The sequence below is a fragment of the Candidatus Thiothrix putei genome (assembly GCA_029972225.1).
In the GTDB taxonomy this organism is placed as follows: Bacteria; Pseudomonadota; Gammaproteobacteria; order Thiotrichales; family Thiotrichaceae; genus Thiothrix; species Thiothrix putei.
The window spans coordinates 1,475,867-1,591,209 of record CP124756.1; the positions used below are offsets into that span (position 1 = coordinate 1,475,867).

Genomic DNA, 115,343 nt, shown 5'->3' on the forward strand with positions numbered 1-115,343 from the left:
GGGCAAAGCTAAACGCGGATTTCCTGCGCCGCTATTATCCCTATGCACGGGGCTTTCCCAGCCATGACACGGTGAGTGACGTGTTCAACGCGCTGAATGCTAAGCTGTTTTCGGAACTGTTTATCCGTTGGACAAACAGCCTGTCCGCAGGGGAGGCTGACCTATTGAACATTGACGGCAAAACCTCACGGCGCAGTGGTGGCAACGGGCAGAACCCTCTGCACCTGGTGTCAGCGTGGGCAAACCAGCAAAATCTAGTGCTGGGGCAGGAAGCCACCGACCAGAAATCCAATGAAATCACTGCCATCCCCGCCTTGCTACGCAAGCTCGACATTGAAGGCTGCTTGATCACCATTGATGCGATGGGGACACAAAAGGCCATCGCCAAGCAAATCGTGGAAGCAGGCGGTGATTACCTACTGGCAGTCAAAGACAATCAGAAAACGTTAGCAGAAGACATCGCCCTGTTTTTCGAAAAGCCGCCTGCCGGTTATGTGCTGGATGAAGACACCCAGGTGGAAAAAGACCACGGGCGGCTCGAAACCCGCCGTTGCCGCATTTGCACCGATGTTGCTTGGTTGGAACAACGGCAGGAATGGGCAGGACTTGCCAGCATCATCTGTATCGAGTCCTGGGTCGAAAAAGCAGGAAAATCAACCTATTCCATCCGCCACTACATCTGTTCACTGGCGATGATCGCCAAGGCCGCACAATATGCCGTCCGCTCCCACTGGGCAATCGAAAACAAGTTGCATTGGGTGCTGGATGTCCTGATGCGGGAAGATTTGGCGAGAAACCGTAGCAACCATGGCGCACATAATCTCGCCATCCTGCGCCACATGGGTACTAACCTGCTGCGCAATGACAAAACCAACAAACATAGCCTCAAAGTCCGTCGTAAACAGGCAGGGTGGTCAACTGACTATCTGGCACAACTGCTGGAGCAAGTCATGTAAGTAAGGCGATTATTCAAGCGATTGCCCTAAGGCACGTGAACGGCCTGTTGCCGAGGAAAAGCCAAAGAAAAAACAAGGGCAAACACGGATTCAGCGCCAACGGGAACAGTCACTTCAGCAAGCACTCGATGAGATACCGGTTCAGTGTAACCGGGGGACGAAGAAGAATGCCCAAGGCTACAAGCACAGTTGGAACGGCTACAAACTGCATATCGATACCGCCGATTGTGGTGTCCCGATAGCAGCCATTCTGTCTTCCGCCTCCTTTCACGACAGCGGGGCAGCCATCCCACTCTCTCAAATCAGTGCCCAACGTGTCACCAGTCTCTACGACCTGATGGATGCGGCCTATTGCAGTGCTGATTTGCACGAATACAGCCGTCATCTGGGGCATGTCCCTCTGATTGATCACAATCCTCGCGGCGGACAGAAAGAAGCGTTTGAACCTGCTGATGCCGAGCGTTACAAAATTCGCAGCACCGTAGAACGAACCAATGCCCGCCTGAAGGATGAATTTGGTGGTCGGAATGTGTGGGTGCAAGGTGCGCAAAAAGTTTACAGCCACTTGATGTTTGGGATTTTGGTGTTGAGTGCTGATCAACTGATGCGTGTCTTGTTATAAAGCGACTGGGTTTGAAAAAACACGGGAAGACTGACTGAAAAACAGGAGCAGTCGCATCGGTATGGGTGAAATTTAGCAAAAGTTACGGTAAAACTGAAAAAGCTCAGGTTTCGTTGGTCAAATTGAGTAAAAAATCGGCTGAATATGCGGCGTTCGGTCAATGCTGAAAATTGAGCAACTCAGTTTGTCGGATTTTGCAAGTCGCTCAAAGGATAGGTCTTCAGGTAAAACAGAATGAAAAACAGTTTGTCTTCTATTAATGCCAGTTTCCCATCAGAACGACCCCGCGTCTCATCAACACGTTTGCCCCGGGCGTGTAGGTCAGTTTGGTAAGCTGCACTGAACCGTTCGAGCAAACCCAAAAACTCCTTAACGTTGAGACTGGTCATGGCAACAAATGCCTTTTCATTGGATTTCAATGCGTTAAAGCTGTACTCCGCCATGCCGTTAGTCCCTACTCTAGGCTATTATTACTGTCAGGAATTTACACTCTGGCTGTGTATCTTGCCATTGATAATTATTATTTATATATTTCAGTTTTTTATAGATAATGTCTAATGAATATCAAATAAATTGGGAGAATGATGGTAAAGAACTAAAGAACAGTAGTAAATCCAACTTGCGTAATGCAAGGAATTATTTTAAATCTGGCTTGACTTGGACTAGAATTTCTAGTTCAAAAACTGCATTCAGGTACTTTGATGAAGGTCATATATTTGAATCTACTGGGCCATGTATCTTTGTTAAAAATATTAATGAAGATGTTTTGCTCGCTTTCTTAAATAGCAAGATCGCTTATGAACTCTTGAAGGTTTTAGCACCTACTATGGATTTTCAAAGTGGTCACATTTCATTGCTGCCACTTAAAAAAGATATATCAGAAGAGTTGTTATTAGCAAAAAATTCAAAGTTCTTAAAAAAGAGCGCTAGAGAAGATTGGGATTCGTTTGAGACTTCTTGGGATTTTGCGGGGTTGCCGTTGTTGACGGCGGATTATGAGGCGGAGACCGAGAAGAAACCCCTCCCCAGCCCTCCCCTTATCAGGGAAGGGAGCAAGAGTGAGGAGGCGGCTTCTTGTTCCTCCCCTGATAAGGGGAGGTTAGGAGGGGTTTCTTCTCCACTGGCAACAATCTACAAAAACCTGCGTCAGCATTGGCAAGCCATGACGCTGGAAATGCAACGGCTGGAAGTCGAAAACAACCGTATCTTCATCGAAGCCTATGGCCTGCAAGACGAACTCACCCCCGACGTACCCCTCAACGAAATCACCCTGACCTGTAACCCCCACTACCGCTACGGCGGCAACAAAACCGAAGCCGAACTCGAAACCCAACTAAAAGCCGACACGATGGCAGAATTCCTCAGCTACGCCGTCGGCTGCATGTTCGGGCGTTACAGCATCGACCAATCCGGCCTGATCCTCGCCAACCAAGGCGACACCCTGCAACACTACCTCGCCAAAATCCCGCAACCGCGCTTCACCCCCGACGCGGACAACGTCATCCCCCTGATCGACTTCGACGGCGACTGGTTCGAGGACGACATCGCCGAACGCTTCAAACACTTCCTCAAAATCACCCTCGGCGCAGAAAATTACCAAGCCAACCTCAAATTCATCGAAGACGCGCTCGGCAAAGACGTGCGCAAATACTTCCTCAAGGATTTCTACGCCGATCACGTCAAACGCTACAAAAAACGCCCGATCTACTGGCTATTCAGCAGCCCCAAAGGCACGTTCAACGCCCTGATCTACCTGCACCGCTACCAGCCGGACACCGCCAGCATCGTCCTCAACGACTACCTGCGCGAATTCCGCACCAAACTGACCGCCCGCAAACAAGCCCTCGAACAGGTCGGCATCCGCTCCGACACCAAAGAAAATCAGGGCGAAAAAACCAAAGCCCTCAAAGCCACCGCCAAAATTGACCAAGCACTCGCGGAAATCAACGATTACGAACGTGATACGCTCTACCCATTGGCTACCCGCCAAATCGCGCTGGATCTGGACGACGGGGTGAAAGTGAATTACCCGAAGTTGGGGAAGGCGTTGAAGAGTGTGGCGGGGTTGAGTTGATGATGATGAAACCCCTCCCCAACCCTCCCCTTATCAGGGAAGGGAGTAAGATCGCCGCGTCTACTTCCTGTCCCTCCCCTGACAAGGGGAGGTTAGGAGGGGTTTCTTGGGTCTTACCTGACAGGATGGCGTATGCTTAAGACAGTTAACCGGAGGTCTGAATGAGCATGAACTTCAACACCACCAATGCGACTTTCCGCCAATTGCTGGGCAACGGGCTACGCTACCGTGTGCCGCCGTTCCAGCGCGATTACTCATGGGCAGACGATGAATGGGATGACCTGTGGCAGGATATGGTCGGGCTGTTTGAGGAAGAGGGCGAAGCGGCGCATTACATGGGCTATCTGGTGCTGCAATCCGCCGACAATAAGCATTTCGAGATTATCGACGGGCAGCAACGCATCACTACCCTGAGCATTATGATTCTGGCAGGGCTGGGGCATTTGCAAGATCTGGCAGCCGCAGGCAAGGATGCCGCCAACAATAGCCAGCGCAAGGCGCAGTTACAAAACAGCTACGTGGGTTATGTTGACCCGGTAACACTCGTCCCCCGTTCCAAGCTGGAGCTGAACCGCCACAATAACCGCTTTTACCAAACCTATCTGGTGACGCTGGAACGCTTGCCGCAGCGTGGCCTGAATGCCTCAGAACACCTGTTGCGCAAAGCATTTGGCTGGTTCAAGGAGAGGATCAAGGCGCGGGTGGGGATGGAAGACAATAGCGGGCAACAACTGGCGCAGTTCATTGACACGCTGGTCGACAAGCTGTTTTTTACGGTGATTACCGTGACCGACGAGCTGAATGCCTTCAAGGTATTTGAAACCCTGAATGCACGCGGGGTACGCCTGTCAGCCACCGATTTGCTGAAAAACTACCTGTTTTCGGTCGTCAGCAGTGCCGACATTCACGAAAATGAATTGCGGGCGTTGGAAGAACGCTGGGAACGCATCGTCGGCTTATTGGGCAGCGAGAGCTTCCCCGAATTCCTGCGCGTGTTCTGGAACAGCCGCAACCGGCTGGTACGCAAGGCGGATTTGTTCAAAGCTATCCGCAAGCGCATTACCACGCGGGAAGCTGCTTTTGAACTGTTGCGCTCGCTGGATCATCATGCCGCCGTGTATACCGCCTTGCGTGACCCGCAGGATGCCCAGTGGCAAGCTGAGGAAAAACAGGCACTGGAACAATTGCTGATGTTCAAGGTGCGCCAACCCATCGCCATGTTGCTGGCTTGCTACCAGCGTTTCTTTGAAATAGAACGCGCCGCCTTCACGCGGATTGTGCGGGCGGTGGCGGTGATTTCCTTCCGCTACAACGTCATCTGCAACTTGCAAACCAATGAGCAGGAACGCCTGTATAACGAAATTGCCTGGAAAGTAACGGACGGTACGTATGCCAGCCTTCGCCCAGTGCTGGCGGCATTGCACGCAATTTACCCGGATGACCGCCAGTTCAAGGCCGGGTTTGCCGAGAAAGAATTGCAGACGACAAATAGCCGCAACCGCAAAATTGTCCGTTACGTGCTGTTCGAGCTGGAAAAGCAGCAGTCCGGGCAGGACTTTGATTTTGAAAGCGCCACCTACAATCTGGAACACATCCTGCCAGAACACCCCGATGCCGAATGGGCGCACATTGAAGAAGCCAAACAAGACCGGCTCATTTACCGTCTGGGCAATATCACGCCGCTGGAAACAGGCCGTAACCGTGGTTTGGGGAATAGCGGCTATGCGAATAAACGCTCGGTGTATGCACAAAGTGCTTTCCTCTTGACCCGCGCCATTGCCGAACATTACGACACGTGGGACGAACACAAGATTGAAACCCGGCAAAAACGTCTGGCTGAAATTGCCGCCGGTATCTGGCGGGTGGACTTTGGAAGTTAAGGAACTCTACCGTGATTAAAGAGCTGAAACTGAAACACTGGAAGAGCTTCGACGAAGCGACGCTCTACATTGACCCGCTGACCATCATTATTGGCACCAACGCCAGCGGTAAATCCAACACGCTGGATGCCCTGACATTCCTGCACCGTGTCAGTCTGGGGATGGGTATCTTTCAGGCGATTGGTGGCGACGTAAACTTGCCTGCCTTGCGTGGTGGCATGGAATGGGTCTGCCTGAAACCCAATAAACAGTTCTCGCTGGAAGTGATTACCGATGGCGCGAACAGCAAGCAGGATTACCGCTATCACCTGACCGTGGAAGTCAACGGTACGAAAGCCGAAGTTTTGCGTGAAGAACTGGTATTGATTACCTACCGTTCTCGCAGTGAGCCGACGGAAAAAACGCTTTTCTACACGAAACATGAAGAATCCAGTACACTCGGTATCCCTGTTTATTTTTCAACAGGTACACAGGGGCGTGGAAAACGGGTGGATTTGAGCCGTTCGTACATTGTGCTAAGCCAGACAGAAACCCTTAGCTTGCGCAAGGATGTTCAGGAAGCATCGCGGCATGTGTTGGCGCAACTCCAGCGTATTTTCGTATTCGATCCCATCCCCAGCCACATGCGTGATTACACCCCGTTATCTGACAAGCTGTTGGCGGATGGCTCCAATATCGCCGGGGTATTGGCGGGATTGGAAACAACTCGTAAAACCGAAGTGGAGAAAACCCTGACAAGTTACCTGAGAGTCCTGCCAGAGCGCGATATTGTCAAGGTTTGGACGGAACGGGTAGGTAAGTTTCAAACAGACGCGATGTTGTATTGTGAGGAGGGCTGGTCACAAGCCGCCACCCACGAAATCGACGCACGCGGCATGTCAGATGGAACCCTACGCTATTTGGGAATCGTTGCCGCCCTGCTAACCCGCGAACCGGGTAGCCTGCTGGTTATCGAAGAAGTGGATAACGGCTTGCACCCATCCCGCGCCCATGTACTGCTAGACATGCTGAAAACCTTGGGTAAGGAACGCAATATTGATGTCATCGTCACCACGCACAACCCGGCGCTACTGGATGCCGCTGGCGCACGTATGGTGCCATTCATTACCGTGGCGCACCGTGATGAAGTCGCCGGTGTCAGCGAACTTAAACAACTGGAAGACCTGCAACAACTCCCCAAACTGTTGGCATCGGGTAGCTTGGGCAGACTCAGCACAGAAGGCCGGATCGAATCAGCATTGAAGCTGGAGGATCAGCAGTGAGAAAAGTGTTGATCATTGATACCAGCATTCTGTGTGTCTGGCTGGATGTGCCCGGTATGGACTGCTGCGGGCCAAATAACGATCGCTGGGACAAGTCGCGTGTTGATGCCAAGATTCAGCAAGAACAGGCAGCAAACACCACCTTCGTTTTGCCGCTGGCAACCATCATCGAAACCGGAAATCACATTGCCCAAGCCAACCACAGCCGCAAGGAACGCGCTGATGCCTTGGCTGACCTGATGCGCAAAAGTGCTGAAAACCAGACACCGTGGGCAGCTTTTTCCGACCAGACACTGTTGTGGTCGCCAGAAAATTTGAAGCTATTGGCTGAAACCTGGCCGGTATTGGCGGCTGCCGCCATGTCGTTGGGTGACATTACCATCAAGGATGTAGCGGAATATTATGCCCAGACCGGGGTCGAAGTGGAGATATTGACGGGCGATCAAGGTTTGAAAGCCTATCAACCCAGTGCTCCGGCTGAGATACCCCGGCGGAAGAAACGCTCATGATTTCATTCCTTGATACCCTCGTGACCCAGCCCGAGGTAGAAGGTAAAACCCTGTTGCTGGTTGAAGTGTACCCCAGTGGGCAGCGTCCGCACTGGTTGAAAAATGAAGGTTCGGAAACCGGCGTGTATGTGCGGCTTGGCTCCACCAACCGGCAGGCTGACCGCGAACTGATCACCGAACTGCGCCGTTCGGTGGAAGGTCTTGCCTTTGATGAAATGCCCATGCCCGGCTTGTCGGTAGACGATCTGGATTTGAAAGCCGCTCAAGCCCTGTTTGGCAGCCGTCGCCAACTAGATGAAAAAGCACTGGTGACGTTGAAACTGTTGCGACAGGAACAAGGGCAACTCGTGCCAAGCAAAGGGGCAATCCTCTTGTTTGGGCAGCAGCGCACCTTCCATTTCCCTGACGCTTGGGTGCAATGCGGACGTTTCATCGGCAAAGACAAAGCCGATATTTTTGACCATATCGACATCGACGAACCGCTGCCACAAGCGGTCGAAAGCATTATGCTGTTCCTGAAAAAACATGCCATGCGTGGCGCGGACTTTTCAGAATTGCGGCGTAAGGATGTCTGGAGCATTCCCCTCTCCATTCTGCGGGAAGTGGTGATCAACGCCATTATCCATGCCGATTATTCTCAGCGCGGCGCACCTATCCGCGTGGCGTTTTTCGATGACCGGATTGAAGTCGAGAACCCCGGTATCTTGCTGCCCGGCATGACCATTGAAGACATGAAACAGGGGGTTTCCAAAATCCGCAACCCTGTGATTACCCGCGTATTCCGTGAATTGAATCTGGTGGAACAATGGGGCAGCGGGGTGCGGCGCATTTTTAAGGAAGCCGAGAAATTGGGCTTGCCGGAATTGCAAATCATGGAAATTGGGATGCGGATGCGATTTGTCGTGCCGTTACAGCAAGCGCTTGCTGTTCAGGGAACTTTGGATAATGAGCAAGTCAGTGAGCAAGTCAGTGAGCAAGTCAGTGAGCAAGTCAACGCTATCTTGCTGGCCTGTCGGCGGGGAGATAAAAGCAAACAGGAATTGCTGGAAGCTGCCGGTCTTGCCAATGCTTACCTGAATTACAAACGCCACATTGCCCCATTACTGGAAAAGGGTTTGATTGAAATGACCCAGCCCGACAAGCCCCAGAGCCGCTTGCAAAAGTATCGGCTGACAGGCTTGGGGCGATCCCTGCTGAACCCGTCTGAAACAAGCGGGGCAAACCATGAGTGAACGCATTACCCAGTCATTACGTCGCCTGTTCGACAAGCACCGCATCGTCTTTTGGTATGACAGCAAACAGGAATTGCGTGACGCCTTTGAAGCGGTCGAGCTGGATGGGGTCGTGAAGCTGGAGATCGCCAATAACGAATTTGGCTTGAAATACCACATTCTGCGCGAACAGCCCAGAAAATCGTTCCTGCTTTACAAGGCGGGGGCGCAACCGGATGACCTCGATAACTGGTTGTTGGACGTGCAACTGGCGGAAGGTGAATTCCGCACTGACCAGTCGGCGCTGTGGCTGGGCGAATTGGAGCTGCCCCACGAATTCAGCCCATTGCTGGAGCAACACGCTTTCTTTTTCGAGAATGCCAAACGCCGCCACGCCCTGAAAAAGCAATTGCACCCTGACGATACGCAGGGAGTGGTGCGCCTGAAAATGCTGGCAGTGTGTGCCGGGGGCGACCCGCGCATCGACAGCATTACCGAGCAATTGCTGGATGCCTTGGCAAGCGATAAACACGAAGCGATGAAACTGCTGGAACGTTGCCAACTGGATACGTTTTTCTGGCAACAATTGGAACGCCATTACGCTTACGTCAGCGATTCCCCCAGTTTGAAAGATTTTGTGATCAGCCTGTTCGGCTGGGCTTACTACCAGACCTTTGGCGAGCTTAAGCGGCATGATCTGCCTGCACTGAACGGTGATGCGCTGGTATTCCTCAAACGCTGGAAGGATAGCCGCAGTTATCAGGAAGCGTTCGAGCAGCATTCACACGCTTGCGCCGCTATCCTCAAAATCGAGGCTGATTTACAGCAACGCGGTATCCGTGACTTGCTGGAACTGGATGAATTCGAGCTGATTGAACAGAAACTGGTGAGCGCACTGGTGGCTGCCGTGGAAAAACGCACCGAAACGGCGGGTGATATTACGCTGTGGAGCCGTCAACGGCGCGTGAGCCACTGGTACGGCAAATACCAGCACCTCTACACCGCGATTGAAGTCGCCAGCCAGTTTGTCAGTTTGCTGGATACGGTGCAGTTGGTGGCGGCTTCGGCGCGTGTGGCGGTGCAGAATTACACTCGCCACTGGTTCCGGCTGGATCAGTTGTACCGGCAATATATTCATGCGCTCAAAGTCTCCGGGCAGACTTCGTTGTTGAACTCACTAACGCTGCAAATCGAGAACTTTTATACCAATCGCTATGTATTGCCACTGGCGAATGCTTGGCAACAGCAGGTGGATGCCATGCAACAGTGGCAAGTCGAGGGTGTCACTCCACAGCGGCAATTTTTCAGCCGTTGGGTACAGCCGCATTTGGACAAGGGCAAGAAAATCTACGTCATTATTTCCGATGCTTTCCGTTTTGAAGCGGGTGAGGAAATGGTCAGCCGTATCCGGCAGGAAGACCGCTATTGGCGAATGCTTGGCAACAGCAGGTGGATGCCATGCAACAGTGGCAAGTCGAGGGTGTCACTCCACAGCGGCAATTTTTCAGCCGTTGGGTACAGCCGCATTTGGACAAGGGCAAGAAAATCTACGTCATTATTTCCGATGCTTTCCGTTTTGAAGCGGGTGAGGAAATGGTCAGCCGTATCCGGCAGGAAGACCGCTATCACGCTGAATTGGAATACCAGTTATCCTCTTTGCCCAGTTATACCCAGTTGGGCATGGCAGCCTTGTTACCGGGAGCCAATCAGCCAGCGGCACTCACGATCCATGCGGACAAGTCGGCTACGGTCAGTTTGCTGGGGCAGTCCACCCAAGGCACTGCCAACCGTGACAAGCTCTTGAAAGCCCAGGTGGGTGAACGGGCTGCGGCGCTACCCGGCAAAGATTTGCTGGAGATGACAGCCAGTGAATGCCGCGATTTGTTGAAAGCCCACGACGTGATCTATTTCTACCATAACCGCATTGATCACGCGGGCGACAAGATGCAGTCGGAAGGTGAAGCCTTTGAAGCGGTGGAAAAGACCTTCCACGATCTGTTGCAACTGGTGAAAAAGCTGGTGAATGCCAATGCCACCAATATCCTGATCACGGCAGACCACGGTTTCCTGTACCAGAACCGGCCTCTGGATGAGAGTGACTTTCTGGATGTGCGTACCGCAGGTGAGGCTTACCGCGACCGCCGTTTTCTGCTGGGGGAAAACCTGTTGGGGGGCAATGGCCTGAAGGCATTTTCCCGGCAACAACTCGGCTTGGCGGGGGAGGGGCAATCACTTATCCCCAAAGGTATCCAGCGTTTGCGCCTGCAAGGTTCCGGCAGCCGTTTTGTGCACGGTGGCGCGAGCTTGCAGGAGGTGATTACGCCGGTTATTCGGGTCAATAAGAAACGCCAAAGTGATACCCGTCTGGTGGCAGTAGACATCCTCAGCAGCGCCAGTGTAATTACCTCCGGTCAGTTGGCGGTGACGCTGTATCAGGCGGAAGCGGTGACGGACAAATTGCAGGGGCGGCGCTTGCGCTGCGGCATTTATACCGAAACCAACCAGTTGATTTCAGACCGGCATGACGTGTTGCTGGATTTGATGGCTGATAACCCGCGTGAGCGTGAAATGAAGTTGCGTTTCATCCTGACGCAGGCGGCGGATCAGGCGAATAACCAACAGGTCATCCTGCGGCTGGATGAACTGGTGAGCGGTACAACGCATTATCAGGAGTACAAATCCATGCGCTATACCCTGCGTCGCTCGTTTACCAGTGACTTCGATTTTTAAGCGATGAATGCCATGACAGACACGACAGCCAATACACTCAGCCCACTAGACCAGAAAATCGTGGCGCATTTCCCCGGACTGGTGGTGCGCAAGGATCTGGTGAAAACGGTTAAGGGCAATGCGATTGTGCCCTCCTACGTGCTGGAATATTTGTTGGGGCAGTATTGCGCTACCAGTGACGAGGCTAGTATTGAAACCGGCATCCACACCGTTAAAGAAATCCTCGCCAAACATTACGTGCATCGCAATGAAGCCGGGCTGATCCGCTCGACCATCCGCGAAAAAGGTCGCCACAAGGTCATCGACAAGGTAAGCGTGGCGCTGAATGACAAACGGGATGTGTACGAAGCCGAGTTTTCCAATCTGGGTATCAAAAAGGTTCTGATGGATGCCAGTACGGTGAAACAGCACCCGAAACTGCTGGTCGGCGGGGTTTGGTGCATTGCCGATATTGAATATGAGCATAGCGACGACCGGGAAGTTTCCCCGTGGATTCTGGGGGCGCTCAAACCCATCCAGATGTCGCATTTTGATTACGCGGGGTATATCGAAGCCCGCCAGCAGTTTTCGCTGGATGAGTGGATTGACGTGCTGATACAGAGTATCGGTTTTGATCCGGCTTATTTTGGTCGTCGTAGCAAGCTGCTTCAGTTGGTGCGCCTGATTCCGTTTTGTGAACGCAATTACAACCTGATCGAACTTGGCCCTAAGGGCACGGGCAAATCGCACATTTATTCGGAATTTTCCCCGCATGGCATTCTGATTTCCGGCGGTGAAGTCACCGTTCCCAAGCTGTTTGTGAACAATGCCAGCGGCAAAATTGGTCTGGTGGGGTATTGGGATACGGTAGCATTTGACGAATTTGCCGGTAAGCAAAAGCGGGTCGACAAAGCATTGGTCGACATTATGAAAAACTACATGGCGAACAAGTCGTTTTCACGCGGGGTGGAAACCTTGGGCGCGGATGCGTCGATGGTGTTTGTCGGCAACACCGAACACAGCTTGGCGCATATGCTGAAGCATTCCAATTTGTTCGATGCCTTGCCGGAAAAATTCTACGATTCAGCATTTTTGGATCGCCTGCATTGTTATATACCGGGTTGGGAAGTCGACATTATCCGGGGTGAGATGTTTTCCAGTGGCTACGGTTTTGTGGTCGACTATCTGGCGGAAGTGTTGCGGCATTTACGCAATCAGGATTTTTCCGACCAGTACAAGGCGCATTTCAGCCTTTCCAGCGACATTTCCACCCGTGACCGGGATGCGGTTAATAAGACTTTTTCCGGCTTGATGAAAATCCTGTTCCCACAGGGCGGGGCGAGTCGGGAGGAGGTGGAGGAAATCCTGAAATTGGCGATGGAAGGGCGTAAGCGGGTCAAAGATCAGTTGTTCCGCATTGACACGACTTACCCCGCCGTGGATTTCAGCTATAGCGGGGCGGCGGGTAACAGTATTCGGGTGACTGCTTTGGAAGAGCGCGACGCTTCTGTTTATGCCTTGCCACTTGAAGTGCCTGCGTTGCAAGAACAGCACCTGACTTTTATGGAAAACCAGCGTGGCGTATCCTTTGATGAACTGTTCGGCCCTTATGTGCAGGGAGCCAGCAAAATTACGCTGACTGACCCGTATATCCGCCTGTTTTATCAGGTGCGCAACCTGATGGAATTTATGGAAACGCTGGTGCGGAAAAAAACGGCAAGCGCTGAAATCGAGGTCGAATTGCTGACGGTGGAAGATGAGTTTAAAGGTGAGCAGCAGGCGGATTTTTTCAGGCAGATACAAACAGCACTGTTTCCGGTTGGTATTCAGTTTCACTGGACCTTTGACCGTTCCGGCACGTTACATGCCCGCCATATTGTTACCGATACGGGCTGGAAAATCTCGCTCGATAGGGGGCTGGATATTTTCCAGCAATACGACATGAATAACGCTTTTAGCTTAGCGAACCGGATTCAGAAGCTCAGGACGTGCAAGGCGTTTGAAGTCACTTTTATTCGGGTTTGCCCGTAACAGTGGGGCATAGGATTCGGTCTTAGTTGAATAGGGGGTGGCGAATTCGTATGATGCAGGCTACTTAAGGAGGAAATGATAATTATGCAAACCATTAGCACCGAACAGCCGTTTACTGAGTACGCCGTGCGTCAGGTCGAATTTTCCGCTATTCCCAAGTGGTTACGCCAAGGGGGGCAAGACATTGCGGCTAACCCTTGGTCTAGCCTGTTGTATGGCATTGTTTTCGCTCTGGTGGGGGTGGGCATGAGCCTGTTGTCTGCCAATAATCCCGGTTTTTTTATGGCAGAAGCGGCGGGGTTTATGTTGTGGGGGCCGTTCCTTGCGCTGGGTTTGTATGATTTAAGCTTGCGGCGTGAACACGGTGATCCGGTGAATTTTTTGAAATCGACGTTGGCGTTAAAACGTAACCCGGTTAATTTGATCCTGTACTCGGTGATGTTGGGGGTATTGGTATTGTTGTGGCTGCGGATGTCCTCCATTGTGCTGGATATTTTTCTGCAAGATACGGCGGTAGCGGAGCAGCACAGTTACATTGGCTTTATGGCGGCATTGCTGGGGTCAAAAATGGGTTGGCTGTTCACGCTGTCGTTTATGTCGGTGGGGCTGTTGTTTGCGGTAGTGTCCTTCGTGACGGGCGTGGCGACGGTGCCAATGTTGCTGGAACGCAAGGTGAGTTTGGTGACGGCATTGAATACCAGCATTCGCGCTATTCTCATCAACTGGAAAGTGATGTTGGCGTGGGCGGCGACCATTGCGGTGATTATTAGCGCGGGCTTATTGCCGTTTAGCCTTGGATTGATCATTGCGATGCCGCTGATTTCGTATGCCAGTTGGCACGCTTACCGCGATATGGTTGACACACAGTAAATGTGTGCATTGAGCGTTATGCACACGGTGCGCGTAACGCTCTGGTAAGCTGGTTTATTCTTTTGCGCCAATAAATAAGAAGCCATCAGTACGGGTACTGTTTAATGCGGCGCTATAAAGTTGTTGGGTTGATGAGTCAAAATAAGCAACACCCGATACTTGCGTACCGTTATTGGTACAAATTTCATTGTTGAACGTGACTGTTACGTTATACACATTGCCGCTACTGCGTGGGGTCGCCGTACCCGTGAATTTACACCCGGATGCAGCCGTGCCAATGATTTGACCGGTTGAGGAAATGTTAGTGATGGCACTTTCTGTACCTTCGGAGGTTGCCGCTTCCCCGGCGTAAGTGCCTGTCAGTGCTGATAGCGTGGGTGTTTTTGCGTAGTCAGCGTTATAGGTGCTGTCAAACGTGACCATGGAGTTCGGCATATCGGCATACGTAATTTTCCCACTGAGTGTGCTTTTGGCGGTGTACGTACCTTGTAGAGAGGAAATATCGTATAGCATGTCTTCGGTGATATTGAAATCCCGGCCATTGCTGGAGGTGATAGTGCCCGCATTGCTAGTGGCATTGCCTTGAATCACCCCACCGATCGCGTTACTGTTACCCGGAATGGAGTATAAAAACCAATAGTCGCCATTGTCGAGTACGATCCCGGTAACGTCTTGGCTCATATTGGTAGTGCCTTGCCAAAGCCCTTCCGGTGAACTGGTGGAGGTCGTACCCCCTGAGGTACTCCCACCTGACGTGCTGCCTCCTGAGGTACTCCCGCCTGAGGTGCTTCCCCCTGAGGTACTCCCGCTGGTGGTACTACTTCCTAAACTTGCGCCTGTTCCACCACCGCAGCCGGATAATCCTGCAATCAACCAAAAGGCGAGGGTAAGATTGCTAACGTTTACAGATGATATTTTTTTCATAATAGTGATTGGCTTAATTGGAAAGTTAAACGGGTTATGGTTTTTTCTTGTTTTGTGTAAATTATAGTTAGTAGTGCGACGCGATAAGGAAAATGTCCGATAAGTGGTTTTAGGCAATCGTAAATAGGTTAACCCATGTCAGCCCCAACACCTTGGCACAATCAACAGCCCGACGTGGCACTCGCCAAATTAGAAAGCAGCAGCAACGGTCTTGATGAAGCGACTGCTCAACAACGTCATCATACTTATGGTGCTAACCGTTTGCCTGCGCCACCTTCGCGCAGTGTCGTGCTGCGGTTTCTGCTGCAATTTCACAATATCCTGATTTACGTATTGCTGGGTGCGGCTGTTGTGACCGCATTGTTGGGACATTGGGTCGATACTGGCGTGATCCTTGCGGTGGTATTTGCCAATGCCATTATCGGTTTTCTGCAAGAGGGTAAGGCAGAAAAGGCGATGGATGCGATTCGTGAGATGCTCGCTCCCCATGCGTCGGTCTTGCGGGCAGGCAAGCGCCAGACCGTAGCGGGTGATAGGTTAGTTCCCGGCGACATTGTACTGCTAGAGGCTGGTGATAAAGTGCCAGCCGATTTGCGTTTATTGCAGGTACACGGTTTGCAAGTGCAAGAAGCACTGCTGACCGGCGAATCGCTGCCCGTTGAAAAGCAGGTAGCGGTAGTCGCAGCCGCAGCAGCCCTCGGCGACCGTACTAATATGGCATTCAGCGGTACGTCAGTGACCAGTGGGCAAGCACGTGGTGTGGTGGTGGCGATTGGTGCTAATACCGAAATTGGGCGCATCAGCGGGTTACTGTCCGGTGTTGAAACCTTGACGACCCCGTTGGTCGAACAGATGGGGGTGTTTGCGAAATGGCTGACGCTCTTCATCCTCACGGTGGCGGCCTTGATTTTTGCCTTTGGCTATTTTGTGCAGCATCAAGATTTCAGTGAGCTGTTCATGGCTGTCGTGGGTTTATCAGTGGCGGCGATTCCTGAAGGGTTGCCCGCCGTATTGACCATTACCTTGGCGGTGGGGGTGCAAGCCATGGCGTCGCGCCATGCGATTGTACGCCGCTTGCCTGCGATTGAGACTATCGGTGCAGTGTCGGTGATTTGTTCTGATAAAACAGGTACATTGACCCGCAATGAAATGATGGTTACTAGGGTGATGACGGCGGATGCTGCCTTGCAAGTGGTAGGAGAGGGGTATGCGCCACAAGGAACCTTCAGTCATCGTGGTCAGCCGTTTGATCCCGCCGAGCTACCCGTTTTATCCGAATTAGGCTTGGTCGCCTCGCTGTGTAACGATGCGGAACTCAAGCATCAGGATGCCCTTTGGCTGGTAGAGGGTGACCCGATGGAAGGGGCATTACTGGCTTTTGCTGCCAAGACTGGGCTGGATGTCACGCAAATACGGCGTGAATGGACGCGCACCGATATGATTCCCTTCGATTCCCGGCACAAGTTCATGGCAACCTTGCACCATGACCATGCGCAACACGCCTGCATTCTGGTGAAAGGCGCACCGGAAAGCGTGATCGGTATGTGTCAATACCAAGTCGTTGGGGGCAAGTTACAAGCGCTGGAGGCGGCTGTGTGGCAACAGCAGGCGGAAACGATTGCGGCACAGGGGCAGCGGGTGCTGGCACTGGCAAGCCGTCGTGTGCCACCACACCATACAGTGCTGGAATACGCCGATGTACAAGGCACGCTCACCTTGCTGGGGCTGGTGGGTTTGATTGACCCGCCGCGTGCGGAAGCAGTCAGTGCTGTGGCTGAATGTCACCGGGCGGGTATTCAGGTGAAAATGATTACCGGCGACCACGCAGCCACCGCTGCGGCCATCGGTAAACAGATTGGTTTGCAGCATACCGACAAGGTACTGACAGGTGTAGAGCTTGATTTACTGGATGATGCCGATTTAGCCGCCGTCGTGTTGAATACCGACATTTTTGCCCGCACCTCGCCTGAACATAAATTACGCTTGGTCATGGCTTTGCAAGCACACGGCATGACGGTTGCCATGACTGGTGATGGGGTAAACGATGCGCCCGCACTGAAACGTGCCGATGCCGGGATCGCGATGGGGCAAAAAGGCAGTGAGGCTGCCAAGGAAGCGGCTGAATTGGTGTTGGCAGATGATAATTTTGCCTCAATTGTGGCAGCCGTGCGTGAAGGCCGCACAGTGTATGACAATATCAAAAAGGTCATCAGTTGGACGTTGCCAACCAGTACAGGTGAAGCCGCTGTTATTGTGTTGGCATTATTGTTGGGGATGTTATTGCCGATTACGCCGCTGCAAATTCTCTGGGTCAATATGATTACGGCGGCTACCCTAGGGTTGGCATTGGCGTTTGAACCGACCGAGGCGCATACCATGCAGTACCCGCCCCGCCCGCGTGCTCAGCCATTACTGAGTGGTGGGTTGTTATGGCATATCGTGTTGGTGACGACGCTGTTTTTGTGTGGCGTGTTTGGTATTTATGCTTATGCGCTTGATCAAGGTTATTCGCTGGCGTTGGCGCGTACTTTGGTGATGAATACCTTGGTGGTCATGGAAATCTTTCACCTGTTTTTTATTCGCAATATGTACGGCACGTCTCTGACATGGCAGTCGGTAAGGGGTACGAAAATGGTGTGGCTGGCAGTGATCGTGGTGACGGTGGCGCAATTTGCCATTACCTATTTGCCGCCCTTACAAGCCGTATTTGCTACCGAAGCGATAGCATTAGGTGATGGTTTATTGATTGTTGGCATCGGCGTGGCGTTGTTTGTTTTGGTGGAGTTGGAGAAGCAGATGCGTCTGCGTCTGAGTCGATAAGGTATTGATCGGGAATGTCTAACGTGATTTGCATGGTGTGTTCCAGCATGAAGCGATTAGGTAAGCGTAGCATGTTCGCCCCAAAGCGTTTCAGGGTGTGAACAAAAGTGCGGTAAACCTCATGCCGCCTCAGCGGTGTTTCGCCAATAATGCTTCCATTGCTGGTTTCCCCGCATGACCCTCAACGCCAACATATCCGCCGCATTATCACTTTTCCACCATGCCCCCGATTTTTTTAAGCGTTGCTGGATGATGTAACGGTGTGCACTTTCTATTTCGCCCGACCCCACGGGCAATCCGAGGGATTTTGCTGTCGGGTAATCCAGTTGCTCAATGCGGTTGCTCAGGTAACGGTGACAAGCTCGTACTGGGGCGTTACTGTCTTCTACCGTTTCTGCTTCGAGGAAAGGTTTCAGTGTGTCGATGACCGCTTGAGCTTGACCATCCTGTAGGGCTTTTTTCTGTTTGGCAAACCATTTATCCTTGTCCTTGAGGCATGAACAGCTTGCGGATGCTGCTGATAGGTATTCACAAACATGATAAAAATCAATCAGGTAATGTCCTTGTGTGCCAAATTGTTCATCCACTTGACGGTTGATCCAGCTTGCCCCATCACCCACCGCATGGAGGAACGTGCTTTTTCCAAATCCAGCACGGCAGGCGGTGTCGAATAAGATTTTTCCAGCATCTTCTACCGTGCCACCGAATATTGCGCCAAACGTTGGCGTAGCACTGCCTTTGGCGTGGGCAAGACACAGGCGGGCTTCTTTCCAGCTTTCCTTTTTGCCTTTGCGCTTGTCGGGGGCTGTTTCGTCAATCTCGACGATGGGGATCATGCTGCCGTCCATTTCGGCAATGACATAGGCTTTTCCCAACGTGCTTGGATAGTCTTTTATCAACACTTGGGATTCATGGATGCGTTTGGCGTGACCTTCGGTGATGTGTCGGATGCTGCTGGATGCCAGCCGTATCCCGTAATGTTCTTCTAATTTATCAGGCACTTGAGCAAATGAACAGTCCGCCCCAAAGTCCGTCACCGCCCGTTGCAGCGGGAGCGAACAGCCTCGGCAAACAACCTCGGCACTCTGGCTAAAGGGGCGGACACGCTTGCCGGGAATCCGGTAGACCGGTTCGCTTATGTGGATTTTTCCGTAGGTCGTGTGCCAATGACAGTTTTTTTTCCACTCTTTACATACTTCCCAATGCCTTCTTCACAGGCTGGGGCTGTGCATTTTTCTACACGTTTGTTTGCCCATGCAGTGATCGCATCATTTCCCATTTGGCGCAGTTCTTCTATCACCCGCTGTTCGGCGTCTGCTGCTTTGATAATGTCATCACCGGCATTTTCAACCACCTCGATTAGCCCTTCCATCCGAGCTTTTAATGCGGGGTTGCGGTTCAAGGCTTCTAAAAGTTTTTGGTCGCGGGAGCTAACTGTCAACATGGGAAAGTCCTTTTTCTCTGGTTTTAGGGGATGCCATCTTAGTCTACAGGACACCGCACTTTTGTTCACACCCAGCGTTTCAATCGGGATGGCGACGATTTGCCAGCCGTGCTATGTTCAGCATAATGATGGTTGCAGCAAAGGATAGTCATGCCCCGCTTGGATATTTACCACGAAACGGTCAAACATGCCTTGGTCAAGGATGGCTGGACGATCACGCATGACCCATACAAACTGACCATTGGCAAAAAACGCCTGTTTGCTGATCTTGGCGCGGAAATGCTCCTCAGTGCAGAAAAAGGTACGCGCCGGATTGTGGTTGAAATCAAGAGCTTTACGGGTGTATCCGATGTTAACGATTTGGAACAGGCTATTGGTCAATACGTCCTGTACAAACAAATCATGCTGCAAACCGAGCCTGATCGGGAATTGTTTCTGGCTGTTACCACAAAAGTAGCGAATACCATTTTCTCTGTTGAAATCGGTCAGATATTACTAGATGGCAATATTGTTAAGGTTCTGGTGTTTGATCCTGAAAACGAGGTCATTACGCAATGGCTACCGAATTGAATTACCCTGAAATCATCAAGAAAATCCTGCTGGAATACCTCAAGTACGATTCCGCAGATGATGTCATCAAATCCAGTGTTAGTTTTGATGATGAGCACGGCAATTACGTTTTATTGCAAGCGGGTTGGCGTGGGGATGACTATTTGCAAGGTGCGGTTATTCATGTCCAGTTGATTGATAGCAAGGTTTGGGTTCAGTACGACGGCACAGAATATGGGGTTGCCAATGAGTTGGTGGATGCGGGAATCCCTACTGCGGATATTGTTTTAGGATTCAGGCATCCTTCTGTAAGGCAATACACAGGATTTGCTGTGGTGGTCTAGTCTTCGCCCGCTAACTCCAACGCATGTTTCACTACCCGATCACTCAAATACACACCGGAAAGCTGGATAGCTGCAACGTGTGGCTTGATGGCTGGAATCAAGCCCCTTTCTTTTGCGCGTAGCAAAATACCAACGCTGCCAATAGTGCTTATCCCGTTCAGATTGGCAACTTTCTTTGCACGTTGATCATCGACCAGAAATCTATCGGCGTGTAAGTAGCGGTAAAGTGCCATTGCGTGCAGTTCGCCACGTCCCAACCCATTGATCGAAAAGATATAAGACGAAAGATCAATGTCGATGGTTTTATCGGCGAGGTATGCAGCCAAACGGCTGGCATGTGGTTTACCGGGAAATGTGCATTCCTCAAACACAGGGAGTGGAACACGGATTTCCTGAAAAAGCACGTCCAATAAGTGCAACATATCGCATTCAGCGAGCGCGACCAGCGCGGATGAGTCGGCAATAATCAGCATCAGGCAATTTTCCGCAAGTCTTCGAGTTCTGCATCCAGTTCTTCCGGTGAGAAATCCACCAGTGGAATATTGCGTTTCTGGCATTCAGCGATGAAGGTAAAACGATCAACCCCCGCAAACTCGGATGCAGCACCAGCGGACATGCTGCCTGACTGGAACATGACTAGCGCGGCATACAACTTGATGCGCTTGCCGAACTCAATAGGAGACTGGTCGATCAAGTATTGTTCAGGTATATCTAACGTTATTTGCATACTAGCGCACCTTGTTTAATTTAAATATTCGGCTACCAATCATTATCCTCTATGTTTTGTACCGCATCAGATATTTCTCTTGATGAATAGTTAGCCATTAATGATGTTAAATAAGCATCTAAAACGGTGTCTCTATCATAACCTTGTTCAATTTTTCTTTTTATATCTGATTTTGTTTCTTCATAAATTTGTCTGGCATATTCCTCTTGTGGTGTCGGTATTCCTTCCATTTCTCTTAGCTTTTTTAGAGTTTTGTTACTCTTAAATTGACTTGGCTCATTTGGGCCGTAGATATAAATATTGTCAAAGTCTATGCCAGAAATTCTTTTGGATAGCCGATCAATTAGATCTCCTACTGTGGCATCTTCTTTCTGAAGTTTTCCAAACGAAATCCAACGACAGACTTTATCTGATCTGACTCGTCGACCATTGTTTTCAAATCGTATGTCTGTTCCGTAAGGTAACTCTTGTCGTGTTACGATTTCTTGAATGATGTCTTGCAACATACGGGGCTGAGAGCGAGGACGTGTTTTAAGCATATTTTAGAACCCACCGTTTAAAATAAAGTATGGCACTTATTTTAAACGGTGGGGTAATAATGTCAATAGTTGTAGTTATGCCTAGCAAAAATAAACTTACAACGCCCGTATCTTCTCCAACTGCCCCACCAACTGCCCCAACGCAGCCCGCTGTTCATCCGCCTGCTTGCGCGTCTGTTCCAGCACTGCTGCTGGCGCTTTGTCTGCAAACGCCGGATTATTCAGCCGACCTTCCAGCCCGCCAAGGTTCTTTTGCAGCTTCTCGATTTCCTTGCTCAGACGCGCAATTTCTGCGTCCTTGTCGATCAGCCCCGCCAGCGGGATGAGGATTTGCATCTCGCCCACCAGCGCAGTAGCCGATTCCGGCGCATCTGCACCGGCTTCTAGCCAGGTCACATTGCCGACTTTCGCCAGCGTCCGCGCAAACGCTTCGCTGGTGGTGAACAGTACCTTGTCGGTGTCGCTCCAGTTTTGCAGCAGCACGTCCAGCACTTGCCCCGGCTTGATGTCCATCTCGGAGCGGATGCGGCGGATGCCCATGATGAAGGCTTTCACCCATTCGATTTCCGCCAGTGCTGCCTGATCAATCAGCGCAGTGTCGGCGACGGGGTAGGGTTGCAGCATGATGGAATCGCCGGACACGCCCGCCAAGCCTTTGATGTTCTGCCAAATTTCTTCGGTAATGAACGGCATAATCGGGTGCATCAGGCGCAACGCCACTTCCAGTACGCGCACCAAGGTACGGCGCGTGCCGCGTTTGGCGGCTTGGTTGTCGTTGGCTTTGCCCAAAATCGGCTTGGTCAGCTCCAGATACCAGTCGCAATATTCGTGCCAGGCAAATTCGTACATCGCTTTGGCGGCAAGGTCGAAGCGGTAGTTGTCGATGTGGTCAGCGACTTCCGCCTCAGTCTGTTGCAGCAAGGAAATGATCCAGCGATCCGCCGCCGACAATTCCACCGGCAAAGCGTCATCCAGCCCAGTGTCCTGCTCTTCGCACTGCATCAGCACATACCGCGCCGCGTTCCACAGCTTGTTGCAGAAATTACGGTAGCCTTCCAGTCGTTGCATGTCGAAACGGATGTCGCGCCCAGCGGTGGCGAACGAGGCAAAGGTCATGCGCAGCGCATCCGTGCCGTGCGGGGTAATGCCGTCGGGGAATTGCTTGCGGGTGGCTTTGTCGATTTTCGCGGCGAGTTGCGGTTGCATCATGCCGCTGGTGCGCTTGGCTACCAGTGCTTCGAGGTCGATGCCGTCGATAATGTCGAGCGGGTCAAGCACGTTGCCCTTGGATTTGGACATTTTCTGCCCGTCAGCATCCTTCACCAGCCCGTGGATGTACACGTCGCGGAACGGCACGTCGCCCATGAATTTCTTGCCGAACATGATCATCCGCGCCACCCAGAAGAAGATGATGTCGAAGCCGGTCATCAGCATCTGGGTCGGGTAGAAGGCTTTCAGGGCTTCGTCGTCCACATTCGGCCAGCCGAGCGTAGAAAACGGCCACAGCGCGGAGGAGAACCACGTATCCAACACGTCCTCATCCTGACGCAATGCGAGGTCGGCAGGCAGGTTGTATTTGCTGCGCACCTCATCTTCGGAACGCGCCACGTAGACATTGCCCGCCTCGTCATACCAGGCCGGAATGCGATGTCCCCACCACAGTTGACGCGAAATGCACCAGTCGTCGAGGTTGTTCATCCAGTGGTTGTAAGTGTTCACCCAGTTGCCCGGAATGAAGCGCACTTCGCCGCTCGCCACCACGTCAATCGCGGGTTGCGCAATCGCGGTTTTGCCGCCGGGTCGCCCGTCGTCCAGCGTTTCACGGGTCAAATCCACGTACCACTGATCGGTCAGGTACGGTTCAATCACCGTGCCAGAACGGTCGCCACGCGGCACCATCAGCTTGTGGTCTTCGATTTTGTCCAGCAAGCCGAGCGCGTCCATGTCCGCCACGATTTGCTTACGCGCCGCAAAGCGTTCCAGCCCTTGATACTTTTCCGGCGAAACCTCGTTGATGCAGGCATCAATGGTGAAAATATTGATCAGCGGCAGGTTGTGACGCTTGCCCACCTGATAGTCGTTGAAATCGTGCGCGGGGGTAATTTTTACACAACCCGTGCCTTTTTCTGGGTCAGCGTAATCGTCGCCCACCACCGGAATCAAGCGTCCTACCAACGGCAGCACCACGTTTTTGCCAATCAAATGCTGGTAACGTTCGTCTTTCGGGTTTACTGCCACGGCGGAGTCACCCAGCATGGTTTCCGGGCGCGTGGTCGCAACAATCAGGAATTCGTCAGTGGCATTGCCCGCCGCATCCGCCAGCGGGTAGCGGAAGTGCCACATATTGCCGTTTTCTTCTTCGGACACGACTTCAAGGTCGGAAACAGCGGTGTGCAGCACGGTATCCCAGTTCACCAAGCGTTTGCCGCGATAGATCAAGCCTTCTTCATGCAGGCGCACGAACACTTCACGCACGGCTTCCGACAAGCCTTCGTCCATCGTAAAGCGTTCGCGTGACCAGTCAGGGGTTGTGCCTAAACGGCGCAATTGGCGGTTGATGGTGTCGCCGGATTGCCCTTTCCACTCCCAGACTTTTTCGAGGAACTTCTCACGCCCCAGATCGTGGCGGGTCACACCTTGCGCAAGCAATTGGCGTTCGACCACCATTTGCGTGGCGATGCCTGCGTGGTCAGTGCCGGGTTGGTAGAGGGTTTTGTCGCCCTTCATGCGGTGGTAGCGGATCAGGGTGTCGATCACCATCTGGTTGAAACCGTGCCCCATGTGCAGCGTGCCGGTGACGTTCGGCGGCGGGATCATGATGCAATACGGCTTGCCTTCGCCTTTCGGGGCGAAATAGCCGCTTTGTTCCCAGTGCTGATACCAGCGTTGTTCGATGTCTTGAGGTTGGTAGGTCTTGTCCATGTGCCGCTGCTTTTTTGAAGTCGGAAAAGAGCGGCATTATAGCGGGTTTTTACGGCGGCAACATCCCGGAGAGTTCGCGGATGAGGTCGTCGCGGGCTTTATCAATGTGTTTTTCTACCGAAGGGTCAATGCGGGAGCCGTGGGTTGGCGTCGCTGCTTGTTGATTGCCTTCTGAGCGGATGGCGTGCGCCCGTGCTAGACCGGAATATTCGTCTTGTCCGGTGGCGGATTTGAGTTCGTCGATGCGTTCTTTGAGGCGTTGCTCAAATACCTGACGGCGTTGCTGGCGGGCGTAAGGGTTTTTTACTTGCTCGACAATGGCGGCGTCGCCTGCGCGTACCAGATCAGTAACGACGGGAATACGAATGGTTTTATCGAAGTCTTCGCGCATCATTATTCCGAGTTATTAAATCTTAAGTTGATGGTAATCCAGATTATAGCCCCGGTCACGGTAAAACTGGTAGCGTTTACGACCAGCGTGTAGTACGGGTTCTTCCTGATCTAAAATTTCGGCTAATCGCTCAAAACGTGAGAAAAATGCTGGTATTTCATTGGAAAGGTTGATAAGCAATCCACAATTTTCCATCGGCTCATGGTCATGACCGATCAAAATGCGCATATTTTGCTCTTTCGTCGGTGCAAGTGCATGGGGAATGAAGGCAAGTTCGTTAAATGTCCACAGTAATTCATCCAGTTTGCTACTGGTAGTCGGCGCATCGGTGTGGATGTAGGTGTGCAATTGTTGTTGGTGCGCTTTCATCACCACCTTGCAGGCGAGTAATAAACGTGCCTGCAAGGTGTTAGTTTTTCCAACGTAAAAATCTATCTTGGTCATGCGTTGGCGCGATTAATCAGCAATTGGCACAGCAACGGCACAGGGCGACCCGTTGCGCCTTTGGCTGCACCGCTTTTCCATGCTGTCCCTGCAATGTCGAGATGCGCCCATGGGTAACTTTCGGTGAAACGTGACAGGAAACAGGCTGCGGTGATTGTGCCGCCTGGTGGCCCGCCGATATTGGCGAGATCGGCAAAGTTGCTTTTGAGTTGGTCGTGGTATTTTTCACCCATCGGCAAGCGCCAAGCTTCGTCATTGGCTTGTTTGCCCGCTGCGAGCACTTCTTCAGCAAGTGCGTCGTTATTGCTTAATAAACCGCAGATGTGATGCCCCAATGCCGTGATACATGCGCCGGTTAGGGTGGCAATATCAACCACGGCAACGGGGTTAAAGCGTTCCACATACGTCAGTGCATCGCACAGCACCAAGCGACCTTCCGCGTCGGTGTTGAGAATCTCAATGGTTTTGCCTGACATGCTGGTTACGATGTCACCGGGTTTGCTGGCTTTGCTACCGGGCATGTTTTCGGCGGCGGCAATCACGCCAATGATGTTCATGGGCAATTGCATGGCGATACAGGCGGTTAATGTGCCGATTACACTGGCAGCACCGGTCATGTCGAATTTCATTTCATCCATCGCATTGCCGGGTTTGAGCGAAATACCGCCGGTGTCGAAAGTGATACCTTTGCCGACCAGTACGAATGGTGCATCACCCGAATTACCACCGTGGTATTGCAGGATGATCATTTTGCCGTCTTCTACACTGCCTTTGGATACTGATAGGAAGGAACCCATGCCAAGGGCTTCCATGTCGGCTTCTTCGAGCACGTTAATGTCGACTTTGTTGGAGGAGTTAGCCAATTCCTGTGCAATATCAGCGAGGTATGTGGGGGTGCACACATTGCCGGGGTTATTGGCGAGGTCACGGCTGATGCACATCCCTTCGGCGATGGCGTTGCCTTGCAACAGCGCAGTGGTGAATTCACCGGCAATCGTGTGCGCGACTGTCCAACCTTCTAACGTGGTGCGCGGGGCATCGTCTTTTTTGCTTTTGTAAGTATCGAAGGTGTATAGCGAGTCAGCAACCGCGATGACGGATTGGCGCACAGCGGCTTCAATGTATTCGCTGGCGATTTCGTCGGTTAGAAAGGAGACGGCATTATGAACTTTGGAATTTTTGAGCAGGTTGACAGCGGCTTGTGTCATTTGGGTTAAGGCTTCCGGCGTGAGTTTGTCTTTTTCGCCCATGCCGATGAGCAGCACCCGTTTGGCGGTGACGCCGGGCAGGTTGTAAAGCATACTGGTGCGGTTTTTATCGCCGGTAAAGTCGCCGAAATCCAAGTGTTGGCTGATCGCACCCGCGCTGGCAGCATCAATTTGCGCCGCCGCCGCCGAGAGTTTGGCGTGTTTATAAACACCTACCACGACGCAATCGGTGTGCAGTTCGGCGGCATTGGCGGAAGAATCAAAATGGTAGTTCATGCGTTATCCTTGTCATGGTGTTGCCTTTCATCGCAGTTTACACGACGTCTCCCAAATCACAATAAAGCGCGGGTATTGAGCGGTTTGCGCAACACATCGAAACGGGCAGGGTTAGCAAAGCGTGCACCGTCTGCACCTACGTGCGCGTTAAAACGGGCTTTGACGGTTTGGTACAGCGCATCATCCAATTGATGGTTGGTGTGAGTGACTTGAATAATGCGTTGATCGAATTCGTTGAAATCGGCGAAACGCGATTCGGTGTTGCAGAAAATTTGTTCCACCAGTTCCAACGTACCGCCAGTGACGGCATCACTCACGGCTTGGAAGGCGAGTTCGCGCACCACTTTTTCGTCATGGAACAGGCGTAAAATCTCATTGAAATCGCCCGCATACACGGGTTCGGAAATCCATGCCATGCCACCTGGCTTGAGCACACGGGCAATTTCTTGCAGGGATTGCGCCATTAGCGTGGGGGGAACGTGGTGAAGCGATTTGAACATGAATACCAGGTCAATGCTGTTGTCGGGTGCGTCAATGGCTTGTGCGCCGCCTGCCTTGAATTCGATATTGTGTATCCCTTCGACTTCGCTCAGGTAGCGTTGCTGTGCAAGGTTATGGGCGTGTTGGATTTGGTCGACCTCGGTGGCAATGATACGTGCCGTGGGGAAGCGTTCGGCAATGCGGCGTGTCATTTGGGCTTTGCCGCAACCGAGTTCCAGCACCCTGGCATTTTCCAGTGGCAGGTGTTGGGCGATTAAGTCGAGTTCGTTGCAATAGGTGGTAGCAGTCGGATTCTGGATTTGCATGGGCATGATAGGGTAACGTAAGGTTGATTCAAAAGCGTATTGTGGCATACACCCCGCTGACAACAAACAGGAGCAACGATGAATAACTGCCCGTGTGGTTTAGAACAAACCTATAACCAATGTTGCCGTCAGTATCATGATGGCAAAACCGCACCCACGGCGGAAGCGTTAATGCGTTCGCGTTACAGTGCGTATGTGCTGCGCAATGGCGCGTATTTACACCGCAGTTGGCACAGCAGCACTCGCCCGAACAAAAAAGGTTTGCTGCAATTACCGGCGACGGATTGGTTAGGGTTGGAAATCGTGCGCACCACGCAGGGCGGGGAACAGGATAACAGCGGCACGGTGGAGTTCATTGCCCGCTACCGTGAAGGGGAGCAAACCGGCTCGTTGCATGAAACAAGCCGGTTTGTGAAGGAGGGTGGGAAGTGGTTTTACGTGGATGGGCTGGCTCCTCCATGAAAGGTTTGATGTTGGCTATTGAGTATTAGCTGTATGTGATATAAATTTGAGAATCATTTTCATATTTAGGTAGTCACAGCATGAGCTTAGCCCATACCTTGCCGCTTTCGCAGCTTGCGGAACAGACATCCGCGCATATTCATTCGGTTCAGACTGACAATCAGACGCGTATTCGTTTGTTGGGGATGGGGATTGGTACGGGGTCTCGCATTGAGATTTTACGCAACCGTAAAGGGGATATGGTACTAGGCAACGGTAATAATCGTATTAGTTTAGGGCGTAGCATTACCCATAATATTCGCGTGCATGTAGAGGGTTCCTGTCATGCCTAAAGAATGTTGCAATGCACACGAAGCACGCTGCCCAAGATCAATGCTGCATCGCAAAATTGCGTTATTAGGCAATCCGAATGCAGGCAAAACCACGCTATTCAATCTATTGACAGGGGCACGTCAGCGCACGGGTAACTGGCCCGGCGTGACGGTTGAACGCAAAGAAGGCCAATGCCGTTTGCAGAATGAAGACCTGCAAGTGGTGGATTTGCCCGGTACGTACTCGCTGGATTTCAGCGATACCACGGCGGATGAACAAGTCGCCCGCGAATTTGTGCAGCATAACCCCGATTACCTGTACCTCAATATTGTGGATGCCAGTACATTAGAACGTGGCCTGTACCTGACTTTGCAGATGCGCGAATTGAACGTGCCGATGATCGTGTTGCTGAACATGATGGATGTGGCAGAACGGCGCGGCATGAAAATTGACCCGCAAGCCTTGCACGTGCGTTTGGGTTGCCCGGTAATTCCGGTATCCTTGCGGCAGGATAAAGACTTGCATCCTATCCACCATGCTATTTGCCATTACCTGCCTAGCACTTCCAGTGTGCATTTTGAAATTCCTTACCACAGTAGTGTGGAAAACGTTCTGCAAGTCTTGCAGGATCAGCAGCCAGAACACGATCGGGTGAGCGCCTTACTTGCCTTGCAAACCCAAAAGACCGATAGCACGATTCAGACGCTAACCCAGCAACTTGAAGCGGATACCCACGAAGATCTCGACTTTTTGCTGGCGGATGCGCGGTTTGATCTGGCGACGCGGATTGCATGCGATGTGGTGCATGAACGCGGTAAAATCAGCCGCACCCTGTCCGACAAGGTGGATCGCTGGGTATTGGGCAGTTGGACAGGCATCCCGATTTTTTTGGCGATGATGTATTTGTTGTTCCTGTTCAGCATTAACTTGGGCGGGGCATTCATCGACTTTTTCGACCTTGGGGTACAAACCTTGGCAGTGGATGGGGTGCGGCATGTCCTCAGCAATATGAATACGCCGGAATGGTTGATTACCTTGCTTGCCGATGGGTTGGGTGGTGGTTTGCAAGTGGTGGCAACGTTTATCCCGATTATTGCGGCATTGTATTTGTTCCTGACCTTATTGGAAGAGTCGGGTTATATGGCGCGGGCAGCGTTTGTCATGGATCAGTTTATGCGCAAGCTGGGTGTATCCGGCAAGGCGTTTGTGCCGCTGATTGTGGGGTTCGGTTGTAATGTTCCGGCGATCATGGCGACCCGTACCTTGGATAGCCAACGGGAACGAATTTTAACGGTGTTAATGGCTCCCTTTATGTCCTGTGGGGCGCGATTGGCTGTTTATGCGTTGTTTGCGGCGGCTTTTTTCCAGAGTGGCGGGCAAAATATTGTATTTCTGCTGTATGTGGTGGGGATTGCGTTTGCTATTTTGACGGGTGTGATCATGCGTAAAACCCTGCTGCAAGGCGGGGCTGACCATTTTGTGATGGAAATGCCGACCTATCAGCTTCCCGGCTTGCGCAATATTCTGATTAATACTTGGAACAAGCTGAAAGGCTTTATTGTCGGTGCTGGTAAGCTGATCGTCATGGTGGTCATGGTGATCAACGTGGTCAATAGCTTGGGTACGGATGGCAGTTTTGGTAATCAGAACACTGAAAAATCGGTTTTGAGTGCAGCGGCGAAAACCGTCACACCAGTGTTTGCCCCGATGGGGATTACGCAGGATAACTGGCCAGCTACGGTTGGTATTGTCAGTGGTTTGCTGGCGAAGGAAGTGGTGGTTGGTACGCTGGATTCGTTGTATGGGCAGATGGGTGAGGGAGAATCGCTTGCGGGGCAAGCGCCTACAGGGGATGAACCCACCGCGTTTGATTTGGGTGCGGGGTTGTTGGAAGCAGTGGCGACTATTCCTGCCAATGTGGGGGATGCGCTGGGTAATCTGGGTGATCCGCTGGGCTTTGGTGCTGTTGGTGAGGAGCAGGATGTTAGCAACGCTACATTTACAGCCATGCAGCAGCATTTTGATGGCAAGGTGGGGGCTTTTGCTTACTTGTTATTTATTTTGATGTATTTCCCGTGTGTCGCGGCAACGGGGGCGATGTACCGTGAAGTGGGTTCGCGCTGGGCTGCATTGGGCGTGGCGTGGAGCACGGGGCTGGGGTATGGCGCGGCGGTGGTATTTTACCAGGTAGCAACACTTGGGCAGCATCCGTTGCAATCGTTGCTGTGGGTAGGGGCTATTTCGGGTGCGTTTGCGGTGGCAGTGTACACGTTTTATCGGGCAGGGAGGAATGCTTATGTTGCTGGGGGAAATCCGCGACTACCTGCAACAGCGGGGTAGTGCCAGTTTACAAGATGTAGCGACACATTTTGATATAGCACCGGATACGGCACAATTTGCACTCGGCTATTGGCAAAAGAAAGGGAAAGTGCTGGAACAAGCAGCAGGGTGCGCTTCTGGTGGATGCGGCGGTAACAATTGCGGTAGTAGTGGGGGCGGTCGGGTGTACACGTGGGCGAAGCGGGAAATCCCGCTCCGCTGGGTATCTCGCCCCGCTTAGGAGCAGCTAAGGGGTAATCAGTGTAGCGAGTTCTGTCATGGAATCAATGACGGCATCCGGGTGATAGTGGCGAATATCTTCGCCGTGATTGTAGCCGTAAGTCATGCAAATAATCTTGAAACCCGCCGCCCGTGCTGCTTTTACATCAGACTTGGAGTCGCCGATCATTACCGAATCTTCCGGCTTCACACCCAGTTTTTCGGCGGCGTGTAACAAGGGCATTGGGTGCGGCTTCTTTTCCGGCAAAGAATCACCGCTGACAATAATTTCAAAGCGATCAACAATACCCAAATCGGTCAGCAAGGGCAGGGTAAATTGCTCCGCTTTATTGGTGACGCAGCCAATTTTCAAACCGGGACAGCTTTTCAGGAAGTCTAGCCCTTCCAGTACGCCATCGTACAAACGGCTGCGCTTTGAGGTATTTTCCGCGTACAGTTCCATGAAAATCGGCATGGCACGCGCAAACAATTCCGCATCGGGATAGCCATCGAGGTCATTGGTTAAGGCGCGTTCGGTCAAACGTTGCACACCATTGCCGACCCACTGGCGCACGGCCGCTTCACCGCGTACTGGCATATCCAGTTGTTTCATCATTTCATCGACGCAAAACGTCAGGTCGGGAACGCTGTCAACCAGCGTCCCGTCCACGTCGATCAATACCATTTTAGGCTTAAACATAATCAGTCCTTGATGTCGGGCTGAAGCCCGACCTACAGAAAATGTGTAGGTCGGACTTTAGTCCGACAATTCATTTTAGATTTTTGCCGCTGCCAATTCCTTGCGGAATTCAGCCAGAACAGTGTTGTAATGGTTCGGGTCAGCTTTGTTGGCAACGTTGAAAATCGCAGAACCCGCAACGAACGCATCCGCACCCGCTTCCTTGATTTCGCGGATATTGCCCGGTTTAACGCCGCCGTCAATTTCCAGACGAATATCCAGACCGGAATCGTCGATCATTTTACGTGCCTGACGCAATTTACCCAGTGTAGCGGGGATGAAGCTCTGACCGCCAAAGCCAGGGTTGACCGACATCAGCAGGATCATGTCCACCTTGTCCATCACGTATTCCAGAATGGACAGCGGTGTTGCTGGGTTGAATACCAAACCTGCTTTGCAGCCTTCGTTGCGGATCAGTTGCAGGGTGCGGTCAACGTGTTCGGACGCTTCCGGGTGGAAGGTGATGTAAGACGCGCCCGCTTTGGCAAAGTCAGGGATGATGCGGTCAACCGGCTTAACCATCAAATGCACATCAATCGGTGCAGTTACGCCGTGCTTGCGCAAAGCCTCACACACCAAGGGGCCAATGGTCAGGTTGGGAACATAATGGTTATCCATTACGTCGAAATGCACAATGTCCGCACCGGAGGCTAAGACGTTAACGACTTCTTCACCCAGACGGGCAAAGTCAGCAGACAGGATGGATGGTGCAATGAAATCAGCTTGACGTGCCATAACTATTCTCCTCAAAACGTGGCGATCAAAAGGCAAAAGTGCAGCCACTTTACCGGAAAGGCTGTGCTAATACAGCCCTTCCGAGGGAGATAGGTTCAGAGGGTGGAATAGCTCATGCCGAGGGAATACACGTCAGCATCAGTTTCGTAAGCGGAGTCAGCGCCGATGTTAGAAATATGTTCCCATTCACCGCGTAAGTGCAGGTTGCTGTTCATTTGGAACTGCGCTCCACCGCCGAGTAAGATGCTCGTGCCGCTTTCATCAAAGTGGGATGTGTTAGTGCCAGAGGTTTTGCTGGTTTTGCTATCCCAAGCCATTGCACCTGCTTTCCCGAATGCCTCAATTTGCGAGGTTAGTGGTACATAGCCGACACCGGCAATGGCAGTGCCGGTTGTACTGCTTTCGAGCTTGGCGGTGCTGCCGCCTGTTGTGCCTTCCATGCTGCGGTCGCCCAAATCGTAATAACTGAGTTCTGCACCTAACATCGGGTTCAATCGTGCGCCACCAAAGGCTTTCCACGTAAAATCTTGGTCATTGCATTGCCCTGAAAAAAAAGGTTCGTTGCAGGTATCGCTTTGTTTGGTGCTGCCAGCGCTAGCACCTGCGTACAGTTTGGGGCCATTAGTGAAACCACTTCCCATCATCATGACATCTTCTGCTGAGGCATGACTACTGACCGCAATGAGCAGGCACAAAATCAGTTGGTTCTTCATGTTACTGCCCTGTGCCTAGAAGGTGGAAAAGACCGCGCCAATGCTGAGCATTCCCGCATCTGCTTCGTACTCGCTATCTTCCGCAGTACCAAGGAGGTGTTCATATTCACCGCGTATCGCGAAGTTGGGGTTAATTTGCACTTGTGCACCCGTACCTAATAACATGCCCACACCACTGTTGCGGGTATTCAAGTCGTCATCGGGGTTTTCAGGCACTGCACGGCTGCCTTTTTGCTTCCAGTAAGCAGCACCGACTTTACCTAATAATTCAGTACGCGGCATTACCGGTACATGAGCAACGCCTGCTATGTATTTTGCAGATAATTCGCTGCGTAACTCACTGTCAAAGCCACCAGGTGCAGGCCTACCGACGTGCCCTTTGGCTGTACTTTCGCCTAAATCAATATGACCAATTTCTGCGCCCAAGGTTGGGAGTGATTTGGTTGGGATAGTGCCCGTCGGTGTTCTGACAAAGCCATTGTTCAGTGGTGTGGCACGTAGACCTGTGAATACTTTGTAACCTGTGTCGCTGTCTTCACAATCAGTCGTGGCACTGTCAGCGACACAGGCTCCCTCATGATTGCTAATGCCGCCACTCACACCACCATACAGTGAGATGTTCGATGGAATGCCATAACCTTCTAGACCGCCAGCCGATACGGTATTTGCCAATAGCGTGAAGCCTGCTAATGAGCAGGAAATAAACGTTTTCATACAAAGCCCCTTTCTGTATGTTCCCTCAAGCGGGAATGTTGTTATAAAGATGAAAAAATAAACCCAAGGCTCATCATGTCGATGTCACCTGAATGGTCAGCCGTGCTGCCCACGTCTTTAAAGCGTTCCCACTCGGCACGTACACCCATATTGTCGCCAAGGTTATAATCGGCACCGACACCGACTAATACATCCGTGCCGGTATTTTCTGTTGTGCCGCTACTGTCCGTTTTTTCTAGTGTCCAACGGGCAATACCGGCTTTACCAAAGATTTCAATTTGCTCATTCATGGGGATACCGGCGACGGCGGCGGTTGTGAAAGCGGTCGCTTGTTGGCTAATGTCACCGCTCGTGTGGCTACCGGTTTGTTTGCCAAAGTCAACATAGCCGCCTTCCACCACGATATTGTCGTTCACACGCACTCCGGCGAAGGCTTTCCAGCTTTTATCGCTGTTATCACAAGCGCTGGCGCCATCACAAAAACCATCCGTCGTGGTGGAACCCATGCTCGCGCCAAGGTAATTGGGTGCTTTGGCATTAGCGGTTGCGCCAATGGGTGACATCGGTTTGATTTTGGAAAACGGTGAGCTGGTTTCTGCCATGACTGCGCCGCTAAGTACACTGAATAGGCATACGGCAAGTACAGAAGTCTTGGAAGTCGTCATGTGTGTAGCCCCGGTTATTATTATTTTGCTGGATAGCTTTTATCACGACTTTAAATAACTGGCAGGGATCCTGCCAGTATTAACCGATAAACGGGCGAAGGGGGATTAACGCAATGCTGCTTTGAGTGCTGCTGCGCGTTCGGGGAAGTTCAATTCTAGGACGCGCAAGTTGTCAGCAGCCAAATCGGGTTTGCCGAGATTGTGTGCTGCTTTGACTTTGATTTCCAACGCATCCACCACCACTGGTGAGCCTTGGTAATGTTTCACGGCGTATTCGGCACGGTTAAAAGCTGCCAACCATGCACCGCGTGTCATGTAATATTCGGCTACATTTAACTCAGACTGTGCCAAGCTGTTACGCAAATGTTGGATACGTTCTTTAGCATCAGGTGCGTATTTGCTGTCGGGATGACGGGTCAACAGGTGAGAAAAGTCTTGGAAGGACTCTTTCTGACGCACTGTATCCAAATCGGCAATGCTACGTGGGAATAGCTTATCCACGATGCTATGCCCACGGTTAAAGTTAACCAAACCGCGTAGGTAGATCGCATAATCCGCGTCTTCGCTGGTCGGGTTCATCCGTAAGAAACGGTCAATCGCATCCAGCGCGGAATCTGGCTCATCGAATTTGTAATACGCATACGCGGTTTCCAATTGCGCTTGTTGGGCAAATCGCCCTAAAGGATAGCGAGCTTCGAGGGATTCGTAGAGGCCAATAGCGCGTTCGTAATCGCCCGCATTCATCGCTTCCCGTGCGGTTGTGTAAATTTTATTGGCTGACCAGCCTTCGGTTAGGTCTTTTTCCGTCTGGGAAAAGATGGAACAGCCGCTGAAACCAGCAGAAATTGCCAGTATGCCCGCCAGATACACACTGGCTTTGAGTCTTTTTGTGCTTATCGACATTTGCTTAACAACACATGATGATAGAATGAGTTTGCAAGTATAGCCTATTCAACCGGATTAAGAATGTCTCTAAACCAACAGATCGTCAGCAGAGTCCCACTCAATATGGAAGGTCAGCGCCTGGATCAGGCTGTTGCCAACCTGTACCCGCAATATTCCCGCAGCCAGATTCAGAAGTGGATCAAGGCGGGATGCGTGTTAGTGGATGATAAAATCCTCAAACCTAAGGAACGCTTAATCGGCGGTGAGGAATTAACCCTAAATGCGGTACATGAGCCGCAAACCGAATTTGAGCCGGAAGATATTCCGCTCAATATTATCTACGAAGATGACGCGATCATCATTATTAACAAACCGGTTGGGCTGGTTGTCCACCCCGGTGCTGGCAACTGGTCTGGCACTTTGGTCAACGGTTTGTTGCACCATGACCGCTCGCTGGAAATATTACCGCGAGCGGGGATTGTGCACCGCCTCGACAAAGATACCACGGGCTTAATGGTCGTCGCTAAAACCTTGGACGCGCACAGCAAACTGGTCGAGCAGTTGCAAGAACGCGATGTTAGCCGCGAATACCTCGCACTGGTATCCGCGCAAGTGGTTGCCGGTGCAACGGTTGAAGGCAATATCGGGCGACATCACATCGACCGCAAGCGCCAAGCTGTCCACGATGGTGGTAAAGAAGCGATTACCCATTACCGCGTGGAAGAGCGTTTCCCGCACCACACATTATTGCGAGTGTCGCTGGAAACGGGGCGTACCCACCAAATCCGCGTGCATCTGAGCTGGAAGCATATGCCGATTGTGGGCGACCAGACTTACGGCGGGCGTCCACGTGTGCCTGCGGGAGTGAATGAGGCATTGCGCACAGCGATTCAAACCTTCCCGCGTCAGGCGTTGCACGCGACCCGCTTGGGGCTGACGCATCCGGCTACGGGCGAAGCGATGGCGTGGGAAGTGCCTGTGCCGGAGGATATGGCGGATCTGTTGGCATTATTTCGTGCATCGATGGTTGTTGTGCCATAATCCTTACAGTTTCTTCAGTAAATAGGGATTTATCGCCATCGAATGGCGCATTTCTTGCCTTAGCAAAACCCATCCATCTATGGTAGGATGCGCCCGCATAATTGTGACTCACACGGATGCGTATTTCCCCCTATGGCTCGATATATTTTCATCACTGGCGGCGTGGTTTCCTCTTTAGGGAAAGGCATTGCTGCCGCCTCACTCGGTGCAATCCTCGAAGCGCGTGGCCTCAAAGTTACCATGCTGAAACTGGATCCCTACATCAACGTCGACCCCGGCACGATGAGTCCGTTCCAACACGGCGAAGTCTTCGTCACGGAAGATGGCGCGGAAACCGACCTCGATCTGGGGCATTACGAGCGTTTTGTCGGCTTCAAAGCCAGCAAGCTCAACAATTTCACCACCGGGCGCATTTACCAAACCGTGATCAGCAAGGAACGGCGCGGCGAATACCTCGGCGCAACCGTGCAAGTGATTCCGCACATTACCGACGAAATCAAACGTTGCGTGCGTGCGGGTGCGGGTGATGCCGACATTGCGATGGTCGAAATCGGCGGCACGGTCGGCGACATCGAAGCCATGCCATTCATGGAGGCCATCCGCCAAATGGGTGTGGAAGAGGGCAGAAGTAATGCCTTGTTCATTCACCTGACCCTGTTGCCTTACGTTGCGGCGGCTGGCGAGTTAAAAACCAAGCCAACCCAGCACTCGGTTAAAGAATTGCGTTCTATCGGCATCCAGCCCGATATTCTACTGTGCCGTAGTGAACGCCCGTTCCCAGCAAATGAACGCAGAAAGATTGCCCTGTTTACCAATGTGGAAGAACGCGCCGTCATTTCTGCGGTCGATTTAGACAATATCTACAAAATCCCCCTGTGGCTGCACGCGCAAAAGCTGGATCGTATCGTTGCCGAAAAATTTGGGTTAACCAATTTGCCAGAGGCTGACCTTTCCGACTGGAAAAACGTGGTCAGCTCAATGGAATTTCCCGAAGCGGAAATTACCGTGGCGATGGTCGGCAAATACGTCGATTTGACCGAATCCTACAAATCCCTGAACGAAGCGCTGACCCACGCGGGCATCCAAACGCATACCAAGGTCAAGATTCATTACCTTGATTCCGAGCGTCTCGAATCCGATGACGAGCAAGCCTTTGAAGTGTTAGATGCAGCCGATGCGATTCTCGTCCCCGGTGGTTTTGGTAATCGTGGCGTGGAAGGTAAAATCCGTGCCGTGCAATACGCCCGTGAAAACAAAGTACCTTACCTCGGCATTTGTTTAGGAATGCAGGTCGCGGTGATCGAATTCTCACGCCATTGCGCGGGTTTAGCGGGGGCGCACAGCACCGAATTTGCACCCGATTCACCGCATCCGGTCATCGGTCTGATTACCGAATGGCAAGCGGAAGACGGCACGATTGAAAAACGCTCTCACGATTCCGATCTGGGCGGCACGATGCGCCTTGGTGGTCAGCCGTGCGTGTTGCAAGAAGGCTCGTTGGCACGCACCACTTACGGCGCGGCGCAAATCGTCGAACGCCATCGCCACCGTTACGAATTCAACAACCATTACCGCGAGACGCTGGCAAAGCACGGGCTGATTTTGTCCGGCACTTCCATTGACGGCAACTTGATTGAAATGGTCGAATTGCAAGACCATCCGTGGTTTTTGGCTTGCCAGTTCCACCCGGAATTTACTTCGCGTCCGCGTCAGGGGCATCCGCTGTTTAGTGGCTTTGTCAGCGCGGCACGCCGTTATCACGAAACCAAAACGAGCAGCAAACGATCATGAAACTGTGTGGATTTGACGTAGGGCTGGATCAGCCGTTTTTCCTGATTTCGGGGCCATGTGCTATCGAAACCGAAAAGCTGGCACTGGAAACCGCCAGCAAGCTGAAGGACATGACCACCCGTTTGGGCATTCCCTTCATCTACAAATCGTCGTTCGACAAAGCCAACCGTTCGTCGCACAACAGCGCACGCGGTGTGGGCTTGGAAGCGGGTTTGCGGATTCTGGAGCGCGTCAAAACCGAGATCGGTGTACCGGTGTTGACGGATGTCCACGAAGATACGCCGATGGATGAAGTCGCGAGCGTGGTGGATGTGTTGCAAACGCCAGCGTTCTTGTGCCGCCAGACCAATTTTATCCAAATGGTGGCGCGGACGGGCAAGCCGGTGAACATCAAAAAAGGGCAGTTCCTCGCGCCGTGGGACATGGGTAATGTGGTTGAAAAAGCGCGTGCTACTGGCAATCAACAGATTATGGTATGCGAACGCGGTTACAGTTTTGGCTACAACAACCTCGTGTCGGATATGCGCAGTCTGGCGATTATGCGCGATACGCAATGCCCGGTGGTGTTTGATGCGACGCATTCGGTGCAATTACCGGGTGGGCAGGGCAGTTGTTCCGGTGGGCAACGCGAACACGTCCCCGTGTTAGCGCGAGCGGCGGTGGCGGTCGGCATTGCGGGCTTGTTCATGGAATCGCACCCCGACCCCGCCAATGCTCTGAGCGATGGCCCGAATTCCTGGCCGATGGATCGCATGGAGGAATTACTGATCACGCTGGTCGAGTTGGATCGCGTCATCAAGGCACAAAAATTGCTAGAAAATACTTTGTAAGTTTATTGGGAAATAAAGATATGTCTGAAATTAAATCAGTAAGGGCGCGTGAAATCGTCGATTCCCGTGGCAACCCAACGGTAGAAGCCGATGTTATCCTCAGCAATGGCGTGATGGGGCGTGCGGCTGTGCCATCCGGTGCATCCACCGGTTCGCGTGAAGCGATTGAATTGCGCGACGGTGGTGCACGTTACATGGGCAAAGGCGTGCAAACCGCCGTTGCCAACGTCAACGGCGAAATCGCCAAAGCCGTTGCGGGCATGGATGTCACCGATCAAGGCGGCATCGATCGTGCGATGATCGCGCTGGATGGCACTGACAACAAAGACCGTTTGGGTGCAAACGCGCTGCTGGCAGTGTCAATGGCAACCGCACACGCGGCGGCTAACGACCAAGGCTTGCCACTGTACCAATACCTCGGCAAAGCGGATTCCTACAAACTGCCCGTGCCGATGATGAACATCATCAACGGCGGCGCACACGCTGACAATAGCGTGGATATGCAGGAATTCATGATCCTGCCCGTGGGCGCTACCAGCATGGCGGAAGCGGTACGTTACGGTGCAGAAGTGTTCCATAACCTCAAATCCGTACTGAAAAAGCGTGGCATGAACACGGCGGTGGGCGACGAAGGCGGTTTTGCCCCTGACCTGTCCTCCAACGAACAGGCGATTGAAGTCATTCTGGAAGCGATTGACAAAGCCGGTTTCAAAGCAGGTCAGGACATTTGGTTGGGTCTGGACGTTGCCAGCTCTGAGTTCTACAAAAACGGTAAATACGATCTGGAATCCGAAGGCAAGCAATTCAGCGCCGAAGAATTCACCGCTTACCTCGAAAACTGGGTCAACCAATACCCGATTCTGACCATTGAAGATGCGATGGCGGAAGGCGATTGGGCTGGTTGGGCGCATTTCACCAATGTGCTGGGCAAGCGTGTGCAGATCGTTGGGGATGACTTGTTTGTGACCAATACCAAGATCCTGCAAGAAGGCATCGACAAGGGGATTGCGAACTCTATCCTGATTAAAGTTAATCAGATTGGTACGCTGACCGAAACCTTGGAAGCGATTGGTATGGCGCATAAAGCGGGTTACACGGCGGTGGTTTCACACCGTTCGGGCGAAACCGAAGACACCACGATTGCAGACATTGCCGTGGCGACTAATGCTTGCCAGATCAAGACGGGTTCGTTGTCGCGTTCTGACCGGATTGCGAAGTATAACCAGTTGCTGCGTATTGCGGAGCAGTTGGGTAGCAAGGGTACTTATGCGGGAAAATCAGCGTTTAAGCAATTGAGCTAATTTTAGTCGCTGAATGTCTGAGCTGAAAAAGCCTCCAGTCTAGTGATAGTCTGGAGGCTTTTTTATTAGGCTGGGGGATAAGAATTAATCTTTGCCTTTGCCGCTGCTTTTGTTGGAACAGCCCACCGTAGTGTCTGAATCACCTTTGCTGCCACCGTGACTGCTGCTTGAGCCGCCTTTACCGCGAGTGCCGGAAGAATCATCGTCCTTATCGCTTTTGCTGCCGCCGCTAATGTTGCCAGCGTCACCACTGCCCGCACAGCCTGAACTTTTACCACAGGCAGAATCGCCGCCTTTGCCATCATCGCCTTTGCTGCCTTCCGTGCTACCACCGCTTATGCTTTTGAGCAGGTTTTCAAGCATGGCAAACAGATCGGAAAGATCCTTGCCTTCCATTGCGTCTTGTCCAGAACCCTGCGCATTCTTGTTGAAACTGTCGGTCGTTTTGGTATCCAGTTTGCTACTGGAAAGATCTTGCGCCCCGGTATTTTTGAAGCTATTACTGCAATCGTTTGCTCCATACCCACTATTAATAGATGTCATGACTAATCTCCTTGTCACTATGCAATAGAAGTCACTGCTAGGCAGCAACCTGTTTGGATGGTGTGTGAGCAGCGTTTCGCTTCCTGCCAGCAATGCCCCGCACCACGCATTTTCATAGTAATTAATAATTGGTAAAGGCTGGGGAAGTAAAATCTTAACGCGGCTGATTTGCTGATGAATGGTATGATTTGTGGATTCAAAGGAAAGTTTTTACGGGGGCGTTGATGTTTTTTGTCAGCGATTCGGTATCATCTGCTATCCTTTGGCTATGAATAGCTTTTACGATTTTTAACACATTAATTTATGAACATGACACGCACTTTATTCTGGGGTCTTAGCTTGCTGGCTTTTGTCTTGTTTATTCGCCTGTGGGTAGGCCCTGCCGGTTACCCTGATATTCGGCGTCTGGAGCAACAGATTGAACAGCAAAATGCGGCGAATGACGAGCAGGCTGAAATCAAGCGCAAGTTGCAAATGGATGTTGTGGGTTTATCCAAAGACGATGAGGCAGTTGAGGAGCACGCCCGCAGTGAACTCGGCATGGTACGCCAAGGTGAAACGTTTTATCAGGTCATCCTGAAATCTGACCCGGTAGCCACGCTCCCTGTGCCACAAGCTAAGGCGGCTCCTCATGTCGAATAAGGTTTGGGTGGTAATCCCTGCTGCTGGTGTTGGCGCACGAATGCAGGCTGATCGCCCTAAACAATACCTGCCTTTAGTTGAAAAAACTGTTATTGAGCATACCCTTGGGTGTTTTATAGAGCATCCGGTCGTGGCGGGGATCGTGGTAGCCATAAGTGACGGCGATCCTTTTTGGGCTGAGCTCACGGCAACAACATTGGCTACGCAGCGCAACCTTTATACCGTCCCCGGCGGGCGGGAGAGGGCTGATTCTGTATTGAATGCGTTGAATTATCTAACGGATACCCTGCACGTTCCTTCCGAAACAGGGGTGTTGGTACATGATGCCGCCCGCCCTTGCCTAAGTCGCCATGACTTGAATAAATTGTTGGCAGCAGGAAGCATGGCGGCTGCGGGTGCGATTCTGGCTGTACCGGTGCGTGATACCATGAAACGTGCGCAAGCCGATGGTACACACATTTCCCACACCGAAGAGCGTAATGGTTTGTGGCACGCACTTACCCCACAAATGGCAACCTTGGGTGTATTGCAAACAGCATTAGCTGATGCTTGGCAAAAAGGCTTGGTTGTCACCGATGAAGCTTCTGCGCTGGAGTATGCGGGGTTGCACCCTATTTTGGTGGAAGGCGATGCACGTAATATTAAGATTACCCGCCCAGCCGATTTAGCGTTGGCTACGTTTTTTCTGAGAGACGTTGCGGACTAACGTAAAAAAGCCCCGCATTGCACGGGGCCTCCCTTTCCAATGATGCTTACTTAAACAAGTAGAGCCTCATTTCACCGACACTGTATGATGCTATGCGTGAGTATAGAATGAGTCGTCGCAAATGTCAGTTTGGTTTTATGAATTTGTTTTATCGAGCAAATGAATCCAGTGCATCACGGGTAAATCACAGCTTTCCTGCAAATGTGTCTGACAGCCGATATTGGCGGTGACAATCATTTCTGGTGCGTGTGCGGTCAGGTTGGCTAATTTATTGCGGCGCAATTGCTGGGAAAGTTCCGGCTGTAAAATCGAATAGGTACCCGCCGACCCACAACACAGGTGCTCATCTGCGACGGGTGTTAATACATAACCGCAATCGGTGAGAATATTTTCCACCACACCACGAATTTTTTGCCCGTGTTGCAGTGTACAAGGGGGATGCCATGCAATGCGGGTGGCTTGACTAGGAGCCAGTTGCTGGTAATTTTCTTGGGCGATGATTTCGGCAATGTCCTTGCACAAATAGGAAATACGCTCGGCTTTGATGGCGTATTCCGGGTCATGGCGCAAGTGATGCGCGTATTCTTTAACCATAGCCCCGCAACCACTGGCGGTGGTGACAATGGCTTCCACTGCACCTTCCTTGCGGTATAAATAAGGCCACCAAGCGTCAATATTGCGTCGCATGTAGTCTAAGGCCGCTTCCGGTGCGCCTAAGTGTTGGCTGACAGCACCGCAGCAGCCCGCTTTGGGGGCAGTGACTAAGCTGATGCCTAATTTATCCAATACACGGGCAGTCGCCGCATTGATGTCGGGGGAAAGTGCCGGTTGTACGCAACCATCCAGTACCAATATCCAGCGGTTGTGGCGTGCTTTGGGCCAATCGCCTGCTGGGCGTGGTTCGGTAATTTTGCTGGCGAGTTTGTCGGGCAGCAACGGTTTGAAGGTGCGCCCCAGCTTTAAACCTAGACCGAATAAGCTGGTGTTGGGTAAGTAAGTGCGCAAACGCTTACGCAGGGTTCTGTCGGCGCGTTCACGCCCTGCATGTTCTTCGGCAAGGTGTCGCCCAATGTCAAGCAGTTTGCCGTACTCCACGCCAGAGGGGCAGGTGGTTTCGCAACTGCGGCACAGCAGGCAACGGTCAAGGTGTTGTAAGGTTTTACGTCCGCTGTCTGGTTTATTCTCCAGGTTGCCTTCCATCAGTTGTTTGATGAGGTAAATGCGCCCGCGTGGGCCGTCGTTTTCATCACCCAGCAATTGGTAAGTGGGGCAGGTGGCATTGCAAAAGCCACAGTGTACACAGCGGCGCAAGATGTCTTCCGCGATTTTGCCTTCGGGAGTGTGCCGCAGTGCGGAGAGTATCTGGGTTTGCATTACCAGTCCTTGTACATTCGACCAGGGTTGAAAATACCGTGCGGATCCAGCGCTTGTTTCAGGCGTTGTTGCACATTGCGAAGATTATCGGCGAGTGGATGGAAGGGGTTAACCCCCGGCAAACTGCCGCGATACACTGTGGCGTGACCGTCGCCTTTGTGTGCAATGTTGCGGATCAGGTTGACCGGAATATTGGTGTAGACCCAACGCTGTGAACCACCCCATTCCACCAAGGAATTGCCTTCCAGACGACTGATGACGTTGGTGGCAGGCGGGAAGGATAAACGCCACAACGGGCGGTCGTATTGCTGGAAAAATTCGTGGGTTTGATTGCGCAAGGCTAACCAGAATTCATCGGCATTATTGATGGCTTCGCCGCCAATTTTGCGGTGCGAGGCAAACACATGGCTGGGTACGCCACTCAGCCGCAAATACAGGCAACCGTCAAAATAACAGGTAGCGCTCAAGGGAAAAGTGGAACGGCGCATGGTGGTGGTTAATTCAAACGCTTCTTCGCTGGGCATTTCCAGCGCCAGTGTCAGCTCAGTAACGGGGCGCGGCATGACTTTCAGGGAAACTTCCAGAATGACGCCGAGTGTTCCCATTGAACCGGTAATCAGCCGTGAAATGTCGTAACCCGCAACGTTTTTCATGACTTGCCCGCCAAAGCTTGCCACTTTGCCGTAGCCAGTGATTAGCTTTACGCCGAGTACATGGTCACGCACTGAACCTGCCCAAGGGCGGGCGGGGCCGGATAAACCCGCAGCGACCACGCCACCGATGGTGGATTCAGGGCTGAAGCAGGGCGGTTCAAACGCCAGTTTCTGCCCATTGGTGGCAAGCAAGGTTTCAATGTCTTGCAGGCGTGTCCCGGCACGGGCGGTGATGCACAACTCCGAGGGTTCGTAAGCAATCACCCCGGTGTGCGGGGAAACTGGCAACGCCGTGCCGTTGGTTTCATTGCCGTAAAAGGCTTTGCTGCCACCGCCGATGATGGTTAACGGTTGGTTTGCAGCAATCCCTGCTACGACCTGTTCTTGCAATATCGTGGTTATATCGTTATCAGCAATCATATCAGGCCCGAATCAAAATCTTGGCAGTTCAGGATGGGAAAGCTGCCCGTGATGGACATGCATTGCACCCAGTTCTGCGCAACGGTGCAGGGCAGGGACAGCTTTTCCGGGGTTTAGTAGTTCGTCAGGGTCGAACGCACGTTTGACAGCGTGGAATACCTCAAGTTCTGCTTCGCCAAATTGCACACACATCGAGTCCAGCTTTTCATGCCCAACGCCGTGTTCGCCCGTAATAGAGCCACCCACTTTAACACATAATTCCAGAATATCGGCACCGAAACGTTCGGCTTTTTCCAATTCACCAGCGCGATTGGCATCGTACAGAATCAAGGGATGTAAATTGCCATCACCCGCGTGGAACACATTCGCAACCCCTAAGCCGTATTGCTGCGAATAGTCATTAATTTTGTGCAATACATGCGCTAGATGTTTGCGGGGAATCGTGCCATCCATGCAGTAATAATCCGGAGAGATACGCCCAACAGCGGGGAATGCGGCTTTGCGCCCCGCCCACAAACGGGCGCGTTCGGTAGCGGTTTTGGCAATGTGAATCGTGCCTGCGCGGTGATTTTTTAGAATGGCACTGACGCGGGCGACTTGTTCACTGACTTCATCTTCGGTGCCATCGAGTTCACACAGCAAAATGGCGTTCGCATCAATCGGGTAGCCTGCGTGGATGAAATCTTCGGCGGCACGAATCGCGGGGTTATCCATCATCTCCAACCCAGCCGGGATAATGCCTTTGCTGATAATCGCGGCTACCGCATCACCGGCATCATTCACCGCCGCGAAATCTGCCATTAACACTTGCACCGTATCGGGTTTGACGGTGAGTTTCACTAGCACTTCGACCACCACGCCCAACATGCCTTCCGAACCGGTTAGTAATGCCAGTAAATCGTAGCCGGGGGTGTCTTGGCGGTCATTGCCGATGGTCATGAGTTCGCCGTCAATGGTGACGAGTTTGATTTCGAGAATATTGTGTACCGTCAAACCGTATTTCAGGCAATGCACCCCGCCGGAATTTTCCGCCACATTTCCGCCAATCGAGCAGGCAATTTGTGACGAGGGGTCGGGGGCGTAGAACAGCCCTAAGTGATCCACGGCTTGGCTGATGGCGAGGTTGCGCACCCCCGGTTGCACACGGGCGTGCAGGTTGGCGGTGTCGATGTTTAGAATTTGCTTGAAACGCGCAAGGCTGAGGACAATTCCACCTTCATGGGGCAAAGCACCTCCCGATAAACCTGTGCCAGCACCGCGTGCCACAACGGGTACTTTTAAGCGCGAGCACGTTTTGAGGATCAGTTGCACTTGTTCGGTCGTAGTGGGTAATACCACAGCAAGAGGCAAATGCCGGTAAGCCGTTAAACCATCACACTCATAAGGGTGCAGATCTTCCTTCGCGGTGAGAATGGATTCTTCCGGTAGAATGTCCTTCAGTTGCTGAAGCAACGCAGGGTTTAGGGCTGTGGCAGTGTTCACTGAATCTTCTGACCTTGTGGTAATGAGGTACTACTGTAGCGTATTTCCAACAGAAAATTAATTTTAGCGAAATCTTTGAGGAATTGAAAATAGACCATCGACTATACTGCGGCGATGCAACATTCATTTCTTGATAGGTTTTCTCCTTATCTGCTGCTGGTACTGACGATTCTGTTCTGGGCAGGTAATTTTAATTTGGCGCGGGCTATCCATGCGGATGTGCCGCCGTTGGGCTTGTCGTTTTGGCGTTGGGCGGTGGCGGCGTTGATTTTGTTGCCGTTTGCGTGGGGTTCGATGCGGGCGGCGTTGCCGGTGGCGCGTGAGCATTGGCGTTTGGTGCTGGCGTTGGCGGTGTTGGGGATCGCGGGGTTCAATAGTTTGGTGTATGTCGGCTTGCAAACGACGACGGCGACCAATGGGGTATTGCTGCAATCGGTCACGCCGATCACGATGATTTTGTTGGCGGGGTTGGTGCTGCATGAAAAGAGTACGTTGGCGCAATGGCTGGGAATTGGCGTTTCGTTGGTGGGCGTGTTGGTGATTATTACCAAGGCGGATTGGCAGGTGTTGCAGCAGTTGGCATTTAATCGCGGCGATATGTGGATTGTGTTGGCGACGTTGGATTGGTCGTTGTATACCGTGCTGCTGCGCAAGTTGCCGGATGGCTTGAAGGGCTTGCCGATTCTGGGGTTTACGGTGAGTTTGGGGGCACTGGTGATTTTGCCGTTGTATGTGTATGAAAGTGTGACGTTTCAAACTATGCCATTCACGGCGGTGAGCGTGGCGAGTGTTGCGTATGTGGCGGTGTTTCCGTCATTGTTGTCGTATATGTTTTGGAATCATGCGACGCAAAAGCTGGGGGTGAACCGTACCGGGCAGTTCAGCCATTTGATGCCGGTGTTTGGAATTTTGTTGGCAACGTTGTTGTTGGGGGAACGCTTGCAGTTTTACCATGCAATCGGGATGATATTGGTAGCTGCTGGGATTTTGCTGGCAAACAAGAAAAGGATTTGATGTGGATAAGCAACGCATTGTGAAGATTTTTGCGGTATTGGGCGAGCCAACTGATAACCGCCCTTGGCGCGATTATTCGGGTTACGGGTTAACGGCGGCGGATGCGCCGACGCTGGTGGAGTTGGTGGCAGATAACAGTTTTGTGGAAAGCGATGGCGCGGATTATTGGGTTCCGCTGCATTCCTGGCGGGCATTGCTGCATTTGATGCCTGCGGGTTTGCATGAGCTGATCGGCATTTTCGATGTGGTGGCGGAAGACGATTGGGCGGTGGATGAAATTCCAATGGTCGTGGCAGCGGCTTGTGATGCGGCACTGGATCCGTTGTTGGATTATGTGTTGGATAAGCGTAACGATGAATTCGCGATTCCGCTGGCGTTGCAGTGTTTGGTGGAAACCGGTAAGCGTCACAGTAAGTTGCGTAAGCCGGTGATCGAACGCTTGGTGTATGCCTTGCAGCATTCGGCAGCGCGGGATTATGGTTTGCGCGGGTTGATCGTGGCGGAGTTGGTGGCGTTGCGGGCGGTGGAGGCGATGCCTGCGATTCGGGTGGCGTTTGCGGAAGATCAGGTTGACTGGACGGTCAGCGGTGATTTGGAAGATGTGGAGCTGGGCATGGGCTTGCGTACTAAGCGTGATACGCCACGCCCTAGTTATAAGGTGGAAGAGGACGACGCGGATGATGAGGACGAGGATGATGCGCCGTTGGTGGAGCAGGTGATTCGTGCCGAGCCGAAGATTGGGCGCAATGAGCCTTGTCCGTGCGGGAGTGGCAAGAAGTATAAGAAGTGTTGTATGCCGTAACAGGAGGTTGATGAAATGGCTATGGATAGACAAACCATTCTCGATAAGTTGGCAGTATTCGGTGATCAAGATCCCAGACAACCGTGGCCTGATTATTCAGGGTGTGGTTTCACAGTGGCGGATGCGCCTGCGTTGGCGGCGTTGGTGGGTGATGTTAGCTTGTTGGATCCCGACGGTGATGACGTATGGATTCCCCTTCATGCTTGGCGGGCGTTGCAGCCGTTGATGCCCGCCGGGTTACACGAATTATTGCTGACGCTGAACCCCTTGGCGGAAGATGATTGGGCAAGTGTTGAATTACCTAAGGTTATTGCCGCAGCGGGAGGCGTGGCTATCGAGCCGTTGCAAGCCTTTATCCTCGATGCGGCTAATGCCGAGTATGCCAGAAGCATCGCAGTGGATGCCTTGATCGAATTGGTTAGGTGTGATGTCGGGAGGCGTGAACAGGTGATGGCGGTGTTCGCCAGCAGTTTGCAGGCGGGTACGGACGATGATGAGTGGGTGAATAGCAGCCTCGTCAGTGGCTTGGTGGAGATGAAAGCGGTCGAAGCTATCGAGGTTATTCGGGAAGCCTACGCCCGCAACAAAGTCGATATAAGTTTTCATGGCGATCTGGAAGATGTGGAAATGGATTTGGGGATACGTGAACAACGTGATACACCCCGGTCGGATTATGGATGGGTTAAGGATGAGTCGTTCCCGCCGCCATCGCTTGAACCTGTGGCGAAGGATATGAGTCTTGAGGAGTGGGACGAGCGGATTGGGCAATTTCTCAACTTTTACGGTGGTGAGGCTTCGCTTGAATCATTGACCGAATTGCATGGCTTTTTTACGGCAATAGGGTGTGCGCCTGAGCCTATTCGACCTTCGGAATGGCTGCCTGAAATCTGGGGTGGTGAAGAACTTACACCAGAGTGGTCGGATACGCAGAGCCTTCAGGTGTTTTTGGCGTTGATCATGCCGTTGTATAATTCGGTGATGGAGGAATTGCAACGGATGGATTATTTCGTCATTCCTTTTACCAAAGGGGAAGTCGAAGGGGAGAAAATCACAGAGTTCGACGGTTGGTGTCGTGGGTTTGTAGTGGGAAGCCAGGTTGGTTATTCTCCGCTGATGGATGTTCCCGGTGTCGCACCATTGTTGGATGTGCTTGAGGATACGGCAGATAATGAACTGCATACTTGGGGTATACCTATCGCTGAAGCGATATTTCAAGAACGGTATTTGAATGGATTGGTGCGGAAGATTTACCGATTGGGGCGCGGAGAGAGGGTGACGACACCGCCGCCATTGGTGCATACCGCTCCTAAAGCAGGGCGCAATGACCCTTGCCCGTGTGGTAGCGGCAAGAAGTACAAGAAATGTTGTTTGCACTAAACCCTTGAAGGAAAACACCATGAAATTATCCACGGAAGAGGCCGACCTGTTTTTCAAGCTGATGTGGACGTTGCAGTTCTACGTCAAGCAGGAACTGGGGATATGCCCGGAACTCAGTGATGTGGCGCGTTATAAGGATGATTGCAGTCTTGAGGATAAATCGGTTATCAGGCAGGCGGTTTACGATAATTCCCATTTGATCGACAAGTTTGTGACGGAAAATCCCAGCGGCTTTACTACAGAAGAGTTGGCTATTGTTAGTCAGTGGAAGGGCTTTTTGCAGGGTGATTTTTATATTGAACGGTTTCTGAAGAAGCACACCATTTTTGTTTCTTATCAGACCGAGGCAGTGTATGGCGTACAAGGACTGTACGAAGCATTGGATGAGATGTTCTATCCCGCGCAGTTGCCCGCATTGGTTAAAGCGGTATTGTTGCCATTCAAGGGTAAGATCGTCTATGACGGGTTACTTCATGGCTACAATGTGTCTTTTGGTCGGGGTATTAGCGGTAATATCAAGGATGCTTACCTCAAAGCCAAACAGAATAATCGCATCATCGACAGTTTTGACGTGCCATCTGCTACCTTGTTGGCGCGTCCAGCCAAGAAGCAAGCCATCAAAGATTGGCAGCCAGAAATCCGCGTGCTTCAGGCGCAAGCTAAACAGTTAAAGGCAGGGGATGCGTACCCTGCGTTGTATTCTCCGGTCTTTAGTTTGGTCAAAATGAGTCTGGATTTGGCGGAACAGGCTACCGCTGACAACGTTGATAAAGATGCCTTGTATAAAATGCTGCGCAAGATGGAGCTGATTGTGAACAGGGCATATAAGCTACTGGAGCGGGAAGATGATTGATTGCTTCACCAAGGAATTCCATGCCGCTGCTTGATTGGCTGAATAAACCCGCATCCCTCCAGACGGCGCGGCATGTGCCGTACCGTTTGCTGGAATGCGTCCCTGCGTTGGGTTATGGCGCAACGCCGAACCCTAATTTGCTGATTCAGGGCGATAATCTGGAAGCACTTAAGGCGTTGTTGCCGTTGTATGCGGGGCGGATTAAGTGCATCTACATTGACCCGCCGTACAACACGCGCTCCGCGTTTGAGCATTGCGACGACAACCTCGAACACAGCCAATGGCTGTCGATGATGTACCCGCGCCTCGAACTCCTGCGCGACCTGCTCGCCGAAGACGGCAGCTTGTGGGTGTCCATCGACGACCACGAAGGCCATTACCTCAAAGTCATGCTCGACGAAATTTTCGGGCGCAAAAACTTCATCGCCAACGTCGTTTGGCAAAGCCGTTATTCGCGTTCCAACGATGCCAGTTTATCGGTTTCCGTTTTTCAAGTTACAATTTACTCAAATGGCGTTGCAACGCAATCAGGTAAAATTGATCGTATTCAAACCGGATCGGGAGGAAATCGTCGAATGGACAAACTAAATACTTACCGCCAGTACGTCCGGCAAACGCTCGAAAAGTACGCGCAATACAAACCTTCCATCGGTGAAGTGGATATGGAGTTGCTGTTTGATAGCGAACGTGACCGTTACCAACTAATGATGGTTGGTTGGAATGATTACCAGCGTTACCACGGTTCACTCTTGCATGTGGACATTATCAATGGACAAATCTGGATTCAACATGACGGTACAGAGGGTGGTATTGCCAATGAATTGCTTGAGTTAGGTGTGCCAAAACAGGACATCGTGCTGGCGTTTCATGTACCTTACAAACGCCCTTATACCGGATTTGCAACGGGTGAAATCATAGAGCAAAAAGCCGCCTGATAATGTTCGAGCTAAAAAACTACCAAAACGAAACGCTGCAAATCCTGCGTGAATTCCTCGAAGAAGCCCGCCTCATGCCCGTGGAGGAGGCGTTCACCCGCGCTCAGCAACGCCAGAACCGCCAGCCACTGCCGTATTTGCACCACAGTTTCGCGCAAGTGCCGTATGTGTGCCTGCGCCTGCCCACGGGCGGTGGCAAAACCGTGCTGGCTTCCTACGCCGTCGGCATCGCCAAACGCGCCTATCTGGAACAAGATTACCCGATTGTGTTGTGGCTAGTGCCCACCAACACCATCCGCGAACAAACGCTGGAAGCCCTGCAAAAACCGGGACACCCCTACCGCGCCGCGCTCGAAGACGAATTCGGTGTAGACCGTTTAATGGTGCTGGACATCGGCGACGTAACCCGCATCCGCAAGCAAGACATCGGCAACAAAGCCATCATCGTGGTCGGCACACTTGCCACCCTGCGCGTCGAAGACACCAGCGGACGCAAGGTCTACGCCTACCACGAAGATTTCGAGCCGCATTTCGCCGGAATTAGCCCCCATGACGCACGCTTGGAAAAAGTCAGCGAAGCCGACCTCAAACCCAACGGTTTGACCGCTGCGAATCTTGGCAACATCAAATATTCCTTCGCCAACCTGCTGGCACTCAAACAGCCGCTGGTGATCATGGACGAAGCCCATAACGCCCGCACCAAACTCACCTTCGACACCCTCAAACGCATCCACCCCGCGTGCGTGCTGGAACTGACCGCCACGCCGGATACCAGCCGCGAATCCGCCTCCAACGTGCTGCATCACGTTTCCGCCTCGCAGTTGAAAGCCGCCAATATGATCAAATTGCCGATCATGCTCAGCGAACATCACGAGTGGGAAGGCGCGGTGCGTGACGCAGTGTTGACCCGCAAACAACTGGCGCAAGAAGCGATTAAATCCGGCGATCCGGTGCGCCCGATTGCCTTGTTTCAAGCCGAAAACAAAAGCGGTGAAGTCACTTTTGAAGTGCTGAAAACCTTCCTGATCGAACAACTCGGCATTGCCGCGCCGCACATCGCCATCGTCACCGGCAACCAGCGCGAACTTGACGGCATTGACCTGTTCAACCCCGCCTGCCCGATTGAATACATTATCACCGTGGAAGCCTTGAAAGAGGGCTGGGATTGCTCGTTTGCCTACGTGTTCTGCTCGGTCAAAGACGTAAAATCCAGCAAAGACGCGGAACAATTGCTGGGGCGCGTGTTGCGGATGCCGTATGCCCAACGCCGTCAGCACGAAGCCCTGAACCGCGCTTACGCTCATCTGGTTTCCTCCAACTTTGCCAAAGCTGCTGCGGCACTGACCGACAAAATGGTGCAAAGCATGGGTTTCGACCCGCTGGAATTGCCCCAACATCTGCAACACGGCAACCAGTACAGCCTGTTTGATAACACGGAAAACCCGTCATCACGCCCTGCGATTGCCGAAGAATCCAGCGAATTCACTCTCAACAACGGCGAACAACTCGAAGTCACGGGCTTGATCGACGAACCGACCGCAACGCTGATCCTGCAAGGCTTCACCGGCAAGCAAAAGGCGCAAGTCCAGCAACAAGTGGAACAGCACAACCTGCGCGTCAAAGCCCAACTTGCCCCAGCAATGCGCGGCGAAGTGTTCGCCCCATTACCCCTGCTGTGTGTGCGCGAGGAAAACCAACTGCGCCTGCTAGAACCCGAATCCTACCTTTACACCCAAGGCGGTTGGTCATTGCTGGATTTCCCGGTGGAACTGCCGCAGTTTGAAATCCGCGAATCCGGGCGCGTGTTTGAAGTATTCCTGCAAGGCGGTCACGTCAGCTACAAACTGGCAGAGCAGGGCGAAACCCCGAACCTCAACCTGATCGAACTCGACATTGACGACACCGTGTTGGTGCGCTGGCTGGATCGGGAGGTGCGCCAAGCCGATGTTAGCCCAAGCGAGATGATCCGCTGGCTGGTTCAACTGGTTGGGCATTTAACCAAGGTGCGCGGCTTTTCCCTCACTGCCTTGGTGCGTAGCAAATTCCTGCTGGCACGCGCCATTAAAGACCGCATCGCGTTTTGCCGTAACAAGGCGGCGGAGCGGGGTTTCCAGCACTGGCTGTTTGAAGATTCCAGCTTGTTAGGTGTTTCGGAGACTTATCGCTACGAATTCAAACCAGATTTGTACCCAGCGCGAGTGCCGTTCTATCGTGGTAAATATACGTTTTCAAAACACTATTACCCGGTAATCGAAGACCTGAGCAGTAGTGGCGAAGAATTTGGATGTGCCCAAGCCATCGACCAGCATCCGCAGGTCAAGCACTGGATACGCAATCTGGTCAACCGCGAAGCCGCATCGTTTCGTTTGCCACTTGCTCGCGGCTATTTCTACCCCGATTTCATCGCCGAACTCCACGACGGGCGTACTGTGGTGGTGGAATACAAAGGCGAACACCTGCAAACCGCTGACGATGCCCGCGAAAAAGCGGCGGTTGGTCAACAGTGGGCGCAAACAAGTGGCGGATTATTCCTGCTGGCCTTGGCAAAAGACGCGCAAGGCAAAAACATTTACCAACAACTCAACCATTTATTCAATTAACCACCCTCTTGTTCCTCCCCTGACAAGGGGAGGCTAGGAGGGGTTTCTTCGACAAGGAACACACATGGCTTACAGCGGTAACACCGGACTCACCCGAATCATTAAAGCAGCGCAATATTCATGGCAAGGTTTCCGTGCCGCTTACAAGCACGAGGAGGCATTCCGGCAAGAAGTGTGGATTATGGCGATTGCTTTCCCGTTGGCGTTGTGGTTGGGCGACAATGGTGTGGAAAAAGCGTTAATGATGAGCAGTATATTGCTGCTTCTGATCGTAGAATTGTTGAATTCTGCGGTTGAAGCGGTGGTCGATCGTACTGGGATGGAGCGGCATAAACTTTCCGGTCGGGCGAAAGATATGGGGTCGGCGGCGGTGACAATCGCTATTCTCAATGTTGTGATCATTTGGGGGTTTATGCTTTCTTGACCTAAGTCAATTTGAGGGCATTAGACGCACCATGCCCTGCTAGAGTGCGTGTTTTCACACAGTATTAACGTTTTCTTATCCGGTTTTTTACTGTATGCTTGCCGCACATTACAGTGTTTTAATTTTTTCAATCTTGTTAATCCAGAGGGCAAACGATGGCTCATAGTGCTGCACTCTCTTCAGAGCAATATAACTATGATATCGTGAAGAAATTCGCGATAGCTTCGATCATCTGGGGTATCCTCGGCATGACTGCCGGTGTGTATATCGCGTCAGAATTGGCTTGGCCTTTCCTGAACTTCGATATTGCCCAGATCACGTTTGGACGCTTGCGTCCGTTACATACCAGTGGTGTTATCTTCGGTTTCGGTGGTAATGCGCTGTTTGCGACTTCTTACTATGTAGTACAACGTACTTGCCAAGCACGTCTGGCAGGTGGCACTTTCTGGCCTAACTTTACCTTCTGGGGCTGGAACTTATCTGTTTTAGTGGCTGGTTTGTTGTACCTGCAAGGTTACACTCAAGGTCGTGAATACGCAGAGCCAGTTTGGTTCGTTGATATTGCGATTACTGTGGTTTGGGTCGTTTACTTCCTGATCTTCACTATCACCTTGATGAAGCGTAACCAGCCTCACATTTATGTGGCTAACTGGTTCTATATGTCGTTCATCTTGGCAACGGCATTGCTGCACATTTTCAACAACTTGGCAGTACCTGTTAGCTTGACGTCGGCGGCGTCTTATAGCTTGTTCTCTGGTGCGCAAGATGCGATGACGCAGTGGTGGTACGGTCACAACGCGGTGGGTTTCTTCCTGACAGCGGCATTCTTGGGGATGATGTACTACTTTGTGCCTAAGCAAGCAGGTCGTCCGGTTTACTCTTACCGTTTGTCCATCATCCACTTCTGGGCATTGAGCTTCATGTACATGTGGGTAGGTACTCACCACCTGCACTGGACGGCTATCCCTGACTGGACTTCCACATTGGCAGCAACCTTCTCCATCATGCTGTTGATGCCATCGTGGGGTGGTATGATCAACGGTATCATGACCCTTTCAGGTGCATGGGATAAACTGCGTACTGACCCTATCATGATGTTCATGATTACAGCGCTGTCTTTCTATGGTATGTCTACCTTTGAAGGCCCGATGATGTCGTTGAAGAGTGTTAACGCGCTGTCACATTACACTGACTGGACAGTAGGTCACGTTCACTCTGGCGCTCTGGGTTGGGTGGCAATGATCTCTATCGCGTCGTTCTATCACATGATCCCGCGTCTGTGGAACACCACGCTGTACAGTATGCAAATGGTTTACACGCATTTCTTCTTGGCGACTATCGGTACTATCCTGTACATCACTGCATTGTGGGTATCCGGTATCGGTCAAGGTTTAATGTTGCGTGCGTTTGATGAATACGGCAACTTGGCTTATACCTTCGTTGAAACGGTTGCGTTCATGCATGGCCCATTGGTAGCACGTGCGGTAGGCGGCTTGTTCTTCTTGTCGGGTATGTTGTTGATGGCTTATAACATCTACATGACCATTTCGCGTGCAAAACAGGAAGAAGGTGTTCCTGCGACTGCTGCTGCTAAAGCGTAATCAGGGAGAGTTGAGATATGTTTAAACACGAAAGTATCGAAACCAATTCGGGACTGTTGATTGTCCTGACCCTGGTTGCTATCAGTATTGGTGGTCTGGTGGAAATCGTTCCATTGCACTACATCAATGAAACTGTGGAAGATGTGAAAGACCCCGCGACCGGTTTGGAAGTTGTGCGTCCTTACACACCGTTAGAGCAACGTGGGCGTGACATTTACGTCCGTGAAGGTTGCTACACTTGCCACTCACAAATGATCCGTCCGTTCCGTGATGAAGACCTGCGCTATGGTCACTATTCACTCGCTGCTGAGTCCAAGTACGATCACCCATTCCAATGGGGTTCCAAGCGTACTGGCCCCGATTTGGCGCGTGTTGGTGGTAAATATTCCAACGAATGGCAAGTTCAGCATTTGATGGCACCGCGTTCAGTCGTGCCTGAATCCATTATGCCTAACTATCCTTGGTTGCAAACCTCGGATTTGGATTTGTCGGATCTTCAAGATCGTATGGTGGCGTTGAAACGGGTAGGTGTGCCTTACTCGCAAACCACAGTTGAATACGAAGATAACGTGAAGAAGTTTGGTGAAGAGGTCGCTAAGAAACTTGACATCAATCAAGCAGAGGCTAATCTGATTGCACAGGCTAAAGCAGGCAACTACGACGGTAATCCTAACAACATCAGTGAGATGGATGCCTTGGTTGCTTACCTGCAAGTGCTGGGTACGATGGTTGACTTTAAAAAGTTTGATGAAGACCACTTCATTCAATTCCGTTAATTTTCTGTGCTACTGGATAGTGGCCTCTGTTGACAAGGTGAGGATCAAATGCTGACAGACTTCTGGACATGGATCTTGGATCTAGGTAACAGCAAGACCGTTGCGTTGCTGATCTTTTTTACGACGTTTGTGGGTATCGTCATCTACGTTTATTCCAGCCGCAAACGTGGCGAAAGGCTTGAGTCTTATCGCTACATGCCGCTGATGGATGAGGATGAAGCAGACAAACGTGTCAAAGCAGCAGAGGCGGCTTCCCAATCAAAAGGTGAGAAATAGTTATGGCTACTCCTGTAAAAGACCCTTTGACCGGCGCAGAAACGACTGGTCACGTTTGGGATGATTCGTTACAAGAATTTAACAATCCCCTGCCACGCTGGTGGTTGTGGACATTCTACGGCACGATCATTTTTACCATTTTATACTGGGTTATGTACCCTTCTTGGCCGATTGGTAATACCTATTTAAAAGGTATTGGTAACGATATTACCTATAAGACTGATGCGGGCGAAGAGAAAACCACCCACTGGAACATGCGTGCACTATTGGCGCATGACATGCAAAACGGTGCAGAAGCGATCAAGCAGCAAGAATACCTCGCTAAAGTTGGCGCGGCTTCTTATGAGCAAATTGCACAAGATCCTGATATGTCTTCTTTCGTGCGTTCTTACGGCGTAGGCATGTTCGGTGATAACTGTGCCGCTTGCCACCAGTCTGGCGGTCAAGGTGTGGTCGGTCAATTCCCTAACTTGGTGGATGATGATTGGTTGTGGGGTGGTGACACCACGGCGATTGAAAATACTATCCGTCATGGTCGTTTGGGTTACATGCCTGCTTACAGCAAAACCTTTGATGAAACGCAACTCAATCAAGTGGCTAACTACGTGTTAACACTGTCTGGGGAGCCAGCAGTAGATGCAGCCGCCGCCGCAGAAGGTCAAAAAATCTTCCAAGGCCAAGCAGGTGGTTGCTACATGTGCCATACAAAGGAAGGCACAGGTATGCACGCACAAGGTTCTGCTAACCTGACTGATAAAGTTTGGACAATTGCTAACCTGCCAGCCGCAGAAACCCCTGAAGCTAAATTGGAAGCGGTGAAAGCCGTTATCCATAATGGTGTTAAGCGTCAAATGCCTGTGTTCGGTAAAGACGGTCGTAACCTGTCTGATACTGAAATCAAGGTATTGGTTGCTTACCTGCAACAGATGTCCGGCGGTGCTGGCGCACAGTAAGATACGCTGTTTTCAGGTATGATAGAGGCCGGATTTGTTCCGGCCTTTTTGCGTTATGAACCTTTAAGACAACCGATTGCTACATGAAAATTCGCGAAAATTATTCCCTGAAAGCACTCAATACCTTCGGGTTAGCTGTTAAAGCCCGTTATTTCTGTAGCTTGCACAAGCTGAGTGGAGTACGCACCTTGATGGCCTGGCAGCAGGAACATCCTGATTTACCGCTATTATTTCTGGGAGGCGGCAGTAATATATTGTTCGTCAATGATTATCCGGGCTTAGTCGTGCAAGTGCGCTTGGAAACCTTGGAAGTATTGGGACAGGATGAGAATTACCATTATGTACGTGCGGGAGCAGGCAATAACTGGCATGAATTTGTGCAATGGACTATCGCACAAGGCTTTGCAGGGCTTGAAAACTTATCGTTGATTCCAGGAACCGTCGGCGCAGCACCAATGCAGAATATTGGTGCGTATGGCGTAGAGCTAAAAGATCATGTATATGAAGTACAAGCTTTAGACTGGCGCACCGCAGAAATCCGTGATTTTAATGTTGAAGAGTGCCGTTTTACTTACCGTGATAGCTATTTCAAATCGGTAGAACCGGATCGTTGGTTGATTGTGGCAGTAGTATTCCGTTTGCCGCGTCAGCCACAGTGGAAAATCGACTATTCAGGGGTGAAAGAGCTGTTAGCAGGCAAAATGTTAAATGCGCGTTTGATCAGCGATGCCATTATCAGCATCCGCCAAAGCAAATTGCCAGATCCTGCTGAAATTGGTAACGCAGGCAGTTTTTTCAAAAACCCACTCATTACACCAGCGCAATGGGCGGCACTCAAAACGCAATTTCCTGATATACCGGGGTGGCCTCAACAGGGTCAAGTGAAAACCTCAGCGGGTTGGTTAATTGATCAATGTGGCTGGAAGGGTAAACGTGACGGTGATACAGGCACTTACGCCAAACATGCGTTGGTCTTGGTGAATCATGGCAATGCCACTGGTATAGAGGTGTGGGATTTTGCCCAGACGATTATTGCTTCGGTACAGGATAGCTTTGGAATTACCTTAGAGCCAGAACCACGGGTGATTCGTTAGGGGCGGAAGCATGTTCGACCTTACTGTAACCATTGCTCGACAACTTTGAGTAGCTCATCTTGTTTGACAGGTTTTGCCAGATAATCATCCATACCCATTTTTAGGCAGCGTTCACGGTCGCCTTTGAGCGCATTGGCGGTCATGGCAATCACCGGAATATGTTGCTTGAATATGCCCTCTTTTTCCCATTTGCGGATGTAACGGGTAGCCGTGTAACCATCCATTTCTGGCATATTAATATCCATCAAGACGAGTTGGTAAGGGCGATTGCGTAGGGCTTTGAGTGCCAGTTTGCCAGTGGTGACGTGCTCCACGTGAATATCGAGTTTTTCCAGCATCGTAACGGCAATTAGGGCATTAACAGGGTTGTCTTCTGCTAACAAAATCGCAGGCTCGATTGATGCAATAGATTTTAAGACGATATTCGGGAAGGGATGTGTGGTCTCTGGTGTTGGTTTGGTCTGATGATTGAGCGTATGTCGTCTTAAGGTATCCAGCAAGACATCCCGTAACGTGATGGAACGCACAGGTTTGGTAACGGCAGCTTGCACGCCCGCTTGTTGTTGTTTTTCAAGCGAAATACCGTAAGAGGTGAGCATGACAATCGGGGTGTGAGCGTGACGATGATCACTGCGGATGGTTTTGGCGAGCGCAATGCCGTCCATTTGTGGCATAAACCAGTCTAACAGCATCAGGTCAATGGGGCGTTGCTGGGTGATGGATTCTTCGAGTTTGTGTAAGGCATCATGCCCATTGCTGACGATAATAGCTTCAGCTTTCCACGCTTGCAGGTAGTTTTCCAGAATACGCCGGTTGGTTTCATTATCGTCCACCACCAGAATTCGGCGACCTTCCAAATGGTGGCTATTGTTGCCGAATGCATGATTTTCGGTGATGGGAAAGGTGATTTCAAACCAGAAAGTTGTACCCTGACCGGGAACACTGTCCAGTCCAAGGCGACCACCCATCATTTCAGTAAACTCGCGTACAATGGTTAACCCCAAGCCTGTGCCGCCGTAACGCCGGTTGATGGAAGCATCGACTTGCACAAACGATTCAAATACACTTTTTTGCATGGCGAAGGGAATGCCGATGCCAGTATCACGGACTTCAAAACGTAATACGGCTTTGTCATCGCGGATTTCCAGCAATTCCAAGCCGGTATACACTTCGCCACGTTCGGTGAATTTGACGGCATTGCCGACCAAGTTCATCAACATTTGCCGTAAGCGAGCCGGGTCGCCTTTCACGCGCTCAGGAATGTTTTCGGGGATGTAGCATTGAACTTCGAGATTTTTTTCCTGCGCCATTGTCGACATAATGCCGCTGATGTTTTCCACCAATTCACGCGGGGAAAACTCGATGATTTCCAGCTCAATACCGCCTGCTTTGAGTTTGGAAAAATCCAGAATATTGTTAATGACATCCAGCATGACTTCGCAGGAGGCATACGCGGTATCCACGAATAATTTTTGGCGGGGATCGAGTGTCGTATCTTTCACGATTTCCAAAGAACCCAAAATACCGTGTATCGGGGTGCGTAATTCATGGCTCATATTCGCCATGAAGCGGGTTTTTTGTTCGGATTTGTGTAGGGCTTCGATGCGTTGTTCGGTTTCAGCTTTGAGATCATCGTACAGTTTGCGCATTTCTTGTGAGGAAACTTCCAGAGAACGTTCCAGCAAATATTGCGCGTCACTCGTGCCGGTGTACGAGAGGTCGATTTGGTGCAGAAAGTTCTGCCATTTGTTTTGGTCGTCCGGCAATCCATGCTGGAGCAGGCCGCTGCGCTTTAATTGTTTTTGTAAGCGCTTATGGAGGGGTTTAACTTCCTTCATACATCACCGTTAAGGTCATGGTTTCGTTGTGCAGGCAGCACTGCCCACCGAGTGCAGTGGGGGCTAATTCACCGTAAGAGTAAAACCCAAGCTGTTGACTGCCGGCGGGAAGGTTTTCGAGCGTGGCTTCTAACTCTTGGTCAACGTCATCGCCCATGACGAGTTTGCGTCCTGAGCAACTGATGGTCAGCGCAAAGACGGGTGTTTGGGGCGGTAGTTGTTCTGCTAAGCTGCGTGAGGCTGTTTCTGCACCATCCAACAAATTGTCAAAACTGCCGTACATCAATTGAGTGCCATAACCTTGTGGAATATCGGCCACAAACCCTAGGCTATTATCTGCTTCATTGATTGACACCACAGTACGTACCACGTAGTGATCTTTGGTTTGATTCCAGATCGCTAAGGGGAAGTGCAAGGCGGTCGCGGGTAAGTTGTCCGCGTGTTCCCCAAGGTATTCTTTATAAAGTTGTAAGGCAGGGCGACCGTCAATTTCATACAACGTATTGCCTGCTGCACGGGTAATGACGCGTTCAGGACCAAAAGGTTTGAAGCCATCACGGGCGTAGCTGTTAAAGACCAGCTCTTTGCCATAAAAACCAACGCCAGAGACACACAGTGAGGTCGCTTGTCCTTGGTGCAAAATCCAAGTAGATACAAATTGCATCTTGTCACTGGCTAAGCCACCGACAATGGTAACGTTGGTTTCATTAACAACCGAAGCCAAGCCACGAATTAATTCACTGCCATTAGTGTTCAGGCCATCGGTCAGAATGAAAATTCCTTTAAGATCAGGCGAATTGAGGTCATTGGCAATTTGCTGGCCTGCTTGAAAAGAATCGTTTACATGCGGTAATGCAGCACTCGCAAAGGCTAGGCGGGTTGTCTTAAAGCGAATAACGCCTACTACCAAGGCATTATCCAGCAAATGTTCATTGAAAATACCAGCAACGGTAGAACAGCCTGCGATCACTGCTTGCGGATAGTGAGCATGTAGCTGTTCAAGAGCAGCTTGGTAGTATTTGCTATCGGGAGGGCTGAATATCAATACCAAGGTTTGAGGTGAATCAATGTCAGGTAAGGGCTTATGCCAACCTGTTGCATGTGTAAAAAAGCTTAGCGTAACTTGCACGGTTGTTTCCCCCGAATGTGCATCGTCATTATTTTAATGCATTGTACTTGGTCAAAATAATATCACAAGATTGTTTGTGATTATCCTACCATCTGTCGGAACGGTTGAACCTAAGCAGGGCTGTGGCTATACTTTCACAATCATCCCTTTATGGAATTCTCAGTCTTCTTGACTACTACAACGACTGCTGCAACGGAAAGTGACAGGCACACCGTTCAGTTTGAGCTGGAACCTGCTAATACCGAGCGTTTAATGAACTTATGTGGTCAATTTGACCAGCATTTGCGTCAATTAGAGCACCGCCTCGGCGTTGAACTGAGTAACCGTGGCAATTTGTTCCAGATTACCGGAACGCCGCTGACTACACAGTTAACCATTAATTTATTGCATGACCTTTACCGTGAAACGGTTGAAACCGTTCTCAGCCCGGAAAGCATTCATCTGTTCCTGCAAGAAGCCAATCTCGATAAGGTACAAGCCAATACCGGCGATGATGTGCGCATCCGCACCAAGCGCGGTTATATCAAACCCAAAGGTTTGGCGCAAAGTCAGTACATCCAAAATATTCGCACTCATGATGTCACGTTTGGGATTGGTCCTGCGGGTACGGGTAAAACTTGGCTGGCTGTCGCGTGTGCGGTCGAAGCGTTGGAGCGTGATGAAGTGCGGCGTTTGGTGCTGGTGCGTCCTGCGGTGGAAGCGGGGGAGCGCTTGGGTTTCTTGCCCGGTGATTTGTCGCAAAAAATTGACCCGTATTTACGCCCAATGTATGACGCTTTGTATGAAATGCTGGGAGTCGAAAAGGTCAATAAACTGATTGAGCGCAATGTCATTGAAGTCGCACCGTTGGCTTATATGCGCGGGCGTACCTTGAATGATGCCTTTATCTTATTGGATGAAGCGCAAAATACCACCACGGAACAGATGAAAATGTTCCTGACCCGCTTAGGGTTTGGCTCTTCTGCCGTGATCACGGGTGACATTACCCAGATTGACTTGCCACGCCATCAAACCTCTGGCTTGCGCCAAGCGGCTGAAATTCTGGAAGATGTTAAAGGCATCAGCTTTAACTGGTTCAGCGGGCGCGACGTGGTACGGCACAAATTAGTGCAAAAGATTGTGGCAGCGTATGAAGGTTTTGAGCGGGAGCGTTCCGCATGAGCTTGGAACTCGATATTCAAAACCCAGAAGCTTACACCAGCATTCCTGCTGAAGCGGATTTATTACGCTGGGCGCAAGCCGCATGGTCGGCGGATGCGGAAGCCGGTGTGGTGGTGCGCATCGTCAATGAAGCCGAAAGTCAGGCACTCAACCGCGCTTATCGGGACAAAGATTACCCGACAAACGTACTGTCGTTTCCTTACGATGCACCATCGATTCCAGAAGATGACGATGACATCGAATACCTCGGCGATCTGGTCATTTGTTTGCCTGTGGTTGAGCGTGAAGCAGCCGAACAAGGTAAAACCGCGACCCAACATTGGGCGCATTTGTTGATACATGGTTTGTTGCATTTACAAGGTTATGACCATATAACGGATACCGAAGCAGAAGAGATGGAAGCTTTAGAAACCGCTTTGCTGCTCAAACTCGGCTTTCCCGACCCTTATCACTAACCCCCAGAGGAACAATGAAAACTGACATAGGTGACTCGCGACCTCGACCGCGATGGAAACAATGGTTAATTAATAAACTCGATCTTACTTCCCAAAGTCGGGAAGATTTGATGGACGATTTACAACGGGCTAACGAAAAAAACCTCCTGCCAGGGGAAACGGTGGGAATGTTGCAAGGCGTGCTGGAATTTGGTGCGCTTCAAGTGCGCGACATTATGGTGCCACGCTCACAAATCAACTTCATTTACCACGAAGATGACTTCACCGATATTCTCGCTCGCATTGCCGAAACCGAACATTCACGCTACCCCGTGGTGGATGAAGACCGCGATGATTTGGTGGGGGTGTTGCTGGCAAAAGATCTGCTCAAATACAGCGGGCGTGAACAAGAATTTGAAATTGATGACATTATCCGCCCCGCCTTAATTGTCCCCGAAAGCCAGCGATTGAATCGCTTGCTGACTGAATTTCGCAAAACCCGTAACCACATGGCGGTGGTCATCGACGAATACGCGGGCATTGCTGGGCTGGTGACGTTTGAAGACGTGTTGGAACAGATTGTCGGTGACATCGACGATGAGCACGATGATGAGGAAGACGTTTCCACCAATATCCAGCCGCAAGACGACGGGCGTTTCATTGTCGAAGCAATGACGCCGATTGATGAATTTAATGCGACGGTGGGAACTGCATTCGATACCGAGGAATTCGATACCATTGCGGGAATTGTGATCCATGAATTGGGTAAAATCCCGCGTCAAGGCGAGGAAGTGGTGTTAATGGGCTGGTTATTTCGGGTATTGCGCAGCGATTCGCGGCGTATTTTGTTGCTGGAAGTGTTGCCCCACACGGAAAATTCATGTTCTGAGGAAGTGCCTGCGTTATAATCCGCTCACATTTTGCTGTGCTGGATATTCCAATCATGCTGTCTTTTCGTAATTCTAGTGACTCCCTTTCGAAATTTGACTACCTGCTGGCGTTGCTGGCAGGTTTGTCTATGGCTTTGGCGTTCGCGCCTATCGAATGGCGGGCGTTTGCATTTCTTGCGCCTGCCGTATTGTTCTGGCTGAATCTCAAACCGATACCAACCAAGCAACGCTTACGGTTGGCGTGGGTGTTTGGGGTGGGGATGTTTGCCGGAGGTGCGCACTGGATTTATGTCAGTATCCACTTTTTCGGTGGGGCAAATTCCTTCATTGCCGCTTTCATGGTGGCTATTTTTGTGGTGATCATGGCACTGTTGTTGCTGGTGTTCGGCTGGTTGGCGGCGTATACCACGCATTTACCGCAAGCAGTGCGTTTACTGGTGGCATTCCCGGCGATTTGGGTGTTGACCGAATGGTTTCGCGGTTGGTTTTTAACAGGGTTTCCCTGGTTGCAATTAGGTAGCAGTCAGATTGATACCTGGTTGGCACATTACGCACCGATCACAGGTGTGTTAGGCGTCAGTTGGCTGGTCGCTTTGGGCGCGGGCGCATTGGTTTTACTGGTGCTGGGAACTCAACGCGAACGCGTTATTGCTGCGGTATTAGCGTTGGTGACGGCAGTCGGTGGGTTTGGCTTGGGGCAGGTGCGTTGGACAGAACCCGCAGGAGAACCTTTATACGTCAGTATGTTGCAAGGCAATGTTGATCAGTTAACCAAGTGGTCACGCGAATTCCGCAATGACAATATCCAAGCTTATCTGGATTTGATGGATGGGGATAAGTACCCGAATGTCGAAGCCTCGCATCTAGTGATTTGGCCGGAAACCGCGCTTGCCGATTTTTTCCCGCAATCTTTGGATGTGATGTTGCCGTTACAAGAGTGGGCGCGTGAGGCGAAAGCTGATTTATTGGTCGGTGGTTTTCATGTGAATCGTGATACCGAGGCCGTGTATAACGCGGTGATGGCGGTGGGTAGTGAGCGTGATGTGGAAACGTCTATCAATACCGGCGAGCATGTGTATGCCAAGCAGCATTTAGTACCGTTCAGCGAATACATTCCTTTATTAAAATACTTACGTTTCTTGGAACATATTATCAAATTGCCGTATGACAATGTGACAGCTTGGGGGGGCACGAATACCCTGATGGTGGCAGGTCAACCGATGCGCATGTCGGTGTGTTACGAAGATGCGTATGCCGAAGAAATGATTGCTGGATTGCCACAAGCGACCATGCTGGTGAATGTCAGCAATGACGGCTGGTTCACAGGCTCAATTGAACCAGCGCAACACGCTGAAATTGCACGGATGCGGGCGTTGGAAACCGGGCGTTATTTGTTGCGGGCTACCAATAACGGGGTTAGCGCGATTATTGATGAAAAGGGCAAAGTGACCGCCACGGCTGAGCCGCGCATTGCTACCGTGATCAGTGGGTATGCTACCCCGATGCAAGGGGCAACCCCTTATGTGCGGGTTGGCAATTGGCTGATTATTCCATTGATGTTTATACTGTTGGGTGTTCCGTTGCTATTCTTGCGCGGCAAATTTTATTAAAAGAGGAACACCGATGATAACAACTACTCTTGCGCGTGCTTTGGCGGGCGTTACCCTGTGTACGGTAGTCATGCTCAGTTTGCCTGCTCAGGCGGGCAAAACCTTGGATACCATTAAGTCTCGCGATCAATTGGTGTGCGGTGTGAACGTGGCACTGGCGGGTTTTTCCGCAGCCGATAGCGAAGGCAAGTGGAGCGGGATGGACGTGGATTATTGCAAAGCACTGGCAGCAGCAGTGTTGGGCGATGCCAGCAAGGTGAAATACGTGCCTTTGAACGCACAGCAGCGTTTCACTGCCTTGCAATCCGGTGAAGTTGATATTTTGTCACGCAATACGACTTGGACATTGACCCGCGATGCGTCGCTGGGGGCAAACTTTGTCGGTACGATCTATTACGACGGGCAAGGCTTCATGGTGAAAAAAGAGCTGAAAGTTGCCAGTGCCAAGGAACTTGACGGGGCAACTGTTTGCGTTCAGTCCGGCACGACGACTGAAAAGAACCTGACCGATTTTGCCCGCGCCAACAAGTTGGACATTAAACCGCTGGTGTTTGAAAAGAACGAAGCGGCAACAGGTGCTTACCATAGCGGGCGTTGCGAAGCGTATACCACGGATGCGTCGGGTTTGGCGGCGGAACGGACTATTGCGAAAAATCCCGATGAACATATGATTCTGCCGGAAATTATTTCCAAAGAACCCCTTGGACCGTTGGTGCGGCGTGGTGATGATGAGTTCTTTGCCATCAGCAAGTGGGTGTTGAATGCGCTGATCGAAGGCGAAGAATACGGGCTTACCCAAGTGAATTTGGATGAAAAGAAAACCAGCGATGACCCCAATATCCAGCGTATTCTGGGTACAGCGGAAGACATGGGCACGTTGCTGGGCTTGGATAAGGAATGGGCATATCGTGCCTTGAAAGCGACAGGCAATTACGGCGAAATTTTTGAGCGCAATGTTGGTAAAGATTCCTCGCTGAAACTGGAGCGCGGCTTGAATAAGCTGTGGAATCAGGGCGGGATTTTGTACGCGCCACCGATTCGTTAAACGTGTTAATGAGTTTCTGGCGCAACCAAAAAATACGCGGCTGGCTCTACCAGATTGCCGCGTTGCTGCTAGTGGCGTTGTGTATCGCCATCCTTGCCGACAATACGCTGGAAAATATGCGTACCCGTGGTATCCAAAGCGGCTTCGGTTTCCTCGCGCAACCGGCCGGATTTGACATTAGCGAAAGCTTGTTTGGGTTTGAGTCGACGCAACCTTATTGGAGAGCTTTCCTCACTGGACTGGGTAATACCCTGAAAGTTGCACTCATCGGCATTATTCTCACCACTATTCTTGGCGTATTGTTGGGGGTAGGGCGCTTTTCCCAGAATATCCTGATTCGTGGCTTGTGCCTGACGTATGTAGAAATCTTCCGCAATGTGCCGCTGCTGTTGCAATTGCTGATGTGGTATCTGGTGTTGGTGGCGTTTTTGCCGACTGCGCGGGAAGCGGAACCCTTTCTCGGTATGTTTCTCACCAAAGCAGGCTTAACCTTGCCTTGGTTTGGGGATATGCCGGTCAAAGCTGGATTTGGCATTAAAGGTGGCATTAATGTTTCACCGGAATTTCTGGCGCTATTGTTGGGGCTGACGATTTACACTGCGTCTTATATTGCAGAAATTGTGCGCAGTGGCATTGCTTCTGTGCCGCGCGGGCAGCATGAGGCGGCAATGGCGTTAGGTTTGAGCCGGGGACAAACCATGCGTTTGATTCAGTTGCCGCAAGCCTTGCGGGTGATTATTCCGCCGTTGACTAACCAATATTTGAATCTGACCAAAAACTCTTCGTTGGCAGTGGCAGTGGGCTACCCTGAATTGGTGTCGATTGCGAATACGTCGATTAATCAGACGGGGAGGGCGGTGGAGTGTATCGCGGTGATTATGGCAGTTTACTTGACGCTTTCGTTGCTCACATCCGTATTCATGAATGCTTACAATCGCCACGCGGCGATCAAGGAGCGTTAGGCAATGGCATGGTTACGCGCCAATTTGTTTAACAATGCGTTCAACAGTGCGGTAACGCTGCTGTTGGGGATGTTGTTGGTCTACACGGTTTCGCACTTGTGGGGGTGGGGAATCCATCATGCGGTGTGGGTAGCCGATGCAGAGCAGTGCAATGCGGCACGTGGCGCGGGCGCATGTTGGGGTGTGGTCGCGGAAAAATACCGCGTGATCATTTTCGGGCGTTACCCGTTTGAGGAGCAGTGGCGACCGTTCGCGGCGACTTTGTTGCTGATGGCATTGTTGTTGGCAAGCTGTATGCGGATGTTTTGGAAGCCGTGGTTGGCAGCGTTGTGGCTGGGGGTGTTAGCGGTATTTTTTACCCTGATGCATGGCGGTGTCTTCGGTTTGAGTGTGGTGACAACCGATCAATGGGGCGGTTTGCCGTTGACCATTTTGTTGGCATCGTTGTCGGTGGTGGGTGCTTTTCCGTTGTCGATTTTGCTGGCATTGGGGCGCATGTCAGCTTTGCCGGTGATCAGGACGCTGTGTACGGTTTATGTGGAACTGATCCGGGGTGTGCCACTGATTTCGGTGCTGTTCATGGCATCGTTTCTGTTTCCGCTGTTCATGCCGGAAGGTTTTTCGATTGATGTGTTGCTGCGAGTATTGGTGGCGATGGTTTTGTTTGCGGCGGCGTATTTAGCGGAAGTGATTCGCGGCGGTTTGCAGGCGATTCCGCGTGGGCAATATGAGGCTTCTGCATCCTTGGGGCTGACTTACTGGCAGATGCAGCGCAAAATTATTTTGCCGCAAGCTTTGGCAACAGTCGTGCCGGGGATTATGAATAACTTCATTTCCACGTTTAAAGATACGTCGCTGGTAACGATTGTGAGCTTGTATGAACTGACGGGTTCGCTGGATCTTGCCGTCAATAGTGACCCGAACTGGATGGCGTACAAGCTGGAAGGCTATTTGTTTATTGCGGCGATTTATTTTGTGTTCTGTTTCAGCCTGTCACGCTACAGCCAGTGGGTCGAGCGGCAGGTGAACCGGGGGAAGGTGCATTAGGGTATCTTGCTATATACTACGGGCATTAGCTGTAGCGTCATTTCTCAGGATAACCATTGATGTTCTCACCCCACCAAAGTGCCTATTTTGCCCATTGGCTCAGCCTGAAAGGCAAAGCTGAAGAGGCGTTGACCCAAACTATTGCCAGTGCCAAGGTCGATATGAACCCGCATCAGGTGGAAGCGGCTTTGTTTGCTTTGCGTTCCCCGCTGTCCAATGGTGTGGTGTTGGCGGATGAGGTCGGTTTGGGGAAAACCATTGAGGCCAGTCTGGTACTGGCGCAGAAATGGGCAGAGCGTAAGCGTAAACTCATGCTGATTGTTCCCGCTACCCTGCGCAAACAATGGAGCCAAGAGCTTCAGGATAAATTTGCCTTGCCTTCGGTGATTTTGGAAGCCCGTAACTTCAACGCTGAACGGGAACTCGCTAACCCCTTTGACCGTGAAGCCATTGGGCAAGCGGCTATTGTTATTGTTTCCTATGAATTTGCTGCCAGAAAAGCCCAAGAAGTGGGGCGTGTGCCGTGGGATATGGTGGTGTTTGACGAAGCGCACAAGTTACGCAATGTTTACAGGCCAGACGGGGCTAAAACCGCGAAAACCTTGCGCGATACCCTGATGGGTGTGCCCAAAATCCTGATGTCGGCGACTCCCTTGCAGAATAGCCTGCTGGAATTGTTCGGGCTGGTTTCCATCATTGACCCGTATTTTTTTGGCGATTTGAATTCTTTCAAGGTACGTTATGCCCGTCCACGTCTGGAAGAAGAGGAGTTGCGGGGGTTACGCCAGCGTTTGGGCAAACTGGTCAACCGTACTTTGCGGCGTAAGGTGCAGGAAGAAGGTGGTATCAATTTTACCCGGCGCTATTCCCTGACAGAAGATTTCCGCCCAACTGCTGAAGAGCTTCTGCTTTATGAACAAGTGTCTGCTTACCTGAAAAGCGATGATCTGTTGGCTATTAAGCCCAACGCACGGCATTTAGTTACATTGGTTATCCGCAAAATTCTGGCATCTTCCTCGTATGCACTGGAAGGCACGTTGGAAAACATGATTGGGCGGCTGGAAAAGAAAATGCCGTTGCTGGCGGGGCTGGAAGAAGATTTCGATTCATTGGATGACACTGCCGACAGCGACGGTGTGGATGACGGGGATACTATTGACCCCGAAGCTTTGCAGGATGAAATTGATCAACTCAAAGGCTTCAAGCAACTGGCGAACAATATCAGCAATAATGCCAAGGCTGATGCACTGTTGCGAGTGTTAGGTAAAGCCTTTGAGCTGAATGAACGTTTGGGTGGGGCGCACAAGGCGGTTATTTTCACTGAGTCGGTGCGTACCCAAACGTGGCTGGCTGGTTTGTTGGGGCGGAATGGTTACGCTGAGCAAATCGTCATGCTCAATGGTAGTAATGCAGACAGTTCATCCGGGCGCATTTATCGGGAATGGCTTCAGAAACATAAGGGTTCAAGCCGTATTTCCGGCTCAAAAAGTGCGGATATGAAAGCGGCATTGGTGGATAAATTCCGTGAAGATGCCACGTTGATGATTTGTACCGAGGCGGGGGCGGAAGGGATCAACCTGCAATTTTGCTCCATTCTGATCAATTATGACTTGCCGTGGAATCCGCAGCGGGTGGAACAGCGTATCGGGCGTGTTCACCGTTATGGGCAGAAGCATGATGTGGTGGTGGTTAATTTCATCAACAAGGGCAACCGTGCCGATGAGCGCGTATTTGAGCTGTTGAGTGAAAAATTCCAGTTGTTCGAGGGAGTGTTTGGCGCATCGGATGAAATTCTGGGTTCGATTGAATCCGGGGTGGATATTGAGCGGCGTATTCACGACATTTACCAGAAATGCCGCGATGATGCGCAGATTGAGGACGAATTCAATGCCTTGCAAGACGAACTCAAGCAGCAACTGGAAAACCGGATGCAGGATGCCAGTCGTTCCGTACTCGACAGTTTCGATGTGGATGTGGTTAAGCGGCTGAATATGCGCAGGGAAAATACGGTATCCCAACTCAATGACTACCAACGGATGCTGCTGCGCTTGGCACAGGCTGAACTACCCGAAGCGATGTTTCACCAACAGCGTTTTCGGCTGGATGGGCAATGGTTTGATGTGCGTTGGCAGGAAGCGGAAGCGACCGATGCGCAATTTTTCCGTCCACACGAAGGCTTGGGAGCAACATTAATTGAGAAAGCCAAACATCGCCCTCTGAATAATGCTGTGCTGGAACTGGATTATGCTGCACTGGATGGTGGACAGTTCGTCGATGTAAGGGGATTGTTGGGGCAGTCAGGTGAGCTGGTGGTAGATAAGCTGACTATTAGCAGCAAAAATCAGAGGCTAGAGCATCTGTTGGTTGTGGCTTGTAAGGATCAGGGAGAGGTGTTGCCATCAAACACTGCGGTGCGGTTGCTACAGGTTCCGGGGCAGGTTGTGTCTGGGAACTTCGCTTTTCAGTATGAAGAACGTTTGCTGGCGAAATTGGCGGAAAATGCTGATACCCACTATCAACAGGCTGAGGAAGACAACGCCCGTTATTACGAAGAAGAGAACGATAAACTGGAACGCTGGGCGGAAGACCGGAAGGTAGCACTCGACATCCGCAACAAACAACTGGATGTAGAAATCCGCGATGCCCGCAAAGCGGCACGGCAATTACCGACCTTGCAGGAAAAGATTAATGCCAAACGCGAACTCAAGCGTCTGGAAAAAGAACGGGATGATCTGGTGCTGACTTACCACGAAGAGAAGAAAAAAATCGAAGCGGAAGAAGACCGTTTGCTGGATGAGGCGGCAGCCATGCTGGAGCTGAGTGTCTCACGGGAACGTTTGTTTACTGTCCGCTGGATACTCAAGGAGAACCTATGATTTCCACCACAGAGCTGGCGCGTGAACTGTTGTACCAGATTCGCTTGAATGAAGATTCTGCCTACGAATTCAAACAACTGTTTTTCAAGGACGGCAAGGTCAACGATCCGCACCGTCATAGCATGGCGGATGAACTGGCAGCGTTTGCCAATGCCAGCGGCGGAGTAGTGGTGCTGGGAATTGAGGATAAAACTCGTGAGGTGGTCGGCATTCCGCGTGAATTACTGGATGAGGTGGACAAGTGGCTGGGCAATATCAATAGCCAGTTGATTGACCCGCCGCTGCCACTGGAAATCCGGGTGCTGGAAGTCCCCAACCGTCAGGGCGAGCAGAAACCCGTCATGTGGGTGCGTATCAGCAAGAGCTTGTTTGTGCATCGTAGCCACGGCGGTTATTTTCAGCGGATGGGTTCGAGTAAACGGCAAATGCCACCTGATTTGCTGGCGCGGATGTTTCAGCAGCGAAGCATGGCGAGGTTGATCCGTTTTGATGAGCAGATTGTGCCTCAGGCTGGGGTGGATGCGATTGATCCGGTCTTGAAGGAGCGTTTTCTGCGGGGTGAATTGCCTTCGATCATGCAGCTTAAAAAGCTCTATTTGATAGCAGAAGATGAAAACAAACAGCTTTGCCTGACCGTTTCCGGCGTGTTGTTGTTGACGGCACGGCCTGCTGATTTTCTGTCTTCTGCCGTGGTACAGTGCGTGGCCTATAACGGTAAGGAGCGCAATGCGGAGTATCAGGTGGATGCTCAGGATTGTGAGGGTTCGATTGACCAGCAAATCCAGTGTGCTTTCAACTTCGTCAAGCGCAATATGCGGGTGGAAGCGGTGAAACGCCCCGGCAGGATTGATATTCCACAGTACGATTTGGGCGCAGTGTACGAGGCGATTGTGAATGCGGTGGCGCATCGGGATTATTCGGTGTACGGGGCGCGAATCCGCCTGCACCTGTTCAATGATCGGCTGGAACTGGGCGCACCGGGTGGTTTGCCCAATAGCTTGACAGTGGATACGATGGATGCCAACAGCATTACCCGCAATGAAACGCTAGTTAACCTGTTGAGCCGTTACTTCCCGGCTGATCCTGTGAGTAAACGGCAGAACATGATTGAACGGCGGGGTGAAGGTGTGCCGACCATCCTCAATGCCAGCGAACGCTTGTCTACACGCCGCCCGCTGTACGAAAACCACGAAAATGTGGAACTGAAGCTAACGATTTATGCAGCCAGTCGGGAAATGAACGGGCTGGTGGCACAGTTTGATGATGAATAAGGATTGAAAGGGTTTTCATGACCAAAAAACAAAAACTCGAACTAACCTGGATCGGCAAGGAAAAACGCCCGCGCCTCGAACCCCGCATCCTGTTGGAAGACCGCGACTTGTCCTACTGTGCAAAGAATCCCCCCACCCCAACCCTCCCCCGCAAGGGGTGAGGGAACAAGAACAACCCGACCTACTGTCTTTGCTCCCTTCACCCCTTGCGGGGGAAGGGCTGGGGATGGGGGATAAGGCGCAACCCTTCGACGACAACCTCCTCATCCACGGCGACAACCTGCTGGCGCTCAAAGCCCTCGAACAGCAATACGCCGGAAAGGTGAAAAATGCTAGAAATGCTAGAAATGGTAGCGAACCGTCGCTTCTATTGGGGAAAAAATGGCAAATCAGGAACACCCATGCGAAAACTTTTTAAGGCAGAAGCAAAACAGGGAATGTCTGCTCCGACCATATGGGACGATGTTGGTTTGAATCAACATGCCGCACGAGAAATAGAATTGATCTTTGGTGAAAAAGCAGCTTTTGAAACTCCAAAACCAGAAGGATTAATGCAGCGTATAATTGAAATTGCGACGAATGCGGGGGATTTGGTGCTGGATTCGTTTGCGGGGAGTGGCACGACGGGGGCGGTGGCGCACAAGATGGGGCGGCGCTGGATCATGGTGGAACTGGGCGAGCATTGCAAAACCCATATCGTGCCGCGCCTGAAAAAAGTCATCGACGGCGACGACCAAGGCGGCATCAGCAAAGCGGTGAACTGGGCTGGCGGCGGCAGATTCCGCTTCTACCATCTGGCGGCATCGCTGTTGAAAAAGGATGCGTGGGGCAACTGGGTCATCAACCCCGCATACAACGCCGAAATGCTGGCAGAAGCAATGTGCAAACACATGGCATACACCTATGCCCCCAGCCAAGACGTATTCTGGCAACACGGCTATTCCAGCGAAAACAACTACATCTACATCACCACCGGAACGCTCAGCCGCGAACAACTCAAACTCATCAGCAGCGAAGTCGGCGATGAGCGCACCTTGCTGATTTGCTCCAAAGGATTCATCGCGGAAAACAACGAATTCCCCAACCTCAACCTGAAAAAAATCCCGCAAGCCGTGCTATACCAGTCCGTGCCATAAAATAGTTTTTTTGATCAGGGAAATATGGTTAGATGACTGGTAACAAAAGCAGCCATGAGTAATGTATGACATTAAAAATCACTTTCACTGAGGATGAGATAGCGGAGCTGTTCTACTGGAAGGAGCGCCATCCTCATCCCAGAGTCCGTAAGAAAATGTCCGTGCTGTACCTGAAATCCCAACAGTTGACGCATAAGGAAATCAAACGATTGGAAAGGATTACAGAAGCCACGCTGCTTGCCTACCTAAACGCCTACCTACAACCTAACGGTTTAGAAGCTCTTAAAGAAATACGATTCAATAAACCACAGAGTGATTTGATGGCATATAAAGACAAGATTGAAGCCTATTTTCGTGAATATCCCCCCGCAACCAGCAAGGCGGCAGCCGCTAAGATTGAGGAGCTGACAGGCATCAAACGCAGTGAGGACAGGGTACGTGTCTTTATGAAGAAAATAGGGATGGACATCCATAAAGTGGGGATGATACCCGCCAAAGCTGATGTGGAAGCACAAGAAAAGTTCCTGGAAAATGAACTAAAACCGCGCATTCAGGAGGCTAAGGAGGGCAAACGCGCCCTTTTTTTGTCGATGCCGCCCACTTCGTGTTAGCACCGTTTCTGGGGTTTTTGTGGTCATTTTCCCGCGTATTCATCAAAGCCCCCTGTGGTCGACAACGCTACAACGTATTGGGCGCACTCAATGCGATAACGCTACAACTCATCACGATCACTAACGACTCCTATATCAACGCTAACAGCGTGTGTGAATTATTGGAAAAAATTGCAGCGTTAGCACTCAAAATACCGATCACTTTGGTCTTGGATAATGCCAAGTATCAACGCTGTGAAGCCGTGTTTGCCTGTGCGAAAAGGCTCAATATTGAACTATTATTTTTACCGACCTATTCACCCAACCTCAATCTGATTGAACGGTTGTGGAAGTTCGTCAAGAAAAAATGCTTGTACTCGAAATACTATGATAAGTTTCCCGCTTTCAAGGCGGCCATCACCAACTGTCTCGACAAGCTGGATACCGATCACAAGAAAGAACTGACCCAGTTGATGACAACAAATTTTCAAACCTTTAAAAATGTTCAGGTCTTGACGCTGTAAGGTATACACAAATGTGAATGGGATCAGGACGATTACAGCTTCAATATTAATGTGTTGCCGGATGATGAGGCAGTGCAACCGCTGCGCAATTTCGTGTGGGTGCAGATGCAGCAACACCAATGGTCAAGCCCCACCGATTATCAGGGAAAAGTCACCCAAGGCTTTGATGTGTTGCCACCCCCAAACCAACCAAATGGCGGCAGGTGAACAACCGCGCGATTTCCGCGCTCCATTGCCCAACAAGCAGGCAGTGAAAAATGCTGTTTACGGGCTTCAAACGCTGTTGCTACCCTTACCAGAAATTCGACTCGGTGGATGGCGAATTGGCACTGGCAAAGGTGCTGGAAGACGATGACAGCGTGTTGAAATGGATGAAACCTGCCTCCGGCAAGTTCAAAATCGAGTACCAGAATGGCAACTGGTACGAACCGGATTTTGTGGTGGAAACCAATAACGTTTGCCTGTTAATGGAACCCAAACGCGCGGATGAAATGGATAGCGTCACCGTACAAGCCAAGCAAAAAGCGGCGCAACGCTGGTGTTATTATGCGAATGAACATGCTGCCCAAACCGGCGGCAAACGTTGGCAGTATGTCTTGATTCCGCACGATAAAATCCTGTTGAATACGTCCGTTACCGGATTGGTGGCGCGTTTCGCAACCCAAGAAAAATCCCTGTGATGGAGCAGTGTGAATATGTCTGATTACATGATCGAATTCGCCAAAGTCAACAAATGGTACGGCAACCAGTTCCACGTGCTGCGCGACATCGACTTGCAGGTACGCCGGGGCGAACGTATTGTCATTTGCGGCCCTTCCGGCTCCGGCAAATCCACCCTGATCCGTTGCATCAACCGGCTGGAAAGCCACCAGCAAGGCAAGCTGATCGTGGATGGTCTGGAACTCAGCGATGACGTGAAAGTGCTGCATGAAGTCCGCCGCAAAGTCGGCATGGTATTCCAGCAATTCAACCTGTTCCCGCACTTGACCGTGTTGGAAAACCTCACGCTTGCGCCGATTCAGGTCAACAAACTTTCCAAAGCCGAGGCGGAAGAGCGGGCAATGGCGCAACTACAGCGCGTACAAATTGCCGAACAAGCGCACAAATACCCGCTGCAACTCTCTGGCGGTCAGCAGCAGCGCGTCGCGATTGCACGTACCTTGTGCCTCACCCCGCAAGTATTGCTGTTCGACGAACCCACTTCCGCGCTTGACCCTGAAATGATCAAGGAAGTGCTGGATGTGATGACCGAACTCGCCGAACAGGGCATTACCATGCTGTGCGTTACCCACGAAATGGGCTTTGCCAAATCGGTAGCCGATCGCGTGATTTTCATGGATGCGGGGCAGATTGTCGAAGAAAACAACCCGCACGATTTCTTCAACCGCCCGCGCAACGAGCGCACGCAGGCGTTTTTGGCGAAGATTTTGGCGCATTGATCAGCCGTTGCGCCAGTCTGTGACAATTAGTGTGCTAAACGTGCATCAATAATCTTTTTCCATTGTGCAGGGCCGGTGGTATGCACCGACTCACCATTGCTATCGACAGCAACGGTGACTGGCATATCCTTGACCTCGAACTCATAAATGGCTTCCATGCCCAGTTCGGGGAACGCCAGCACTTTTGCGCCCGTAATCGCTTTGGATACCAAATACGCCGCCCCACCGACTGCCATCAGGTAAACCGCGCCGAATTCCTTGATCGCGTCAATCGCAATTGGCCCGCGTTCGGATTTGCCGATCATGCCCAGCAAACCCGTTTGTTGCAGGATTTGGCGGGTAAATTTATCCATACGGGTAGACGTGGTGGGACCAGCAGGGCCAACCACTTCATCACGTACTGGATCAACCGGGCCAACATAGTAAATGAAGCGCCCTTTCAGATCGACCGGCAGTTGTTCGCCTTTGTTGAGCATGTCGATCATGCGCTTGTGTGCCGCGTCACGCCCCGTGAGCATTTTGCCCGACAGCAAGACGGTTTCGCCCGGTTTCAGGTTACGCACTTGTTCGGGGGGGATGGTGTCGAGGTTGACGCGGGTGGCTTGTGCGCCGCTTGCCAACGAGATTTGCGGCCAATTGGAAAGATCAGGAGGGGTTTGCAAAGCTGCGCCCGAACCGTCCAGCACGAAATGGGTGTGGCGCGTCGCTGCACAGTTGGGGATCATGCACACGGGCAAAGATGCAGCGTGCGTCGGGTAGTCTTTGATTTTGACATCCAGCACGGTGGTCAAGCCGCCCAAACCTTGTGCGCCAATACCGAGTTGATTGACCTTTTCGTAGAGTTCCAGACGCAATTCTTCGACGCGGTTTTGTGCACCACGGGCTTGCAGTTCCTGAATGTCAATGGGTTCCATCAGCACTTCTTTTGCCAATACAGCGGCTTTTTCAGCCGTGCCGCCAATGCCAATGCCGAGCATTCCCGGCGGACACCACCCTGCTCCCATTTCTGGCACGGTTTTCAACACCCAATCCACAATGCTGTCAGAGGGGTTAAGCATAACCATTTTAGATTTGTTTTCAGAACCGCCGCCTTTGGCTGCCACGTCAAACGACACGGTGTCACCGGGGACGATTTCGTAATGAATCACCGCTGGCGTATTATCTTTGGTGTTTTTCCGCGCACCCGCAGGGTCGGCGAGGATGGAGGCACGCAATACGTTATCAGGGTTCAAGTACGCACGGCGCACGCCTTCGTTGATCATGTCGGAGAGGCTCATCTCACCTTCCCACTGCACGTTCATACCAACTTTGACGAATACGGTGACGATGCCGGTATCTTGGCAAATCGGGCGGTGGCCTTCGGCACACATGCGCGAATTGACGAGGATTTGCGCAATAGAATCCTTCGCCGCTGGTGATTCTTCACGTTCCCACGCCTTGTGCATCGCTTCGATGAAGTCGATGGGGTGGTAATACGAAATGAATTGCAACGCATCCGCCACACTGGCGATTACGTCGTCTTGCTTAATAATGGTCATGGCTCTACTCCCTTGGTGGTTACGGTACTGCGGGCGGAGACTGTTTTTGTTGTGGCGCACAATCGTAGGTGAAAATGCGCGTGAATACCATTATTTCATGCGCTACTTCATCTGTTGAATGTAGGCTTTTGCGAAGCGTTTGCCTAATTCCATTTGTCCTTGTGCGTTGTAGTGGATGCCGTCATCCTGCTTGCCCAGCCCGTCGGTAGAAACCATCAGAGCGTGGGCTAGCGAACGTTGCGCGGCTTGTTGCTGATTGCGTACTGATGCGATGGATTTGGCATGTTGCTCGTGTTCCAGATTAATTTGCCCGTAAATGAACAAACTGTTGGGAGAAACCAAATCCGTGCGCAATTGTGTCACCAGTGTTGCCAAGCGTTTGCCATATTGTTGGGCAACACCGAGAGATTCTTGCGCATCACTTTCACCCTGCATCCACAGAATTGCGTCTGCTTGCAAGGTCGTGTCTTTGGGAGTGGCAAAACCAACTTGGCGCAGCAAGCCTTTGTAAAGCGCCTGCCCCGGTTGCCATTGCTGGATCAGACTGCCCGACGCAGCTTGCTTGACGAGAATAATCGTGTCGTTGGGAAAAGCGCGGGCAACTTCGTGCGCAAAGCTGACTTCGGGGCCAAACCACGCGAATTTTGCCAGCGGGTGTTCGCGCCCTTGGTAGAAATATTTCACATTGGCGGGGGTGGTTTTGTAAGTGGCGGGGAGTTCGCTGACTTTGCCACGTCCCATCATGTTGGATTGTCCGGCGAGTAAAATCAGCCGATCTTTTGCCCATACCGTAGGAGTCTGTGCCAACAGCACGAGTGCCAGCAAGGGCATCCGGAAGAATCGCATGTTTCCAATACCTTGTTTTGTCATCGTGCAACTTTAGCATATATACTGCCGTTCATCTTGTTTAACCCCAGAAGACCCTCATGCGCGTACTTGGAATTGAAAGCTCTTGTGATGAAACCGGCGTGGCATTGTATGACACCGACAAAGGCTTGTTGGCGCATCGCTTGTTCAGCCAGATTGCGATGCACGCTGAATACGGCGGTGTCGTGCCGGAATTGGCCTCGCGGGATCATATTCGTCGCGTGTTGCCGTTACTGCGCGAGGCGTTGGTGGATGCGGGCATGACGATGACGGATATTGATGGCATTGCCTACACCGCAGGGCCGGGGCTGATCGGGGCATTGCTGACCGGGGCTTCGATTGCACGGTCGATGGCGTGGGGCTTGAATGTTCCTGCCGTGGGGGTGCATCACATGGAGGGGCATTTGCTTGCGCCAATGTTGGAAGAAAATCCGCCGGAATTGCCGTTTGTGGCGTTGCTGGTGTCGGGTGGGCATACCATGTTGGTGGATGTGCCGCGCATTGGCGAATACCACATTCTGGGCGAAAGCGTGGATGATGCGGCGGGTGAGGCGTTTGACAAGACGGCTAAACTGATGGGATTGGATTATCCGGGGGGGCCGTTGCTGGCGAAGCTGGCGGAACAGGGGCGTGAGGGGATTTACAAATTTCCACGCCCGATGGTGGATCGACCGGGGTGTGATTTCAGTTTCAGCGGCTTGAAGACGTTTTCACTGACCACCTGGCAAAAGTCTGGGCAAACAGAACAGGATAAAGCGGATATTGCGCGGGCGTTTGAAGAAGCCGTGGTAGATACCCTGTTCATCAAGTGCCGTCGAGCCTTGGAACAAGCTGGGCGCAAGCGGCTGGTGGTGGCGGGTGGCGTGGGCGCAAATCGACGTTTACGGACGCGACTGGCAGAGTTGCAGGCAGAAGTGTATTTCCCGCGATTGGCGTTTTGCACCGATAATGGGGCAATGATTGCGTATGCGGGTGCGTTGCGCTTGCAGGCGGGCGCGAGTGAAGCGGCGGTGATTCAAGCTAAGCCGCGTTGGCCGCTAACCGAGTTAGCGGCACTGTAGCGAGTCGTGTGATTATTCAGCACTAACACTTGGCATGGGGTTAACCTGACGATGGCTGGTTAAGCGCTTCCCTATATTAATGCCAGGAATCTCTATTGCATGATGCAGTAGCGTGGCAACAGGGATAATAATAGCCAGCGAAATAGATGAGGCAATGGCAAAGCGGCTTAACGCCCCTATGCTATGAAAGGTATCCCAAGCTAGGAACTGGCGTATGCCCATGAACATGGTTACAGATGTAGCCACAAGAAATTACTTATCCAATTATAATAATTAATTTAATTAATCGCTGTGATGTGAATCACATTATTTTAATTATTCATTAATGTCACGTATGAGGTGCATGGTGAGAGTCATTGTTGTTGTGGTTCTATGCCTGCTATACCTTACAGCGTCAAGACCTGAACATTTTTAAAGGTTTGAAAATTTGTTGTCATCAACTGGGTCAGTTCTTTCTTGTGATCGGTATCCAGCTTGTCGAGACAGTTGGTGATGGCCGCCTTGAAAGCGGGAAACTTATCATAGTATTTCGAGTACAAGCATTTTTTCTTGACGAACTTCCACAACCGTTCAATCAGATTGAGGTTGGGTGAATAGGTCGGTAAAAATAATAGTTCAATATTGAGCCTTTTCGCACAGGCAAACACGGCTTCACAGCGTTGATACTTGGCATTATCCAAGACCAAAGTGATCGGTATTTTGAGTGCTAACGCTGCAATTTTTTCCAATAATTCACACACGCTGTTAGCGTTGATATAGGAGTCGTTAGTGATCGTGATGAGTTGTAGCGTTATCGCATTGAGTGCGCCCAATACGTTGTAGCGTTGTCGACCACAGGGGGCTTTGATGAATACGCGGGAAAATGACCACAAAAACCCCAGAAACGGTGCTAACACGAAGTGGGCGGCATCGACAAAAAAAGGGCGCGTTTGCCCTCCTTAGCCTCCTGAATGCGCGGTTTTAGTTCATTTTCCAGGAACTTTTCTTGTGCTTCCACATCAGCTTTGGCGGGTATCATCCCCACTTTATGGATGTCCATCCCTATTTTCTTCATAAAGACACGTACCCTGTCCTCACTGCGTTTGATGCCTGTCAGCTCCTCAATCTTAGCGGCTGCCGCCTTGCTGGTTGCGGGGGGATATTCACGAAAATAGGCTTCAATCTTGTCTTTATATGCCATCAAATCACTCTGTGGTTTATTGAATCGTATTTCTTTAAGAGCTTCTAAACCGTTAGGTTGTAGGTAGGCGTTTAGGTAGGCAAGCAGCGTGGCTTCTGTAATCCTTTCCAATCGTTTGATTTCCTTATGCGTCAACTGTTGGGATTTCAGGTACAGCACGGACATTTTCTTACGGACTCTGGGATGAGGATGGCGCTCCTTCCAGTAGAACAGCTCCGCTATCTCATCCTCAGTGAAAGTGATTTTTAATGTCATACATTACTCATGGCTGCTTTTGTTACCAGTCATCTAACCATATTTCCCTGATCAAAAAAACTATTTTATGGCACGGACTGGTATATTGAAAACTTGGCTGGCAAGCCAGTAGTGCTATCGTCTATGCTTGAGATTGATTTTGTTCAGGGATTGTTATGAACTCAGAGAAAGTGGTTTTCGGCTTTTTTATCGTGTTAGCACTAACACTCAACTTTGGTTTTTTTATCGGCGATATTGACAATATTGAGCATCATAATGTGTATGAATTATTCGCTGCTCTGGTTGTTAGTCTAATCGCTACTGTATTGAAGTTTGGTGATCGAACGCACTTGGGCGCTATTTTTCTTGCTACCAGTTTGGTAGCAGACTTACAGTTAATCATGGCGGCACTGATCTGGGGATATGCTGCCCACATCAGTGCCGCAGGGGTGGATACGGGTGCGGCTGTCGCTATCGTCTCATTCTCCGGCGGTGCATTGTTGGCCAATATTATTTCCGTCATTTTGCTGGTGGCTGAAACCATGACGGTGCGGCGCTAATACGCGGGGTAGCTTGTGCCTGATATTTTCTATGTACTGTTAAGGCGATTACGCACCCCGTTGATTGTACTCATCCTGATGTATGCCATCTCGGTGTTGGGTTTTACCTTGATTCCGGGGCAGGATGCAACGGGGCAAACATGGCATATGTCGTTTTTTCACGCGATGTATTTGGTTAGTTATACGGCCACCACCATTGGTTTTGGGGAAATCCCTTATGCTTTCACCGAAGCACAGCGCTTATGGATGATGTTTGTCGTACACCTAACGGTTATTGGTTGGTTATATAGCATTGGTTCATTACTGGCAGTGTTGCAAGATCCCGCCTTTCGTAAGTTGCGCAGTGAGTATACTTTTCAGCGTAGTGTGAAACGCTTGCGTACCCCGTTTTATCTGGTCTGTGGTTACGGTGATACAGGGGGTATTTTGGTTAAGGCACTGGCTGATGAAGGCATCAAAGCGGTGGTCATCGATAAGGATGAAAGTCGTATCAATGCATTAGAACTCAACGATTATATCCGCCGTCCCCTAGGTTTATTAGGTGATGCAGCTAAACCTGCCGTGTTGGAAATGGCGGGGATTACCAATAACTATTGTGTTGGTGTGATTGCATTGACCGATACTGATCAGACTAATCTGATGGTGGCATTGAGCGCGTATTTGCTCAACCCTAATTTGCGGGTGTTAGCGCGTGCTGAATCGGCTGAAGTGGAAGCCAATATCCGTTCCTTTGGCAAAAACGAGGTCATTAACCCGTTTGAAACGTTTGCAGGACGTTTAGCACTCGCCATTCATTCCCCTGGCATGTACACGCTGTTTACATGGCTGACTGGAATACCTCACGAACCTTTGCATGAACCGCTGTTTCCTGAGCGTGGTTTATGGCTGATTGCAGGGTACGGACGTTTTGGCAAAGCTCTCTATCGTCGTTTGCAAGAGGCGGGTATTCCTACACAAGTGATCGAATCTGACCCCCTCAATACAGAGGCACCTGAACATACCATTGTGGGGTCAGGTACTGATGCACTTACCTTGCAAGCGGCTGGTTTACAGAAAGCCGTTGGTATTGTTGCCGGTACACATGATGATGCCAATAATTTGTCTATCCTCATGACGGCACGCGAGTTAAAACGCGATATTTTCATCGTTGCACGGCAAAATCAGCGTGATAATGATCTTGTTTTTGAAAAAGCGGCGTTTAATTTGCTGATGAAGCGGGGAGACGTGATTGCGCACAAGATTTTTGCACTCTTGCGCACGCCTCTCATCAGTGATTTTCTGGAAGCAATCAAGATTCACGATGATGATTGGGCTAATCTGTTGGTCAGTCGAGTTCTGGGTATCACAACCGATGAAGTACCGTATTTGTGGGAAATCAAGCTCAACAAAGCTCGCACTCCTGCGCTGTATAAAAGCTGTTTGATGAATGACGTCATCTTGCTGGATGTGCTGCGTGACCCACGTGAGCGTACCCGGCAGTTACCTGCGATTCCCTTGCTGCTCAAGCGTCAGGAAACGGTATTTGTATTGCCCGCAATGGATATGCGCTTAGAAGTGAGTGATCGTTTATTGATGTGTGCTGCTTATTCAACGAGTCAAGACTTGCAATGGGCTACACAAAACGAAAATGTTTTACATTATTTGCTGACTGGGCAAGAAACCTCTGGCGGTGATTTATGGCGTCGATTATGACAATTTTGTTAAATTGGCCAAAATTAAAGCTATTTTGTCATCATTTCAGGGAATGGCTAATGTTAAGATTTTGTGACAAAACATTTATCCAAGTAACAAGATCATAAGGACATTTAACAATGGAACTAGAAGTCACTGCCATTAAATACGTAGGCCCTGCTACCGTCAAACGTTTAGCTGAACACGGCATAAGCACTGTCGAACAACTTGCCGCTATGCCGGTTGAAGCGCTGACAGTATTGCCGGGCATTGGTGAACATACTGCTCCACTCATTATTGCGAATGCTCAAGAAGTTCTTGCCGCTCCAGCAATCACCCCCCCAAACCCTGAAGTTGAAGCAGAGGTGGAAATAGTAGACGTGCCGGAAGCCATTGTAGAGATGGACGTTGAGACAGTAGAAACAGCCCCTGAATCCGAACTGTCTAAGAAAGAACTAAAAAAACAAGCCAAACGTGCTAAAAAGCTTAAAAAAGCGCAGAAGGTAGCAAAAAAAGCTGAAAAGAAAGCCGCAAAGAAAGCGGAGAAAAAACGTGAAAAACAACTCAAGGCTGAGCAAAAAGCCGTAGAAAAAGCTGAAAAGAAAGCCGCGAAACAAGCCAAAAAAGCCGAAAAGAAAGCGGCGTCATAGCCCGTACCAACCGGTAATAAAGGTCAAATGTAGAGACGCAAGATGTTGCGTCTCTACATGACTAAAGGTTTATGCCGCTAAAGCTAAGAGATCAGAGCGTGTTTCTGAGGTGATAGGTTGTTGATTGTGATCTTTCAAGACACCATTTAACCTATCGGTGAGACGTTCTGCTGTCCGCAAGAAATCATTAATTGCTTCGTTATCGTCAATAGGGCTAGGCAAATTGAGGATCATCGACAGGCCGGGGGTGGTTTGTGTCACGAGTTCTTCTGGTATTAATGTCCATGGTTTAACGCCATTAGCGACGCTGAACAAACTGGTTTCACCTTGCTCCGTTAGAATAAACCGATGGAAAATGTCCATTTCGCCCAAGGTTAGCCCGGCATCATCTAAAGCCTTTAAGACTTCTTCACCCCCAAACCCTGATTCAATATCCGCAGCAATGAACAATACCAGTTGAGGCGGAAGCATCACGGCATTGACAGTGGTGGGCACAGCTTGTGTTTCTTTATAGGTTCCAGACACACTTGACATCATTACATCAGACATATCACGTGCATTCGCTGCTGGACGCTTACCATCCCGCGCAGGAACGTCATCAGCGACACTGGAAAGTTCGTTACCATCAGCATCACGTAGCATCGGAATATTTTCATCCCGCTTAGTGGGTGAGTGGCGACGGGATATGCGACTAATCACGTAAATACCCACTAATGCCGCCAGACCCAATACCATGATAATCAGACTAACCAGTTCCATTTAAAATCCTTTAATCCTTGCTTGTTTCCATCGTTAACTATTTGCCAGTTTGATGGCTTCTGCCATGTCAACCGTTACTAGCCGCGAGACACCCGATTCACGCATGGTAACACCGATAAGATTTTCGGCAAGTTCCATGGTGGTTTTATTGTGAGTGATAAAGATGAATTGTACCTGTTCAGACATATGCCGTACCAGTTCACAGAATCGCCCGACGTTGGCTTCATCCAAGGGTGCATCCACTTCATCTAACATACAAAATGGTGCTGGATTCAGCTCGAAAATCGCAAAAACTAAGGCTACGGCAGTTAAGGCTTTTTCACCACCTGACATCAGGTAAATGGTCGAAATTCGTTTACCAGGCGGACGTGCCATGATAGCAACTCCGGTTGTTAGTAAATCATCCCCCGTCATTTCCAGATAGCATTCACCGCCACCAAATAAACGCGGAAACATTTCACTCAAACGGCTGTTTACTTTATCAAAGGTTTCCTTGAAACGGGTACGTGTTTCGCGGTCGATTTTACGGATAGCGGTTTCCAATGTCTCTAACGCGGCGACTAAATCAGCATTTTGTTGATCTAAGTAGTGTTTGCGTTCTTGTTGCTCGCGGAATTCGTCAATCGCCGCAAGGTTGATCGCGCCGAGACGTTGGATGCTGCGTTGGATGGTTTCCAGTGATTGCAGGAAACTTGCCGGTGTGGCATCTCTGGGGAGTTCAGCTTGAAGGGTAGTCGCATCAAACTCCGTTTTGGCAAATTGTTCCGCAATGGTTTGTTCGCGCACCTGAATGCTTTGCCATTCCAGTTTACGTTGTTCTAAGGCAGTGCGGGAGGCTTCGGCAAGCCGTTCTGCTTGTAAACGTGCGCCATCCTGTTGGCGAATATCGGCTTCTACGGTTTGTAAACGCTGGCGGGCTTGAGTCAGGCGGTACTCGACTTCAGCGCGTTGGGTGAGGGCGATTTCACGTTCGGTTTCCAACTCTGCAACGGGGTCGTCTTGTAAATGCAGTTGTTCTAATAAGGCATCGCGTTGTTGTTCCAGCAATTCAAGGCGACTACTGATGCGTTCGAGTTGCTGCTGGCTATTGTCGCGTTGGGTGCGATTGGTTTCAATGTGCAAGCGTAGGTCTTGAATAGCCGTTTGTTGGTCACGTTGGGTGCGACGGGCATGGCTGACGGTGTGTTGCAGGTCTTCGCGGGTGTTTGCAAGGTGGTCACGTTCAGTTTGTAAGGTTTCTAGCAGTGCTAAAGCGGCATTGCGTTGCTCAGTCGCGCGTTCGTGTTCGGCTTCTTGTTGCTGCTGTTGGGCGCTGAGTTCTGTGCGCTCGGCATCAATTTGCTGACGGCGGCTACTCAGTTGTTCAATGCGTTGTTGCAGGGTGTGTACGCGGTTGCGCTGCTCGGATTCGCTGCGGTGCAAGTGGTTGACATCGGTTTGTGTTTGTTCACGTTGATGTTCTAGTGCACCAATGTTGGTGCGTGATGCTTCGGCACGGGTTTGCCAAGTGCTGAGTTCGGTTTCCAGTTGGGTGAGTTGCTCATGCAAGGTGTCAATTTCTTGCTGGCGTTGCAAAATACCACTGTGGGCATCTTGTTGGCGGTGGCTACGTAGCCAGTTGGAACCAAGCCAGAAACCGTCGCGGGTAACAATGGTTTCGCCAGAGGCAAGGCCGTGGCGTTTTGATAAGGCTTCCCGCAAGCTTTCGGCACAACGGATACCGGCAATCAGCGTCCGGGCCGCTTCGGGGGCGTGGAGTTTACTGGCAAGGTATACCGGTGATTGCGGCGAAGGTGCAAGTGTATGGGATGCCGTTTCCAAGAGTGTCAGCCCGACTTTTGATGCGTCGTCTTGCTCTATCATCCACAATTCGTCGATGCAAATGGCATCAAGGTCATGACTGAGCACGGTTTCAAAGGCAGTTTCCCAGCCATGTTTGATTTTGAGTATCTCAGCAATGCGTGGGGCTTTGGCTAAGCCTTTGTCTTGTAACCACTGTTGACGTGCCTTGTTGGTTTTGTCGAGTCCTGATTGTTGCAAGGTTTCCAAAGAGGCTAAGCGCCCCTGCAATGCTTGGTGGCGAGAGCGTTGCCTGTCAAGCTGGCTCTGTACTTCGCGTTGTTCTTGCTGTTGCTGACTGAGACTCAGGGTAATACTGGCAAGTTGTTCTTCGGCAAATGCAAGTGCTTCAGCCGTAGCCTCACGCTGGGCTTCGAGTAGGTGTAAATCCTCGACAAAACGGTCGGGGGCAAGATTGCTGGCTTCTTGGTGTAAGCGTTCAAGGCGCTGGTTGGTTTGGCTCAGTTGGCGTTCTAGTTGTTCCATGCGAGCTTTTTCGACTTGCGCTTGGCGTGTGGGGTCGGCGATGCGCTGCTGGAGGGTGTGCCAGTGTTCTTGCCAGTCGTTGAGTTGGTCTTCGGCTTCGGCGAGGTGCTCTTCCGTTAGGGAGAGTTGTGCGCTTAACTCAACTTCTTGCGGTATCAGATTGGCGAGAGCTTGTTCGCAAGCGGTGAGTTTGGCACGGTCTTCCGTTGCATGGCGTAGTGTTTCTTCGATGCCGTGTTCGGCAGTGCGCAAAGCGTCTTGTTGACGGCGTTGAATATCATGTTGGTGTTGGATGCTTTGTTCAATACGCGCAATGGTTGCTCCTGCTTGGTAATACTCGCCTTGTACCGCATTGAGGGTTTCGTTGGCATCGGTATAGTGTTCACGTAACTCAGTAACGGTAGCATCGAGATGGTGCATTTGCGCGAGGTGCGCTTGGTATTCAGTGGAGCGTTGACTCAAGTCATGCAAGCGTTGTTCGCTATCGGCTTTAAGGCTTTGCCATTGCAGGAGTAACACGCTGGCTTCGAGTTGGCGTTCTTGGTCACGTAATTCGCGGAAACGTTGTGCGGCTTTGGCTTGTTTATCGAGACGTTCGAGTTGTTTTTCTAATTCGTCGCGTAAGTCAGAGAGGCGTTCCAAGTTTTCGCGGGTATGGGCGATGCGGGTTTCGGTTTCGCGGCGGCGTTCTTTGTAGCGGGAAATACCGGCAGCTTCTTCGAGGGTATTGCGCAACTCTTCGGGTTTGGCTTCGATCAGGCGCGAAATCATGCCTTGCTCGATGATGGCGTAGCTGCGAGGCCCTAAACCGGTGCCGAGAAAAATATCGGTAATGTCGCGGCGGCGGCATTTGGTGCTGTTAAGAAAGTATTTGGAATCACCGTCACGGCTGACTTGGCGTTTAATAGAAATTTCAGCGTATTGGGCATATTCACCGCCGAGAGTGCCATCACTGTTGTCAAATACCAATTCTACTGAGGCTAAACCCACCGGTTTGCGGGAGGATGAGCCGTTGAAAATCACGTCTTCCATGGACGCGCCGCGCAGGTGTTTGGCGGATGATTCACCCATCACCCAACGTACCGCATCAATGGTATTGGACTTGCCACAGCCGTTGGGGCCGAGAATACCCGTGAGGTTGCTACGTAAATCCAGTGTTACGGGGTCAACGAAACTTTTGAATCCAGCAATACGGATTTTGCTCAGGCGCACGTGTTGGGGTCTTTACTCTACTTGGGGGCGATGATTTTACGGGAGTCAGGCGGCAAAAGGCTAGTGCTGATTGCCGCCTAGCGTTTACACCCCCTGACCTGTCAGTACAATACGCACGGTATCCAGCAGAATTCGCGCATCCATCCACAGATTTTGGTGTTTGATGTAGTAAATGTCATAACGGTGTTTATGCATGGCATCTTCCACCGATGCACCATAGGTATAGCGCACTTGCGCTAAACCGGTGACACCGGGTTTGACGGTATGGCGGAAACGGTAGAAGGGGATCTGTTTTTCCAAGTCACGAATAAACACTTCACGTTCTGGGCGCGGCCCCACGATGGACATTTCTCCCTTCAGTACGTTAATGAGTTGCGGTAACTCGTCAATACGGGTTTTGCGGATGAACTTCCCCACCCGGGTAATGCGGCTGTCATGTTTGGAGGCCCAGCGTGCACCGTCTTTTTCCGCATCTTCACACATGGAGCGGAATTTGAGGATGTCGAACTCTTGGTTGAACAAACCTGTACGGCGTTGCTGGAAAAATACCGGGCCGGATGATTCCAATTTGATGGCGAGTGCTGTGACTAGCCAAATGGGTAAGGTTAGTGCTAAGAGTAGCAGTGATACGCCAATATCCATCCAACGTTTCAGCAGTGGGTAGTGGTTTGAGGTGTTTTGCCGTTTGCTGTTATCCAGTAAATAATCAGCGTTTAGTAAATCAACTTCAACAAAGTTAAGACGCTTATCCAAGTGATCTAACAAGGCTTCGACTTGTGCGCCAGCCGTGGCAGCATTCACTAAAAAGCTCAATTGTAAGTCGCTGAGTGCAGCCAGCCCACAAAAGCATAATGTTTTGTTACGGTAGTCACGAATGCCGTAATGGTTCATGACATGGGGTATTTGATTGCGTTGTAAGACATCGCTGATCGCTTCTACATCATGCTGAGGTGCATACACGTATAACGGTTTGGTTGTGGCAACATCATCGCTTGGTGAAAGGTATGCTTTATCACGCAAAAACGTGGTCGCTGTTGCCCGGAATGCTAGGCTGGTATCTGGCATGATGTTTGCTCCACAAAGACCGTACTGGGGGGCACTGCAATTCCCACTGGTCGTTATTTTTAATATTGAATAGAAAGAACTATTGCTTGCTTGTGGATACTATGCGACTGAGACAGACACGCCTCAACGCCACGACCTATAATCGCGGCTATTTAGCTGACGAAATGATTAATCAAAAAATATAATAAAAATTAGCGCATGATTTGTGACATGCCGCCCATGACTGGTAGCATGATCGAGAGGACAATTAAAGTCACGATACCACCCATAACGAGAATCAGGCCGGGTTCGAGTAAACTGAGCATGGTGGCAATTTTGGTTTGTACTTCGCGTTCTTGCTGGATGGCAGCACGCTCCAGCATTTCATCGAGTTTGCCGCTACCTTCACCACTGGCAATCAGGTAAACCATCATCGGCGGAAAATAGCCGGAACGTTCCAAGGCTTTGTGGATGGGCATCCCTTCACGCACTTTTTCGGCTGCTTCCAGCACGGATTGGCGCATGGGAATATTGATTACAACTTCGGCGGAAATTTTCATGGCATCCAGCACCGTTACACCGCTGCTGTTGAGAATGCTGAAGGTGCGGGCAAAGTTTTCGGTATTTACCCCGCGGGTAATACGCCCGATTACTGGCAAGCGCAGTAACAAACGGTGGTAACGGCTTTTCCACTGTGGACGTTGCAATAGCCATGCAATCCCAGCGATGACAAGAGTAATGCCAATTAACAAGGTTAGGCCATGGTTTTGCAAGAATTCGCTGGCGGCAATCAACATCCGCGTTAATAGCGGCAGCGCAATGTCGAGTGTGGCAAATGCCTCCACTACTTTGGGAACCACGAAGCGTAATAATGCTGAGATCACCCCAATCGCTACCAGCAATAAAATCATGGGGTAAGCGAGGGCAGTGGTGACTTTCTGCTGGTTATGTTGACGATTTTCGGTGTAGTCCGCCAGTCGCTCTAACACTTCGGATAAATGTCCCGACTGTTCTCCCGCACCCACGGTGGCGCGATACAAGACAGGAAATGCGCCAGGAAACTGCCCCAGTGAGCCAGCCAAGGTGTGACCTTCCATGACCCGTGAGCGGATCGCGGAAAAAATGCGGCGTGAGGAATTGCGTTCCGTTTGGCGTACTACCGCACCCAAAGCTTCTTCAATCGGCGAACCCGCGCGAATTAAGGTAGCTAATTGGCGTGTCATGAGTGCTAGGTCAGCCGGGTTTAAGCGCCCGCCACCGAATAGCGAACGGCTTTCAGATTTTTTTTGTTTTTGGGCGACTTCATTAATTTCCAGCGGAATCAAATCGCCATTGCGCAACAATTGCCGTACTTGACGCGGGGTATCCGCTTCCATAATACCGCGTTCTTCTTTACCGGCGGCATTGAGGGCGAGGTATTCAAACGCAGGCACTACTGAGCATCCTCACGGGTAACGCGCAACACTTCATCCAATGACGTGCGACCTTCCAATACCAACCGGATACCGTCTTCACGGATGCTAGGGCTGTGCTGGCGGGCGTAGGCTTCGAGTTGCATTTCGCTTTTGCGGTCGTGAATCATTTGGCGTAAGCCGTCATCAAGCGGGACTAGTTCGTAAATCCCCAAGCGCCCGACAAAACCGCGATGGTTACAAGCCGGGCAGCCGACGGGTTTGTAGAGAATTGGGCGTGCAGTGTGTGGGTCTGCCCGTAGAATTTGCATTTCACCGTCATCGGCTGGGGTGGGGTGTTTGCATTCGGGACACAATACCCGCACTAGGCGTTGTGCCACGACGCCAAGTAAGCTGGAGGCGAGGAGATAAGGCTCCACTCCCATGTCTTGTAAGCGGGTAACAGCACCCACCGCAGTGTTGGTGTGTAAGGTGGAAAAGACCAAATGCCCGGTCAGACTGGCTTGCACGGCAATTTCAGCGGTTTCGAGGTCGCGGATTTCCCCAACCATGACCACATCCGGGTCTTGGCGCAAAATAGCCCGTAAGCCCCGCGCAAACGTCATATCGACTTTGCTATTAACTTGGGTTTGCCCGATACCATCAATGTAATATTCGATAGGGTCTTCGACGGTGAGGATATTGCGGCGCTGGTCGTTTAAGTGGGTAAGCCCGGCGTATAGCGTGGTGGTTTTACCTGAACCCGTGGGGCCGGTGACGAGAATAATGCCGTGCGGCTTTTCGATCAGGGTTTGCAGTCGGTCGTAAATCTTCGGATCCATGCCCAAATGCGACAGGTTCAAACGCCCCGCTTGCTTATCCAATAAACGTAACACGACCCGTTCGGTATGCCCTGAGGGTAGGGTGGAAACCCGCACATCCACGCCACGACCCGCGACACGCAAGGAAATCCGCCCGTCTTGTGGCAAGCGTTTTTCGGCAATATCCAGCCGTGCCATGACTTTGATACGGGAAATGATCACGGGGGCAAGCTTGCGCGGTGGTTCAATGATTTCACGTAAAATACCGTCAACGCGCATCCGTACTGACATGCGGGTTTCAAAGGTTTCGATGTGAATGTCGGATGCGCCTTCTTTGACTGCTTGGGTCAATAGTGCGTTGATTAAGCGGATAATTGGCGCGTCATCCTCCGATTCCAGCAAGTCTTCAGGTTCTGGCAACGAACCGGCAATGTCCTGTAAGTCGGCATCATCACCGATGTCCTGCATCATGGATGCGCCTACTTGGCTGCGGTCATAGTGCGCTGCTAATAAACGATCGAATGTTTCATTATCCACCGACTGAAATGTCAAGTCGGTATGGCAGAGGCGTTGTACTTCTGCCAAGGCGAGTGGGGTTACACCCACGCGGCATAACACCTGCGGATGCGTGCCATTGGTTTGTAGCAAGATGCCGTGGCGTTTAGCAAAGCTGTAGGGCAGGTTTAATTCCACCTTATCTGCGTTTTCTACCGTGTCTAGTGCAGCTTTCGCGTTCATAACGTGCCGTTACAGAAAGGATCGGATTTGTTGCAACTGCCTTGCGTCACGGGTTTAAGCGGTGTGACGGGGCGTGGTGGTGGGTTGTGCAGGCTGTCTGCGGTACCGTTGATTACCTTATTCATATCAGGAGGCAGAGTCGACGCACCTTCAGACAGACGGTTACGTTGCAAGACTTGGCTACGTTGCTGCTGTTGCTGCATGGTTTGGTATTTCATGCGGGTATAGGCATCAGCGGATTTAGCATCCGGCATAATGATGGGATGAATAAACACCATCAGGTTGTTTTTGGTTTTATTGGTGGTGTTATTGCGGAATGCGCCACCAAGAATGGGAATATCGCCCAGAATGGGAACTTTGCTTTCGGAATCGCGGTAGTTGTCTTCGATCAAGCCGCCCAGTACCAGAATTTGCCCGTCTTCCACCATGACATTGGTGGTAATGCGGCGTTTGTTGGTAATCAAGTCAGATGCACCTGAGCTGCTGGAGGCAACGTTGGAGGTTTCCTGCTCAATTTTTAAATTGACGGTTTCCCCCCGATTAATTTGCGGGGTAATTTTGAATTTCAAACCGACATCTTTACGTTCAATGGTAGTGAACGGGTTGGTGGCGTCATTCGCTGCATTGGTGGATTTGCCCGTAATGAAGGGTACTTCCTGACCTACGGTGATTTCGGCTTCCTCGTTATCCATCGTCACCAAGGTCGGGGTGGAGAGGATATTGGTGGCAGCGTCGCCTTTCAGTGCTTCGACAATCGCGCCAAAGCTGTTATTACCACCACCGAGTAATAAACCGTTAGGGATATTGGGAATGGTGTTGGTCTGTACTGCTCCAATCAAGCCGGATAGTGTACCTAAGCCACCAAAGTTACTGTAACCGACAGCACCATTGCCGCCATTGGCTGCGCCATTGGAGAGTAGTGCTGCGCCAATCTGGTTGGAAAGGTCGGTGGAAACTTCGGCGATGACCGCTTCGACCAACACTTGCGCCCGACGGCGATCCAGTTGCTCAATGACGGCGATCATGTTTTTCTGTAAGGTTGGTGGGCCACTGATAATAATGGAGTTGCTGCTTTTATCAGCTAAGACTTTTACACCAGCAGAGCTTGAACTGCTGCTGGCTGGCATAGTGGAGCCATCAGGTGCAACACCAGCCGCACTGGCTGCATTATAATCGTAATAACCTGTTGCGCTGTATTGTTGAAGGTTGGGGGCAACGCCATTAAGCACGTTAACAACATCTTCAGCCTTGGCGTAACGCAGTTGGATTACTTTGGTGTCACCTTCAATAGCACGTTTGACATCTAGGCGGATAATTGCCTTTTTCAGGCGCTCCCGGGTTTGCTTGTCGCCGGAAATCAGTACGCTATTGGTACGTTCATCGGCTGAAACCTTGCCTGAAGCGGGGATAACACCGCCCCCCGCCGCGCCTGCGCCACTGGACATCAAGCCTTGTAAGGTGCTGGCGACTTGCGAAGCCACGGCATAGTCAAGGGGAACTAGCTCAAAATCTTCATTATTCGGTTTGTCGACATTGGCGATGACGTCGAGCAGGCGAGCCACATTTTGTGCTTTGCCTTTGATGACCAGTGAGTTGCTGGCTTGGTTAGGCAGGATGCTGGTTTCACCCTGACCGCTCAATGGCATGAGGGTTTGAATGGCGGTGGTGACAGGGATGTATTCAAGGTTTACCACTTGCGTAATGGTTTCATCGGCATCACTTTCATTCGCATTCGTGACCAAGGGGGCGACATTAGAACGGGCTTTACCCGCAGGAACAATTTTAATGAGGTCACCGGATTCTACCGCTTCAAAGCCATGTACTTGCAAAACGGAGAGGAACGCTTCGTATAGGCCATCTTTGTCCAGCCCTTGACCGGAGATGAAGGTGACTTTACCGCGTACTTGCTGATCGACAATGAAATTCTTCCCCGTTGTCTTGGCTACGATGTCAATCAGTTGACGAATTTCAGTGTCTTGCAAATTAATACGGGTGGATTCTTCCGCATTTAAGCCTGCTGTTGTGCTCAATAACCACAGTGAACAAGCCAGTACACTGCTGGAGAAAAGAGAACTGCGTTTGTTGTTGTGCGATTTCATTAAAAACCTGTATCCGTTTCCGATCGACTGGTGGCAATATCCCGCAAAGTGGGTACAGCAAGCCCGGCTGCATCAGCCATCTGTAAAGCACGTTGCAAGCGTGCAGGAGCGCTGCGCCCCATGCATTGATGTTCAGGGTCGCCTGCAAATGCGACCAGCATGGCTTGCAACAGTTCCGCATGATCCAATGTTTTGCCTGTCAGGTGTTGCTGCAAGGCGTGTACATCGTGTGCTATTGCTTGAACTAATTCAGGATGTTGTGCCCAAAGTGCGCCTACTGTTCCGCCAACCTTTAGCCCCGCTATGTTGCTGACGAGAATATAATAGTTTTTGCGTACCAACTCGAATAATAATTGGTAGTGATCATGCACCAGATAATGAGGAATATCCAGCGTATTTAGACTGGCGGCCAATAATGCGGCATTTGCGCCATATAATGGCGAAGGAACCACTATTTTGACGTCTTGCCCGCGTTTTTTTTCAAACCATACCGAGATGATGCTGGGATCATTTAAACCATGGCGTTGCCAATCAGATGGCAAAAGCTCGTTTTGAATCAACGCTAAGCGCGATTTCCAAACAGAGGGTAGTTGTGTGAGGGTAGAGTGTAGGTCAGCTTCGCCTACTGCAACAATGACTAGGGCAGGATCGGGAATAGACTGTGCTTCCGTTTGCATATCCATATCACGGGTAATCGGATAAATCGGATGCCCTAGGCGCAAGCAGCCACGGGCGAAGATTGTTCCAATTTCACCAATACCGATAATGACAATAGGCTGTTTCACGCTGTGCTCGCTGATCCGTTAGTTAAGTGCGCTGAGTCTAGCCAACCTGACGGGCGGCCTCAAGTGAATTGTACTTGTCATCCACCCGGTGCTGGCTCAATACTAGATGGCATCTTTTCTCGTAATGTTTGCTATTCTTGAGCACATCAAGATTTTAGTGGAGCTGCATAACAACACATGACCCCGAATCCTAACCGTACCCTGAGCGAAGCCGAAGGGTGGCTTACCCCCGCTTGGCCTGCACCTGCCAATATCCGTGCTGTTTGCACGACCCGACACGGCGGAGTCAGCGAAGCACCATTTGACAGCCTCAACCTCGGCGATCACGTCGGCGATAACCCCTACGCCGTTGCCCGCAACCGCATGATTGTCGGCGATACCCTGCAACTGCCCTCCGAACCCTTGTGGCTCAAGCAAGTCCACGGTGTCGACGTATGCGGTATGGATGTGGGTGAATGCTACCCAACCGGCGATGCCTCCAGCGCGTTCGGCAAGGGGCAAGTGTGCGTCATTATGACCGCCGATTGCTTACCCGTGCTGTTCTGCGACAAAGCAGGGACGCGGGTAGCCGCTGCCCATGCCGGATGGCGTGGGCTGGAAGCCGGTGTATTGGAACGCACCGTCGAATCCTTGCAATGCCCGCCCGCCGATGTGTTGGCATGGCTAGGGCCTGCGATTGGGCCGACGGCGTTTGAAGTGGGCGAGGAAGTCCGCGAGGCTTTCATGCAGCATGACCCCGCTGCCGCCAACGCTTTCCAGCCTTCCGATAACACGGGTAAGTGGTTGGCAGACATCTACCTGCTGGCGCGACAACGTTTGAATGCAGTCGGAGTTCACGCCATTTTCGGCGGCGACCTTTGCACGTACACGGATGCTGAACGCTTTTTCTCCTACCGTCGCGACGGGCAAACCGGGCGCATGGCCTCCCTGATCTGGATGGCTGACTGAATGACCGCGCCACAACTGGCAGTGCACAACCTCAGCGTGAGTTTCCGTCTTAAAACCGGTCAACATTTGCAGGCACTCAGCGACGTGTCATTTACTGTGCAAGCGGGTGAAACGGTGGGGATTGTCGGTGAATCCGGCTGCGGAAAATCCACGCTTGCCCGCACTATTTTGCAATTGGTGACACCCACACAAGGCACGGTCGAATGGCAAGGTAAAGCACTGAATCCGCACGATAGGGCAGCGATGAAAGCCTATCGCCGCGCTGTGCAATGCATTTTTCAAGACCCGCTGGATGCGCTGAATCCGCGCATGACGGTGAGTGATATTCTGCAAGAACCGCTCCTCGCCTTGCGCCCGGAGTTGGGTAAGGCAGCGATTCGCCAGCGTGCTGTTGACTTGCTGCAAGCTGTGGGCTTGGCGGCGGAAATGGGCAGTCGTTACCCACACGAATTTTCCGGCGGGCAATGCCAACGTATTGGTATTGCACGAGCGTTAAGTGTAGAACCGCAACTGATCGTGTGCGATGAGCCGGTGAGTGCGTTGGATGTGTCAATTCAGGGGCAGATTGTGAAATTGCTGGCGGATTTGCAGCGCGATCACGACTTGACGCTGCTGTTTATTTCGCATGATTTGAGTGTGGTGAAGTCACTCAGTAACCGTGTGTTGGTGTTGTATTTGGGCAGAATCATGGAAATCGCGGATACGGCGAGTTTGTATGCGGAGCCGCTGCACCCTTACACGCGCATGTTGTTGGCAGCGATCCCACTGTTTGATCCGCAACAGGAACGGGCGCGTCTGGCAAACATAGTGGTTGGGGCAGGGGAGTTGCCTTCGCCCTTAAATCCACCAGCAGGCTGTGTGTTTCATACACGCTGTCCACAGGTGCAGCCGGTATGCCGGACGCACGTACCCGTATGCCGAGAGGTGATGGGCAGACAAGTGGCGTGCCATTTAGTGAAGGATGTTAATTGATGTTAAGTAAACCGTTTTCCGAAGCGTGTGAAGAAAATAAAGCGCCGATTTTGGCAGTACTTGCGCCGTTGTTGCGGGATTGCCGTGCAGTACTGGAAATCGGTAGCGGCACGGGACAGCACGCGGTGCATTTCGCCGCAGCAATGCCGCAGTTGGTGTGGCACACCAGCGATGTGGCGGCACATCATGCGGGGATTCAATTGTGGTTGGATGAGGCAGGTTTGCCGAATACGCGTGCGCCGCTGGCTTTGGATGTGGTAAGCGATGTGTGGCCTGAGTTGGCGGTGGATGCGGTGTATTCTGCTAACACGGGAGCCACTTGCAAAATTACATTTTCAGCGTGAACCTTCCTTCATCTGAAGGAAAAAAGAAGTGTGGGCTGCCGTTTTCGGCGATAATAGAAGCGTCAAAACAACCATTAAGCCCACGCTATGAATTCTACCGAACGCGCCCTGATTGCACAACGCTGGAGTTTGCTGCAAATTGAAATACTGCCTTGCTTCAATGATGCCTTTGGCACATTGACCCCCAAGCTTGAAAAGCTCATTCACGTACTGGAGCTGACGCGCATTGAAGATTTTGTGCGCTCTTTTCGTGATGGGTCTGGACGGCCAGCGACGGAGCGATCTTGGTTTGCCAATGCTTTTGTCGCCAAAAGCGTGCTCAATATTGTCAATACGCGAGCACTCATTGACCGGCTGCAAAACGATCGCTCCCTGCGACGCATCTGCGGGTTTCCCCTGACCAAGAAACTGCCTTCCGAATCCACCTTTTCACGTGCCTTCGCTGAATTTGCTGAACAGCGTTTAGCGGAACGTGTGCATGAAACGTTGGTGAAAACGTATTTGGGCGATGCGCTGATCGGCCACCTGTGTCGGGATTCAACAGCCATTGAGGCACGTGAACGGCCTGTTGCCGAGGAAAAGCCAAAGAAAAAACAAGGGCAAACACGGATTCAGCGCCAACGGGAACAGTCACTTCAGCAAGCACTCGATGAGATACCGGTTCAGTGTAACCGGGGGACGAAGAAGAATGCCCAAGGCTACAAGCACAGTTGGAACGGCTACAAACTGCATATCGATACCGCCGATTGTGGTGTCCCGATAGCAGCCATTCTGTCTTCCGCCTCCTTTCACGACAGCGGGGCAGCCATCCCACTCTCTCAAATCAGTGCCCAACGTGTCACCAGTCTCTACGACCTGATGGATGCGGCCTATTGCAGTGCTGATTTGCACGAATACAGCCGTCATCTGGGGCATGTCCCTCTGATTGATCACAATCCTCGCGGCGGACAGAAAGAAGCGTTTGAACCTGCTGATGCCGAGCGTTACAAAATTCGCAGCACCGTAGAACGAACCAATGCCCGCCTGAAGGATGAATTTGGTGGTCGGAATGTGTGGGTGCAAGGTGCGCAAAAAGTTTACAGCCACTTGATGTTTGGGATTTTGGTGTTGAGTGCTGATCAACTGATGCGTGTCTTGTTATAAAGCGACTGGGTTTGAAAAAACACGGGAAGACTGACTGAAAAACAGGAGCAGTCGCATCGGTATGGGTGAAATTTAGCAAAAGTTACGGTAAAACTGAAAAAGCTCAGGTTTCGTTGGTCAAATTGAGTAAAAAATCGGCTGAATATGCGGCGTTCGGTCAATGCTGAAAATTGAGCAACTCAGTTTGTCGGATTTTGCAAGTCGCTCACGGTGCACATTATGGGTTGGTCGGAAGTAGAGGCGTTTTTCGCCGGTGTTGGCAAGTTGTTGCCAGTCGGTGGCTTATTTGTGTTGTATGGCCCGTTCAACTATGACGGGCAATACACCAGTGCTAGCAATGCGCGGTTTGATCAGTGGTTGAAGCAGCGCGATCCGCGTAGTGGAATTCGGGATTTCGCCGACCTGAACCGGTTGGCGGAACAGGCGGGGATGAGGTTTCAGTACGATTACGTTATGCCGGTGAATAATCGGCTGCTGGTGTGGCGCAAGGCGTAGCATTTTTATGTTTGCGCTGGCTTGGCGGCATCGGTGTTTTTTGCGTCTTGCTGTGCTTGTTCCCATTTCTGTAATTCTGTGCGGTAAATGTCCCACACGCAGGGGTCACAGCCGCTTTCGCAGCATTCGTTGGGGGCGGGTGGTTGGGGTTTTTCGGTGATGGGCGATGGTTGCATAGCGGTTGCTCCTGATTTTATGGGCGCAACATAGCAAGTTGAGGCTAGTGGGGCTAGTGTTTTGCAATATGCGATACTTTGCGTACATAACGGATTTGAGGAATACGCCATGAAGCATTCAGATTTTGAAATTGGCACGGAGTTTTTCACTGCATCCGGCAAGTGGCGGTGTACTGATGTTGGCACTCGTGTGATTGTGGCGATTTCGCTAGAGCCAAGAGAAACAGTGCGTCTGTGGACGGATGCGGCAGGGGAGCGGGTGCAAGAAACCTTCATCAGTGATGACCCGCGTGACCTTATTGGGTCGCCGTATAGCGTGGCGGAGTTGGTGTTTGACGAATATGATCTGGATGGTTGTTCCACTGACCCCGATGATTTTCTCTGACGGAGGCAGGGATAACATTTGTTGCAGCAATCCAGCCGCAAGGTTGTCAATCGTGCCCCTCGCTTGCTGCTGAAAAAGTCAACTAAGGGTGGCAAGCAAATGGATACGGAAAACCACCGAGCAGCGGTAAAGCACGTCATTGAAACTTACACCGGATTTTGCTCTGCTCACGGCAACATTCGGTTGAATACTGTGTTTGATTACCCAGCTACCAACTCATCCCCCTCACACGGATCTTGTCCACCTTGACGAGTCAGAATGCGCTTGAACGCATCCATATCTGCTCTTTGTTGACGTTCAGTGAAAAAACGGGCGGTTTTCATTGCAGCCAGTTTTTCTGCTACGGCGATAGCGATAAATTGATTGATGCTCACACCGTCATTGTTTGCCGCTTCATTGACCGCCTCTTTGAGAGAGCGGGGTAGGCGCAGAGGGTAAGTTGCCGTTTGTTGTTTCATATGCGAATTCTCCTAATGGCATCAGCGGGACGCATGGCTTGGATACCGAAACGGGCGGGGGCATCGCCATAATCGCGCAGATTGAAGGTAACAAGTATGTCTGCCCTGCCATTGATAGCGGTTTCTAACACCATTTCATCAGCAGGGTCATGTAATTGTGGTCGCCACAAAAAGTCCATGTGGACGGGTTCGACCAATGCGATCACAGCATCGACAAAAATGCTGGCTTCTTCCTTGCTCAATTGGGCTTCTGTCCAATGGCGCGTTTCCAGGCATTTCGCTTCATATTCCAGTGCTAAGGGAACGCTTGCTAGTAAACAGACTTGTGATGTATCCGCTGCGATTTGCAAAATAGCCGCAGAAGCTCCCGTTGGGCTACGCATGGCAGCGATGATTACATCTGTATCCAAAACACAGCGAAGCATGATGTTCCTTGTTGAGTGGTATCTTATATGACATCTTATGTAATATCTAAGATTATGGCAAAGAGAGTTTTTGAGCAATCAAGGGGTAGAAGAAAAAGCCATCGTGCTGGCGTTTTTGGAAGAGCCGGAAATCGCAGCCGTAGCTAGTACGCTTGAAGGCTCTTTCGGCAGCATCAAGGTAAAGAAAAAAGTGACCTTGGAACAAATGGATGAAGCTATCCGTCAACGTGGGGCAACACTTTGATTGCGGTCGATACCAACATACTGGTTCGGGTTCTGACAAATCAATAGAGTCTGACCCCATTGATTCCCCACGAATACGCTTCCCACGATGCAAACGACAAATCAAACACCTTTTGCTTCAGTTCGTGTGCGGGAATGGTTTCCGGCAAGGCTTTGCCAAACGACACCACGATGTCACGCTTGAAACCGGACTGGCGATTTTCGCGCAAAAAGCCGCTGGAACGTGAAAACCGGCTGCCCCACAAACCGTGCAGGTAAAACGGCACAATCACCGCGCCCGTGCCTTTCACCGCTTTTTCATAACCGCGCTTGAATTCGGACAACTGCCCTGTGCGGCTAATCGTGCCTTCCGGGAATAAACACACCACCTCGCCTGCTTTGAGCATTTCCGTGACTTTTTCCAGCGAATCCGCACTCGCCCCGCTGCTGATCGGGATGACACCAAACCAGTTGAGAAAACCTTTTAAATACCAACGTTCGTAATAGCCTTTTTCGATCACGAAATGCAACTGGCGCGGGCTTGCCATTTGCACCAAAGCCCAGTCGATGAAACTGATGTGATTACCCAGCAATAACACCCCACCGGATGCGGGCAAGTGTTCAAACCCCAACACTTTCAAGCGGTAACGCGCATGAAATAGGCGACTAAACACATAGCGCAGCAACGATTGCGGCATTTGGTAAATGGTATACAACGTGCCCATCACGGTGACTAAACTCAACGCCGTCAGTAACACAGGCGTGTCTAGCCCTAACCACAGCAATAATGCGCAGCTACTGGTAAACAGCAACATGATCAGGGTTTGGGTCAGCACGTCAATGCGGCTGGCTTTGGTTTGATGCTCCGGGGTGGCGAGGTAAGTCAGAAGGGCTTGTAACGGCATAATGAATAAAGCACCCATCGCGCCTAACAAGCTCATGATGCCAACGTATACCGCAGTAGAAAGCGGCAGTCCCAAGGCGAGAACACTGCCCATGACACCTAACGCGCCGACAGGAATCAGCCCCGTTTCAATGTGTGTTTGTGGCAGTGCCGCCATCCGCCAACTGATGAAGACAAAAAAGAACACAAAGCCCAGCCAAGGCCAGATTTGTTCTTGCAGCATAAGCAAGGTTAGCGTAATGCCCCAGAACACCCCTTTACCTAAGATCGTGAGCCACAAATCAGGGGGGCGACGCACTGTCTGCCAATCGGCTTGTGTGCAGGACGCACGCTGATAGTTCACCGCACCGAATACGGCAAAAGCTAGGGTGACTAATAAAATAGCCACAGGTTTCCCCATCCATACTTGGAGGAGGGAACTAATCAGTAAGGCAGCAATAAAAACCATTAACCCGTAAGTGCGTATAGCTTGCAACATGGGGCATCATCCTCTTTCAAAATGTCGTTGTTATGGGGATGCAAGATAACGCGCGAGTGGCGCATTCTGCAACGTTTGTAGGATGAATTACCGTTCTTCGGGTTTCGGTTGGTGTGGTCTTGCGTGAAATGCTACCATACTAATAGCCAATATATTTTTCTAATGAAACATAAGAATCGGCATAAAAATTTACAAAGTATCTAATGAGACAGGGGCTGCTAATGAAAACGACCAACCAATCACGGGCGTTGCAACGCTCATCCTTCGCTATCGGTGTATGTGCGGCAATGCTGTTTGTGGGCAGTTCGTCCGCGTATGCACTTGATTCTATGACCTTGCCTGCTGGTGTGCCAAAACCGTCATTTGCCGATAGTTTTGTGGTGATTGATGACGCAGGCAATCCTGATGATAACCGTGCAGGTAACTATGGTGGTGTGGGGTATAAGTCATCTCCTTATACACAAATCAGTCCATTCCCAACTCACTAGCCATCTGAATGCCATAAATGCAGTCCAGCACGCGTGAGTAGCCTAACCAGATACTTTTAGCCCCCGGTTCGCCGTCGGATTTTCTGCCCAGAAAGCCCCCCAGTTCTGCGAGATTGCGGATCACTTGATTGAGGGTAGGTATGCCATCGGGTAGTGCTTTTTTGCCGAGTCGGAAGGAGACTTTCCATTCCAAGGGGTCAAACACCAGATCAGCAGGAAGTTCTGGACAGGTACGCCCCAACCGCATCAGAAACATAATCCGCCAGGCCACCATGATGTAGAGCGCGAGGGCTTTTTCGATGCGCTCTTTGGTGTCCAGTTGCAGTTTTTCGACGCGACAACCGACTTTCAGAACATCAAAAAACATCTCGATTTCCCAACGCGCCCGATACCAGTCGATGAGTTCACAGGCGGCATCGGCGGTCTCTACACAACGGTTGGTGACTAAACGCCAAATGAGGGGCGATTTTCCGGCGGGTGGGTTGATTTCTTTGGCTTGCACCAAGGTCAATAGCATCGGATGCTTACTCTTGGGACGCAAGGTATAACGTAACACCTTGATTTCTTGTACCACTTTACGGGGCTTTTCACCCTGCTTGCGCGGTTTGGTAAAAGTGATACGAGTCAACGCTTTTTGTTGATCAATGGCATCCCACAGTTTGAGGTCATCCCCCAAAGCCCGGTTATGTTGCGCCCGTATCAGCAGGTCAGCCGGGTAATCCAAGGCTTGCGCCCGTTTGAGTAAGTCATAAAAGTCGCTTTCACGGTCGCCAGTATAGATGAGGCGGTGTTCAGGGCAGCGTGCCGCCAGTTCAGCTACCCGTTCATACCCTTCAATCCAGCGGCGGCTTTCTTTGATGCTGGGGTTGGCTTGGTCGGCAGCTTTGCTCAATCCCCGTGACCACATCCACGTATCGGTGATGCCCAACGGCAAACGTTCTGGGGTAATACACAAGGTCGGATGCAGGTACATCCCGCGTTGCTTGTCGTAGGATAACCGCCCTAAACCCTCGGTTTCTTGTCCATTGAAGTCCAGTTCGGTCGTATCTTGAATACACAGGATAATCCGCGAATCTTGTTGACGAATTCGGCACTCTGTCGCTTCAAAGTGGGATGCCATCAAAGCATCATGGCTCACCGCTTCATTCCAGAAGAAACGGTACGTCGCCAAGGTGCTTGACCAACTTTGGCAAGCCTTAGGGATGCTGGACTGGGGGGCTTTCAGCATGGCTTTGAGGATATGGGCGGCTCGTGTTTCGAGACGCTTGTCTCCCAAATCAAGATCGGTGAGTTCGGTAGATGACCAGTTCATGAGTGAAAATTGCTTATCTTACATCAGCTTGGGAACTTGTGTATAAGGAGATGGGTATAAGTACCGCGTCAGTCAGACGCAAATTACCGTGGGCGACTGGGTGGCGTTCCTGAATGCTGTTGATCCGGGTAATTCGATGGGGTTTGGACCGATTGGGGCAAGTTGCGGTAATGACTTCTGTTTTGCGGCGTACACCCACAGTGGCGGTACTTGGAGTGTGACACCGTTTAACGAAGATGGTATGGCGATGTCAGCGGCAGAAGCGGCGAAATTACCGATTGATTGGTTGTCTTTGAATATGGTGGCTCGCTACATGAACTGGTTGGCGACCGGGAATATTAACCAAGGGGCTTTTACCTTCAGTGACACGACCTCTGGCAACGCGACCATTACCAGTTTTGATGCGAACTATCCTGGGCCACGTTTGCCGTTGGAAGACGAGTTATATAAGGCTATGTTCTGGGATAAGGCAAAGCAAGCGTATAACGATTATCCCACTAATAACGTACAGGGAGATGGTACGCCAGTATTGGCTGGAATTGATGCCAGTGGTATTCATAACAGTAATGCGGGTGGCGCATTGATTCCGGGTTATGGTGGCACTAAGCACTATGCACAAGTGGGGCAAGAAACTGGCAACCCGTGGGGAGTGCGTGATACGGCGGGCAATCGGCATGAAACCACCCTAGAGCCTAGTGCACCCACCACGACCATTTTACGTGGTGCTGCGGCATTTGGGGCTGTATCTGCATCAAAGTATGATTTTCGCGATACTTTAGCCGCAGGCAATCGTTATGTGAGTATTGGTTATCGGGTGTGGATGGGGGTTTCCGCACCTTCTGGGGTTCTACGTATCAAAAAAGTGGTAACAGGCGGTACGGATACGCAATCATTCAGTTTCAATCTGGATTGTACTGGCGATAATTTTGATAAGACGGGCATCCTCGTTAAACACAATGAAACTTACGAATCCGATGCAATTCCTGTTGGCACGCAATGTACTGTGACCGAGGTAGCACCAACGGCTCCAACAGGATTTACCTACAGCGCGGCGCAATACGCACCGGGGCAAACGGTGACGATTGAAGAAAATAATCCAAAGCTCGTTACCGTTACTAACACTTTGCAGCCAGTCGCCGCACAGAATGTCGATTTGGAAATCACCAAAGTAGCAGATAAGCCGAATGTCGTATCAGGTGATACCGTGCGTTACACCATTACCTTGACTAACAAGGGGCCGGGAGCAGCGACGGGTGTGGAGGTAACGGATCAGTTGCCAGCAGGGGTTACGTATAATGCTCATGCGACACTTAAGGGTGCGTATGACAAGAATACAGGGATATGGACTGTCGGTGCGTTAGCAAAAAATGATGTAGTAACGTTAACGATTGATGTGACAGTCAATTAATAAAAATAGTGGCGGCGTTATTATGAGGGGTAATCGCTTTGTTAAAACAATTAGAATTTGGTGAATTCAAGTAATAAGTGCATAGCCTGTTAATCAAGACGGGATGCGATTTTCCTCATCAGGTCAGCGGCAAGATGTGGTAAAAAGCATCCCGAAAAACCACTGACAGGAGAGCTTCATGGCTTACACACACCTTACCTCTGAGGAGAGGCATTATATCGAAACCCGGCACAAGATGAAGGAATCGACGGCAACAATCGCGTTAACCTTGGGGCGCAGTCAATCGACGATCAGTCGTGAACTGACCCGCAACCGAGGGCAACGCGGCTATCGGCACAAGCAAGCGCACGCCAAAGCGCAACAACGCCATGCGGACAAGCCCAAAGCGGTCAAGTTGACCCCGGAACTGGCGGTCAGCATTGATACGCTGCTGGAACAGCAATGGAGTCCTGAGCAGATCAGCGGTCGACTGAAAGCGGAAGGCAAAACGACTATTTGCCATGAAGCCATCTACCAGCATGTACTCAGGGACAAGCGTGCGGGCGGCAAGCTGTACCTGAACCTGCGCCGCCATACGAAGAAATACCGCCAGCGTTACGGCAGTAAAACGGGCAGCGTCAAAGGCATCCCCAACCGAGTGGACATTGACGAACGCCCAGCGGTAGCCAACCAGCGTGAACGGCTCGGTGACTGGGAAGCCGACACCATGATCGGCAAGGGACACCAAGGCGCACTGGTGACACTGGATGAACGCAAATCCAAGCTACGCCTAGCTTTTCCAGTGGCAAACAAGACCGCAGAAGCCGTAACCAGCAGCATTATCACCTTGCTGGACGGCTTCAAGGATTGGGTACACACGCTCACCTTCGACAACGGCAAAGAGTTTGCCAAACATGAGCAAGTTGCCCAAGCCATTGGGTGCGAAACGTATTTCGCCAAGCCCTACCATTCGTGGGAGCGTGGGCAAAATGAGAACGCCAATGGGCTGTTACGCCAATACTTCCCCAAGGCAATGGGGCTATTGGACGTGACCACCCGACAGGTACTGGAGGCTGTACATAAACTCAACAACAGACCAAGGAAGTGTCTGGGATTCAAGACACCTTACGAGGTGTTCCGAGAACTATCCGGCATAGAGGCCGAAAAGTTGGTGGGTTATGCACTTATTACTTGAATTCACCTCTTTAGCAAAATCCAGCAACAGCATCATCGCAATATTGCGCCCACTTTTACTTCGTCAAACTCGCAAACAACACCGGCAATTGCTCCGGCAACCGATCCACATGGTCAATCACCGTGTAATTATTCTGCCCAAAAATACGTTTCACATAATCATCGGCGTGCGGGTCAAGCGTCAAACAATACGTCTGCACGCCTTGGCTATACAGCTCTTCCACCGCCTTTTTCGCATCAAAGCGCAAATGCTGCGGGTCGCGCTCGTCAATATCCGCCGGTTCACCATCCGTCACCAACAAAATCAGCTTGCGGCGTTCCGGTTGCTTGTGTAAATGGTAGGCAGAATGGCGCAACGCTGCCCCCATGCGGGTGGAAAGCCCACCTTTCATCCCCGCCAACCGCGATTTTGCTTCATCATCAAAATGCTGATTAAAATCCTTCAAGCGGAAATACTGCACATCATGCCGCCCATCCGACGCAAAACCGTGAATCGCATACGGATCGCCAATCCCCTCAATCGCCGTCGCCACCAGCGTCGAGGCTTCACGGGTCAATTGCAGCACCGTTTTGTCTGAACCCTTCATCGCCTCATTGGTCGATTGCGACAAATCCAGCAACACCACCACCGCCAAGTCACGGTTTTTAATCACATTACGCATGGTAATACGCGGGTTCGGCTGTTCGCCCATGCGAATCGAAATCATCGCATCCACCGCCGCATTAATGTCGATTTCATCGCCATCTTCCAGCCCGCGTTGGCGTTGCACCCCATCAGGCGTCAGCAAGTCGATAATCTGCTTAATGCGATGCGCCACCGGGCGGTAAGCGTCGATGATGGCGCGAATATCATCAGGATCACCGCGTTGCTGGCGGCGTTCGTACACCGTCACCCAATCCGGGCGGTGCAACTGGATGTGGTAATCCCATTCGTGGTAGTGAAACGGTTCGGAAACCGGCTCTTTGCCCCACATCTGATTGAAACTTCGGGTGTTTTCCAGATCGTCCTCGTAAGGGTACATCTCGGTGGAACACGTCCAGATTTCCTGCGCATCATCACCCGCCAGTTCGCAATCGACCTCGTTAGCCATTTCCATCACACTGACCTGACGGCGCACCTGCCGCTGGCTGGCGGGGACGTATTCAAACCCAACATCCCACGTCATTTCTTCCATTGTCCAGACATAACGGTTGTCATCGCGGTAAGGAATGCGAATGCGCTCCAGAATCCGCAAACTCGGCACTTCCCGCCGCCCCGCAAACAGATTGTAAAGCTCCACGCCCATCAGCCATGAGAACTGCCCGTCATCCTGTTTTTCCGCAATATTGGCGTGGAATTTCGCCACGAACGCACTAATCGCCTCATCACCCTTACCCGTGACCTGCTCATCCAGCAACATCAGCGCGATGTTTTCCAGCAAACGCATGGTCGGGTGTTCCACCGCACCGTCATAATTCGCGGTCAGCAGCCGACTCCACAAGGTTTTCAGCCCTGGAAACGCTTGCGTGGCTTTGTATTCGACCCGCGCATCTTCCATAAAGCCAATGAAAAACAATTGCGCCGGGCTAAGCTGTTCCGCCGACAGTGCCTTGCGGGTATACATCAAGTGCGCAGCCATGTGCGCGGCGGTAGCACGGTACAATTCCAGTCCCGGAATATCGCCCAGATCATCCACCGCATCCGGCATGTGAAAAATACGGTGTTCGATGTAGGGGCGGAAATCGGTGTAATCCGCACCCGTCGGACGCAGGAAAAAGTCACGCGCCCACAACGCCCTCAGGTAGAAATTCAGTTTGCGCTGGGTTTTAACGAACAGTACCCCGCGCCGTTCTTTCTGCAAAGTAGCGCGGCTATCCGCCGATTCCAGATCAAAATATTTGGTTAAATTATTGAAATCACGCCGGTAGGCTTGCGCCCCAAAATTCGCCCAACGCCGCAAGCCGCTCAACGTGAGTTTGGAAAGCAATTCATCCATGTGATTCAGCATCGGACGCAAGCCGCGTGCGGCGGTCGATGCAAACTGGTGAATAAACGTCAGATAGCCGCGCACCAATTCCGCATCGCCCAAATGCCGCGAGGCAGTAGGCAGACTGGACAGCATCAGCGTAATCACTTCGCCCGATACCATCGACGACAGTTTCATCGCGGATGTGACCACATCAGGGGTAATGTCTTCGCCGCATTCTTTGGCAACCAGCGGCATTTCCTGCAAATAGGTAATGAGCAGGTCTTCACCGCGACCAAGTTTCTGAATGGCTTTTGCACCGTCCAGATAATCCAGCAATCCGGCTGGTGACATCACCCGCGTGGCTTCTTGGTAGGAACCATCGAGGACATCACGCACCCGTGGCGTTATTTTTTCGAGGAACTCCCGATATTCTTCAAGATGGATTGCCATAGTTGCCTACCGTTTGGTTTACCCAAAGAACGTTTGTACCGCTGCGTTCAATGTATCCCGCATATCAGGGTCGTCGGTCAACGGTGTCACCATTGTCATTGAACACGCCGCCAACGGTGTAACCCCTTTGTTGATCAATTGTCCTGCGTAAACCAATAAGCGGGTGGAAATACCTTCATCCAGCCCGTGACCTTTGAGGTTACGCGCACGGTGGGCAATCTGAACCAGTTTTGCCGCCGTCTTTTCATCCACGCCGGATTCTTTGGAAACGATGGCGATCTCAATCGCTTCACGCGGGTAGTCAAAATCCAATGCCCCAAACCGTTGCTTGGTGGATTGCTTCAAGTCCTTCATCAAGCTTTGGTAGCCGGGGTTGTAGGAAATGACCAACTGAAAATCAGGGTGGGCTTCAATCAACTCACCTTTTTTGTCCAGCGGTAAGGTGCGGCGGTGGTCGGTTAGTGGGTGGATGACGACTGTGGTATCTTGGCGGGCTTCCACGATTTCATCCAAATAGCAAATTGCGCCCATTCGTGCCGCAGTTGCTAAAGGGCCGTCTTGCCATTTCGTGCCGTCTTTGTCGAGCAAAAAACGTCCCACGAGGTCGGAGGCCGTCATGTCTTCGTTACATGCCACGGTAATCAGTGGACGCTTCAATCGCCATGCCATGTGTTCGACGAACCGCGATTTGCCGCAACCCGTCGGGCCTTTGAGCATCATCGGCATCCGTGCGCTGTAAGCAGCTTCATAAAGTGCAATTTCGTCGCCAACTGCTTCGTAATAAGGTTCGTGTTTAACGGTGTATTGGTTTGGGTCAACGGATGCAGACATGGCTAATCCTCTTGAAATTCTGTGAAGTTTTTAATCTTCGTAGTCGGTTTCGTGTTCACCCGACCAGCCTGCCGCGCGTGCTTTGGCGATGGCGGCATCATGAATGAGTTGGTGGCGTGCTGCCAGCTCAGGGGGAAGGCGGCTGACTAAACAGCCGTATTTGTCCCACTCGGCATTAACCTTTTGCAGCAAAGCGTCAATCCCGGCTAGGTTCCAATTTTGACAAGTTTCCGTTTCGGGAATCAGACCAAAGACCCACGCATCGCGGATAATCTTACCAATAGTGGTCATGCCACCGTTGATGTCATTGTCGATGCCAATGTAACGGTCGGGTTTTGTAGCCATGAAACGGTACTCCTCTAGCGATTAATGTGGGGGTATTGTATACACCCCCACACACTGTCACCTAATCAATTAGACAGTTTTACCGCGATAGATAACCATCGAAGCACCCGCACATTGTGCGTAGTTGTCCAGACCCAGCAAACGCACATGGTTGTTCGGGTGGGCTGCATGGCAGTTTTCAAGTTCTGCCAAGATAGTGTCAACGTTGGTTTCGCCGAACATCGGCAGTTTCCACATGTACCAGTAGCTGCCGGAGGCATTTTCTGGTTCAGTGTGTTCGATGGACGGGTTCCAACCTTTGTTGACGATGTATTGGATTTGCTTGCGCGTTTGATCCGCATTCATCGCTGGCAGGTAAGAGAAAGTTTCAAACTTGCGGCTCTCGGCATTGCTCAAGCTTGATTTGTAGTCTTGCATATCACTCATGTGATGTACTCCAAAATTAGGTTAAAGAATCAATTACTTGTGAGCAACGTCGAGTTTGTCAACGGTGTCAAACTCAAACTTGATTTCTTTCCAAGTTTCCATCGCGATCTTCAGTTCAGGGCTGGACTTCGCGGCATTAACCAGAATGTCTTTACCTTCTTTCTCAATTTCGCGCCCCATGTTACGTGCTTCAACGCAAGCTTCAACCGCGACACGGTTAGCAGCAGCGCCCGCGGCGTTACCCCATGGGTGACCTAATGTACCGCCACCGAATTGCAGTACGGAATCATCACCGAAGATGTTAACCAGTGCTGGCATGTGCCAAACGTGGATACCACCGGATGCGACCGGCAATACGCCAGGCATTGAACCCCAGTCTTGATCGAAGAAGATACCGCGTGAACGGTCTTCTTTGATGTAGCTGTCACGCATGATGTCGATCCAGCCCAAGGTCGCTTCGCGGTCGCCTTCCAACTTACCAACAACGGTACCGGAGTGCAGGTGGTCGCCGCCGGACAGACGCAGGATCTTGGTCAGCACGCGGAAGTGGATACCGTGGTGCGGGTTGCGGTCGAGTACCGCGTGCATGGCGCGGTGAATGTGCAGCAACATGCCGTTATTTTGGCACCATTGCGCCAATTGGGTGTTGGCTGCCCAACCGCCGGTGATGTAGTCGTGCATGATGATCGGCGCACCGATTTCTTTTGCATACTCTGCACGGCGCATCATTTCGTCAGCAGTCGGTGCAGTCACGTTCAGGTAGTGACCTTTGCGTTCGCCGGTTTCGGCTTCCGCTTTGTGAATCGCTTCCATTACGAAGTCAAAACGGTGCCTCCAACGCATGAATGGCTGGCTGTTAACGTTTTCGTCGTCTTTGGTGAAGTCCAGGCCGCCGCGCAGACCTTCGTAGCACGCACGACCGTAGTTTTTAGCAGACAGACCCAGTTTAGGCTTGATGGTGCAGCCCAACATCGGACGACCGTATTTGTTGAGGATGTCACGTTCAACTTGGATACCTTGTGGTGGACCGTTGCACGTCATGACGTAAGCGACAGGGAAGCGGATGTCTTCCAGACGTAGTGCACGCAAGGCTTTGAAACCGAATACGTTACCAACCAAAGAGGTCATGACGTTAACAACGGAACCTTCTTCAAACAAGTCGATTGGGTATGCGACGAATGCGTAGAAACAAGTATCATCGCCAGGTACGTCTTCGATAGCGTAAGCGCGGCCTTTGTAGTAGTCCAGATCGGTCAACAGGTCAGTCCAAACGGTAGTCCATGTACCGGTGGAAGATTCTGCGGCTACCGCTGCGGCGACTTCTTCACGTGGAACACCTGCCTGTGGTGTAACTTTGAAGCAAGCCAGGATGTCGGTATCTTTCGGGGTGTAATCCGGCATCCAGTAGGTTTCGCGGTATTCTTTCACGCCCGCGCTGTAATTCTTAACTGCCATGAAGTGCCTCCAACGAGGTTATAAGAAAAAAGTGTTTTTGCCTAAACAACAAGCACTGCCTGCTGATGGGGAGAATTATACCAAACAGTAGGTATAATTGAAACTCAATAATGAAACGTGTAAATATAAGCAATGCTGATGTTTTTAGGAGGAACACAATGCCGTACTCATTAAGCCAAATCCGCATTTTTGAAGCGGTGGCACAATACGAAAGTTATACCCGTGCGGCGGAAAAGCTGTTCATGACCCAGCCTGCGGTTTCCATGCAAATCAAACAGTTGGAAGACGATAGTGGGCTGGCACTGTTTGAACGCCAAGGCAAAAAGATGTGCTTAACCCCGATTGGTAAGGAAGTGCAACACTACGCCAGCCGCGTATTGCAAGCCCACAACGACATGCTGGGGGTAATGAAGGAACTCAAGGGCACTAAAGGTGGACACCTCGTTGTATCCGTGGCGACCACGGCTAATTATTTCGTCACGCAATTGCTGGCGGAGTTTTCACAACAACACGAAGGCATCAATATCACGCTGGATGTGACCAACCGCCATACCTTGCTGGATCAGTTGGAAAACCACGAGCCGGACATGGTGATCATGGGTGAACCGCCAAAAGGTCACGGCTTGCAATCGGAACGTTTGATGGAAAATCCGCTGGTGGTGATTGCTGCGCCGACGCATCCGCTGGTAAGCATTGGTCGCCCGCTGTTGCTGAGTGATGTGTTGGCGGAACGCTTTATTGTGCGAGAAAAAGGGTCGGGGACACGCAGTGCGATCGAACGGCATTTGCATAAATACAACGCCAGTTGCAAAAATTCGTTGGAAATGCGCAGTAATGAAACCATCAAACACGCGGTAGAGGCGGGTTTGGGGCTGGGGATTGTGTCAATGCACACGATTCAGCCGGAACTGGATAGCGGGCGGTTGGTGATTTTGCAGGTGGAAAATTTCCCGATTCATCGCCATTGGCATGTCGTAATGCGTAAGGGCAAACGCTTGTCGCCCATTGCACGCGAGTTTAAGCAGTTTGTGATGGCAGAAGCCCCGCGTTTTATTAAGAACGCGAAGGGAAAGTGAGCACCTTACGGGTTTCTGCGACAGGTTTTTCCTGTTGCCGCAACTTCCCCGCTAACAATTGCACATGCTGGAAAAACTCACTCTGCGCTCGTTTCATTGCTGCTAACGCTTCGGGCTTGTAATACTCGAAAGTATAGGGCACGGGATCAGTCAGGGATTCGCGTACTTGTGGTTGGAAATACCGCCATGCAAACTCGATTTCCACCTTGTGGTGGGATGGCACAAAAATCACTTCCTCGCGATCAATGACCGCCATGTACTGCATCGTGCGCACGGGGACGAAAACACACGATTTGCCGCTGAAGTCCAGCAAGAGACGCATGGCATTGTAGTGTAAGGCGGGTAGAGTACGTGCTTCAGAGCCGAACGTATCGCCGCGATAAAAGCTTTCGTATTGTGGCATGATTCACCTCCGTTACTGACGCTTATTGTGAAACAAGAGAGACGAGAATGCCAATAAACGAAAAATTGCTGCTGAGTGTGGTGGAGCAGGGTGGCTACCCAGATTTTACCCCATTGTATCAACGCATGGGGTATAGCGTGACGCGAGAAACCAGTATGCGCAAGGTGTTGCAGTTTTTGAAGAAAAATACCCCCGCTGTGATTGTGGCAGAATTTAACTTCCAGTCAGATTTTCGTGATCGTACCAGCAGTCTCGAATCCATGATGGCGGTGGTGCAGCGTTGGTCGAATACCCGTGTCATTGTGTTTTACGACAAAGAGCAGGCGCACCAGTTGGTACGATTGACCGAACGTTTTCCATTAACGACCTTGGCGTTTCCGATTACAGAGGCGGATGTAGAGCGGGTTTTGTAGTGTTTATGGTGATGACGTCGGCAAGGTGTAACCATCATTTAGCGTGATCAGAAACGCAACAATGGCATCAACTTCGCTATCCGTTAACCCCAGATTGCCAACGCGAGGATCAAGATTTTCAAGTACTTCAGGCAATGCCCAGCGGCCTACAACCACGTCTCGTGTGTTATGGAAGTCGACCATCTCCCGTAAGTCCTGAATCACACCGTTGTGCCCGTAGGGTGCGGTTTTAGCAATATTGCGTAAGGTTGGTACTTTAAATTTTCCTAGCTCGCTGCTAGGCATATCAGGTAGGCCACCGAGGCCATCATCGCTGATGCGCATCGAATCTTGATCTGGTGGGACGGGAATGGCTGGGTTGGCAGGCAAACCTATGTTGGCATACCGAAAGTTCGTGAAGAGTGGATTTGTACCATTGTTGGCGACAGTGCTATGGCAGGCCGCACAATTACCTTTGCTGGAGTCGTTAAACAGTTGCAAGCCATAGGCTTCTTGTGCCGTGAGCGAGATTTTGCCTGCCAAATAATGGTCGAATTTTGAATCGAATGGATGAAATAAAGCCGTGCGCTCAAAAGCTGCCAATGCATCGGCAATGCTGGTGTAGGCGGTAACAACGTCATCGAAAACCTCAGCCCCGTAAATTTGTGTCACCTTATTGGCATAAGAGGAATTTTTAACTTTCGTCACCACGCTGGCTGGATTGGGGTTCGCCATTTCGAGCGGATCAAGAAAAGGATTCTGCGCTTGTATGGCTAGGTTTTTGGCGCGTCCGTCACTAAACTGCCCCCCAATATATTCGCCTAAGCTGGTATCAAAGTGAAATTCGGGACTGTAGAGGGAGTACGCCGAGCTTGGTGTGTGGCGTTTATCAAAGATGCCTGCATTAGCACCTTCGGATGTCGGAAATTGTGTATCAGGGTCAGCGAACCCGTGCGCAGGGTCGTGGCAACTGGCACAGGCTTGTCCTGCTGGTGAGGAAAGATTGGTATCGAAAAATAGCTTCTCACC

The 115,343-nt window shown here is 51.2% G+C and carries 107 protein-coding genes and 6 pseudogenes (2 of these 113 running past the window's edge); 68 read left to right on the forward strand and 45 right to left on the reverse strand.

From position 1 onward, the window contains the following. Positions 1-956, forward strand: partial view of an ISAs1 family transposase gene (locus QJT81_07655; GenBank protein ID WGZ95849.1) — the 3' portion only. It extends 166 nt beyond the left edge of the window; the window shows 956 of its 1,122 coding nt (coding positions 167-1,122); its start codon lies off the left edge, out of view; it ends in the stop codon at positions 954-956. Between the two features lie 88 nt (positions 957-1,044). Continuing rightward, positions 1,045-1,578: pseudogene (locus tag QJT81_07660) on the forward strand (transposase). A 179-nt stretch (positions 1,579-1,757) separates the two neighbouring features. Here QJT81_07660 and QJT81_07665 read toward each other — a convergent pair. After that, complete coding sequence (locus tag QJT81_07665; GenBank protein ID WGZ95850.1) at positions 1,758-2,021, reverse strand: hypothetical protein; 264 nt, start codon at positions 2,019-2,021, stop codon at positions 1,758-1,760. Positions 2,022-2,557: 536 nt separating this feature from the next. Here QJT81_07665 and QJT81_07670 point away from each other — a divergent pair. The 9 genes and pseudogenes from QJT81_07670 to QJT81_07710 all read left to right on the forward strand — a co-directional run bounded on the left by QJT81_07670 (position 2,558) and on the right by QJT81_07710 (position 14,124). After that, entirely contained in the window at positions 2,558-3,652 is a 1,095-nt protein-coding gene (locus tag QJT81_07670) for a hypothetical protein (GenBank protein ID WGZ95851.1), read from the forward strand. Positions 3,653-3,813: 161 nt separating this feature from the next. Continuing rightward, entirely contained in the window at positions 3,814-5,532 is a 1,719-nt protein-coding gene (locus tag QJT81_07675; GenBank protein ID WGZ95852.1) for a DUF262 domain-containing HNH endonuclease family protein, read from the forward strand. Positions 5,533-5,543: 11 nt separating this feature from the next. Further along, positions 5,544-6,794, forward strand: a complete 1,251-nt coding sequence (locus QJT81_07680; GenBank protein ID WGZ95853.1) for an AAA family ATPase — start codon at positions 5,544-5,546, stop codon at positions 6,792-6,794. 5 nt (positions 6,795-6,799) lie between these two features. After that, positions 6,800-7,303, forward strand: coding sequence for a hypothetical protein (locus QJT81_07685; protein WGZ95854.1), 504 nt, complete (start codon positions 6,800-6,802; stop codon positions 7,301-7,303). 20 nt (positions 7,304-7,323) lie between these two features. Continuing rightward, the gene (locus QJT81_07690) at positions 7,324-8,535 is read left to right on the forward strand and encodes an ATP-binding protein (GenBank protein WGZ95855.1); all 1,212 of its coding nucleotides are present in this window, start codon (positions 7,324-7,326) and stop codon (positions 8,533-8,535) included. Next, positions 8,528-9,667: pseudogene (pglZ, locus tag QJT81_07695) on the forward strand (BREX-1 system phosphatase PglZ type A). The gene QJT81_07690 and the pseudogene pglZ (QJT81_07695) overlap by 8 nt, the downstream one beginning before the upstream one ends. Positions 9,668-9,972: 305 nt before the next feature. After that, the gene (gene pglZ, locus QJT81_07700) at positions 9,973-11,244 is read left to right on the forward strand and encodes a BREX-1 system phosphatase PglZ type A (GenBank protein ID WGZ95856.1); all 1,272 of its coding nucleotides are present in this window, start codon (positions 9,973-9,975) and stop codon (positions 11,242-11,244) included. A gap of 12 nt (positions 11,245-11,256) precedes the next feature. After that, complete coding sequence (gene brxL / locus QJT81_07705) at positions 11,257-13,254, forward strand: BREX system Lon protease-like protein BrxL (GenBank protein WGZ95857.1); 1,998 nt, start codon at positions 11,257-11,259, stop codon at positions 13,252-13,254. Between the two features lie 84 nt (positions 13,255-13,338). Continuing rightward, positions 13,339-14,124: a DUF2189 domain-containing protein gene (locus QJT81_07710; GenBank protein ID WGZ95858.1), complete on the forward strand. Its 786-nt coding sequence runs from the start codon at positions 13,339-13,341 to the stop codon at positions 14,122-14,124. A gap of 54 nt (positions 14,125-14,178) precedes the next feature. On the opposite strand, the gene QJT81_07715 is transcribed toward QJT81_07710, so the two are convergent. Continuing rightward, a complete protein-coding gene (locus QJT81_07715; GenBank protein WGZ95859.1) occupies positions 14,179-15,048 on the reverse strand; it encodes a hypothetical protein in 870 nt (289 codons plus the stop codon). Between the two features lie 135 nt (positions 15,049-15,183). Here QJT81_07715 and QJT81_07720 point away from each other — a divergent pair, with 135 nt between their 5' ends. Beyond that, positions 15,184-17,868 carry a cation-transporting P-type ATPase gene (locus tag QJT81_07720; GenBank protein WGZ95860.1) on the forward strand — a complete coding sequence of 895 codons (2,685 nt, stop codon included), beginning with the start codon at positions 15,184-15,186 and terminating at the stop codon, positions 17,866-17,868. A 119-nt stretch (positions 17,869-17,987) separates the two neighbouring features. Here the strand turns inward: QJT81_07720 and QJT81_07725 are convergent. Continuing rightward, positions 17,988-19,312, reverse strand: a pseudogene (locus tag QJT81_07725) (UPF0236 family protein). Positions 19,313-19,462: 150 nt separating this feature from the next. Here QJT81_07725 and QJT81_07730 point away from each other — a divergent pair. Further along, entirely contained in the window at positions 19,463-19,882 is a 420-nt protein-coding gene (locus QJT81_07730) for an element excision factor XisH family protein (GenBank protein ID WGZ95861.1), read from the forward strand. Further along, on the forward strand, positions 19,867-20,205 hold the full coding sequence (locus QJT81_07735; protein WGZ95862.1) for a XisI protein: 339 nt from the start codon (positions 19,867-19,869) through the stop codon (positions 20,203-20,205). Before QJT81_07730 ends, QJT81_07735 begins: the two co-directional genes overlap by 16 nt. Here QJT81_07735 and QJT81_07740 read toward each other — a convergent pair. The 8 genes from QJT81_07740 to QJT81_07775 form a co-directional block, all read right to left on the reverse strand. Continuing rightward, positions 20,202-20,678 (reverse strand): DUF3368 domain-containing protein, encoded by a 477-nt coding sequence (locus tag QJT81_07740; protein ID WGZ95863.1) that lies wholly within the window; start codon positions 20,676-20,678, stop codon positions 20,202-20,204. The two genes, QJT81_07735 and QJT81_07740, sit on opposite strands and share 4 nt — an antisense overlap. Continuing rightward, positions 20,678-20,932, reverse strand: coding sequence for a UPF0175 family protein (locus QJT81_07745; protein WGZ95864.1), 255 nt, complete (start codon positions 20,930-20,932; stop codon positions 20,678-20,680). The genes QJT81_07740 and QJT81_07745 overlap by 1 nt, the downstream gene beginning before the upstream one ends. 32 nt (positions 20,933-20,964) lie before the next feature. Next, positions 20,965-21,438, reverse strand: a complete 474-nt coding sequence (locus QJT81_07750) for a hypothetical protein (protein WGZ95865.1) — start codon at positions 21,436-21,438, stop codon at positions 20,965-20,967. A 129-nt stretch (positions 21,439-21,567) separates the two neighbouring features. Then, entirely contained in the window at positions 21,568-24,393 is a 2,826-nt protein-coding gene (locus QJT81_07755; protein ID WGZ95866.1) for a valine--tRNA ligase, read from the reverse strand. A 49-nt stretch (positions 24,394-24,442) separates the two neighbouring features. After that, positions 24,443-24,784: a hypothetical protein gene (locus tag QJT81_07760; protein WGZ95867.1), complete on the reverse strand. Its 342-nt coding sequence runs from the start codon at positions 24,782-24,784 to the stop codon at positions 24,443-24,445. A 15-nt stretch (positions 24,785-24,799) separates the two neighbouring features. Continuing rightward, complete coding sequence (locus QJT81_07765; protein ID WGZ95868.1) at positions 24,800-25,228, reverse strand: DNA polymerase III subunit chi; 429 nt, start codon at positions 25,226-25,228, stop codon at positions 24,800-24,802. Beyond that, on the reverse strand, positions 25,225-26,712 hold the full coding sequence (locus QJT81_07770) for a leucyl aminopeptidase (protein ID WGZ95869.1): 1,488 nt from the start codon (positions 26,710-26,712) through the stop codon (positions 25,225-25,227). Before QJT81_07770 ends, QJT81_07765 begins: the two co-directional genes overlap by 4 nt. Before the next feature lie 56 nt (positions 26,713-26,768). Continuing rightward, positions 26,769-27,566, reverse strand: coding sequence for a class I SAM-dependent methyltransferase (locus QJT81_07775; protein ID WGZ95870.1), 798 nt, complete (start codon positions 27,564-27,566; stop codon positions 26,769-26,771). 30 nt (positions 27,567-27,596) lie between these two features. Here QJT81_07775 and QJT81_07780 point away from each other — a divergent pair, with 30 nt between their 5' ends. The 4 genes from QJT81_07780 (at position 27,597) to QJT81_07795 (ending at position 30,852) form a co-directional block, all read left to right on the forward strand. Then, positions 27,597-27,980, forward strand: coding sequence for a YchJ family protein (locus QJT81_07780; protein WGZ95871.1), 384 nt, complete (start codon positions 27,597-27,599; stop codon positions 27,978-27,980). Positions 27,981-28,060: 80 nt separating this feature from the next. Continuing rightward, a complete protein-coding gene (locus QJT81_07785; GenBank protein WGZ95872.1) occupies positions 28,061-28,312 on the forward strand; it encodes a ferrous iron transport protein A in 252 nt (83 codons plus the stop codon). Then, positions 28,305-30,632, forward strand: a complete 2,328-nt coding sequence (feoB, locus tag QJT81_07790; GenBank protein ID WGZ95873.1) for a Fe(2+) transporter permease subunit FeoB — start codon at positions 28,305-28,307, stop codon at positions 30,630-30,632. Before QJT81_07785 ends, feoB begins: the two co-directional genes overlap by 8 nt. Then, positions 30,589-30,852, forward strand: a complete 264-nt coding sequence (locus QJT81_07795) for a FeoC-like transcriptional regulator (protein ID WGZ95874.1) — start codon at positions 30,589-30,591, stop codon at positions 30,850-30,852. Before feoB ends, QJT81_07795 begins: the two co-directional genes overlap by 44 nt. A 6-nt stretch (positions 30,853-30,858) precedes the next feature. On the opposite strand, the gene QJT81_07800 is transcribed toward QJT81_07795, so the two are convergent. The 6 genes from QJT81_07800 to QJT81_07825 all read right to left on the reverse strand — a co-directional run bounded on the left by QJT81_07800 (position 30,859) and on the right by QJT81_07825 (position 35,299). Continuing rightward, entirely contained in the window at positions 30,859-31,530 is a 672-nt protein-coding gene (locus tag QJT81_07800) for a phosphoglycolate phosphatase (protein ID WGZ95875.1), read from the reverse strand. Positions 31,531-31,605: 75 nt separating this feature from the next. After that, positions 31,606-32,304, reverse strand: a complete 699-nt coding sequence (gene rpe, locus QJT81_07805; protein WGZ95876.1) for a ribulose-phosphate 3-epimerase — start codon at positions 32,302-32,304, stop codon at positions 31,606-31,608. Between the two features lie 95 nt (positions 32,305-32,399). Continuing rightward, positions 32,400-33,017: an outer membrane beta-barrel protein gene (locus QJT81_07810; GenBank protein WGZ95877.1), complete on the reverse strand. Its 618-nt coding sequence runs from the start codon at positions 33,015-33,017 to the stop codon at positions 32,400-32,402. 15 nt (positions 33,018-33,032) lie between these two features. After that, positions 33,033-33,731: an autotransporter outer membrane beta-barrel domain-containing protein gene (locus QJT81_07815; protein ID WGZ95878.1), complete on the reverse strand. Its 699-nt coding sequence runs from the start codon at positions 33,729-33,731 to the stop codon at positions 33,033-33,035. Between the two features lie 41 nt (positions 33,732-33,772). Continuing rightward, complete coding sequence (locus tag QJT81_07820) at positions 33,773-34,396, reverse strand: outer membrane beta-barrel protein (protein WGZ95879.1); 624 nt, start codon at positions 34,394-34,396, stop codon at positions 33,773-33,775. 105 nt (positions 34,397-34,501) lie between these two features. Then, on the reverse strand, positions 34,502-35,299 hold the full coding sequence (locus QJT81_07825) for an outer membrane protein assembly factor BamD (protein WGZ95880.1): 798 nt from the start codon (positions 35,297-35,299) through the stop codon (positions 34,502-34,504). A 63-nt stretch (positions 35,300-35,362) separates the two neighbouring features. Here QJT81_07825 and rluD point away from each other — a divergent pair, with 63 nt between their 5' ends. The 4 genes from rluD (at position 35,363) to eno (ending at position 40,244) form a co-directional block, all read left to right on the forward strand. Next, a complete protein-coding gene (gene rluD, locus QJT81_07830; GenBank protein WGZ95881.1) occupies positions 35,363-36,322 on the forward strand; it encodes a 23S rRNA pseudouridine(1911/1915/1917) synthase RluD in 960 nt (319 codons plus the stop codon). 132 nt (positions 36,323-36,454) lie between these two features. Next, complete coding sequence (locus QJT81_07835; GenBank protein ID WGZ95882.1) at positions 36,455-38,113, forward strand: CTP synthase; 1,659 nt, start codon at positions 36,455-36,457, stop codon at positions 38,111-38,113. Then, on the forward strand, positions 38,110-38,943 hold the full coding sequence (kdsA, locus tag QJT81_07840) for a 3-deoxy-8-phosphooctulonate synthase (GenBank protein WGZ95883.1): 834 nt from the start codon (positions 38,110-38,112) through the stop codon (positions 38,941-38,943). The genes QJT81_07835 and kdsA overlap by 4 nt, the downstream gene beginning before the upstream one ends. A 20-nt stretch (positions 38,944-38,963) precedes the next feature. Further along, positions 38,964-40,244: a phosphopyruvate hydratase gene (gene eno, locus QJT81_07845; GenBank protein WGZ95884.1), complete on the forward strand. Its 1,281-nt coding sequence runs from the start codon at positions 38,964-38,966 to the stop codon at positions 40,242-40,244. Between the two features lie 84 nt (positions 40,245-40,328). On the opposite strand, the gene QJT81_07850 is transcribed toward eno, so the two are convergent. After that, complete coding sequence (locus QJT81_07850; GenBank protein WGZ95885.1) at positions 40,329-40,787, reverse strand: hypothetical protein; 459 nt, start codon at positions 40,785-40,787, stop codon at positions 40,329-40,331. Positions 40,788-41,090: 303 nt separating this feature from the next. On the opposite strand from QJT81_07850, the gene QJT81_07855 reads away from it, so the two are divergent. Then, positions 41,091-41,429, forward strand: a complete 339-nt coding sequence (locus tag QJT81_07855; GenBank protein ID WGZ95886.1) for a septum formation initiator family protein — start codon at positions 41,091-41,093, stop codon at positions 41,427-41,429. Further along, positions 41,419-42,135, forward strand: a complete 717-nt coding sequence (gene ispD / locus QJT81_07860) for a 2-C-methyl-D-erythritol 4-phosphate cytidylyltransferase (protein ID WGZ95887.1) — start codon at positions 41,419-41,421, stop codon at positions 42,133-42,135. The genes QJT81_07855 and ispD overlap by 11 nt, the downstream gene beginning before the upstream one ends. A gap of 135 nt (positions 42,136-42,270) precedes the next feature. Here the strand turns inward: ispD and glcF are convergent, their stop codons facing one another. From glcF to QJT81_07875, 3 genes are read right to left on the reverse strand one after another with little or no spacing between them, the layout of a single operon-like run. Continuing rightward, entirely contained in the window at positions 42,271-43,509 is a 1,239-nt protein-coding gene (gene glcF, locus QJT81_07865; GenBank protein WGZ95888.1) for a glycolate oxidase subunit GlcF, read from the reverse strand. Then, complete coding sequence (gene glcE / locus QJT81_07870) at positions 43,509-44,582, reverse strand: glycolate oxidase subunit GlcE (GenBank protein ID WGZ95889.1); 1,074 nt, start codon at positions 44,580-44,582, stop codon at positions 43,509-43,511. Before glcE ends, glcF begins: the two co-directional genes overlap by 1 nt. Positions 44,583-44,594: 12 nt before the next feature. Next, the gene (locus tag QJT81_07875) at positions 44,595-46,064 is read right to left on the reverse strand and encodes an FAD-linked oxidase C-terminal domain-containing protein (GenBank protein WGZ95890.1); all 1,470 of its coding nucleotides are present in this window, start codon (positions 46,062-46,064) and stop codon (positions 44,595-44,597) included. Between the two features lie 114 nt (positions 46,065-46,178). Between QJT81_07875 and QJT81_07880 the strand changes: the two genes are divergently transcribed. From QJT81_07880 to murB, 13 genes and pseudogenes are all read left to right on the forward strand, one after another. Beyond that, positions 46,179-47,078, forward strand: coding sequence for a DMT family transporter (locus QJT81_07880; GenBank protein WGZ95891.1), 900 nt, complete (start codon positions 46,179-46,181; stop codon positions 47,076-47,078). 1 nt (position 47,079) lies between these two features. Further along, positions 47,080-47,880 carry an SEC-C metal-binding domain-containing protein gene (locus QJT81_07885; protein WGZ95892.1) on the forward strand — a complete coding sequence of 267 codons (801 nt, stop codon included), beginning with the start codon at positions 47,080-47,082 and terminating at the stop codon, positions 47,878-47,880. 15 nt (positions 47,881-47,895) lie between these two features. Beyond that, positions 47,896-49,257 (forward strand): UPF0149 family protein, encoded by a 1,362-nt coding sequence (locus QJT81_07890; GenBank protein WGZ95893.1) that lies wholly within the window; start codon positions 47,896-47,898, stop codon positions 49,255-49,257. Positions 49,258-49,276: 19 nt separating this feature from the next. Next, positions 49,277-50,110, forward strand: a complete 834-nt coding sequence (locus QJT81_07895) for a hypothetical protein (protein ID WGZ95894.1) — start codon at positions 49,277-49,279, stop codon at positions 50,108-50,110. A gap of 20 nt (positions 50,111-50,130) precedes the next feature. Continuing rightward, positions 50,131-50,604: pseudogene (locus QJT81_07900) on the forward strand (site-specific DNA-methyltransferase). A gap of 81 nt (positions 50,605-50,685) precedes the next feature. Then, the gene (locus QJT81_07905) at positions 50,686-51,045 is read left to right on the forward strand and encodes a XisI protein (protein ID WGZ96458.1); all 360 of its coding nucleotides are present in this window, start codon (positions 50,686-50,688) and stop codon (positions 51,043-51,045) included. A 2-nt stretch (positions 51,046-51,047) separates the two neighbouring features. Beyond that, positions 51,048-53,645: a DEAD/DEAH box helicase family protein gene (locus QJT81_07910; GenBank protein ID WGZ95895.1), complete on the forward strand. Its 2,598-nt coding sequence runs from the start codon at positions 51,048-51,050 to the stop codon at positions 53,643-53,645. A 64-nt stretch (positions 53,646-53,709) separates the two neighbouring features. Beyond that, positions 53,710-54,069 (forward strand): diacylglycerol kinase, encoded by a 360-nt coding sequence (locus QJT81_07915; protein WGZ95896.1) that lies wholly within the window; start codon positions 53,710-53,712, stop codon positions 54,067-54,069. A 155-nt stretch (positions 54,070-54,224) separates the two neighbouring features. Then, complete coding sequence (gene ccoN, locus QJT81_07920; protein WGZ95897.1) at positions 54,225-55,670, forward strand: cytochrome-c oxidase, cbb3-type subunit I; 1,446 nt, start codon at positions 54,225-54,227, stop codon at positions 55,668-55,670. 17 nt (positions 55,671-55,687) lie between these two features. Further along, positions 55,688-56,446, forward strand: coding sequence for a cytochrome-c oxidase, cbb3-type subunit II (gene ccoO / locus QJT81_07925; GenBank protein WGZ95898.1), 759 nt, complete (start codon positions 55,688-55,690; stop codon positions 56,444-56,446). Between the two features lie 48 nt (positions 56,447-56,494). After that, complete coding sequence (locus QJT81_07930) at positions 56,495-56,722, forward strand: cbb3-type cytochrome c oxidase subunit 3 (GenBank protein ID WGZ95899.1); 228 nt, start codon at positions 56,495-56,497, stop codon at positions 56,720-56,722. 2 nt (positions 56,723-56,724) lie between these two features. Then, positions 56,725-57,675: a cytochrome-c oxidase, cbb3-type subunit III gene (gene ccoP / locus QJT81_07935; protein ID WGZ95900.1), complete on the forward strand. Its 951-nt coding sequence runs from the start codon at positions 56,725-56,727 to the stop codon at positions 57,673-57,675. 83 nt (positions 57,676-57,758) lie between these two features. Further along, positions 57,759-58,769, forward strand: coding sequence for a UDP-N-acetylmuramate dehydrogenase (gene murB, locus QJT81_07940; GenBank protein WGZ95901.1), 1,011 nt, complete (start codon positions 57,759-57,761; stop codon positions 58,767-58,769). A 20-nt stretch (positions 58,770-58,789) separates the two neighbouring features. Here murB and QJT81_07945 read toward each other — a convergent pair whose 3' ends face one another. Together QJT81_07945 and QJT81_07950 are read right to left on the reverse strand one after the other, a co-directional pair. Beyond that, positions 58,790-60,607 (reverse strand): response regulator, encoded by a 1,818-nt coding sequence (locus QJT81_07945; protein WGZ95902.1) that lies wholly within the window; start codon positions 60,605-60,607, stop codon positions 58,790-58,792. Then, a complete protein-coding gene (locus tag QJT81_07950) occupies positions 60,594-61,736 on the reverse strand; it encodes an FIST N-terminal domain-containing protein (protein WGZ95903.1) in 1,143 nt (380 codons plus the stop codon). The genes QJT81_07945 and QJT81_07950 overlap by 14 nt, the downstream gene beginning before the upstream one ends. Positions 61,737-61,988: 252 nt before the next feature. Between QJT81_07950 and QJT81_07955 the strand changes: the two genes are divergently transcribed. The 15 genes and pseudogenes from QJT81_07955 (at position 61,989) to QJT81_08025 (ending at position 76,721) form a co-directional block, all read left to right on the forward strand. Then, positions 61,989-62,897, forward strand: a complete 909-nt coding sequence (locus tag QJT81_07955; GenBank protein WGZ96459.1) for a PhoH family protein — start codon at positions 61,989-61,991, stop codon at positions 62,895-62,897. Further along, complete coding sequence (gene ybeY, locus QJT81_07960; GenBank protein ID WGZ95904.1) at positions 62,894-63,352, forward strand: rRNA maturation RNase YbeY; 459 nt, start codon at positions 62,894-62,896, stop codon at positions 63,350-63,352. Before QJT81_07955 ends, ybeY begins: the two co-directional genes overlap by 4 nt. Positions 63,353-63,462: 110 nt before the next feature. Next, positions 63,463-64,239 carry a transporter associated domain-containing protein gene (locus QJT81_07965; GenBank protein ID WGZ95905.1) on the forward strand — a complete coding sequence of 259 codons (777 nt, stop codon included), beginning with the start codon at positions 63,463-63,465 and terminating at the stop codon, positions 64,237-64,239. 110 nt (positions 64,240-64,349) lie between these two features. Next, complete coding sequence (lnt, locus tag QJT81_07970) at positions 64,350-65,831, forward strand: apolipoprotein N-acyltransferase (protein WGZ95906.1); 1,482 nt, start codon at positions 64,350-64,352, stop codon at positions 65,829-65,831. A gap of 13 nt (positions 65,832-65,844) precedes the next feature. Further along, positions 65,845-66,876 (forward strand): amino acid ABC transporter substrate-binding protein, encoded by a 1,032-nt coding sequence (locus QJT81_07975; protein ID WGZ95907.1) that lies wholly within the window; start codon positions 65,845-65,847, stop codon positions 66,874-66,876. Beyond that, a complete protein-coding gene (locus QJT81_07980) occupies positions 66,834-67,838 on the forward strand; it encodes an ABC transporter permease subunit (protein ID WGZ95908.1) in 1,005 nt (334 codons plus the stop codon). The genes QJT81_07975 and QJT81_07980 overlap by 43 nt, the downstream gene beginning before the upstream one ends. Positions 67,839-67,841: 3 nt before the next feature. After that, a complete protein-coding gene (locus QJT81_07985; GenBank protein ID WGZ95909.1) occupies positions 67,842-68,885 on the forward strand; it encodes an amino acid ABC transporter permease in 1,044 nt (347 codons plus the stop codon). Between the two features lie 59 nt (positions 68,886-68,944). Next, positions 68,945-71,761, forward strand: coding sequence for an SNF2-related protein (locus QJT81_07990; GenBank protein ID WGZ95910.1), 2,817 nt, complete (start codon positions 68,945-68,947; stop codon positions 71,759-71,761). After that, positions 71,758-73,032 carry an ATP-binding protein gene (locus QJT81_07995; protein ID WGZ95911.1) on the forward strand — a complete coding sequence of 425 codons (1,275 nt, stop codon included), beginning with the start codon at positions 71,758-71,760 and terminating at the stop codon, positions 73,030-73,032. Before QJT81_07990 ends, QJT81_07995 begins: the two co-directional genes overlap by 4 nt. Before the next feature lie 17 nt (positions 73,033-73,049). Next, positions 73,050-73,193, forward strand: coding sequence for a hypothetical protein (locus QJT81_08000; protein WGZ95912.1), 144 nt, complete (start codon positions 73,050-73,052; stop codon positions 73,191-73,193). A gap of 29 nt (positions 73,194-73,222) precedes the next feature. Beyond that, the gene (locus QJT81_08005; protein WGZ95913.1) at positions 73,223-73,450 is read left to right on the forward strand and encodes a hypothetical protein; all 228 of its coding nucleotides are present in this window, start codon (positions 73,223-73,225) and stop codon (positions 73,448-73,450) included. After that, entirely contained in the window at positions 73,434-74,168 is a 735-nt protein-coding gene (locus tag QJT81_08010) for a site-specific DNA-methyltransferase (protein ID WGZ95914.1), read from the forward strand. Before QJT81_08005 ends, QJT81_08010 begins: the two co-directional genes overlap by 17 nt. A 65-nt stretch (positions 74,169-74,233) precedes the next feature. Continuing rightward, positions 74,234-75,282, forward strand: a pseudogene (locus QJT81_08015) (IS630 family transposase). A gap of 257 nt (positions 75,283-75,539) precedes the next feature. After that, positions 75,540-75,962: a hypothetical protein gene (locus tag QJT81_08020; GenBank protein ID WGZ95915.1), complete on the forward strand. Its 423-nt coding sequence runs from the start codon at positions 75,540-75,542 to the stop codon at positions 75,960-75,962. Between the two features lie 27 nt (positions 75,963-75,989). Then, positions 75,990-76,721 (forward strand): amino acid ABC transporter ATP-binding protein, encoded by a 732-nt coding sequence (locus QJT81_08025; protein ID WGZ96460.1) that lies wholly within the window; start codon positions 75,990-75,992, stop codon positions 76,719-76,721. Between the two features lie 26 nt (positions 76,722-76,747). Here the strand turns inward: QJT81_08025 and QJT81_08030 are convergent, their stop codons facing one another. Together QJT81_08030 and QJT81_08035 are read right to left on the reverse strand one after the other, a co-directional pair. Continuing rightward, positions 76,748-78,259 (reverse strand): fumarate hydratase, encoded by a 1,512-nt coding sequence (locus QJT81_08030; GenBank protein WGZ95916.1) that lies wholly within the window; start codon positions 78,257-78,259, stop codon positions 76,748-76,750. 102 nt (positions 78,260-78,361) lie between these two features. Further along, a complete protein-coding gene (locus tag QJT81_08035; protein WGZ95917.1) occupies positions 78,362-79,105 on the reverse strand; it encodes a sialate O-acetylesterase in 744 nt (247 codons plus the stop codon). A gap of 80 nt (positions 79,106-79,185) precedes the next feature. Here QJT81_08035 and tsaD point away from each other — a divergent pair, with 80 nt between their 5' ends. Beyond that, positions 79,186-80,187, forward strand: a complete 1,002-nt coding sequence (gene tsaD, locus QJT81_08040) for a tRNA (adenosine(37)-N6)-threonylcarbamoyltransferase complex transferase subunit TsaD (protein WGZ95918.1) — start codon at positions 79,186-79,188, stop codon at positions 80,185-80,187. A 386-nt stretch (positions 80,188-80,573) separates the two neighbouring features. On the opposite strand, the pseudogene QJT81_08045 reads toward tsaD, so the two are convergent. Further along, positions 80,574-81,622: pseudogene (locus QJT81_08045) on the reverse strand (IS630 family transposase). Between the two features lie 155 nt (positions 81,623-81,777). On the opposite strand from QJT81_08045, the gene QJT81_08050 reads away from it, so the two are divergent. The 3 genes from QJT81_08050 (at position 81,778) to QJT81_08060 (ending at position 84,482) form a co-directional block, all read left to right on the forward strand. Next, positions 81,778-82,161, forward strand: coding sequence for a DUF6394 family protein (locus QJT81_08050; protein ID WGZ95919.1), 384 nt, complete (start codon positions 81,778-81,780; stop codon positions 82,159-82,161). A gap of 15 nt (positions 82,162-82,176) precedes the next feature. Beyond that, positions 82,177-83,853: an NAD-binding protein gene (locus QJT81_08055; protein WGZ95920.1), complete on the forward strand. Its 1,677-nt coding sequence runs from the start codon at positions 82,177-82,179 to the stop codon at positions 83,851-83,853. Positions 83,854-83,972: 119 nt separating this feature from the next. Next, positions 83,973-84,482, forward strand: a complete 510-nt coding sequence (locus QJT81_08060) for a helix-hairpin-helix domain-containing protein (GenBank protein WGZ95921.1) — start codon at positions 83,973-83,975, stop codon at positions 84,480-84,482. A gap of 69 nt (positions 84,483-84,551) precedes the next feature. Here the strand turns inward: QJT81_08060 and QJT81_08065 are convergent, their stop codons facing one another. From QJT81_08065 to QJT81_08095, 7 genes are all read right to left on the reverse strand, one after another. Continuing rightward, a complete protein-coding gene (locus QJT81_08065; protein WGZ95922.1) occupies positions 84,552-85,241 on the reverse strand; it encodes a cell division protein ZipA C-terminal FtsZ-binding domain-containing protein in 690 nt (229 codons plus the stop codon). A 33-nt stretch (positions 85,242-85,274) separates the two neighbouring features. Next, positions 85,275-88,778, reverse strand: a complete 3,504-nt coding sequence (smc, locus tag QJT81_08070) for a chromosome segregation protein SMC (protein ID WGZ95923.1) — start codon at positions 88,776-88,778, stop codon at positions 85,275-85,277. A gap of 84 nt (positions 88,779-88,862) precedes the next feature. Next, positions 88,863-89,843: an exopolysaccharide biosynthesis polyprenyl glycosylphosphotransferase gene (locus tag QJT81_08075; protein ID WGZ95924.1), complete on the reverse strand. Its 981-nt coding sequence runs from the start codon at positions 89,841-89,843 to the stop codon at positions 88,863-88,865. 191 nt (positions 89,844-90,034) lie between these two features. After that, positions 90,035-91,255, reverse strand: a complete 1,221-nt coding sequence (gspF, locus tag QJT81_08080) for a type II secretion system inner membrane protein GspF (GenBank protein WGZ95925.1) — start codon at positions 91,253-91,255, stop codon at positions 90,035-90,037. Beyond that, positions 91,255-92,772 (reverse strand): type II secretion system ATPase GspE, encoded by a 1,518-nt coding sequence (gspE, locus tag QJT81_08085; GenBank protein WGZ95926.1) that lies wholly within the window; start codon positions 92,770-92,772, stop codon positions 91,255-91,257. The genes gspF and gspE overlap by 1 nt, the downstream gene beginning before the upstream one ends. Next, positions 92,769-94,871 carry a type II secretion system secretin GspD gene (gene gspD / locus QJT81_08090; GenBank protein ID WGZ95927.1) on the reverse strand — a complete coding sequence of 701 codons (2,103 nt, stop codon included), beginning with the start codon at positions 94,869-94,871 and terminating at the stop codon, positions 92,769-92,771. The genes gspE and gspD overlap by 4 nt, the downstream gene beginning before the upstream one ends. Continuing rightward, positions 94,871-95,656 (reverse strand): hypothetical protein, encoded by a 786-nt coding sequence (locus tag QJT81_08095; GenBank protein WGZ95928.1) that lies wholly within the window; start codon positions 95,654-95,656, stop codon positions 94,871-94,873. Before QJT81_08095 ends, gspD begins: the two co-directional genes overlap by 1 nt. 177 nt (positions 95,657-95,833) lie before the next feature. Here QJT81_08095 and pgeF point away from each other — a divergent pair, with 177 nt between their 5' ends. From pgeF to QJT81_08120, 5 genes are all read left to right on the forward strand, one after another. Continuing rightward, on the forward strand, positions 95,834-96,604 hold the full coding sequence (gene pgeF / locus QJT81_08100; protein WGZ95929.1) for a peptidoglycan editing factor PgeF: 771 nt from the start codon (positions 95,834-95,836) through the stop codon (positions 96,602-96,604). Next, positions 96,605-97,576 (forward strand): ATP-binding cassette domain-containing protein, encoded by a 972-nt coding sequence (locus QJT81_08105; protein WGZ95930.1) that lies wholly within the window; start codon positions 96,605-96,607, stop codon positions 97,574-97,576. Further along, positions 97,576-97,920 (forward strand): DUF938 domain-containing protein, encoded by a 345-nt coding sequence (locus tag QJT81_08110; protein ID WGZ95931.1) that lies wholly within the window; start codon positions 97,576-97,578, stop codon positions 97,918-97,920. The genes QJT81_08105 and QJT81_08110 overlap by 1 nt, the downstream gene beginning before the upstream one ends. 87 nt (positions 97,921-98,007) lie before the next feature. Further along, on the forward strand, positions 98,008-99,063 hold the full coding sequence (locus tag QJT81_08115; GenBank protein ID WGZ95932.1) for a transposase: 1,056 nt from the start codon (positions 98,008-98,010) through the stop codon (positions 99,061-99,063). 219 nt (positions 99,064-99,282) lie between these two features. Next, a complete protein-coding gene (locus QJT81_08120) occupies positions 99,283-99,558 on the forward strand; it encodes a DUF938 domain-containing protein (GenBank protein ID WGZ95933.1) in 276 nt (91 codons plus the stop codon). 5 nt (positions 99,559-99,563) lie between these two features. On the opposite strand, the gene QJT81_08125 is transcribed toward QJT81_08120, so the two are convergent. Then, positions 99,564-99,734, reverse strand: coding sequence for an oxidoreductase-like domain-containing protein (locus tag QJT81_08125; GenBank protein WGZ95934.1), 171 nt, complete (start codon positions 99,732-99,734; stop codon positions 99,564-99,566). Between the two features lie 109 nt (positions 99,735-99,843). Between QJT81_08125 and QJT81_08130 the strand changes: the two genes are divergently transcribed. Continuing rightward, entirely contained in the window at positions 99,844-100,119 is a 276-nt protein-coding gene (locus tag QJT81_08130; GenBank protein ID WGZ95935.1) for a hypothetical protein, read from the forward strand. A 200-nt stretch (positions 100,120-100,319) separates the two neighbouring features. Here QJT81_08130 and QJT81_08135 read toward each other — a convergent pair whose 3' ends face one another. Both QJT81_08135 and QJT81_08140 read right to left on the reverse strand, forming a co-directional pair. Continuing rightward, positions 100,320-100,577 (reverse strand): toxin-antitoxin system HicB family antitoxin, encoded by a 258-nt coding sequence (locus QJT81_08135; GenBank protein WGZ95936.1) that lies wholly within the window; start codon positions 100,575-100,577, stop codon positions 100,320-100,322. Then, positions 100,574-100,987, reverse strand: a complete 414-nt coding sequence (locus tag QJT81_08140) for a putative toxin-antitoxin system toxin component, PIN family (GenBank protein WGZ95937.1) — start codon at positions 100,985-100,987, stop codon at positions 100,574-100,576. The genes QJT81_08135 and QJT81_08140 overlap by 4 nt, the downstream gene beginning before the upstream one ends. Before the next feature lie 85 nt (positions 100,988-101,072). Between QJT81_08140 and QJT81_08145 the strand changes: the two genes are divergently transcribed. After that, a complete protein-coding gene (locus tag QJT81_08145) occupies positions 101,073-101,246 on the forward strand; it encodes a hypothetical protein (protein ID WGZ95938.1) in 174 nt (57 codons plus the stop codon). A 40-nt stretch (positions 101,247-101,286) separates the two neighbouring features. Here the strand turns inward: QJT81_08145 and QJT81_08150 are convergent, their stop codons facing one another. Further along, positions 101,287-102,606, reverse strand: a complete 1,320-nt coding sequence (locus QJT81_08150; protein WGZ95939.1) for a 1-acyl-sn-glycerol-3-phosphate acyltransferase — start codon at positions 102,604-102,606, stop codon at positions 101,287-101,289. A gap of 221 nt (positions 102,607-102,827) precedes the next feature. Between QJT81_08150 and QJT81_08155 the strand changes: the two genes are divergently transcribed. Continuing rightward, on the forward strand, positions 102,828-103,094 hold the full coding sequence (locus QJT81_08155; protein WGZ95940.1) for a hypothetical protein: 267 nt from the start codon (positions 102,828-102,830) through the stop codon (positions 103,092-103,094). Here QJT81_08155 and QJT81_08160 read toward each other — a convergent pair. Continuing rightward, the gene (locus QJT81_08160; protein WGZ95941.1) at positions 103,072-104,406 is read right to left on the reverse strand and encodes an IS4 family transposase; all 1,335 of its coding nucleotides are present in this window, start codon (positions 104,404-104,406) and stop codon (positions 103,072-103,074) included. The genes QJT81_08155 and QJT81_08160 overlap by 23 nt on opposite strands. 88 nt (positions 104,407-104,494) lie before the next feature. On the opposite strand from QJT81_08160, the gene QJT81_08165 reads away from it, so the two are divergent. Further along, positions 104,495-105,814 carry a DUF5979 domain-containing protein gene (locus tag QJT81_08165; GenBank protein ID WGZ95942.1) on the forward strand — a complete coding sequence of 440 codons (1,320 nt, stop codon included), beginning with the start codon at positions 104,495-104,497 and terminating at the stop codon, positions 105,812-105,814. A gap of 178 nt (positions 105,815-105,992) precedes the next feature. Beyond that, positions 105,993-106,988, forward strand: a complete 996-nt coding sequence (locus QJT81_08170; GenBank protein ID WGZ95943.1) for an IS30 family transposase — start codon at positions 105,993-105,995, stop codon at positions 106,986-106,988. Positions 106,989-107,043: 55 nt separating this feature from the next. Here QJT81_08170 and QJT81_08175 read toward each other — a convergent pair whose 3' ends face one another. From QJT81_08175 to QJT81_08195, 5 genes are all read right to left on the reverse strand, one after another. Further along, a complete protein-coding gene (locus tag QJT81_08175; protein WGZ95944.1) occupies positions 107,044-109,386 on the reverse strand; it encodes a nitric oxide reductase activation protein NorD in 2,343 nt (780 codons plus the stop codon). An 18-nt stretch (positions 109,387-109,404) separates the two neighbouring features. After that, the gene (locus QJT81_08180) at positions 109,405-110,217 is read right to left on the reverse strand and encodes a CbbQ/NirQ/NorQ/GpvN family protein (protein ID WGZ95945.1); all 813 of its coding nucleotides are present in this window, start codon (positions 110,215-110,217) and stop codon (positions 109,405-109,407) included. Positions 110,218-110,247: 30 nt separating this feature from the next. Further along, positions 110,248-110,562 (reverse strand): hypothetical protein, encoded by a 315-nt coding sequence (locus QJT81_08185; protein WGZ95946.1) that lies wholly within the window; start codon positions 110,560-110,562, stop codon positions 110,248-110,250. Between the two features lie 69 nt (positions 110,563-110,631). Further along, positions 110,632-110,988: a ribulose bisphosphate carboxylase small subunit gene (locus tag QJT81_08190; protein WGZ95947.1), complete on the reverse strand. Its 357-nt coding sequence runs from the start codon at positions 110,986-110,988 to the stop codon at positions 110,632-110,634. Between the two features lie 33 nt (positions 110,989-111,021). Next, positions 111,022-112,443: a form I ribulose bisphosphate carboxylase large subunit gene (locus tag QJT81_08195; GenBank protein WGZ95948.1), complete on the reverse strand. Its 1,422-nt coding sequence runs from the start codon at positions 112,441-112,443 to the stop codon at positions 111,022-111,024. Positions 112,444-112,601: 158 nt separating this feature from the next. Between QJT81_08195 and QJT81_08200 the strand changes: the two genes are divergently transcribed. After that, the gene (locus QJT81_08200; protein WGZ95949.1) at positions 112,602-113,519 is read left to right on the forward strand and encodes a LysR family transcriptional regulator; all 918 of its coding nucleotides are present in this window, start codon (positions 112,602-112,604) and stop codon (positions 113,517-113,519) included. On the opposite strand, the gene QJT81_08205 is transcribed toward QJT81_08200, so the two are convergent. Next, complete coding sequence (locus QJT81_08205; protein ID WGZ95950.1) at positions 113,497-113,922, reverse strand: hypothetical protein; 426 nt, start codon at positions 113,920-113,922, stop codon at positions 113,497-113,499. The two genes, QJT81_08200 and QJT81_08205, sit on opposite strands and share 23 nt — an antisense overlap. A 47-nt stretch (positions 113,923-113,969) precedes the next feature. On the opposite strand from QJT81_08205, the gene QJT81_08210 reads away from it, so the two are divergent. Continuing rightward, positions 113,970-114,335: a hypothetical protein gene (locus tag QJT81_08210; GenBank protein ID WGZ95951.1), complete on the forward strand. Its 366-nt coding sequence runs from the start codon at positions 113,970-113,972 to the stop codon at positions 114,333-114,335. Positions 114,336-114,338: 3 nt separating this feature from the next. Here QJT81_08210 and QJT81_08215 read toward each other — a convergent pair whose 3' ends face one another. Beyond that, positions 114,339-115,343: the 3' portion of a cytochrome c peroxidase gene (locus QJT81_08215; protein WGZ95952.1), read on the reverse strand. The gene runs 87 nt beyond the window's last position; 1,005 of the gene's 1,092 nt are visible here — the last part of the coding sequence; its start codon lies off the right edge, out of view; it ends in the stop codon at positions 114,339-114,341.

What these genes read in the sequence shown, in the direction of transcription:
- QJT81_07665 (WGZ95850.1), bottom strand. Translation starts at nt 2,021, where the DNA reads ATGGCGGAGTACAGCTTTAACGCATTGAAATCCAATGAAAAGGCATTT.
- QJT81_07675 (WGZ95852.1), top strand. Translation starts at nt 3,814, where the DNA reads ATGAGCATGAACTTCAACACCACCAATGCGACTTTCCGCCAATTGCTG.
- pglZ (WGZ95856.1), top strand. Translation starts at nt 9,973, where the DNA reads ATGCAACAGTGGCAAGTCGAGGGTGTCACTCCACAGCGGCAATTTTTC.
- brxL (WGZ95857.1), top strand. Translation starts at nt 11,257, where the DNA reads ATGACAGACACGACAGCCAATACACTCAGCCCACTAGACCAGAAAATC.
- QJT81_07710 (WGZ95858.1), top strand. Translation starts at nt 13,339, where the DNA reads ATGCAAACCATTAGCACCGAACAGCCGTTTACTGAGTACGCCGTGCGT.
- QJT81_07715 (WGZ95859.1), bottom strand. Translation starts at nt 15,048, where the DNA reads ATGAAAAAAATATCATCTGTAAACGTTAGCAATCTTACCCTCGCCTTT.
- QJT81_07720 (WGZ95860.1), top strand. Translation starts at nt 15,184, where the DNA reads ATGTCAGCCCCAACACCTTGGCACAATCAACAGCCCGACGTGGCACTC.
- QJT81_07730 (WGZ95861.1), top strand. Translation starts at nt 19,463, where the DNA reads ATGCCCCGCTTGGATATTTACCACGAAACGGTCAAACATGCCTTGGTC.
- QJT81_07735 (WGZ95862.1), top strand. Translation starts at nt 19,867, where the DNA reads ATGGCTACCGAATTGAATTACCCTGAAATCATCAAGAAAATCCTGCTG.
- QJT81_07740 (WGZ95863.1), bottom strand. Translation starts at nt 20,678, where the DNA reads ATGCTGATTATTGCCGACTCATCCGCGCTGGTCGCGCTCGCTGAATGC.
- QJT81_07745 (WGZ95864.1), bottom strand. Translation starts at nt 20,932, where the DNA reads ATGCAAATAACGTTAGATATACCTGAACAATACTTGATCGACCAGTCT.
- QJT81_07750 (WGZ95865.1), bottom strand. Translation starts at nt 21,438, where the DNA reads ATGTTGCAAGACATCATTCAAGAAATCGTAACACGACAAGAGTTACCT.
- QJT81_07755 (WGZ95866.1), bottom strand. Translation starts at nt 24,393, where the DNA reads ATGGACAAGACCTACCAACCTCAAGACATCGAACAACGCTGGTATCAG.
- QJT81_07760 (WGZ95867.1), bottom strand. Translation starts at nt 24,784, where the DNA reads ATGCGCGAAGACTTCGATAAAACCATTCGTATTCCCGTCGTTACTGAT.
- QJT81_07765 (WGZ95868.1), bottom strand. Translation starts at nt 25,228, where the DNA reads ATGACCAAGATAGATTTTTACGTTGGAAAAACTAACACCTTGCAGGCA.
- QJT81_07770 (WGZ95869.1), bottom strand. Translation starts at nt 26,712, where the DNA reads ATGAACTACCATTTTGATTCTTCCGCCAATGCCGCCGAACTGCACACC.
- QJT81_07775 (WGZ95870.1), bottom strand. Translation starts at nt 27,566, where the DNA reads ATGCCACAATACGCTTTTGAATCAACCTTACGTTACCCTATCATGCCC.
- QJT81_07780 (WGZ95871.1), top strand. Translation starts at nt 27,597, where the DNA reads ATGAATAACTGCCCGTGTGGTTTAGAACAAACCTATAACCAATGTTGC.
- QJT81_07785 (WGZ95872.1), top strand. Translation starts at nt 28,061, where the DNA reads ATGAGCTTAGCCCATACCTTGCCGCTTTCGCAGCTTGCGGAACAGACA.
- feoB (WGZ95873.1), top strand. Translation starts at nt 28,305, where the DNA reads ATGCCTAAAGAATGTTGCAATGCACACGAAGCACGCTGCCCAAGATCA.
- QJT81_07795 (WGZ95874.1), top strand. Translation starts at nt 30,589, where the DNA reads ATGTTGCTGGGGGAAATCCGCGACTACCTGCAACAGCGGGGTAGTGCC.
- QJT81_07800 (WGZ95875.1), bottom strand. Translation starts at nt 31,530, where the DNA reads ATGTTTAAGCCTAAAATGGTATTGATCGACGTGGACGGGACGCTGGTT.
- rpe (WGZ95876.1), bottom strand. Translation starts at nt 32,304, where the DNA reads ATGGCACGTCAAGCTGATTTCATTGCACCATCCATCCTGTCTGCTGAC.
- QJT81_07810 (WGZ95877.1), bottom strand. Translation starts at nt 33,017, where the DNA reads ATGAAGAACCAACTGATTTTGTGCCTGCTCATTGCGGTCAGTAGTCAT.
- QJT81_07815 (WGZ95878.1), bottom strand. Translation starts at nt 33,731, where the DNA reads ATGAAAACGTTTATTTCCTGCTCATTAGCAGGCTTCACGCTATTGGCA.
- QJT81_07820 (WGZ95879.1), bottom strand. Translation starts at nt 34,396, where the DNA reads ATGACGACTTCCAAGACTTCTGTACTTGCCGTATGCCTATTCAGTGTA.
- QJT81_07825 (WGZ95880.1), bottom strand. Translation starts at nt 35,299, where the DNA reads ATGTCGATAAGCACAAAAAGACTCAAAGCCAGTGTGTATCTGGCGGGC.
- rluD (WGZ95881.1), top strand. Translation starts at nt 35,363, where the DNA reads ATGTCTCTAAACCAACAGATCGTCAGCAGAGTCCCACTCAATATGGAA.
- QJT81_07835 (WGZ95882.1), top strand. Translation starts at nt 36,455, where the DNA reads ATGGCTCGATATATTTTCATCACTGGCGGCGTGGTTTCCTCTTTAGGG.
- kdsA (WGZ95883.1), top strand. Translation starts at nt 38,110, where the DNA reads ATGAAACTGTGTGGATTTGACGTAGGGCTGGATCAGCCGTTTTTCCTG.
- eno (WGZ95884.1), top strand. Translation starts at nt 38,964, where the DNA reads ATGTCTGAAATTAAATCAGTAAGGGCGCGTGAAATCGTCGATTCCCGT.
- QJT81_07850 (WGZ95885.1), bottom strand. Translation starts at nt 40,787, where the DNA reads ATGACATCTATTAATAGTGGGTATGGAGCAAACGATTGCAGTAATAGC.
- QJT81_07855 (WGZ95886.1), top strand. Translation starts at nt 41,091, where the DNA reads ATGAACATGACACGCACTTTATTCTGGGGTCTTAGCTTGCTGGCTTTT.
- ispD (WGZ95887.1), top strand. Translation starts at nt 41,419, where the DNA reads ATGTCGAATAAGGTTTGGGTGGTAATCCCTGCTGCTGGTGTTGGCGCA.
- glcF (WGZ95888.1), bottom strand. Translation starts at nt 43,509, where the DNA reads ATGCAAACCCAGATACTCTCCGCACTGCGGCACACTCCCGAAGGCAAA.
- glcE (WGZ95889.1), bottom strand. Translation starts at nt 44,582, where the DNA reads ATGATTGCTGATAACGATATAACCACGATATTGCAAGAACAGGTCGTA.
- QJT81_07880 (WGZ95891.1), top strand. Translation starts at nt 46,179, where the DNA reads ATGCAACATTCATTTCTTGATAGGTTTTCTCCTTATCTGCTGCTGGTA.
- QJT81_07890 (WGZ95893.1), top strand. Translation starts at nt 47,896, where the DNA reads ATGGCTATGGATAGACAAACCATTCTCGATAAGTTGGCAGTATTCGGT.
- QJT81_07895 (WGZ95894.1), top strand. Translation starts at nt 49,277, where the DNA reads ATGAAATTATCCACGGAAGAGGCCGACCTGTTTTTCAAGCTGATGTGG.
- QJT81_07905 (WGZ96458.1), top strand. Translation starts at nt 50,686, where the DNA reads ATGGACAAACTAAATACTTACCGCCAGTACGTCCGGCAAACGCTCGAA.
- QJT81_07910 (WGZ95895.1), top strand. Translation starts at nt 51,048, where the DNA reads ATGTTCGAGCTAAAAAACTACCAAAACGAAACGCTGCAAATCCTGCGT.
- QJT81_07915 (WGZ95896.1), top strand. Translation starts at nt 53,710, where the DNA reads ATGGCTTACAGCGGTAACACCGGACTCACCCGAATCATTAAAGCAGCG.
- ccoN (WGZ95897.1), top strand. Translation starts at nt 54,225, where the DNA reads ATGGCTCATAGTGCTGCACTCTCTTCAGAGCAATATAACTATGATATC.
- ccoO (WGZ95898.1), top strand. Translation starts at nt 55,688, where the DNA reads ATGTTTAAACACGAAAGTATCGAAACCAATTCGGGACTGTTGATTGTC.
- QJT81_07930 (WGZ95899.1), top strand. Translation starts at nt 56,495, where the DNA reads ATGCTGACAGACTTCTGGACATGGATCTTGGATCTAGGTAACAGCAAG.
- ccoP (WGZ95900.1), top strand. Translation starts at nt 56,725, where the DNA reads ATGGCTACTCCTGTAAAAGACCCTTTGACCGGCGCAGAAACGACTGGT.
- murB (WGZ95901.1), top strand. Translation starts at nt 57,759, where the DNA reads ATGAAAATTCGCGAAAATTATTCCCTGAAAGCACTCAATACCTTCGGG.
- QJT81_07945 (WGZ95902.1), bottom strand. Translation starts at nt 60,607, where the DNA reads ATGAAGGAAGTTAAACCCCTCCATAAGCGCTTACAAAAACAATTAAAG.
- QJT81_07955 (WGZ96459.1), top strand. Translation starts at nt 61,989, where the DNA reads ATGAACTTATGTGGTCAATTTGACCAGCATTTGCGTCAATTAGAGCAC.
- ybeY (WGZ95904.1), top strand. Translation starts at nt 62,894, where the DNA reads ATGAGCTTGGAACTCGATATTCAAAACCCAGAAGCTTACACCAGCATT.
- QJT81_07965 (WGZ95905.1), top strand. Translation starts at nt 63,463, where the DNA reads ATGGACGATTTACAACGGGCTAACGAAAAAAACCTCCTGCCAGGGGAA.
- lnt (WGZ95906.1), top strand. Translation starts at nt 64,350, where the DNA reads ATGGCTTTGGCGTTCGCGCCTATCGAATGGCGGGCGTTTGCATTTCTT.
- QJT81_07975 (WGZ95907.1), top strand. Translation starts at nt 65,845, where the DNA reads ATGATAACAACTACTCTTGCGCGTGCTTTGGCGGGCGTTACCCTGTGT.
- QJT81_07985 (WGZ95909.1), top strand. Translation starts at nt 67,842, where the DNA reads ATGGCATGGTTACGCGCCAATTTGTTTAACAATGCGTTCAACAGTGCG.
- QJT81_07990 (WGZ95910.1), top strand. Translation starts at nt 68,945, where the DNA reads ATGTTCTCACCCCACCAAAGTGCCTATTTTGCCCATTGGCTCAGCCTG.
- QJT81_07995 (WGZ95911.1), top strand. Translation starts at nt 71,758, where the DNA reads ATGATTTCCACCACAGAGCTGGCGCGTGAACTGTTGTACCAGATTCGC.
- QJT81_08000 (WGZ95912.1), top strand. Translation starts at nt 73,050, where the DNA reads ATGACCAAAAAACAAAAACTCGAACTAACCTGGATCGGCAAGGAAAAA.
- QJT81_08010 (WGZ95914.1), top strand. Translation starts at nt 73,434, where the DNA reads ATGCGAAAACTTTTTAAGGCAGAAGCAAAACAGGGAATGTCTGCTCCG.
- QJT81_08020 (WGZ95915.1), top strand. Translation starts at nt 75,540, where the DNA reads ATGCTGTTTACGGGCTTCAAACGCTGTTGCTACCCTTACCAGAAATTC.
- QJT81_08025 (WGZ96460.1), top strand. Translation starts at nt 75,990, where the DNA reads ATGATCGAATTCGCCAAAGTCAACAAATGGTACGGCAACCAGTTCCAC.
- QJT81_08030 (WGZ95916.1), bottom strand. Translation starts at nt 78,259, where the DNA reads ATGACCATTATTAAGCAAGACGACGTAATCGCCAGTGTGGCGGATGCG.
- QJT81_08035 (WGZ95917.1), bottom strand. Translation starts at nt 79,105, where the DNA reads ATGCGATTCTTCCGGATGCCCTTGCTGGCACTCGTGCTGTTGGCACAG.
- tsaD (WGZ95918.1), top strand. Translation starts at nt 79,186, where the DNA reads ATGCGCGTACTTGGAATTGAAAGCTCTTGTGATGAAACCGGCGTGGCA.
- QJT81_08050 (WGZ95919.1), top strand. Translation starts at nt 81,778, where the DNA reads ATGAACTCAGAGAAAGTGGTTTTCGGCTTTTTTATCGTGTTAGCACTA.
- QJT81_08060 (WGZ95921.1), top strand. Translation starts at nt 83,973, where the DNA reads ATGGAACTAGAAGTCACTGCCATTAAATACGTAGGCCCTGCTACCGTC.
- QJT81_08065 (WGZ95922.1), bottom strand. Translation starts at nt 85,241, where the DNA reads ATGGAACTGGTTAGTCTGATTATCATGGTATTGGGTCTGGCGGCATTA.
- QJT81_08075 (WGZ95924.1), bottom strand. Translation starts at nt 89,843, where the DNA reads ATGCCAGATACCAGCCTAGCATTCCGGGCAACAGCGACCACGTTTTTG.
- gspE (WGZ95926.1), bottom strand. Translation starts at nt 92,772, where the DNA reads ATGAACGCGAAAGCTGCACTAGACACGGTAGAAAACGCAGATAAGGTG.
- gspD (WGZ95927.1), bottom strand. Translation starts at nt 94,871, where the DNA reads ATGAAATCGCACAACAACAAACGCAGTTCTCTTTTCTCCAGCAGTGTA.
- pgeF (WGZ95929.1), top strand. Translation starts at nt 95,834, where the DNA reads ATGACCCCGAATCCTAACCGTACCCTGAGCGAAGCCGAAGGGTGGCTT.
- QJT81_08105 (WGZ95930.1), top strand. Translation starts at nt 96,605, where the DNA reads ATGACCGCGCCACAACTGGCAGTGCACAACCTCAGCGTGAGTTTCCGT.
- QJT81_08110 (WGZ95931.1), top strand. Translation starts at nt 97,576, where the DNA reads ATGTTAAGTAAACCGTTTTCCGAAGCGTGTGAAGAAAATAAAGCGCCG.
- QJT81_08115 (WGZ95932.1), top strand. Translation starts at nt 98,008, where the DNA reads ATGAATTCTACCGAACGCGCCCTGATTGCACAACGCTGGAGTTTGCTG.
- QJT81_08120 (WGZ95933.1), top strand. Translation starts at nt 99,283, where the DNA reads ATGGGTTGGTCGGAAGTAGAGGCGTTTTTCGCCGGTGTTGGCAAGTTG.
- QJT81_08125 (WGZ95934.1), bottom strand. Translation starts at nt 99,734, where the DNA reads ATGCAACCATCGCCCATCACCGAAAAACCCCAACCACCCGCCCCCAAC.
- QJT81_08130 (WGZ95935.1), top strand. Translation starts at nt 99,844, where the DNA reads ATGAAGCATTCAGATTTTGAAATTGGCACGGAGTTTTTCACTGCATCC.
- QJT81_08135 (WGZ95936.1), bottom strand. Translation starts at nt 100,577, where the DNA reads ATGAAACAACAAACGGCAACTTACCCTCTGCGCCTACCCCGCTCTCTC.
- QJT81_08150 (WGZ95939.1), bottom strand. Translation starts at nt 102,606, where the DNA reads ATGTTGCAAGCTATACGCACTTACGGGTTAATGGTTTTTATTGCTGCC.
- QJT81_08155 (WGZ95940.1), top strand. Translation starts at nt 102,828, where the DNA reads ATGAAAACGACCAACCAATCACGGGCGTTGCAACGCTCATCCTTCGCT.
- QJT81_08160 (WGZ95941.1), bottom strand. Translation starts at nt 104,406, where the DNA reads ATGAACTGGTCATCTACCGAACTCACCGATCTTGATTTGGGAGACAAG.
- QJT81_08170 (WGZ95943.1), top strand. Translation starts at nt 105,993, where the DNA reads ATGGCTTACACACACCTTACCTCTGAGGAGAGGCATTATATCGAAACC.
- QJT81_08175 (WGZ95944.1), bottom strand. Translation starts at nt 109,386, where the DNA reads ATGGCAATCCATCTTGAAGAATATCGGGAGTTCCTCGAAAAAATAACG.
- QJT81_08180 (WGZ95945.1), bottom strand. Translation starts at nt 110,217, where the DNA reads ATGTCTGCATCCGTTGACCCAAACCAATACACCGTTAAACACGAACCT.
- QJT81_08185 (WGZ95946.1), bottom strand. Translation starts at nt 110,562, where the DNA reads ATGGCTACAAAACCCGACCGTTACATTGGCATCGACAATGACATCAAC.
- QJT81_08190 (WGZ95947.1), bottom strand. Translation starts at nt 110,988, where the DNA reads ATGAGTGATATGCAAGACTACAAATCAAGCTTGAGCAATGCCGAGAGC.
- QJT81_08195 (WGZ95948.1), bottom strand. Translation starts at nt 112,443, where the DNA reads ATGGCAGTTAAGAATTACAGCGCGGGCGTGAAAGAATACCGCGAAACC.
- QJT81_08200 (WGZ95949.1), top strand. Translation starts at nt 112,602, where the DNA reads ATGCCGTACTCATTAAGCCAAATCCGCATTTTTGAAGCGGTGGCACAA.
- QJT81_08205 (WGZ95950.1), bottom strand. Translation starts at nt 113,922, where the DNA reads ATGCCACAATACGAAAGCTTTTATCGCGGCGATACGTTCGGCTCTGAA.
- QJT81_08210 (WGZ95951.1), top strand. Translation starts at nt 113,970, where the DNA reads ATGCCAATAAACGAAAAATTGCTGCTGAGTGTGGTGGAGCAGGGTGGC.